The 99,084-nt window shown below is 44.9% G+C and carries 89 protein-coding genes and 1 pseudogene (1 of these 90 running past the window's edge); 34 read left to right on the forward strand and 56 right to left on the reverse strand.

Going from position 1 to position 99,084, the window contains the following annotated elements:
* From L9Q40_RS15840 to istB, 5 genes are all read left to right on the forward strand, one after another.
* Positions 1–53, forward strand: partial view of a sodium ion-translocating decarboxylase subunit beta gene (locus tag L9Q40_RS15840; protein ID WP_498793895.1) — the 3' end only. 1,249 nt of this gene lie to the left of the window's left edge; the window shows 53 of its 1,302 coding nt (coding positions 1,250–1,302); its start codon lies beyond the left edge, outside the window; the stop codon is at positions 51–53.
* A gap of 112 nt (positions 54–165) precedes the next feature.
* Complete coding sequence (locus L9Q40_RS15845; RefSeq protein ID WP_498793896.1) at positions 166–1,821, forward strand: ATP-binding protein; 1,656 nt, start codon at positions 166–168, stop codon at positions 1,819–1,821.
* On the forward strand, positions 1,808–2,488 hold the full coding sequence (locus L9Q40_RS15850; RefSeq protein WP_498793898.1) for a response regulator: 681 nt from the start codon (positions 1,808–1,810) through the stop codon (positions 2,486–2,488). Before L9Q40_RS15845 ends, L9Q40_RS15850 begins: the two co-directional genes overlap by 14 nt.
* Positions 2,489–2,744: 256 nt before the next feature.
* The gene (gene istA, locus L9Q40_RS15855; RefSeq protein WP_050935650.1) at positions 2,745–3,764 is read left to right on the forward strand and encodes an IS21 family transposase; all 1,020 of its coding nucleotides are present in this window, start codon (positions 2,745–2,747) and stop codon (positions 3,762–3,764) included.
* A complete protein-coding gene (gene istB, locus L9Q40_RS15860; protein WP_050935648.1) occupies positions 3,761–4,555 on the forward strand; it encodes an IS21-like element helper ATPase IstB in 795 nt (264 codons plus the stop codon). Before istA ends, istB begins: the two co-directional genes overlap by 4 nt.
* Here the strand turns inward: istB and L9Q40_RS15865 are convergent.
* The 4 genes from L9Q40_RS15865 to L9Q40_RS15880 form a co-directional block, all read right to left on the reverse strand.
* Complete coding sequence (locus L9Q40_RS15865) at positions 4,552–4,818, reverse strand: hypothetical protein (RefSeq protein WP_498793899.1); 267 nt, start codon at positions 4,816–4,818, stop codon at positions 4,552–4,554. The two genes, istB and L9Q40_RS15865, sit on opposite strands and share 4 nt — an antisense overlap.
* A gap of 781 nt (positions 4,819–5,599) precedes the next feature.
* Positions 5,600–5,866 (reverse strand): hypothetical protein, encoded by a 267-nt coding sequence (locus L9Q40_RS15870; protein ID WP_263838795.1) that lies wholly within the window; start codon positions 5,864–5,866, stop codon positions 5,600–5,602.
* Positions 5,867–6,167: 301 nt separating this feature from the next.
* Positions 6,168–9,326, reverse strand: a complete 3,159-nt coding sequence (locus tag L9Q40_RS15875; RefSeq protein WP_329354715.1) for an efflux RND transporter permease subunit — start codon at positions 9,324–9,326, stop codon at positions 6,168–6,170.
* 13 nt (positions 9,327–9,339) lie between these two features.
* Positions 9,340–10,497 (reverse strand): efflux RND transporter periplasmic adaptor subunit, encoded by a 1,158-nt coding sequence (locus L9Q40_RS15880; protein ID WP_498793901.1) that lies wholly within the window; start codon positions 10,495–10,497, stop codon positions 9,340–9,342.
* A gap of 715 nt (positions 10,498–11,212) precedes the next feature.
* Between L9Q40_RS15880 and L9Q40_RS15885 the strand changes: the two genes are divergently transcribed.
* Positions 11,213–12,721, forward strand: a complete 1,509-nt coding sequence (locus tag L9Q40_RS15885) for a phospholipase D family protein (RefSeq protein WP_498793952.1) — start codon at positions 11,213–11,215, stop codon at positions 12,719–12,721.
* Between the two features lie 48 nt (positions 12,722–12,769).
* On the opposite strand, the gene L9Q40_RS15890 is transcribed toward L9Q40_RS15885, so the two are convergent.
* The gene (locus tag L9Q40_RS15890; RefSeq protein WP_014233631.1) at positions 12,770–13,240 is read right to left on the reverse strand and encodes an ASCH domain-containing protein; all 471 of its coding nucleotides are present in this window, start codon (positions 13,238–13,240) and stop codon (positions 12,770–12,772) included.
* A gap of 233 nt (positions 13,241–13,473) precedes the next feature.
* Between L9Q40_RS15890 and L9Q40_RS15895 the strand changes: the two genes are divergently transcribed.
* A complete protein-coding gene (locus L9Q40_RS15895; RefSeq protein WP_498793903.1) occupies positions 13,474–14,322 on the forward strand; it encodes a tetratricopeptide repeat protein in 849 nt (282 codons plus the stop codon).
* 13 nt (positions 14,323–14,335) lie between these two features.
* Positions 14,336–14,731 carry a DUF2391 family protein gene (locus L9Q40_RS15900; protein WP_014233629.1) on the forward strand — a complete coding sequence of 132 codons (396 nt, stop codon included), beginning with the start codon at positions 14,336–14,338 and terminating at the stop codon, positions 14,729–14,731.
* Positions 14,732–14,739: 8 nt separating this feature from the next.
* Here the strand turns inward: L9Q40_RS15900 and soxR are convergent, their stop codons facing one another.
* Positions 14,740–15,171, reverse strand: coding sequence for a redox-sensitive transcriptional activator SoxR (soxR, locus tag L9Q40_RS15905; protein WP_014233628.1), 432 nt, complete (start codon positions 15,169–15,171; stop codon positions 14,740–14,742).
* Positions 15,172–15,267: 96 nt separating this feature from the next.
* Between soxR and L9Q40_RS15910 the strand changes: the two genes are divergently transcribed.
* Positions 15,268–16,476, forward strand: a complete 1,209-nt coding sequence (locus L9Q40_RS15910) for an MFS transporter (RefSeq protein ID WP_498793906.1) — start codon at positions 15,268–15,270, stop codon at positions 16,474–16,476.
* A gap of 83 nt (positions 16,477–16,559) precedes the next feature.
* Here the strand turns inward: L9Q40_RS15910 and L9Q40_RS15915 are convergent, their stop codons facing one another.
* Entirely contained in the window at positions 16,560–17,948 is a 1,389-nt protein-coding gene (locus L9Q40_RS15915) for a carbohydrate porin (protein WP_065297879.1), read from the reverse strand.
* 665 nt (positions 17,949–18,613) lie between these two features.
* On the opposite strand from L9Q40_RS15915, the gene fusA reads away from it, so the two are divergent.
* Positions 18,614–20,638, forward strand: a complete 2,025-nt coding sequence (gene fusA / locus L9Q40_RS15920) for an elongation factor G (RefSeq protein WP_498793907.1) — start codon at positions 18,614–18,616, stop codon at positions 20,636–20,638.
* A 69-nt stretch (positions 20,639–20,707) separates the two neighbouring features.
* Here fusA and L9Q40_RS15925 read toward each other — a convergent pair whose 3' ends face one another.
* The 4 genes from L9Q40_RS15925 to L9Q40_RS15940 form a co-directional block, all read right to left on the reverse strand.
* Positions 20,708–20,902, reverse strand: coding sequence for a hypothetical protein (locus tag L9Q40_RS15925; RefSeq protein WP_014233624.1), 195 nt, complete (start codon positions 20,900–20,902; stop codon positions 20,708–20,710).
* A 161-nt stretch (positions 20,903–21,063) separates the two neighbouring features.
* Complete coding sequence (gene nqrM, locus L9Q40_RS15930; RefSeq protein ID WP_014233623.1) at positions 21,064–21,294, reverse strand: (Na+)-NQR maturation NqrM; 231 nt, start codon at positions 21,292–21,294, stop codon at positions 21,064–21,066.
* Position 21,295: 1 nt separating this feature from the next.
* Entirely contained in the window at positions 21,296–21,796 is a 501-nt protein-coding gene (locus L9Q40_RS15935; protein ID WP_498793908.1) for a NifB/NifX family molybdenum-iron cluster-binding protein, read from the reverse strand.
* Positions 21,793–22,083, reverse strand: a complete 291-nt coding sequence (locus L9Q40_RS15940) for a DUF134 domain-containing protein (protein ID WP_014233621.1) — start codon at positions 22,081–22,083, stop codon at positions 21,793–21,795. The genes L9Q40_RS15935 and L9Q40_RS15940 overlap by 4 nt, the downstream gene beginning before the upstream one ends.
* 394 nt (positions 22,084–22,477) lie before the next feature.
* On the opposite strand from L9Q40_RS15940, the gene L9Q40_RS15945 reads away from it, so the two are divergent.
* On the forward strand, positions 22,478–23,008 hold the full coding sequence (locus L9Q40_RS15945; RefSeq protein WP_014233620.1) for a copper resistance protein NlpE: 531 nt from the start codon (positions 22,478–22,480) through the stop codon (positions 23,006–23,008).
* A 126-nt stretch (positions 23,009–23,134) separates the two neighbouring features.
* Here L9Q40_RS15945 and L9Q40_RS15950 read toward each other — a convergent pair whose 3' ends face one another.
* The gene (locus tag L9Q40_RS15950; protein ID WP_498793909.1) at positions 23,135–24,019 is read right to left on the reverse strand and encodes a LysR family transcriptional regulator; all 885 of its coding nucleotides are present in this window, start codon (positions 24,017–24,019) and stop codon (positions 23,135–23,137) included.
* A 92-nt stretch (positions 24,020–24,111) separates the two neighbouring features.
* Here L9Q40_RS15950 and L9Q40_RS15955 point away from each other — a divergent pair, with 92 nt between their 5' ends.
* Entirely contained in the window at positions 24,112–25,020 is a 909-nt protein-coding gene (locus L9Q40_RS15955; protein ID WP_498793910.1) for a DMT family transporter, read from the forward strand.
* A gap of 58 nt (positions 25,021–25,078) precedes the next feature.
* Here the strand turns inward: L9Q40_RS15955 and L9Q40_RS15960 are convergent, their stop codons facing one another.
* From L9Q40_RS15960 to pncB, 3 genes are all read right to left on the reverse strand, one after another.
* The gene (locus L9Q40_RS15960) at positions 25,079–25,597 is read right to left on the reverse strand and encodes a glycine zipper 2TM domain-containing protein (RefSeq protein WP_498793911.1); all 519 of its coding nucleotides are present in this window, start codon (positions 25,595–25,597) and stop codon (positions 25,079–25,081) included.
* Positions 25,598–25,821: 224 nt separating this feature from the next.
* The gene (locus L9Q40_RS15965) at positions 25,822–26,181 is read right to left on the reverse strand and encodes an acyl-CoA synthetase (protein WP_264908268.1); all 360 of its coding nucleotides are present in this window, start codon (positions 26,179–26,181) and stop codon (positions 25,822–25,824) included.
* 191 nt (positions 26,182–26,372) lie between these two features.
* Positions 26,373–27,683: a nicotinate phosphoribosyltransferase gene (pncB, locus tag L9Q40_RS15970; protein ID WP_498793912.1), complete on the reverse strand. Its 1,311-nt coding sequence runs from the start codon at positions 27,681–27,683 to the stop codon at positions 26,373–26,375.
* A gap of 299 nt (positions 27,684–27,982) precedes the next feature.
* Between pncB and L9Q40_RS15975 the strand changes: the two genes are divergently transcribed.
* The 4 genes from L9Q40_RS15975 to L9Q40_RS15990 all read left to right on the forward strand — a co-directional run bounded on the left by L9Q40_RS15975 (position 27,983) and on the right by L9Q40_RS15990 (position 30,357).
* Entirely contained in the window at positions 27,983–28,708 is a 726-nt protein-coding gene (locus tag L9Q40_RS15975; protein ID WP_014233614.1) for an NUDIX domain-containing protein, read from the forward strand.
* 32 nt (positions 28,709–28,740) lie between these two features.
* Positions 28,741–29,394: a nicotinamidase gene (locus L9Q40_RS15980; protein ID WP_065297885.1), complete on the forward strand. Its 654-nt coding sequence runs from the start codon at positions 28,741–28,743 to the stop codon at positions 29,392–29,394.
* A 24-nt stretch (positions 29,395–29,418) separates the two neighbouring features.
* Positions 29,419–29,775, forward strand: coding sequence for a VOC family protein (locus L9Q40_RS15985; protein WP_498793913.1), 357 nt, complete (start codon positions 29,419–29,421; stop codon positions 29,773–29,775).
* Between the two features lie 105 nt (positions 29,776–29,880).
* Complete coding sequence (locus L9Q40_RS15990; protein WP_118120708.1) at positions 29,881–30,357, forward strand: peptide-methionine (S)-S-oxide reductase; 477 nt, start codon at positions 29,881–29,883, stop codon at positions 30,355–30,357.
* Positions 30,358–30,458: 101 nt separating this feature from the next.
* Here the strand turns inward: L9Q40_RS15990 and eat are convergent, their stop codons facing one another.
* Genes eat through L9Q40_RS16005 form a run of 3 tightly spaced genes read right to left on the reverse strand, consistent with a single transcriptional unit; the run spans position 30,459 to position 34,157 of the window.
* Complete coding sequence (eat, locus tag L9Q40_RS15995) at positions 30,459–31,862, reverse strand: ethanolamine permease (RefSeq protein WP_014233610.1); 1,404 nt, start codon at positions 31,860–31,862, stop codon at positions 30,459–30,461.
* Between the two features lie 11 nt (positions 31,863–31,873).
* On the reverse strand, positions 31,874–32,752 hold the full coding sequence (gene eutC, locus L9Q40_RS16000; RefSeq protein WP_498793915.1) for an ethanolamine ammonia-lyase subunit EutC: 879 nt from the start codon (positions 32,750–32,752) through the stop codon (positions 31,874–31,876).
* On the reverse strand, positions 32,745–34,157 hold the full coding sequence (locus L9Q40_RS16005) for an ethanolamine ammonia-lyase subunit EutB (protein WP_498793916.1): 1,413 nt from the start codon (positions 34,155–34,157) through the stop codon (positions 32,745–32,747). Before L9Q40_RS16005 ends, eutC begins: the two co-directional genes overlap by 8 nt.
* Positions 34,158–34,353: 196 nt before the next feature.
* Between L9Q40_RS16005 and L9Q40_RS16010 the strand changes: the two genes are divergently transcribed.
* The gene (locus L9Q40_RS16010; RefSeq protein ID WP_498793918.1) at positions 34,354–35,298 is read left to right on the forward strand and encodes a helix-turn-helix domain-containing protein; all 945 of its coding nucleotides are present in this window, start codon (positions 34,354–34,356) and stop codon (positions 35,296–35,298) included.
* Positions 35,299–35,370: 72 nt separating this feature from the next.
* Here the strand turns inward: L9Q40_RS16010 and L9Q40_RS16015 are convergent, their stop codons facing one another.
* Both L9Q40_RS16015 and L9Q40_RS16020 read right to left on the reverse strand, forming a co-directional pair.
* On the reverse strand, positions 35,371–35,733 hold the full coding sequence (locus L9Q40_RS16015) for a VOC family protein (protein ID WP_330470773.1): 363 nt from the start codon (positions 35,731–35,733) through the stop codon (positions 35,371–35,373).
* 88 nt (positions 35,734–35,821) lie between these two features.
* A complete protein-coding gene (locus L9Q40_RS16020) occupies positions 35,822–36,685 on the reverse strand; it encodes a LysR family transcriptional regulator (RefSeq protein WP_498793919.1) in 864 nt (287 codons plus the stop codon).
* Between the two features lie 103 nt (positions 36,686–36,788).
* Here L9Q40_RS16020 and L9Q40_RS16025 point away from each other — a divergent pair, with 103 nt between their 5' ends.
* Positions 36,789–37,397 (forward strand): LysE family translocator, encoded by a 609-nt coding sequence (locus L9Q40_RS16025; protein ID WP_498793920.1) that lies wholly within the window; start codon positions 36,789–36,791, stop codon positions 37,395–37,397.
* Positions 37,398–37,486: 89 nt separating this feature from the next.
* Here the strand turns inward: L9Q40_RS16025 and groL are convergent, their stop codons facing one another.
* Positions 37,487–39,085 (reverse strand): chaperonin GroEL, encoded by a 1,599-nt coding sequence (gene groL, locus L9Q40_RS16030; protein ID WP_065303267.1) that lies wholly within the window; start codon positions 39,083–39,085, stop codon positions 37,487–37,489.
* A gap of 32 nt (positions 39,086–39,117) precedes the next feature.
* Positions 39,118–39,408: a co-chaperone GroES gene (locus tag L9Q40_RS16035; RefSeq protein ID WP_498793921.1), complete on the reverse strand. Its 291-nt coding sequence runs from the start codon at positions 39,406–39,408 to the stop codon at positions 39,118–39,120.
* A 258-nt stretch (positions 39,409–39,666) separates the two neighbouring features.
* Here L9Q40_RS16035 and L9Q40_RS16040 point away from each other — a divergent pair, with 258 nt between their 5' ends.
* Complete coding sequence (locus tag L9Q40_RS16040) at positions 39,667–40,017, forward strand: rhodanese-like domain-containing protein (protein ID WP_329354679.1); 351 nt, start codon at positions 39,667–39,669, stop codon at positions 40,015–40,017.
* Positions 40,018–40,155: 138 nt separating this feature from the next.
* Here L9Q40_RS16040 and L9Q40_RS16045 read toward each other — a convergent pair whose 3' ends face one another.
* From L9Q40_RS16045 to L9Q40_RS16070, 6 genes are all read right to left on the reverse strand, one after another.
* The gene (locus L9Q40_RS16045; protein WP_498793922.1) at positions 40,156–40,611 is read right to left on the reverse strand and encodes a hypothetical protein; all 456 of its coding nucleotides are present in this window, start codon (positions 40,609–40,611) and stop codon (positions 40,156–40,158) included.
* Positions 40,612–40,621: 10 nt separating this feature from the next.
* Positions 40,622–42,301, reverse strand: coding sequence for an LruC domain-containing protein (locus L9Q40_RS16050; protein ID WP_498793923.1), 1,680 nt, complete (start codon positions 42,299–42,301; stop codon positions 40,622–40,624).
* A 235-nt stretch (positions 42,302–42,536) separates the two neighbouring features.
* Positions 42,537–42,938, reverse strand: coding sequence for a GFA family protein (locus L9Q40_RS16055; RefSeq protein ID WP_020334386.1), 402 nt, complete (start codon positions 42,936–42,938; stop codon positions 42,537–42,539).
* Positions 42,939–43,130: 192 nt separating this feature from the next.
* A complete protein-coding gene (locus tag L9Q40_RS16060; protein ID WP_014233597.1) occupies positions 43,131–43,394 on the reverse strand; it encodes a DUF3012 domain-containing protein in 264 nt (87 codons plus the stop codon).
* Positions 43,395–43,583: 189 nt separating this feature from the next.
* Positions 43,584–44,603 (reverse strand): type 2 isopentenyl-diphosphate Delta-isomerase, encoded by a 1,020-nt coding sequence (gene fni, locus L9Q40_RS16065; RefSeq protein ID WP_065297896.1) that lies wholly within the window; start codon positions 44,601–44,603, stop codon positions 43,584–43,586.
* A 210-nt stretch (positions 44,604–44,813) separates the two neighbouring features.
* Positions 44,814–46,622 carry a cation:proton antiporter gene (locus tag L9Q40_RS16070; protein ID WP_014233595.1) on the reverse strand — a complete coding sequence of 603 codons (1,809 nt, stop codon included), beginning with the start codon at positions 46,620–46,622 and terminating at the stop codon, positions 44,814–44,816.
* Positions 46,623–46,988: 366 nt separating this feature from the next.
* Between L9Q40_RS16070 and L9Q40_RS16075 the strand changes: the two genes are divergently transcribed.
* The gene (locus tag L9Q40_RS16075) at positions 46,989–49,676 is read left to right on the forward strand and encodes a DUF2339 domain-containing protein (RefSeq protein WP_498793924.1); all 2,688 of its coding nucleotides are present in this window, start codon (positions 46,989–46,991) and stop codon (positions 49,674–49,676) included.
* A gap of 560 nt (positions 49,677–50,236) precedes the next feature.
* Here the strand turns inward: L9Q40_RS16075 and L9Q40_RS16080 are convergent.
* Positions 50,237–50,755: an NUDIX domain-containing protein gene (locus tag L9Q40_RS16080; protein ID WP_118120721.1), complete on the reverse strand. Its 519-nt coding sequence runs from the start codon at positions 50,753–50,755 to the stop codon at positions 50,237–50,239.
* Positions 50,756–51,001: 246 nt separating this feature from the next.
* Between L9Q40_RS16080 and L9Q40_RS16085 the strand changes: the two genes are divergently transcribed.
* Positions 51,002–51,262, forward strand: coding sequence for a putative hemolysin (locus tag L9Q40_RS16085; RefSeq protein WP_014233592.1), 261 nt, complete (start codon positions 51,002–51,004; stop codon positions 51,260–51,262).
* Between the two features lie 213 nt (positions 51,263–51,475).
* Positions 51,476–52,147, forward strand: a complete 672-nt coding sequence (locus L9Q40_RS16090) for a hypothetical protein (protein ID WP_498793925.1) — start codon at positions 51,476–51,478, stop codon at positions 52,145–52,147.
* On the opposite strand, the gene L9Q40_RS16095 is transcribed toward L9Q40_RS16090, so the two are convergent.
* The gene (locus L9Q40_RS16095; RefSeq protein ID WP_498793926.1) at positions 52,122–52,970 is read right to left on the reverse strand and encodes a YdcF family protein; all 849 of its coding nucleotides are present in this window, start codon (positions 52,968–52,970) and stop codon (positions 52,122–52,124) included. The two genes, L9Q40_RS16090 and L9Q40_RS16095, sit on opposite strands and share 26 nt — an antisense overlap.
* Before the next feature lie 152 nt (positions 52,971–53,122).
* Between L9Q40_RS16095 and L9Q40_RS16100 the strand changes: the two genes are divergently transcribed.
* Positions 53,123–54,493, forward strand: a complete 1,371-nt coding sequence (locus L9Q40_RS16100) for an L-serine ammonia-lyase (protein WP_014233589.1) — start codon at positions 53,123–53,125, stop codon at positions 54,491–54,493.
* A gap of 123 nt (positions 54,494–54,616) precedes the next feature.
* Here L9Q40_RS16100 and L9Q40_RS16105 read toward each other — a convergent pair whose 3' ends face one another.
* From L9Q40_RS16105 to L9Q40_RS16150, 10 genes are all read right to left on the reverse strand, one after another.
* Positions 54,617–55,486 (reverse strand): LysR substrate-binding domain-containing protein, encoded by an 870-nt coding sequence (locus L9Q40_RS16105; protein ID WP_498793928.1) that lies wholly within the window; start codon positions 55,484–55,486, stop codon positions 54,617–54,619.
* A 151-nt stretch (positions 55,487–55,637) separates the two neighbouring features.
* Positions 55,638–56,603, reverse strand: coding sequence for an OmpA family protein (locus tag L9Q40_RS16110; protein ID WP_014233587.1), 966 nt, complete (start codon positions 56,601–56,603; stop codon positions 55,638–55,640).
* A gap of 435 nt (positions 56,604–57,038) precedes the next feature.
* Positions 57,039–58,172, reverse strand: coding sequence for a M14 family metallopeptidase (locus L9Q40_RS16115; RefSeq protein ID WP_498793930.1), 1,134 nt, complete (start codon positions 58,170–58,172; stop codon positions 57,039–57,041).
* Positions 58,173–58,284: 112 nt separating this feature from the next.
* A complete protein-coding gene (locus L9Q40_RS16120; RefSeq protein WP_498793931.1) occupies positions 58,285–59,685 on the reverse strand; it encodes an FAD-dependent oxidoreductase in 1,401 nt (466 codons plus the stop codon).
* Positions 59,686–59,879: 194 nt separating this feature from the next.
* Positions 59,880–60,782, reverse strand: coding sequence for an EamA family transporter (locus tag L9Q40_RS16125; RefSeq protein WP_498793932.1), 903 nt, complete (start codon positions 60,780–60,782; stop codon positions 59,880–59,882).
* A gap of 67 nt (positions 60,783–60,849) precedes the next feature.
* Positions 60,850–61,554 carry a phosphonate utilization transcriptional regulator PhnR gene (phnR, locus tag L9Q40_RS16130; RefSeq protein ID WP_014233583.1) on the reverse strand — a complete coding sequence of 235 codons (705 nt, stop codon included), beginning with the start codon at positions 61,552–61,554 and terminating at the stop codon, positions 60,850–60,852.
* 9 nt (positions 61,555–61,563) lie between these two features.
* Complete coding sequence (locus tag L9Q40_RS16135; RefSeq protein ID WP_498793933.1) at positions 61,564–63,288, reverse strand: putative 2-aminoethylphosphonate ABC transporter permease subunit; 1,725 nt, start codon at positions 63,286–63,288, stop codon at positions 61,564–61,566.
* A gap of 7 nt (positions 63,289–63,295) precedes the next feature.
* Complete coding sequence (locus L9Q40_RS16140; protein WP_239948133.1) at positions 63,296–64,414, reverse strand: putative 2-aminoethylphosphonate ABC transporter ATP-binding protein; 1,119 nt, start codon at positions 64,412–64,414, stop codon at positions 63,296–63,298.
* Between the two features lie 102 nt (positions 64,415–64,516).
* Positions 64,517–64,927, reverse strand: a complete 411-nt coding sequence (locus L9Q40_RS16145) for a GNAT family N-acetyltransferase (RefSeq protein ID WP_118120728.1) — start codon at positions 64,925–64,927, stop codon at positions 64,517–64,519.
* A gap of 113 nt (positions 64,928–65,040) precedes the next feature.
* Positions 65,041–66,051, reverse strand: coding sequence for a putative 2-aminoethylphosphonate ABC transporter substrate-binding protein (locus L9Q40_RS16150; protein ID WP_329354649.1), 1,011 nt, complete (start codon positions 66,049–66,051; stop codon positions 65,041–65,043).
* A gap of 268 nt (positions 66,052–66,319) precedes the next feature.
* Here L9Q40_RS16150 and phnW point away from each other — a divergent pair, with 268 nt between their 5' ends.
* From phnW to phnX, 3 genes are all read left to right on the forward strand, one after another.
* Positions 66,320–67,444 (forward strand): 2-aminoethylphosphonate--pyruvate transaminase, encoded by a 1,125-nt coding sequence (phnW, locus tag L9Q40_RS16155; protein ID WP_498793934.1) that lies wholly within the window; start codon positions 66,320–66,322, stop codon positions 67,442–67,444.
* Positions 67,445–67,455: 11 nt separating this feature from the next.
* Positions 67,456–68,835: an aspartate aminotransferase family protein gene (locus L9Q40_RS16160; protein ID WP_498793935.1), complete on the forward strand. Its 1,380-nt coding sequence runs from the start codon at positions 67,456–67,458 to the stop codon at positions 68,833–68,835.
* 76 nt (positions 68,836–68,911) lie between these two features.
* Entirely contained in the window at positions 68,912–69,727 is an 816-nt protein-coding gene (gene phnX, locus L9Q40_RS16165) for a phosphonoacetaldehyde hydrolase (RefSeq protein WP_498793936.1), read from the forward strand.
* Between the two features lie 92 nt (positions 69,728–69,819).
* Here the strand turns inward: phnX and L9Q40_RS16170 are convergent, their stop codons facing one another.
* Entirely contained in the window at positions 69,820–70,167 is a 348-nt protein-coding gene (locus tag L9Q40_RS16170) for an ATPase (RefSeq protein ID WP_420660063.1), read from the reverse strand.
* A gap of 9 nt (positions 70,168–70,176) precedes the next feature.
* Positions 70,177–72,209, reverse strand: a pseudogene (locus L9Q40_RS16175) (S8 family serine peptidase).
* A 471-nt stretch (positions 72,210–72,680) separates the two neighbouring features.
* Here L9Q40_RS16175 and L9Q40_RS16180 point away from each other — a divergent pair.
* Complete coding sequence (locus L9Q40_RS16180; RefSeq protein ID WP_498793937.1) at positions 72,681–73,934, forward strand: SGNH/GDSL hydrolase family protein; 1,254 nt, start codon at positions 72,681–72,683, stop codon at positions 73,932–73,934.
* 63 nt (positions 73,935–73,997) lie between these two features.
* Here the strand turns inward: L9Q40_RS16180 and L9Q40_RS16185 are convergent, their stop codons facing one another.
* From L9Q40_RS16185 to macA, 3 genes are read right to left on the reverse strand one after another with little or no spacing between them, the layout of a single operon-like run.
* Positions 73,998–75,386, reverse strand: a complete 1,389-nt coding sequence (locus tag L9Q40_RS16185; RefSeq protein ID WP_498793938.1) for an efflux transporter outer membrane subunit — start codon at positions 75,384–75,386, stop codon at positions 73,998–74,000.
* Position 75,387: 1 nt separating this feature from the next.
* Positions 75,388–77,337 carry a MacB family efflux pump subunit gene (locus L9Q40_RS16190; protein ID WP_498793939.1) on the reverse strand — a complete coding sequence of 650 codons (1,950 nt, stop codon included), beginning with the start codon at positions 77,335–77,337 and terminating at the stop codon, positions 75,388–75,390.
* Position 77,338: 1 nt separating this feature from the next.
* Complete coding sequence (macA, locus tag L9Q40_RS16195) at positions 77,339–78,511, reverse strand: macrolide transporter subunit MacA (protein ID WP_498793940.1); 1,173 nt, start codon at positions 78,509–78,511, stop codon at positions 77,339–77,341.
* A gap of 322 nt (positions 78,512–78,833) precedes the next feature.
* Between macA and L9Q40_RS16200 the strand changes: the two genes are divergently transcribed.
* Complete coding sequence (locus L9Q40_RS16200) at positions 78,834–79,268, forward strand: DUF2541 family protein (protein WP_498793941.1); 435 nt, start codon at positions 78,834–78,836, stop codon at positions 79,266–79,268.
* 73 nt (positions 79,269–79,341) lie between these two features.
* On the opposite strand, the gene L9Q40_RS16205 is transcribed toward L9Q40_RS16200, so the two are convergent.
* Positions 79,342–79,881 carry an NUDIX domain-containing protein gene (locus tag L9Q40_RS16205; RefSeq protein WP_268668404.1) on the reverse strand — a complete coding sequence of 180 codons (540 nt, stop codon included), beginning with the start codon at positions 79,879–79,881 and terminating at the stop codon, positions 79,342–79,344.
* 38 nt (positions 79,882–79,919) lie between these two features.
* Complete coding sequence (gene yjjG, locus L9Q40_RS16210) at positions 79,920–80,594, reverse strand: pyrimidine 5'-nucleotidase (RefSeq protein ID WP_440877945.1); 675 nt, start codon at positions 80,592–80,594, stop codon at positions 79,920–79,922.
* A 131-nt stretch (positions 80,595–80,725) separates the two neighbouring features.
* On the opposite strand from yjjG, the gene L9Q40_RS16215 reads away from it, so the two are divergent.
* Entirely contained in the window at positions 80,726–81,649 is a 924-nt protein-coding gene (locus L9Q40_RS16215; protein WP_498793942.1) for a LysR family transcriptional regulator, read from the forward strand.
* Positions 81,650–81,802: 153 nt separating this feature from the next.
* Here the strand turns inward: L9Q40_RS16215 and L9Q40_RS16220 are convergent, their stop codons facing one another.
* From L9Q40_RS16220 to L9Q40_RS16240, 5 genes are all read right to left on the reverse strand, one after another.
* Positions 81,803–85,924, reverse strand: a complete 4,122-nt coding sequence (locus L9Q40_RS16220) for a MoxR-like ATPase (protein ID WP_498793943.1) — start codon at positions 85,922–85,924, stop codon at positions 81,803–81,805.
* Between the two features lie 32 nt (positions 85,925–85,956).
* The gene (locus tag L9Q40_RS16225) at positions 85,957–86,823 is read right to left on the reverse strand and encodes a hypothetical protein (RefSeq protein ID WP_498793944.1); all 867 of its coding nucleotides are present in this window, start codon (positions 86,821–86,823) and stop codon (positions 85,957–85,959) included.
* A 1,132-nt stretch (positions 86,824–87,955) separates the two neighbouring features.
* Complete coding sequence (locus L9Q40_RS16230; RefSeq protein ID WP_498793945.1) at positions 87,956–88,315, reverse strand: DUF805 domain-containing protein; 360 nt, start codon at positions 88,313–88,315, stop codon at positions 87,956–87,958.
* A 141-nt stretch (positions 88,316–88,456) separates the two neighbouring features.
* The gene (locus L9Q40_RS16235) at positions 88,457–89,011 is read right to left on the reverse strand and encodes a sugar O-acetyltransferase (protein ID WP_014233558.1); all 555 of its coding nucleotides are present in this window, start codon (positions 89,009–89,011) and stop codon (positions 88,457–88,459) included.
* Positions 89,012–89,125: 114 nt separating this feature from the next.
* Positions 89,126–89,524 carry an OsmC family protein gene (locus tag L9Q40_RS16240; protein WP_065297924.1) on the reverse strand — a complete coding sequence of 133 codons (399 nt, stop codon included), beginning with the start codon at positions 89,522–89,524 and terminating at the stop codon, positions 89,126–89,128.
* Between the two features lie 180 nt (positions 89,525–89,704).
* Between L9Q40_RS16240 and msrB the strand changes: the two genes are divergently transcribed.
* Both msrB and L9Q40_RS16250 read left to right on the forward strand, forming a co-directional pair.
* A complete protein-coding gene (gene msrB / locus L9Q40_RS16245; RefSeq protein ID WP_491842738.1) occupies positions 89,705–90,844 on the forward strand; it encodes a peptide-methionine (R)-S-oxide reductase MsrB in 1,140 nt (379 codons plus the stop codon).
* A gap of 12 nt (positions 90,845–90,856) precedes the next feature.
* A complete protein-coding gene (locus tag L9Q40_RS16250) occupies positions 90,857–91,009 on the forward strand; it encodes a DUF2256 domain-containing protein (RefSeq protein ID WP_498793946.1) in 153 nt (50 codons plus the stop codon).
* A 10-nt stretch (positions 91,010–91,019) separates the two neighbouring features.
* On the opposite strand, the gene L9Q40_RS16255 is transcribed toward L9Q40_RS16250, so the two are convergent.
* On the reverse strand, positions 91,020–91,727 hold the full coding sequence (locus tag L9Q40_RS16255) for an SDR family oxidoreductase (RefSeq protein ID WP_434171386.1): 708 nt from the start codon (positions 91,725–91,727) through the stop codon (positions 91,020–91,022).
* The gene (locus L9Q40_RS16260) at positions 91,727–93,271 is read right to left on the reverse strand and encodes a cryptochrome/photolyase family protein (RefSeq protein ID WP_498793947.1); all 1,545 of its coding nucleotides are present in this window, start codon (positions 93,269–93,271) and stop codon (positions 91,727–91,729) included. Before L9Q40_RS16260 ends, L9Q40_RS16255 begins: the two co-directional genes overlap by 1 nt.
* A 181-nt stretch (positions 93,272–93,452) precedes the next feature.
* Between L9Q40_RS16260 and gefA the strand changes: the two genes are divergently transcribed.
* Complete coding sequence (gefA, locus tag L9Q40_RS16265) at positions 93,453–94,466, forward strand: diguanylate cyclase GefA (protein ID WP_440877939.1); 1,014 nt, start codon at positions 93,453–93,455, stop codon at positions 94,464–94,466.
* A 105-nt stretch (positions 94,467–94,571) separates the two neighbouring features.
* Here the strand turns inward: gefA and L9Q40_RS16270 are convergent, their stop codons facing one another.
* Positions 94,572–95,150, reverse strand: coding sequence for an aldolase/citrate lyase/malate synthase family protein (locus L9Q40_RS16270; RefSeq protein WP_014233551.1), 579 nt, complete (start codon positions 95,148–95,150; stop codon positions 94,572–94,574).
* Positions 95,151–95,324: 174 nt separating this feature from the next.
* Here L9Q40_RS16270 and L9Q40_RS16275 point away from each other — a divergent pair, with 174 nt between their 5' ends.
* A complete protein-coding gene (locus L9Q40_RS16275) occupies positions 95,325–96,881 on the forward strand; it encodes a DUF3612 domain-containing protein (protein WP_014233550.1) in 1,557 nt (518 codons plus the stop codon).
* Between the two features lie 344 nt (positions 96,882–97,225).
* On the opposite strand, the gene L9Q40_RS16280 is transcribed toward L9Q40_RS16275, so the two are convergent.
* On the reverse strand, positions 97,226–98,608 hold the full coding sequence (locus tag L9Q40_RS16280) for a diguanylate cyclase (protein WP_498793953.1): 1,383 nt from the start codon (positions 98,606–98,608) through the stop codon (positions 97,226–97,228).
* Positions 98,609–98,743: 135 nt separating this feature from the next.
* Here L9Q40_RS16280 and L9Q40_RS16285 point away from each other — a divergent pair.
* On the forward strand, positions 98,744–99,084 hold a 341-nt coding region (locus tag L9Q40_RS16285; RefSeq protein WP_498793948.1), incomplete at its 3' end, for an alpha-ketoglutarate-dependent dioxygenase AlkB family protein.

Below are 99,084 nucleotides of genomic sequence, written 5' to 3' on the forward strand. Positions count from 1 at the left end.
TCATCGGCTCTGCTGTTGCCGCAGGTGTAATGATCAAATATGTGATCGGATAGACATCTATCATAAATAATGAGGCCTGAATTGATAATCCTATAGATCTCGATCAGGTCTCTCACTTATCCCATCTGTTAATTTACTCTTTAATTAATAAGAAGTTAACATTCAATGCTAGACCGTACCCTACACCAATATTTATGCAAAAACCTTTCATTTAGACAACGTGTCTGGGCATTACTTTTTGTTGTTATTTCATTTCAATTGATTTTAATCGCTAGTTATTTTCACTACATCCTCTCAGAGACACTGAATCATCAAGTGAGCACACGTGCGATTGTTCAAGCAAGAGAAATATCAAGTGACCCTCAGCTCATCGAAGCCGTTGCTTCGCTCGATGCCTCAAGCATTCAACAACAACTAAAACGTCTGCGGGCAATATCAGATGCGAGTTTTATTGTCGTAGGTGACCGTAATGGAATACGACTTTCCCATCCAAACAGCGCAAAAATTGGTCACCCAATGGAAGGCGGCGACAACAAGCGGGCTTTAAAACAAGGCATACACTACTACTCTATACAAAAAGGCAGTTTAGGGCTCTCCATACGGGGTAAATCACCTATATTTTCCCACACCGGAGAAATCATTGGCATTGTATCGGTCGGATACCTAGTTGATACCGTTAGTCATTGGCTATTACGTTACTCCACGCCTTTCTTCTTCGCACTTTTATGCATCTTGTTCTGCTCCTCACTGGGCGCATGGCTATTTTCTCGCCACATTAAAAGCCAAATGTATGGAATGGAGCCTGAGGAAATCGCTTTATCCCTCAGAGTTCAAAACTCAGTCTTTGAAGCGGTTTATGAAGGTATCCTCGCGGTCGATAATCAGGGGCGGATTCTATCCGCCAACCAAAGGGGGCTTAGAATCCTTGGTATCGCTCGCAACCTGTCGCATTTACAAGGCCGTATGGTGAGTAAGTACGTGACACCCGCTGGCTTTTTTTTGGGAGAAAAGTTTGGTGACGAGTCTGGTGAGACGCTACGCCAACAAGAAGTCATCACCTGTAATGGTGAAACACTCGTCGCAACACGCGTAAAAATTTGGGAAGACAATCAGCATGCAGGATGGGTGATTAGCTTTAGACCACGAAATGATCTCAATACACTGACATCACAACTCACTCACATACAACAACAAACTGACAATTTGCGTGTTTTGAGCCACGAGTATGCCAACAAATTATCGACTGTGAGCGGTTTAATCCAAATCGGTGCCTACGAAGAGGCTTTGAGTACAATCAGGCAAGAAACCGAAACACACCAAAGGCTCATTGACTATATATCTCAAACGTTTAACTCAAAAATAATTGCTGGGTTACTACTAGGAAAATACAGCCGAGCAAAAGAACTAGGGTTGGAACTGAGCTTTGATCCCTACTGCCAACTAAGCTATCCCCCAACACGGCTCACAGAAGACGAATTGGCAGCCATAGTGGGAAACCTGCTAGATAACGCATACGAAGCAACACTAAAAAATTCAAACAGCAACCGATGCATATCCATTTTGATTTCCGACGCTAATGAAAAAGAGCTATTAGTTGAAGTAGCTGACAATGGTATTGGAATTGAGGATGAAATAGCCGATTCTCTTTTTGAAAAAGGAATCACCAGTAAAACACAGCCAGGGCATGGTATTGGCTTGTATCTGGTTCACCAGTTAGTAAATAACACCGGAGGCTCGATTCTTATTGATCACGCCGAGACCACCGGCACTATATTTTCATTATTTATTCCCAATGAGAGTTCGAAACATGGAAATTTATGACGTTCTGATAGTAGAAGATGAAACCAACATTGCAGAGTTTCACTCTTACTACCTCAAACAAACAAAACGTTTCAGACCGATCGGAATTGCGACAAGTATTGCTGAAGCTAAAAAAATGATTCAATTGCTTAAGCCAAAACTTGTCTTACTCGACAACTATTTACCGGATGGCAAAGGTATTGAGTTCTTAAAAGATATTACAGCAACGAAACAGTCTCCCGACGTCATTTTTATAACCGCAGCCAATGATATTGAAACCGTTCGAGATGGAGTGAGATGTGGGGCATTCGACTATTTGTTAAAGCCGATTTCATATGATCGATTGACAGACTCGTTAGAGCGTTACCTCAAATATACTAGCTCCCTGAAAGCAAGCGATAATATCAATCAGCGTCATGTTGATGAGCTGTTTAACTTTCAATCTAAGTCAGCGCAAATACAAGACTTGCCAAAAGGAATTGATGAACTCACTCTCGATAAAGTGAGTATGGCGTTTGATAGCTCAGAAGTCATCTACACTGCTGAGTCATTAGGCAGCGAGATTGGCATAAGCAAAACAACAGCAAGACGATACCTTGAGTTTCTAGCCGCTAAGGGCTTTCTATTAGCTCTAATTCAACACGGTAAAGTTGGACGCCCAGAACGAGTCTACCAAAGAAAAAATTAGTATCTGTGAGAAAAACGCTTTGGAACCCCTACGACCCAAAGCGTTCCCTATTTACCGCTCTAAAACTGCAAATAATATTAGAGCGTTAAATCTGCCGGAATCACTTCTGTACCTTCAGATATTTCTAAACTACGGATGTTTTCACTATGTGCGGTGCATTGTCAGCGCCGATGTAAAAATGACCCACTAACGCCGATTTAAAATTGACCCACCTGAGTCAAACTATCCGTTCGTAACATGGACAAAGCGGCGGATTATGATCAATCAGGAGCAACTAGTGGAAATACACGTTTTACATCAGCAAGGGTGCAGCATCCGCCGTATCGCAAAGGAGCTGGGGATCTCAAGGAATACCGTTCGTACTTATCTGCGAGATAGAAGCAAAGCACCCGTGTACCCCGAGCGTCAATCCCGACCAACTAAACTTCAGCCCTACCATGACTACTTGTGTACGCGGATTGAAGCCGCAAAGCCTTATTGGATACCCGCAACCGTCTTACTACGTGAGTTAAAATCACTTGGTTATGAAGGCGGTATAACGATGCTTAAGGAGTACATCAAACAGTACAAACCAAGTACGCCTGTCGACCCTGTCGTTCGGTTCGAGACATTGCCAGGTGAGCAGATGCAAGTGGACTTTACGACCATCACCCATTACGGAGTCCGTGTTAAAGCCTTCGTGGCAACGCTTGGTTATAGCAGAGCGACGTTCGTTCGCTTTAGTGAACGAGAGCGCCAAGAAGACTGGATAGAAGGTCTTGAAGAAGCGTTTGAATACTTCGGTGGCGTCCCCAAAGAAGTTCTGTTCGATAATGCGAAAGCCATCATGATAGAGCGTGATGCATACGGTGAAGGTGAGCACCGCTGGAACCCTGCACTGCTCACCGCAGCCAAGAAGTACAATTTTAAACCGAGAGCCTGTCGTCCATATCGCGCAAAGACCAAAGGAAAAGTGGAGCGATTTAACTCCTACTTGAAGAATAGTTTCGTCACTCCTCTTGCGGCGACACTCAAGCAACACGGACTTAAAATCACCGTCGATGTTCTTAATGGACATATCGGCGCATGGCTAGAAACCGTCGCTCACCAACGAACTCATGGTACGACAGGTGCAAAGCCTCAGGTTCTCTTAGATGAAGAGCGCTTTACACTTCAGTCGCTACCATCGCCGACACGCCCAGTCACACCACTAACAATAAGCGATAGTGTGATGCCACTTGAGAGCTTCCAGCACCCACTCTCGACGTATGATGCGTTGTTGGAGGTACGACCATGAACCTTCAAATGAGTCGTATCGAGGCTGCCTGTGCAACGCTGAAGTTACAAGCTATCGGTCAGGAGTGGCCGAGACTGGCAGAAGCAGCCAACAGTCGTGAACTGAGTCTAGCCGATTACTTAGAGTCACTTCTGAACGCTGAACTGGAAGCGCGAGCAGAACGCACAAGAGCCACACTGACTAAGTTCGCCAGCTTCCCAATGGAAAAAACGTTCGATGACTATGACTTCAAGTTCGCAACGGGTGCCCCAAGAAAACAGCTCAAGGAGTTAACAGGGTTAGCCTTCATTGAGCGAAAGGAAAACGTGGTATTACTCGGCCCAAGTGGCGTTGGTAAGAGCCACCTTGCAGTGAGCCTTGGCCAAATAGCGGTTCAAAAGGGCCTAAAGACACGGTTCATCACCGCAGCAGACTTGATGCTTCAGCTATCTACAGCAAAAGCTCAGGGTAAGCTTGAAAGCTACTTGAGACGAAGTGTACTCGCACCTAAGCTACTTATCGTCGATGAAATCGGCTACTTACCGTTCGGCAGAGAAGAGGCCAACTTGTTCTTTAACGTCATCGCCAAACGTTATGAGCAAGGCAGCATTATCGTGACCAGTAATTTGCCGTTCTCTCAATGGTCAAATGCGTTCGCCGATGATACAACGTTGACGGCGGCATTACTCGATAGACTTCTTCATCACTCGCACATTGTACAAATCAGCGGTGAAAGCTATCGATTAAGAGGAAAGAAAGCGGCTGGAACCATACCAGCGGTTCTAGAAAGTCTATCTGAAGGCAAAAGTTAATTGTATGGGTGGGTCAATTTTACTTCGGCGATAACGTCGATAAGTGGGTCAATTTTAAACTGGCGTTGACAGCATAGTGGTATTACAAACAACTTCCGCTCTTCGCCTGTCTTTTTTACTAAAACACCGTGTTTATGGTGCATTGTACAGTTAATTTCACAACAATGCTGTTGCTCAGTAGAGCTAAAATGCTGCCAATACGCTAACCACTCTAGTTTGGCTTTTTCTGTTATCAATTCGTCAGATATTTTTCGTACTATCATGCTCAGACCACTTCATTATTAGACCACAGACATTACACAAGAATAATGAATTAAATTTCCTAATACGCTTCAAAAAATATTGGAGATTTAATGCTCGATTTAATTTCTATGTTCTTTATTAGTTCTTTATTACTTTTGTCTTGTAAGATCTCGTTATTAACAATCAATAAAAAACTCCAAGACTTGAACAATTTGGAGAAATAAAGACACTATCGATAGATAATCTTTAACGGCAGGGATAGCGTTAGTGCATGAATGTTTTTAAACTTATTTTTATTCTTACGGAAAATATTCGTAAGTGATTAGCAAACAGGCCCACAAACTGCTTATACCAAAAGTGGACAGCGAAAGCATTGACCGCTATTTAATCAATCATAAAAAACCTTTTTTGAACACATAAGATACAGAACCGCAACAAACCATTCATGATAAGTAACGATAATGAAATCATTGATTGAGGAATTAACATTTTAACAATCATTACAACAATGTTAACTTTAGCGCAGTTGGTCGCACTGGTGGTAAGCCTCTCACCAAGCTATTGTCAGTTTGATAAGGATGTTCGACCATCTCCATAATGAATAGACACCGAATTTGGTGCCCTTTTTCGCCCGCAAAGACGGTTCTTTGCGGGCTTTTTTCTGTCTGCGATTTATCAATAGACATAAAAAAGCCAGCTTTTATATGCTGGCAAGAGAGCAACAAGATCAGCGCCTACTGCTATCTAGCGCTGAACGTGTATTAGGAGTCATTCTTTATTTTGACAAGGGCCATTCAGAAACTATGACTTACTCGCTTCTGATTTTTGGCACGCAACCTTTACCAATTGTGCCTGCTCTTCTTTAATACGTTTAACGATTCGTGCATCTCGAGCATCGATATCGTCCATATTCATTTGCTGAACCTCTGCTATCGCTTCGTGCTTCATTGTAGAGAAGTCTTGACGCAAATCAGAGCTCCACTCCTCCTTGTCTAAAGTGTTAGCAGCAGCGATTGGTGATGACATTACAGCAATAAGACCAAGAGTAGAAAAAAATACGCTTTTCATAGCGAGCTCCTTGAGGATTAGCAGTTTATTTTAGGTACGCTCTATACATTGCACGTACGATGCCAACTTTTTAACCCTTAAATTTCAGTGACTTATTTTAAATAATGCTTTATCACCGAAACCCTCATGGTAAATTTCGCACACTGAGTGTCAAATTAACCATGTCTATATTTTCTTTTTATTCTATTCATTAAAGCTATAGCACAAATGGCGCTATCTCGTACTTTCATCACGATTGCATTTGAGACAAATAAAAAGAGCAGCCCGAAAGCTGCCCTTGAATTATGAAGAGATAAGTACTTTAGTTAGAAGCTTTAACGTGAGCTTCTGACGTATCATCCGGCTTTTTGAAACGAGCGAACAGACGCGAGAAAAAACGCTTAATCGCTCTGAATATATTCTTGATGTCCTCAAGCATCAGATACAAACAAGGCACCAATACTAACGTCAATATCGTCGCATAAAGGACTGCAAAGCCTAGCGCGACCGCCATCGGAATGACGAAGCGCGCCTGTAAACTCGTCTCGAACATAATAGGCAGAACACCAGCAAACGTCGTGATTGAAGTTAGAGTAATCGCGCGAAAACGTGCACACCCAGCCTCAACAACCGCTTGTTTAATATTCATCCCTTTTTCTCGAACCTGGTTTACGTAGTCCGTCATGACGAGAGAGTCATTGATTACCACACCTGCTGCGGCAATAAGACCAAAGGTGGACATCATACTGATGTCTAACCCGAGCCAGAAATGCCCCCAAATCGCGCCCGTCAAACTGAAAGGGATCACCGACATCACAATCAGCGGCTGCGTGTAACTCTTCAGTGGCACCGCTAGTAGGATGTAAACGATGATCATCCCGGCAATGAAGAAGAGAATCTGCTCGTTACGCTGTGCAGCTTGCTCCTCGATGTCCCCACCTAGCTCAGTTTTAACGCTTGGGTACTGGTTTTTCATGTCGGGCATGATGCTTTCATCGATGATTTTCACCACTTCTTCTGGCTCAACCAACTCTTCATCAATGGAGCCATAGACGTAAACCGTCTGATAACCACCCTCACGACGAATAGTACTCACGCCCGGTTGCTCATTAATCTGCACCACATCACCCAGCATGACCTTTTTGCCTGCAGGCGTTGTGATCACGGCATAGCGAAGCGATGAGAAAGCTTCACGCGTTAATTGCGGATAACGAACCATCACTTTGATTTCTTCGCCGTCACGGATTAATCGCTGTGCTTCACCACCATAGAAACTGCCACCCACTTGCTGAGCAATCATGGTGAGATCCAAACCGAGATCGTAGGCAACAGGTGCTAGCGAAAGCAGCACTTCTTTACTGCCTGAATCAATCGAAGATGAAATATCGTACAGACCTTCTTGCTGTTGCAAGCGGTCAATTAAGTAACGCCCCGCTTCATTTAGCTCATTGATATTCGAGCCAAACAACAGATACCCGAATTCGTCTCGATCACCACCACCCGCACTCTGTTCACGAATCTTGATACTCTTCATTCCCGGAATGGTTGGCATTGCTTCACGCCAACGACGCGCAAGTTCGAACGTATTGAAAGGACGTAAATCCTCGTCAACAAGCGGAACCAAAACTCGGCCTTCGGTACGGCTTCTGTTATAAGAAAGTACATCTCGAATCATTCCCTGACCGTGCTCTTCAATGGTCTGAGTTTCGACCTCCTGCATAACACGCTCAATGGTTTTAAGTGCATCAATGGTTTGCTCACTTGATACGGTATCATTCATTTCAATCGTGATCGCCGGATAATCGGTCGGTACTTTAGGGTTAGGAATGACGCGTACGTAATTTGAGTTTACTAGCGCTGCACTGATTGCCAGTAAGCCACAAAATATGGCGAAAACACTCCAACGCCAGTGAGTACAAAGGGTGACAAAACGGCGATAAGTGCCATTAACAAAACCAAAGAAGCGCGTATTAAAGCGATCTCGCCATCCGCCAACCTTTATAGGTTTGAAATTGGTGTGTGCAAGGTGGGCAGGTAAGATCAACTTGGATTCAATCAGACTGAAGACTAAACATAAGATAACCACACCCGCGATGCCGTAGAAAAATGCACTGTCGATTCCGCTAGAAAGCAAGAAAGGAGCAAATACAGCGATGGTCGTCAAAACGCCAAATGTCGCTGGCGTCGCAACGCGTTTAACACCACGGACTACGTTTTCGACACCTCCGCCCTTTTCCTCAATTTCACTGTAGGCGCTTTCCCCCATCACAATCGCATCATCGACGACGATCCCCAAAACCATGATGAAGGCAAACAGAGAGACAATATTCACTGTAATACCCAAGGCAGGCATTAACATCACCGCGCCCAGGAAACAGACAGGTAAACCGATCATCACCCACATAGCTAAGCGGAAGCGCAAGAAAATACTCAGCATAATGGCGACCAAAGCGGCACCCTGCAGCAAGTTTTTCAGCATCATGTCGAGACGCCCATTGAGGTAATAAGTCATGTCGACCAGTACCTTAAGCTGAACGTCACTTGGTAGTGTTTTGTTTTTCGCCTCAATGTATTTATGAACCGACTCAGCGACGGGAATAATATTCTGGTCGCGCGTCGCTTCTACAGACATATAAATCGCGTTTTGTCCCGAATATTCAAAGTATCGCTCTTCTTCAGTAAAGCCATCTTTGATTGTCGCAATATCCTGCAGCAGAACTTTCGCCCCGTTAGCGCCTAACTTTACCGGAATATTTCTGAATTCATCACCGTGGTAATACTGGTTTTCAATACGTACTGCGATCATCCCAGAGTTGGTTTTGACTTCACCCGCTGAAAAGTTGGCAGAGTAACGTCGAATCGCGTCACTCACATCACTCAACGTGAGGTCGTACTTACGAAGCACAAGCGGATCGACTTCAATCGCGATCTCTTCTTCAGGCGCACTCACATACACCAACATGACGTTTTTCAGTTGCAGAAGCTCATCTTCAATTTGCTTGGCGATGGGCTTTAACTCTTCGAGTGGCCTATCACCAACGAGCCCCATCTCAATCACGTCCTGACGCCACTCAACTTGATAGACATTAATTGGCTCCATACCCGCAGGTAAATTGGACAAGGTATCAATCCGTTGATTCACATCATCAAGCACGCGTTTGATGTCAGCATTTACATCCACTTCAATAGAGACATAGGCACTGCCTCGACTCGCTCGGGATACGACTTTCTTAATGCCCGTAACGTCTTTTATCGACTCTTCTACTTTGACGAGAATGCTCTCCTCTATTTCCTGAGGAGAGGCGCCAGGATAGGTTGCGCGCACATCAATGTAGTTAACTTCGATGTTAGGGAACATCTGTCTCTGAATGAATAGATAGCTCACGATGCCCATGACAATGATAAACACCATCAGCAGGTTCGCGGCCACAGGGTTATTGGCAAAATAGGCAATTATGCCCTTTTGATTGGTCTCTTCCATGACAAACTCCTACTTATTGTACGACGGTTTCGGAGTCGTCATTCTTTTTTGCGATTTGCACCGCCATGCCTTTTTGCGGGTACTCAGGCAGAGTTAACACCAGCTTATCGCTCTGTTCCAGACCGTCACCGACCAACATAAACTCGCCTTCCGCTCTCAGTACGGTAACAGTTCGAGGCTGTAGTTGGCTGTCATCATTGACAACCCAGACGGTGCGGTTTTTAACCAATTCTTGAGGTAAGCGATAAATGTGTTTGAGCTCTTTCCCGGTAAAGCTGACTTCAACATAAGAACCAAATTTGATTGGTGGTTGCTTATTATCAATCCCATATGGGTCCTCAACCTGAATCACCATATTGATCATTCTGGTTGCGCTGTCGATCATACCTAGGTCACGAACCACTTTGCCTTCACGCGTCGTCGACAAAATACCTTGCTGAGTGACAGTGGCACGAAGTTCATTGATAGATTCTGGTAAGAATGCACTGTCAAATCCAGCAATCGGCACATGTATTTCTGCTACTTCAATATTGTTGAGCGTAGCAATACGAGATCCAGATGTAACGAACTGGCCGACGCCGATATCTCGCTCAACCACTAGCGCATCGTATGGTGCAATGACTTTGCAATTTTCCAGATCACGCTTAGCACGTTTCAAAGACGCTTGTGCCGATTTCACCTGCGCCTCTGCGCTTAGTACATGCGGTTTACGTAAATACAAGTCCGTTACTTGTTTATCACTCAATTGCTTAGCCTGACGCTTGGCGACTTCTGCTTTCGCCTTCTCCTCGATCAATGTTGCACGAGCACTGGCCAAAGCTGCCTCAGCTTGAAGCACTGCCGCCTCGTAGTTATCGCTTTCAATCGTGAACAAGATTTCACCGCGCTTTACGATACCGCCAATGACAAAGTTAGGGTGCCAACTGATGACTTCACCGCTCACTTGAGCAGAGAGGTGAGTTTTCTCAAACGGCACCAATTCGCCATGGCTGGTAATCACCACTTTGTGGTCGGTAGGAAAAAGTGAAGATGCCTGAACCGTCGGCTCAGCAATGGTTTCTTTCGTCGACTCTTTTTCTGGAGCCGTCGCGGCTATTGCGGCATAACCTGCGTACGAGCCACCAGCAACAACGAAGGGTAAAAGCCAACGCAACATGGGTTTTGATAACATCCAAAAAATCCTTTTTTATTGTTTTTGTCACCGTTTAGTGCTTGATACGACCTACAGGTGTCACGTACTGTCAGCCAACTCAAGTTCCTATGAGTAAACGGTGAGGTAGTTATACCAATCTAAATAACGATTTGATCATCTCGTTATCCGGATTAGTTTTGCATCTGAAATAGACTATTCTGTTCATCTCCAAGTAAAGGTAAGCACTGAAGAACCACCGAAACCTGGACTTCATAAGAGAACAACACTCACAAAGGCTTGAGACCGTAATCCACGGCAAATTATCCTTTAAAAGCTCATAAAATTAACAAAATTTTAACTCACTTCGCAAGTTGTGTACCCTTACTCACACATCCCATACGCAAGCTGCATGCCAGATATATAACCATTAAAAATCAATTAGTTATTCATATTCGTGCAATTACCCTAGTCATGTATAGGTGAGAAATACCAGATATTAGTGAATCCAACCAATTAGAGTAAAAACATTAATTAAATAAATGATTTTGTGCGTCTAAAAAAGCGAGCCAACACAAACTTCTGAGAGGAAAAATCAACTCAAGTAACAACCTAAGCAAGACATTAAGCGCCAGCAGCTAAAATTCTCCTGTCTAATGTGCGTGATTGTGTATTCAGCCCTGCACGTTGAAACCATTTGCGTATATACTCAGCTTAAGTAACGTTTTGTATTACAAGGATATGTTCATTGTCTCATATGTTTACTAAGCTCATTTTCACCTGCATGTTTACTTTTCTGTCGGCCTGTTCTGCAATTGAGTACAGAGACCCTAGTGAAAAGTCCACTACGTTTCAGTACGGTTACCAATCGGATTCAGCATTGGCGCACTACTTTGAGGCTTACGAAAAGGATCCGAAAACGGAGACTGGTTTTTATCCTCTTAACCAAGGTCACGATGCGCTTCTTGCACGTATCTCGCTGATTGAATCTGCTCAGAAAAGCCTGGATCTTCAGTACTATATCTATCGAGGAGATGAGACCAGTAATTTCATTACCTGGCGATTGTACGAAGCAGCAAAACGAGGGGTTCGAATTCGCTTGTTGCTTGATGACATGCAAAAGCGGAACGATAAAATGATGGCCGCAATGAACGCCCATCCAAACATCGAAATCCGATTGTTTAATCCTCACCAATATCGCTCGGCAAGGCTATTCGGGTTAGCGACAGACTTCGATCGTCTGAACCGCCGAATGCACAATAAATCGCTTGTCGCTGACAGTGTTGCGGCGGTAGTAGGTGGTCGAAATATCGGCAATGAATATTTCTCGTTCGAATCTGAAGTCTCATTCGGTGACTTCGACTTGCTGCTTTACGGAGAAGCAGTTCAACAAACGGCAGACCAATTTGATCTCTACTGGAACAGTGTTTATTCCATGCCGATGGAGTGGGTTTTCCCTGGGTCTGAACAAATCACCGAGGCTGCAATCCAAACACAAGTCGAAAAGCTGCAACTGACTGACAAATTTACTAAAGGTCGTTATAACTTCAATATGCTCGACATGTATCAAGAGTTGAAGAAAGGCCAACTGACGCTTTATTGGGGTGAAGGAGACATCTGGTTTGACTTACCAGATAAAGTGGCGACGCATGAAAGCCAGCTGGTTGGTAACTTGTCCGAGCTACTCAAAAGTGTGGACCACTCGTTCGTGCTTATCTCCCCATATTTTGTGCCAACCGAAGCAGGAACAAAAGCGCTGACCAACGCCGCGAAACGAGGTGTGGATATTACGATCGTCACCAACAGCCTCGCTTCTAACGATGTCTTTGCAGTGCATGGCTGGTATTCAAAGTACCGAGAAGATCTGCTCGCTTCAGGTATCAAACTCTGGGAAGTCAAATCCAGTGCCAAACTTAAGAGCAAGTGGAGCTTAACGGGTAGTAGCCGCGCGAGTTTGCATGCCAAAGCGATGCTAATCGATAAAGAGACGCTTTTTGTCGGCTCAATGAACTGGGATCCACGCTCGGCAAAACTCAACACCGAGATGGCTGCTGTGATTAAACAACCAGAATATGTTCAAGACTTTCTGGCAACCTTGCCTGAAATACTCAATAACAACGCTTACCGAGTGACGCTTCGCGACGGTGATATTGTCTGGACTGATAATAAAACAGGGCAGGAATATAACTCAGAACCTGAAGCAAGTATGTGGCGAAGAATGGGCTCTTGGTTCTCAGGTATTTTACCTATCGAAGATCAACTTTAATTTGCTTCGATCTTAAAACAGCGCCCTTAATCGGCGCTGTTTTATTATTTAATCCAAAGGATAGACGACTTTAAACCGCTCTAAAACCAACAGCCGTTGCTCATGCCATTCAATGCTTAACTCATCACATTCGGCTTGGAAGAAGCGGGCATGAGCCTCGCGCCACCATTGTAGTGTTCTATCCCCTTCACCTTCAGCTCTCGCAAAGTCCTCTCCTACCTCGCTGTATGGGCTGGTAGAAACTTCGGTAATTTCAATCACACAAACGGGTTCACCATCCCAATTCGTCACAACCTGAAGGTGCCCAACTTGAGGCATGGCTTCTCCGTGTTCGCTATACCAAACTTCCATGCTGCAAGACGCTGTTTTTTGCCCTGTTCGAACCAGCTCCGCGCATAGGTTCGCGTTGTATTCATCAGCACAGTAATAATCCGCACTCATTGACGGAATAGCTTCTCGTTGCCGAGAATTAAGTAATACTAAGTACTGATCGAGGTAACTTTTAGCTTTGACGTCCATAACAAATGCCCTAACAATCAATGAGGTGGAAGAAGCTTAATGGCTCATCGAGCAAAGAACAATATTCTAGAATCTAAAAGATGAACTGTGCTCTGCTGTCAAAGAGTACAGTTGAACTGCAAAGGCAACCGAAAATAAGGCAAATATTTCTTTTCATAGAACTTTGCTAAACGTTTGTGCGATTTGCTATTGTTGCATGGTCTATCTGTATTGTTAACGCGAAAGGACGTTTTATGCGCTTATTCATTGCTATTTTTATCTCGCTGTTTCTTTCTCTTTCGTCCGCCGTGGCGTCTGAAGAAAAGTACTCCGAATCAGATTTGTTAGATAGACCGCTTATGGAGCGCTATATCTTAGACGAACTGAAAGCACTGCGTCAGGATTTCCAAAATTTAGAAAAGCGCACGATTACCGAAATCACCGACCGTGAACTTAGCGTCGCTGATAAATCACTCAACTACGCCAATGTGACCGTGACGTACTTCTTTTACATCATCGCAGGTGTTGCATCGCTGATCGCTTTCGTCGGTTGGCAGTCGCTGCGTGAATTTAAACACAACACCAAAGAGATGGCCGATAAGCGATTGGATAAGATCGCAAGCGAATATGAGAAAAAGTTTGTTGCACTGGAAAGAGACTTAAAACGCAAGACTCGCATCATCAGTGAGAACAACAAGGAAATCGAGAAAATCAACGAAATCCATAACTTATGGCTGCGTGCACAAAGCTCTCAAACACCTGAGCAACGAATTGAAATTTATGATGAAATTCTGGTTATTCGCCCTGGTGATTTGGAAGCACTCACTTACAAAGCAGACGCCGCAATGGAAATTAATGAATACCATTGGGCACTGAGCATTTGTAATCGCGTTTTAGAAGTGGACTACACGAATGGCCCGGCACTTTATCAACGCGCTTGTGCCTATTCTCGATTAGGTGTTGAAGAACAAGCGATTGAAGATTTAGAGCGTGCCATTGAGTACAGCCCTTCGATTCGTGACCTGTTAGCTGAAGAGCGCGATCTTGAATTGCTACACGGCAACGAACGATTTGAGAAGCTGTTGCAACTCCATCACGAGTAACGGAATAAACGACATGAGCCGTCACTTTAACCTAGAAGATGCCAGCCAGGTATTGGTTGGCGCTTTTGCTCTTGCAGTACCGATTTCTTTTTCCGAAGAAGCATGGCGCTTGGGTGAAAGCTTGCCGATGGCAAACCTGCTCATGTTGTTAAGCCTCTCAGTTATTTTTCTGAGTTTTTTCGCCTATCAGAGTGTATTCCAAAGCCGAATTCGCCATCGCGTATCCATCTTTATTTTCCGCGTTATCATCGCTTACACCATTGCGGCAGTTGTGGTTGCACTGGTATTACTTTGTCTCGATAAACTTCCGCTCCTGACAGAGCCTTTGGTGGCGATCAAACGTATTATCGTCATCACGATGCCAGCATCTATGGGCGCGATTGTCGTCGACAGCTTCGATAAAGAGTAAGCCTAACTTCACTCATCCAACGTTAGGTTAGAGCCTGAATGATCTTTTCCTAACACATCTTCTGGGTTACGTAAGGCGCACGTTTCCAGCGATAGGCAACCACATCCAATACAACCACCCAAATCATTCTGTAGTGCTTTCAACTGCTGAATTTTTTGCTCTAACTGCTCATGCCATTGGCTCGCCATTCTCTCCCATTGCGCTTTGTTCGGCGCTTGATGTTTTGGCAGGTTATCCAGCGCTTGTTTGATTTCTTCTAAAGACAAGCCTACCTGCTGCGCAGCCTTAATCACGGCAACACGGCGTAACACACTTCGATGATAGCGACGTTGATTTCCCTGATTTCGCCAGCTCGAAATTAATCCTTTTTGTTCATAAAAATGCAGTGCCGACACTTTCACTCCAGAACGTTTCGCTACTTCACCTACGCTGATTTCCATCCCTGACTCCCATTCCAATGATTTTTCAAAAAACACTTTACCTCAAGTTTACTTGAGGTTTTAGAGTGAGACCAAATCAATTATCGAGGCACAAATATGAAAAACAAAACTCAGCCTTATTTAATCGGAAGGTTCTTCGACAGCATATCGTCAGGCTTATTTATGATGGCACTTCCCTGGGTAATGCTGGCTTCGCCAGGAATGGGAACATTTGTCGCGTTAGTATCGCTTAGCTGTACCGCAGTCTCTTTCTTGGTCACACCGTTCTTTTCCACTTTGACTGACCGCCATTCACGTAAAACGCTGCTGATTGTGAATCAATGGGTACAAGTGGGAATGGCTCTGGTGGTATTCGCCGCATACGGGCTTGAGCTAGAGTCCCACTGGCTATTAGCTTTTGCGCAGTTGGTGTACTGGGTTTCCAGTAATGTTGCCTGGGCAACCAACAACGCATTTACTCAAGAAAACTACCAGCAACATGAATACGCCAAGATTTCTGGTCAACAGGAAATCGTTATGCAATCCACGACTCTCGGCGCAGGTGCACTTGGCGTGGTGTTATTAGAAAAGTGGGGAATGATGGAGTTCGCACTGTTTGCGGCAACGGCGTCATCGTTGGCTGCTATTTTCTATATACTAACGCCTTACACTCGCCGATTGCGTGGTTCACACTCAGTTTCTTTCATGAACCAACTAAAAGAGAGTAAGCACATCTTTAGCCGTGAGCCTTACTTTTTCGGGTTCATTTTACTTTCTTGCCTCTCTTACCCGGTGTTGACGTACTTAAGCAAATTAGTCCCGATTTGGTTCTCAGAGCAGGACATTACTGGTGATTGGTTTGCAGGCTATAACATCAGCTTTGGCTTGGGATCCCTGTTTACCGGGTTGATTGTTACGAAGGTACTTAACCGCCTTCCACACGCCCATATAATCTTCATATCAATGACGATTCTTTCTCTTACCCTGATTGGCATGAGTTTCTCATTACACCCAATGGGTATATTGATGCTGATAGCCCTATTTGGTGTATTTAACGCATTAAACCGAATTGCGAGAATTAACTGGATGCATCACACGGTATCCATTCATCAGCGTGGTCGAGTGGATGGAGGAATCAGCATGTTCAGTACTACGGTGCAATCACTCAGCTATGTCGTCATTGCCATGCTGAGTCACTATGACATGACACGCTACGGCTTTATCTTCGCCGCTATAGTAATGATGGTGGCAGTGGGAGCGATGTGGGCCCTGCAAAAGAATATTGGTAACAACAACGAGTTAGCCCTCGAAACGGTTATGAAATGAGCCGTACTAAGTTTGGATAATAAAAAAGGATGACAGCCAACACTGTCATCCTTTTTGTTGTTAACGCTTAAACTAGCAAAACCTTAGAACCAAGTTTCCATCTGCAAAGCAAATACGGTTTCACCACCACGTCCCATAGTGCTTGCACTGTCATCCACGCTCACAGAGTAATTATTAAGATCATCACTCCAGTCAACATAGCTCACTGCAAAGCGTAACTCTGGACGGTCGAAGAAACCGGCTGCAGTTGCCAGCTTCAACGTTGGTGCTACTGTCGCTTTGTAGAATCCGCCACTCGCTTGTTCAACACTGTTGTCTAGGTCCATGTACTGGTAGGTTCCCTCGTAAACCATTTCAAAGTTTTCTGTTAACTCTTGAGCCAAACGAACGTTCAACGAAGCCCACATAAACTCATCATTGGTTTTCACACGATCCTGGCTGTACTCCGCCATCAGCGCTGGCGCAATTCTCCAGTTATCAGCAAAGCGAGTCACGCCATATGAAAACGCTCGAACTGCCTGAGCATCGTCATTCAAGTCTCCATTTGAACCAATACCTTTTAGCTCAGCACCTAACCCCTGACCAATCGAAAAGCCTGTTTTAGAAAAGCCATCATTCACACCGTAAAAACTGTCGGCATGGTAAGCAAACAGAGCATGAACACCACTTTCTGCACGCTTAGTTGGTGACGTATTGCTAGATGTTCTATCTTCGTTGTCAGACGACACCATACCACTCAACATCACCTGGATATTGCCAATGCGGTTATTGGTAGTCGCAATGTAGTTCTCGATATCAGTACTTGAGCTGTCGATTTCGCCGAAGTCACGACCATAAATAGAGAAGTTCGATTTCCACTCATCCGTGATCTGAACATCGTAAACACCTGCACCAGTACCGGCTAGGAATACGATATCTGAATCGAAAAAGTGAATATCAAAGTTATCACGGTCGAATCGCTTACCAGCCCAAACTGTTGCATTATCAAATGCGCCGCTGAAAGAAGGTAAGTTTTTCAGCTCTGCATACACCTGACGAACATTCAACTTACTGTCGTCAGCCGTCCAATCATTGCTGCTTTCAACACTGTCCGCCAACATGATATGGAATCGAGCACTCGAACCATCATCCATATAACGGTTGTGGATCAAGTTTGCTTCTAAGTAGTTATCATCCTCCAAGCCTAATCGACCAACCGGAGCACCTATCGCGCCAGCCGCAGTCATGTAAGGTCCTGTTCCCGTTGCACCGTTAAGATCATCATTGATCAAAAGACCTGCACGCGCATATCCATGGAACTCGAATTGCGATGCTGTGTTATCGGCTTTGTTAGCAACTTGCTCCGTTTGCTCTAATCTGGATTCCAACTCGCTAATTCGAGCTTCTAAGGCATCCATATCTTCATTTGCATAGGCAAATGTTGTAGGTAGCAGAGCGGTTGCGATACTTAGTGCCAATACATTCGCTTTCATTATTTATTTCTCCAACATTAAATTGATTATTTCGAGACTTGGCAAACGTTCCCGACAAAATCGATTAAATGTGGAATTAAACCCAATAATAAAGACTAATATCCTGTTATCCGTTAGCCTAATTATCAGTCAACGCCATAAATAACTCGTAAACCACTATATAAAACAAATCGGGAACGATCCCGATAATTGATAAAAAATATTAACACCATCACGATTTATTGAGTAAGCACTTGGTACTGATCACAGATTTGGCCACCACGAAGGATCTGTTTATCTATGTCTGTCCAGTTCTGTTCGAACCAGTATGTTTACAACAACTTTCAAGTTTATGATCTCGATTAAAAAGCAATCAGCCCCAGCATGAAATAAGTCACATAAAAATCAAGGCTTTTGAGTCATGCTATATAAAGCCAAGTGAATTGTTTTTGTATGAATGGGCTGACTTCTGCCAACAAGATACTTTAAAAATGGTCAGCAACTTCTAATATCGTAATAACCTCTTAATCTGCTTCCCTCAGTAAGGCGGTTGTATGCATAAAGTCATCCGGAAAATGACATGGAAGACGAATAGGCGGTAAACCCGCCCTACTCCAATGCAGTTCGTGACCTAATAACAGGTTTATCTGGAAACTGTGGTTTCCGCACGTCAGCAAGGAGGCTTTATGCCTATCAATAACATCCGCAACATCGCTTTTGTTGGTCAGACAGGAACCGGCAAAACGACTCTCGTCGAAAAGCTGCTCTTCACCTGTGACGCGACGCATCACTTAGGAAGCGTAGAAAAAGGCGATACCGTTACCGACTTCGACCCCCAATCTATTCAATATCAACATAGTATCGAAGCAACTCCTGTCGCGTTACGCTGGAATGATCATCGCCTGAATATTATCGACACTCCGGGACAGAGTGAATTACTCGGCAGAACGCTCAGTGTTTTTCCGGCCGTTGAAACCTCTGCACTTATTGTCGACCCACAAACACCACTCAACCAAACCTCTGATCGCTTATTTACCTTCGCTCAAGAACAACAGAAGTGTCAGATGATCATCATTAACAAGCTCGACAACCAAGGTAACCAGCTACAGATACTGATGGATAATATCGTTGAGCACTTTGGCGATAAATGTTTACCGATAAACCTGCCTTCGGCCGATGGTCAGTCCGTTATCGATTGTTATTTTGAGCCTGAACTGGAGCGAGAAACGCAGTTGGCCAAAGTGACAGAAGCACATGAAACCTTAATTGACCAGGTTATCGAAGTTGATGAAGAGTTAATGGAACTCTATTTGGAACAAGGCTCAGAACTCACTGCAGAACAACTGCATGACCCATTTGAAGAGGCGCTAAGAACTGGTCACGTGATTCCTATCTGCTTTGTTTCTGCACAGACGGGAGCGGGTGTCGAGCTACTACTTCGCACCCTGGCTGAAATTATGCCGATGCCAAACGAAGGTAATCCGCCACTGCTTGAAAAAAACGGCAAGAAAATCAAAGTTAATTGTGAGTCTCTGGAACATACCGTGGCGCATGTTTATAAGGTGAGTGTCGACCCATATATGGGAAAACTGGCTTACCTTCGCGTTTACCAAGGTGAAATTAACGCTGGCAGTCAGCTTTACATCGGTGAGAGTAATAAAGCGTTCAAGGTTGGGCACCTGTACCAACTGCAAGGCAAAGAGCGGACAGAGATTCCACGTGCGGTTGCGGGTGACTTCTGTGTATTAGCTAAAGTCGATGATCTTGAATTTGACTCTATCGTTCATGACTCCCATGACGAAGACGGCGTTGAGCTAAAAACACTCAATTTCCCAGACTCCATGTACTCTCTGTGCTTAAAACCACTAAAACGCGGAGACGAACAAAAACTGGGTGACGTACTTAACAAAATCGCAAGTGAAGACCCTTCGTTACGCATCGAACATCGAGCAAGAACCAACGAGACTATCATCAGTGGACAGGGCGAATTCCATCTCAAAGTTGCGCTGGAGAAAATGGCTAACGTATACAAGCTAGATGTCGAAACATGCCAACCAAGTGTCGAGTACTTCGAGACCATTACCAAACCAGCTGAAGGCCACTATAGACATAAGAAACAAAGTGGAGGCGCAGGTCAGTTTGGTGAAGTGCAGTTAAGAGTTCGTCCTCTGGAGCGTGGAGCTGGGTTCAAGTTCATCAATAAAGTGGTTGGTGGCGCGATTCCTACCGCCCTTATTCCAGCGGTAGAGAAAGGCATATTGCAAGCATTGGAAGAAGGCGCTATCTCTGGTAACCCGATCAAAGATCTTGAAGTGACCGTCTATGATGGCAAATACCATTCTGTTGATTCTAAAGAGATAGCCTTTGTCATTGCGGGTAAAAAGGCGTTTTTGGATGCAGTTAATAATGCCGACCCGATTGTTCTTGAGCCAATCATTCAGATGGAACTACACATTCCAACCATTAACGTTGGGGATGTATCAGGTGATTTGTCTGGTAACCGAGGATTAATTGAAGGCACTGAGCCTGTGGATAATAACTTCACTCTGATCAGAGCGAAATCTCCAGTGAATGAGCTTCAAGACTACGCCCGAAGATTACGTGCGATTACCGGAGGTGAAGGCAGTTTCAGCATGACGTTGAGTCACTACGAACCCGCGCCACCAGCGGTGCAGAAACAAGTCTGTCAAAGCAGTACCCAGCAGAACTAATTGCTCAGTAAAAAGCCGTAAATAAAAGCGCCCTCATGTCGAGGGCGCATTTTTTATTTGTATTCGGAGCTATTTATCGAGCGACAATCCAATTTGACTGATTTTACTTTCGAACTCTTCGACACTTTCCGCTTTGTAAGTCGGTGAACCGTTAAAGTAACGTGGTTTCTCTGGCAGCATCGCATTTTTCAGCTCTATTTCTTGATCAAGATTGTCATGATAAACCGTCACGCGATGTGGAATATCCTGCTTCATTACAGCCATATTGGTTCTCCTTTATTAACACGAATTTTAAGCGTAGACCGAAATCCACAGACCAACAAAACCCTAGATCAAAATTTAGACAACCACGACAACTTTTATGCAATTAAATGCATTTAATATAACTCAGCATTAGAAGAGGAACAGACAAGTTTAAACTCGCTTTATCCGATTGGATTTTTGTTGTAATGCTCCGATGACGAGTGTGGCTCTGAAATTTGATACAAGCGACGTTGAGATTCAGAACACGAGGTTTCACAGTTACACACTTTATCGACACCAACATTATTCAGGCCACCACAGCTGCCTTGAATGCGCTTGTTGTGGAAAATCACACCAAGAGACATCAATAAAATAATTAGGAGAAAACCAACAAAGGTAAATACCCAGACCATGCTAACCAACCTTGTTATCTGAAGCCATTAAACTAAGTATAGCGGGGCTGGTTTTCAGTGCTAACAACTCGCGAGGCGGTTTCGGGCGGCTCAAGATTGACGGTTTGGATTGTTTACCACCACAACCACATGATCCACAACCATCTTTTTTGTTGTGATTGGCCGAAGGTCGACCTTGAGACGCGTCGGTCAGCGGTGTTCTGGCAACGCCCAAAACGTCTTCTATAGAGCTACGAGTAGACAACCGAAATACCTGCTTTCCATTACGCAGTAATTTTTCCAGTGCTCGTGCACCGATATTACGAATCAGAACTGCATCGACGTTGTACTGATCCAATGACTGGATCATCTGAGATTTTGCTTTACAGCCAGACTGTGGCATCGCAGCAATATTAGCTAAATTTTGCAGCATTCCGTCTTCATCGGAATAAATAGCGATATAGGGCGCTTTGACAAAGTGGTTGGCTACGCGCTCACCATCATTAGGAACAGCATAAATCATAAGTTCGACTCCTCATTGGGAAAAACCAGTGCATGACCTTCAACTAAACTTTTTGCGACTTTAAATCGTGCTCTTTTTACCGTGTTGCCAAAAGTTTGTCTCGAAATACCCATTTGATCGGCGGCTTGCTGTTGACTTAATCCTTCTAAATCAGCGAGACGCAGTGCTTCGAGTTCTTCGGGCAGTATGTTGACTTGTTCCAATTGCTGAAACGGCACACCATTTGGCTTGAAACAGTGATGGGCAGCTCGCCCGCATATTTTCCGTTCTATTTTTGGCCTAGCCATCGCCATTCCTCTTAATTCTCAACAAACCCAATAACTCCAAGAAACAGGTTATTGGCATACACGTTACGCCCGTTTATGGCATACGCCAACAACATTATTGGCATATGCCATAAAGCTAAGTTTGCAAAAATCGTAGTTAGAGAAAAAACAGGAAGCGTCTTATAAGGAGAAACAGTCTAAATTAGTGACACTTTTGATACTTGTGCAAAATAAATACGCAATAAACCCATAAGACGCAATAGCTTTACACTGCTCTGATTGTTCTGACATTTTCATGCCAGTAACTGATTCTTATTGACACAACGATATCATTCCCTTGCTTTGTTATGACGTAAATTTCATAAGTGGGGCTAACATTAACGGCATACATAATCTTTATTGAAAGAGGGATAAAATGAAAAAGACAATGTTGGCAGTAACGAGTGCGGTTATTATTCTTGCGGGCTGTCAAGACGAAAAACCAGCAGAAATGACTGCGGTAGAAACGCCTCAAGTAGAAGAAGTGCAAGTCGCTGAAGCAACTGACGCAATGCCAGCGCCAGAAGAGCAAGCAGTAGAAGAACAAGGCATTTCAGCAGAAACATTTGTCGACACTCAACACAATGCAAGCAACGCTCTTGATTGGAATGGCACTTACCAAGGTACACTTCCATGTGCAGACTGCTCTGGTATTGATATCACTATCACTCTAAATCAAGACGGTACTTACCTGCTTGAGCAAAGCTACCAAGGCAAAGAAGATGGCCAATTCAAGTCAGAAGGTCAATTCAGCTGGGATGAAAGTGGCAGCACGGTAACGTTAACCAACGAAGACGCACCGAACCAGTACTTTGTCGGCGAGAACGTATTAATGAAGCTAGACATGAACGGTGAAAAAGTAACAGGCGAACTTGCTAATAATTACAACCTAATCAAACAGCAATAAGCGCTATTATGTTGTGAAAAAGTACTCAAACCGAGCAGACTCCTGCTCGGTTTTTTCATGTCAGATCAAGCAAAATGCCCCGCGATCCGCTTAAATCGTGGGTTGGAATTAAAGGCCTCTCTGTATCTACATGCACTGCTGCTTCAACCAGTTGGTTAACTTTATGATCTCGGCTTGCTTAGCGCGGCTTTTCTTATGAACAAAGTAAAAGCTATCGCCAGTATCTAAACCGTGAGATGGGATATAAACCAAGTCATGTGCGATATCTCGTTCGTTAAGCATAAAGTCGTTTGCAAATGCGATACCTTGGTCATAACGCGCAGCCTCTATCGCTAATAGCATATGGCTAAAATGCTGCATATCGACATTACCTGGCAAAGTAAATCCGCCCGCCTTACACCACTCAGACCAATCCTTTCCACGCTCGCGATAAACAGAGTCGGTGGAGAGAAGTGGATACTGCCAAAACGCTTCCGGCATCGGCATTTCTTGCATCTCTTTCCATAATTTATGGCTACAAACCGGATATAAAATGTCCTTATATAAGTGAACAGAGACATAATTTCGCTTTGGTTTTTGCACCGTGATGAAACAATCTCCAACACTCTCAGTTTGCTCTGGGTCTCCCGCCATCATGTTAAGCGTAAGTTCAATCTCGGGATGTAAGCGTTTAAAATCAGACAAACGTGGAATCAGCCATTTTACCGCTAGCGAGCTATAAATCGCCAAACGAATACTGCCCTTCTCACCTTCACGAACCTTCTGGCTCGCCATTGCGATGGCAGTAATTGCAGGGCTGATGTCTTCCAGATATTGCGTGCCAGTATCAGACAAAGAGAGCTTTCTACCTTGGCGAATGAACAACGACTCCCCGAGGTAATCCTCGAGTAAACGGATCTGGTGACTCACAGCACTTTGCGTCACATTGAGCTCTTCAGCGGCAATCGAAAAACTCAAATTTCGCGCCACAGATTCGAAGCAGTGAACCGCTCTAAGCGGAGGTAATTTCATTATCTAAAAATCTCATACTTAAACTAATAAATATCACTTCCCTTCATCCTATGTCATCACCTACTCTTGCGCAAAGAATGAGGAGATAAAAAGTGAAAGTTACATCTGTCGGAGCAGCCATGCTGCTATTAATTTTTGGAAACCTAATTGCGGTTATCTCAGACGCTTTGATTAAAAGTGTCGGGAATGAGGTGCCAGTGTTTCAGTTCGTCTTATTTCGACAAGTTTCTGCTGTGCTTTTTCTGTTACCTTTTTGTTTGTTTAATCGACCAAGCCAATTAATGCATGGGTTTAAGTGGCATGCTATTCGTGCCCATGTCTGGCTACTTGGCGCAATATTCATGGTCTTTGCGATCTCATCTTTACCGCTCGCGACGGCTAACGCTATTTTCTATGCCGCTCCTTTGATGATGTTGCCTATTGCCGCACTGTTTTTCAAAGAGCAGCTTTCGAAACAATCTGTCGCCGCTGCGATAATGGGATTCCTTGGCGTGTTAGTGATTATTCGTCCTGATCAGATCGAGTGGGCAGCGATTTCAGCGTTTGTCGTCGCAGTATGTATAGCGGTCAATAACTTGCTCATTCGCAAAGTGCCAAGAGAACAGTCTGTGATGCACACTTTGCTGATGACGAATCTAGCGGGTATTCCAGTCGCACTGTTACTTGTTTTCATTGAAGATAAACCTTGGGATTGGAGTGCTTTTCCAGTCGCGGCAGGTTCCAGCCTGTTCATCATGATATATGCGGCAACTTGTGTACTTGCGTACCGTTCGATAGAGAGTAATAAGATTGCCAGCGCAGAATACAGTGGCTTGATTGGCGCAGCCCTGATTGGCTTTATTTGGTTTGACGAAGTGCCGGATATTTTCATGGCCATCGGCACGGTTATGATTCTCGTACCTTTGATTTGGCTGTCTAAGCGAGAGCGCCGCATGCGAAAACAACAGGCTCAAATGCAAGCCAACCTGGAGTTGGAGCAACAACAGGCTCAGGTTACCTGAAACTAAAAATCCCCTTTGCCCAAAAGGCAAAGGGGATTCTGTTTAATCTGAGGTCCAATTACTGTGGCAGAACCACATTGCCACCTTGGATTGGGAAGCTTTTCGTCGCTGGCTTACTTGCTAGACGAACCGTTGTTGGCGCACCTGCGACTTCATAGGTGACATCATAACCCACTACTTTTTCTGATGTCGTATATTCGGTGTGACATTGCTGCTTAGTCGTCGTAACCACATCGCCTTTTTGCACATTTTCCTGGATCTTACGACCAGTTAATGCGCCAGCAATCGTGCCTGCTGCGGTTGCAATGATTTTACCTGAGCCACCACCAATCTGGTTACCGAGAGCCGCTCCCGCCGCAGCGCCACCAACGGTGCCAAGAATTTTATTGTCATCGGTAGGTGCAACTTGCTGTGTCACCACTACATCCTTACATACTTGATGAGGATTCTTTACTGTTTCTGTAACGGCTTCAATCAATGTGATATTGGCTTGAGTCGGAGCTGGCGGCGTCTTCTCCTTACAGCCTGCTAATACAGCAACAACCACTGCCGCAATTGCAATAGATTTAGTCTTCATGGTTTACATCCCAGCATAGTTTATTCTATGACCGGTATAGTAAGTCGGGAAAATAAATTCACATCAGGCGAACATAAGCCCTCTGTCATTAGAGAGTTAAAAAACGGCGTTTTTTTAAGAGTTCGTAAAGAAAAAACAAACTGGATGTCAATTGCGCCGACATTGCATCAACGAAACCTATCACTGATGCAATCTCATTAAGTGAAACTGATTGATACTGAGGATCAGGCTAAACTGAGGAACAGTTCATCGTCTGATAAGTATTTATGTCGGTGACTCATGCTACGCACGTGCATAAACATAAAATCGGGAAATCCCGGGGCAATAATGTTGTTTGGTTCCCAGCAAACACCACCGACAAAAACATAGCGACCTTGCTTTTCTTCATCATGGAGCGGATTATTGATCGGTGAAGATAACTCCGCGCGGCAGCCTTCAACTACGCACACGATTTGCCCTTTGAACAGGCCGATTACCCGTCTCACCAAGTTGGCTTTGATCCCACATTTCCAAGCCTGACGAGTTGCCATTTCATAGCCGTATTTTCTTATTGCTTTCTTCTGCAAATGTACAACTAAATTCATTTTTCACTCCTGATTCAAGCTATTACGTTGAAGCCCAAAGTCATCAAGAAGCAGTTAGACACACAGTTAAGCGAACTCGCTGTGGGTAACGTTGGGTAAAGATACTATAACGAAATCACCCTCTACGTTAGCCTAACTAATTTTTGTCGACACGATAGAGGGTGGTTATCAAAGAAGGTATAGAATGGAGATTAGGCATCAATCAAATAGTTTTGCCCTTCATTCTCTAAGCGATCAATGAGATCACGGCACTCATCTAAATCTAAAGGCTGTTCAAAGCGGCGCTTTAGATTCATCAAAAAGAAAATGTCTTCACACATCGCTTTCTCTGGTTCGTCACTAATTTTCGCGACAGGCGAATCGTTACAGGAGACCATTTTAATTACCATGGATAAAGGCTTATAAGCCGTGCCTTTATCATTAATATATTCGCCCATGTCGTTTGCCAGGAAAGTACCAATACCGAAGCTAACCTGAACTCGACCCTGAAAGTGCTCACAAATGTCTAACGCTTGTTCAAAATTAAGACCATCGGTAAATACCAGAGTCTTGGTCTTAGGATCGATATCCAAAGATCGATAGTGCTCAATCATTTTTTCGCCCCAAGCATACGGACAACCACTGTCGTGGCGCACGCCAAAGTAGGCATTACTGAGCTCTTCATCAAAGTCTTTAAGGAAAGCATCAATACCGATAGTATCCGTCAGTGCAATGCCTAACGCACCATTAAACATCTCCTGCCAACGTTGCAACGCTATTTTCTGCGAGTCACGGACATTCACTAACGCCTGATGCCCCATAAACCACTCATGAGCCACAGTGCCAATCGGGGTGAGATCCATTTCACGCGCTAAATGGTAGTTGCTGGTCCCCGTTAGACAATCGGGTAACTCCTGACACAAATACTCAAGCATGGTTCGCTGTGCCTCGAAGGAGAAACGACGTCGAGTCGACATATCGGAAAATTTGAAACTCGAGATATTACGACGCTTCAGCTCCGACTTAAGATAACTAACTTTATCTTGCAATACCGTCTGGAACTGCTTTAACGGAATATCAGACCAACGCAAACGACTGCGAACTTCAGAAACGATACTCATGATAATGGTTTCGTACAAAATGGTCTCTTTCCACAACCCACTGATCGTGATCCGTAATTGGCTGGAACCATCTGGCATCGTTTTATTGTGCAGCGACACATCATTTTGTGGATTAAAGCGGAAGTGGCGTAATGCATCGACAAACTCGGGCTTGAGATACGGAGCGACACTTTTCATGTACTTGATTTCATCGTCTGTAAAACGAAGGTCTTGAAGCTTAAGGATTTCAGCTTCTACCTCAGGCAATAAATCAGACAGATCTTCTTCACTACGAACGATAAATTTGTATGACACCATCGCATCAGGATACAGAGCGGCAACAGCGCTCATCATGTTCACTTTGTAGACATCAAAGTCCAAAGCACTTTGGATGATGCGAGAAGAAAATAGATTGGTTGTCATTCGGTGCCCTTCCACATACCCTTCCCTGAGTATATAACTTTTTGTTACTAACTAATTTGCGTAAACAATAAACACCCATCATTAGTTTGTCAACTTTTGTTACTAACCACTCTTTTTAATAAGGTTTTTATCTTTAAAAAACGGATACCAGTTGTGAATAACTCAAAAATATCGTTAATCTCATACCCAAACTGAGCCCTCAACAAAGCAAAAATGGTTACGAACAAATCGTTACTTACCCATTGAACGAACACTTATTATGCGCTAGATTACTTACAACTTATTATTAGGACCCAACCATGATCGTAACTGTCGACATCATTCCATTCAGACTTTCTGGCTGTGCCAATAAAGGATTGGAAGTGTTGCTGATTAAACGTTCAAATCCGAACCGACCATACCATGGCGTATGGGCATTGCCGGGTGGATTTGTCTTTGATAAAGATTTGACCCATGAAGGCGGACGCCCAGCGGATGAAAATTTCGAAGCGGCACGTCGCCGTATTTGCCGAGAAAAAATCCATACTTACCCTCGTCATTTCAGTGAAGCGTTTATTGATGGTGATCCGAAGCGAGATCCAGACGACTGGAGTTTAAACATCACCCACTATGCCTTAGTGGACCGAAACAATGTTGAGCAAATAAACAACGCTGGCGTTCCAGAATGTCACCTAAAGTGGTTCCCGCTGCAGGCCATCTTAGATGGTGAGGAAACTCTGGCTTTTGACCATCAGAATACCATCGAAAAAGCCTGGCAAAAGTTGCGTGCTTCTATCGAATACACGTCCGTACTTCTGTTCGCGTTAGACAAAGAGTTTTTGGTTGCCGACATCATTTCTGCTTATCAGGAGTTTGGGATAGACATCAGCCGCATGACCATCAAACGCCGTTTGATCGACTCAGGCGTACTGAAACCAACCAACAAAGTCGCTTCCACCAACAAAGGTAAAGGTGGTAAACCAGCCATGGTGTACACACTCACGAGCGACGAAGTCACTTTTTTCCAAAACTGTTTGCGTGGATAAGCGCAGGCAACCAGACAGACAAGGAGTCTGCTATGACTGTTCGAGTAAACTATCAAACCACTGCGGTATTCGATGTGGATCCTGAAAAAGGGTTCAGTGAGCTTTGCCCTGACGAACTACCCGTAGCAGGCGCCCTTGAAATAGTACCGGAACTACTTAAAAACCACGCAAAGGGTCGTTTAAAATTGGTAAGTCGCGACTTACACCCACCTAAAGCAGCTTGGGACGCAGAAACGCCAGCCAATATGTTAGAACCCGTTGGTTTGCCAAACGTCGACGTGAAATGGAATCGTCACTGCGTACTCGGCACGACTGGTGTTGAACTGTTAGACGGATTGCCGCCTGTTCTGGAGTATGATTTCCAAGTCAATAAAGGCATGGATCCAGACGCGCATCCATACGGCGTTTTCTTTCATGACGTTGCTGATACCAAAACGACTGGTGCGAATGAGTTCCTGAAATGTAACGACATCGATACGCTTGTTGTCGGTGGCTTAGCGCTCGATTTCTGCGTAAAAAAATCGGTGATGCAGGCATTAGATCTCGGGTTTAAAGTCGTTGTGAATCTTGCTTCGACACGCGCAGTATTGCCAGATACCCTTGATGATGTGATTGCTGAAATGAAACAAAACGGCGCGTTATTTGTTGACTGTGCTGATGACATCATTGTCGAGCAGTTTGCATAAGATCATCACGATAAGGAAATCACCATGCACCAACACGAAAAATTAAACTACGTAGAATTTGGCAGTACAGATTTGAGTGCGACAAAGCAGTTCTTTGAGCAAGTTTTTGGCTGGTCATTTGTCGATTACGGTCCGGATTACAGCGCATTTTCTGGACAAGGTTTGGACGGCGGATTCTTCAAATCTGCGCTTGTCAGTAACACCTCAAATGGCGCAGCGCTGTTGGTCTTTTATAGTTCGGACATTCAGGCGACCTTGTCCAAGGTGGAACAACATGGTGGGCATATTTTGCGCCCAATCTTTGAGTTTCCCGGCGGTTGTCGATTCCACTTTACTGAACCAAGTGGCAATGAGTTTGCGGTTTGGTCAGAAAGTCACTAATTCGACCGCCAGAAACATGCTCTTGTGGTCTGATTAGCAAGTCGCGCCTTGCACTTGACTCTGATGCCACGACATAATGCGCCAAACTTTTAAGTGAACAGATTTATGCAAGAGATTTACTTTGCGGGCGGCTGCCTGTGGGGCGTACAGGAATTTATGCGCCACCTTCCCGGCGTGATTGCTACCGAAGCGGGTCGCGCGAACGGCACGACAAATTCCACTGCCACGGATTACGACGGTTATGCGGAATGCGTACGCACTCAATTCGACCCTTCGCAAGTATCTATCGAAGATTTGATGGGTTACTTCTTCGAAATCATCGACCCTTACAGCGTCAATAAACAAGGTGAGGACGTCGGTGAAAAATACCGAACGGGTGTGTATAGCCAAAGCCCGCAACACCTCGACAGAGTAAGAAGCTACATAGCAAATAGAGAAGATGCCGCCAAGATCGTGGTCGAAGTACGTGAGTTAACCAACTACGTACCAAGTGATGACGAACACCAAGACAGGCTAACTCGCTTCCCGGATGATTACTGCCATATCCCTCTGGACTTATTACACAAGTATAAGAACCGCTAACAGCCAGTATTCGCTGAATATTTTTCAGACGGATTTAAAAACAATAAAGGGAGCACAAGGCTCCCTTTTAGTTATTTACAATCGTATCTACTAAGAAGAACTTAACGAGCACCTTCTGCTTCCAATTCCTGTTCCGCCACTGACAACATTGCAAACTCTTCTTCTGCTGAAGTCGCAACCAGTTTGTTGCGGCTGTAGAGTCCGTAATACGCTCCACCGATAACGAACAGTCCCATGGTCATAAAGAACGCTGAAGGATCAAATGCATAAACACCAGTCATCGCGATTAAAGAAAGCACCAACGAGATACTTGAAGTAACAATACCACCTGGTGTTTTGTATGGGCGATGTAGCTCAGGTTGCTTGATGCGTAGCAAGATGTGGCTTAGTGACATCAAAGCGTACGATACGGTTGCGCCAACAACAGCCATCGCCAGAATCAAATCACCTTCACCTGTCAGCGAGACTAAGAAGCCAAATACACCCGGAACAAATAGTGCACGAGTCGGCACTTTCTTATCACTTGTTAGTGACAAGCTTTGTGGCAGGTAACCAGCACGAGAAAGCGCGAATACCAAACGGCTGTAGCCGTAAATGATTGAGAAGAACGACGCAATCAAACCAGCCAGACCAAGTACGTTAACGGCAGTAGCAATAGTCGGGTTACCTGTCAGCTTCAGTGCATCAACCAATGGTACCGCACTATCACCGATAACTTGTGAACCTACTGCGCCAGCTAATAGCACAACCACAAGAGTCGCAGTTAGTAGAAGGAATAACATTGCACCAATAATGCCTTTTGGCACGTCTTTCGCCGGGTTTTTCGCTTCTTCTGCCGCTAAAGGAACCCCTTCAACCGCGAGGAATAACCACATCGCAAACGGCAGTGCAGCCCAAACACCATACCATCCAAATGGTAACGCTTCTGTTGCCTGAGCAGTTGCTGGAGCAATATCAAACAGGTTATTGATGTCGAAGTCACCTATCAGTACACCTGCGGTCGCCAAAATGGCCAACACCGCTAATCCACTAATAACCATCATGACCTTTAGCGCTTCACCCACACCAGCCATGTGAATTCCGATAAAGACGGCATAAAAAAGTGCGTAGACAACAGGGCCATCAATACCAATCAATTCATTCACCGCTGAACCAATGAATATCACAATCGCAGCAGGCGCGAGCGCGTACTCAATAAGTACAGATAAACCAGTGAAAAAGCCGCCCGTCGGTCCCATTGCCTGACGCGCAAAGCTATAGCCACCACCAGCAGCCGGAATCGCTGCCGACATTTCCGCCAGTGATAAAACCAACGTTAGGTACATCACCGCCATCGCAATCGCAGCAATAAGGAAGCCTCCCCACCCTGCCTGAGCGATACCAAAGTTCCATCCGGCAAAGTCACCGGAGATAACATAAGATACACCTAACCCCGCAAGCAGAATCCAGCCTGCGGTCCCTCTTTTTAACTGTCTTTTAGCCAGATATTCCTGATGATTAGACATAGTAAATCCCTCTACATTTTAGAAATTAAGAAATTGTTGTTGTGCTTATCTTCGAGGTCGCCACCTCTCTCTTCGTCAATGGCAGAACGGTCCTTTAAGTTCACGCCTGAGAGCTGGAGTCTTCGAGCCTCTTTAAGCAAATAGAATGCGCGCTGACAGGCATCGTCATAATTGAGCCCTTGCGGTCGCACGTTAGAAATACAGTTTCGGTCGGAGTCCTTCGAGCCGCGTTTCGCTCCCCAAGTCAGGTACATGCCCATACTGTCTGGCGAAGTGAGCCCCGGTCTTTCGCCGATAAGAACCAACGCGGCTTTGGCATTAAAGCACTCGCCGACATCATCACCGACTGCGACTCGCCCCTGCTTCACAACAGCGATAGGCGCTAGATTCCATTGGTGTTCTTCATCACCACTCATCAGCGAAACTAAGCGGCTGATAACAGGTAAGGCATGGTTCTGAATCGCGACAGAAGAAAGGCCATCGGCGATAACGATCGCTAAATCGAGCTCGGCATTGTGTTCCTTGCCAATGGCTTCAAGCTTGTTCCAGGACGCTTCATCAAGCTGGCGGCCTAGATCTGGTCGCTGCAAATACATGAATCGATCAGTGACTTTGCTTGTCACCACGACTGGCGGCTCAAGTGTCTGTTCAAGAATCGAGTACGAGTCGGATAGCTGAGCAACCAGACAGTCTACATTCAGAGTACAATGCACTGCGTCCATCGCTTGCGCGTGATCGAGCTGAAAAGAGAGCAACTCATCCGTAGGAACACTGTTGCCACTGCGACCTAATGCAATGCGCGCAGAAGTAAACTCGCGTAACTTATCCCAAGGATTACGTGTCACGACTTTTGCTGTTACGCCATCTGAGATAGAAACCACTTTACCCATGAGAACGCCCCTTATTCAGCTGTGAAATTGCGCCGGCAAACGAATTAGAAATGCGATCGTTTAAGCGCACCTCATTGACGTCTTCGAAAATTTGCATGTCGGTAAGCCACTGTTCGAACTCAGGCGCAGGCTTTAATCCCAGCACTTTTCTCGCGTATAACGCGTCGTGGAATGAAGTGGTTTGATAGTTGAGCATGATGTCATCAGAGCCTGGAATGCCCATGATGAAAGAACACTCGGCGACGCCCAACAGCGTAAGCAGGTTATCCATGTCATTCTGGTCAGCATAAGCGTGGTTGGTGTAACAGATATCGCAGCCCATCGGCAGCCCGAGAAGCTTGCCACAAAAGTGATCTTCCAGACCGGCACGAATGATCTGTTTGCCATCAAACAAGTATTCAGGCCCGATAAAACCAACCACAGTGTTTACCAACAAAGGGTCAAACTGCCTTGCTACGGCATACGCACGAGTTTCACAGGTTTGCTGATCGACACCGTGAAAAGCATTTGCTGACAAAGCCGTGCCCTGTCCGGTCTCGAAATACATCACGTTGTTACCAACCGTACCTCGGTTAAGTGAAAGCGCTGCTTCGTGCGCTTCTTTTAATACAGCCAGGTTGATGCCAAAGGTGTCGTTAGTGCCTTGTGTGCCACCGATTGACTGGAAAACCAGATCGACAGGTGCACCCATCTCGATCGCCTCTATGGTGTTGGTCACATGGGTCAGAACACAAGATTGGGTAGGAATTTGATAGTGCTGAATTACCTCATCCATCAACTTCATCAACTTGACGGCTTGAGGTACATTGTCAGTTGCCGGGTTGATGCCAATTACCGCATCACCGTTGCCATACATCAAACCATCAAAGATCGTCGCGGCTATGCCATTAAGAGAGTCGGTCGGATGATTAGGCTGCAAACGGGTGGATAAGCGGCTTGGTAAACCAATCGTATTACGGAAAGCCGTCACTACCTGGCACTTTTTCGCGACCAAAATCAGGTCTTGATTGCGCATGATCTTGCTGACCGCCGCCACCATTTCAGGCGTTAGACCGGGACGAATTTTGGCTAACGTGACACTGTCCGCTTGTTCGCTCAACAACCAGTTGCGAAAGTCTCCTACCGTCAGGTGTTCGATCGGTTGAAAGGCTTCACGGTCATGAGTATCAATAATTAAGCGCGTGATTTCATCGCTTTCATACGGGATCACGACTTCGTTTAGAAAGGTTTTTAGAGGCAGCTCAGATAACGTCATTTGCGCCACGACGCGCTCTGCGGCTGACTCGGCACATACTCCGGCCAGCGCATCGCCAGATCGCTCCGGCGTAGCTTTCGCCATCAAGTCTGCTAATGACTCAAAGGTATACACCTTACTTCCTTGTTGCCGACGATAAGTTGCGGTCATGATTCTTCCCCTTCAACTACATGGTTCAGTTTTTGCAGTTTTTTTGCTGATAGTTCTATAAGTTTCTACAGGGATTAAAGCGAAATGCATTCCCGATGATTATCAAAAATCGGCAATGTTAAAAAAGGGTTTTTAAACAGTATGTTAACTATGTTTTGCCCTACTTTGATTCACTAAACAGGCATCGGAAGTAAATATGATGAATGATGAACAGATCTTGGCCGCACCAACTTTGTGCACAAATCCCACAAAAGATGCAAACCAACAAGCAGCAAGCCTTGTCAATTGGCAGCAGGAATATGACCAAATCAGCAATGGGCGCTTCCTAGGGCAAATCAGAGAGCGACGATTCAACACTGTGCATGTATTTCGTGAAGACAGTAACCGTGCACTGAGACAGCAATGCCGTGTCGAGGAAGGTGGGGTTTGGCTTGGGATAAGCGTTGAAGATAAAGCGTTGCATATCAATCATTCACAACTTGATGCTGACAAGCTTTTACTTCGCCAAGGGGGAGTAGACTTTGAGTTAATTACGCCAGAAGCCTTTTCGATTTATGGCATGGTGCTAAAGCAAGGTTTTGTTCAGCAGCTTAAAGAGCAACTCGAGCTTGACGATGTTAAAGGGCAAGAGCTCTACTTGTCTGGCTTAAGCGAGCGTCACATTCAACAACTCAAATATTACTTGGGCATATTACTTGATCCCAACCAGGCTCGATGGTCGTGCGAAACGCATCAAACGGTCGTTAAAGATGTCCTGATGGAACTGTTTTCGTTAAGTTCGCAGCAAGAAGCCGCGCCAAAAGCATCCTCTCAGCGACAAGTTGTGATGAACCGCATTCGACAATATTTGGAAAATCAGGATTACAGAACCCCAATTACCGTAAGTGAACTGTGTGAGGCTGTACATGTGAGCCGTCGAACGTTGCAATATACATTTGAAGCGTGCTGCGATACTTCTCCGAAACAATTTATTCATCGAATGCGACTGAATCAGATACGCCGTATACTGCAAAATCCTCAAGAAACTCGTAACATCGCAGAGATAGCCTTTGACTTTGGCTTTTTCCATCTCGGACAGTTCGGCCAAAGTTACAAACAACTGTTTGGTGAAATGCCCTCGGAAACAAGGCAATGCATCTGATGAAATGAGATTTTTCAGAAGTAAGTAATCACTTCCTCTCAAGTGATTTCAAACTATACACGCTTGTAAGGCTTAGACATTCTGAGCGATACGCCACAACGCGCCACTTGGGTCAAACAGACAGCATTCACGCATCCCCCAGGGCTGATCGACCAAATCAGTAAGACGGGAACCAAACTTATCATGATTCAATTGTGACAGATGCTGGTGCCAGCTTTGGACGTCCTCCACCAGCAAATGCATCATGAAGTTATGACAATGTTCCGGCTCATAAAAGTTTTGTAAAAGGAAAGCATGCTTCCCTCGGAAGAAGTACGCCACGTCACCAAAATCGGACGCCATCTCAAAACCAGCTTCCTGATAAAACTGCTTTGAAAGCTCATAATCCTTGGCTGGTATAAACGACTTTATTTCTACAATATTCAGGTTTTCCATTTCCTAGATCCAAATTCAGTAACACTGACTTATCAATCAACTTTAATCAACGCGAGAGCATCTCACCAGCTAGCTCCTTGATTTCTTATTACGATGGTACGCATTCTGCTATTTGTTCCTGCAACCAATCCACAAACTTCCGTTCTAATTGAGTTAGAGCCTTATCTTGATGAAGTAAAACATAATCATAGCCTGATAACGTGAAGCCAAAAGGTGCAATGAGATTACCACGCTCAAGATCATCCATCACCAAAGGGTAAGATCCTAACGCAGCACCTAAACCATCTATCGCGGCTTGAATACAAAAGTAGAAATGGTTAAAAGTCTGCTGCGTATTCTCACGCATTTCTGGATGCTCAGCGCTTGCCATCCATTCTCTCCAAGCGTCCGGTCTGGTTTTGCTGTGTAATAGCTTAACTTTGCACACGTCTTGTTTAACTTGCTGCCAATAATTTGGAGAGAAAACAGGACCCACCCACTCTTCAACCAATAGCGTTTTTGGGTATTCGTGCAGTGGCTCAAAATCGTCTCGACGAATCGCCATAGAGAGCCCCGTTGAACCTAGTGCTACTGGCCCCCCAGCCGTGGACAAACGAACGTCAGCTCCGCATCCCTCATTAAAATCAGACAGCCGCGGCATCAACCAACGCATGGTCAAGGTTGGTTCACACGACACCTCTAAGCATTGATGCTTTTGTTGCTGTAATTTGCTCACGCCGTTTTCCAAAGCCTGAAAAGCTTGCTGCGTATAACCTTTCAATATTTCCCCTTCTTTCGTGAGAAAGACATTTCGACCTTGCTTGTAAAACAGAGGCTGTTCGAGATAGCTCTCTAGCACTTTGATCTGCTTACTCACTGCACCATGAGTAATGCTCAGCTTATCTGCCGCTTCTGTAAAACTGGATGAAGACGCCGCTACGTGAAAAACTTGAAAGGATTTTAGGTGCCTCATGTGTGAATTATTCTCACAGGTTTTGGAATTTGTTTCGATTATAGTCTTCAAGTTGTCAGCCTACAATTCGTGTGTCCATAACAACAAATAAACAGGAGTCATCATGGAGTTGTTCAGCCTTGCGTTACTAGGCATACTTATCGTTATTAGCCCTGGAGCCGATTTTGTGTTGGTATTAAAAAATAGCATTAACCAAGGCAGACGCGCGGGCATTTGGAGCGCAGTCGGAATTAGCCTCGCTATCTCAATACATATCTCCTACTCTTTATTCGGAATCAGTTACTTAATTTCACAAAATGAATGGCTGTTTAGTATGATCCGTTACTTAGGTGCGGCCTATTTGGTGTACCTCGGATTAAAAGGCCTTTTTGCTTCACCATCACAGCAAGCCGAAGGGCAAGCCGCACACGAGGGTGCTCCTGATTGGCAGTTCTTTTTTCAGGGCTTTTTGTGTAACGTCCTCAACCCAAAAACGATGTTGTTTTTCTTAAGTATCTTTAGCCAAGTAATCAACCCTGAAGCGGACAACCAAAACAACGCTCTGATCTATGGGGCGTACATGATTGCGTTGCATGGCATTTGGTTCTCGATGGTAGCGGTACTGTTTACCTCGCCATATCTACAAACGCTACTGCTCAAGGTGAAACATCGACTCAATCAAGCATGTGGAGCGGGCTTGATCCTGTTTGGCGCTATACTTGGATTGAAATAATTAGAAAAAAGCGGACTCATCTGAGCCCGCTTTAACTTTGCAATGTTATGGCTGTATAACAATGACTTAATCACCAACGATTCACTTCGTTAGATATCAAGCTCTTTGTCATCTACGTGGTTAGTGATCATCGCTTCTGTGGTGATCATCAAACCAGCAACAGACGCTGCGAATTGAAGCGCAGAACGTGTTACTTTCGCTGGGTCGAGGATGCCCATTTCGATCATGTTGCCGTATTCACCCGTAGCTGCGTTGTAACCGTAATCTGCATCACCCGCTTTTACGGCGTTCGCAACTACGGATGCTTCATCACCTGCGTTGGCTGCGATTTGGCGAAGAGGTTCTTCCATTGCACGGAGTGCAACACGGATACCGACGTTTTGGTCATCGTTTTCACCTTTTAGATCTGCCAATTCTTTCGCGATCTTAGTTAGAGCCACACCACCACCAGCGACAATACCTTCTTCAACCGCGGCACGAGTTGCATGTAGCGCATCGTCCACGCGATCTTTCTTCTCTTTCATCTCAACTTCGGTTGCCGCACCGATTTTGATCACGGCTACGCCACCAGAAAGCTTCGCAATACGTTGCTGTAGCTTGTCTTTGTCATATTGAGATGTCGTGGTTTCCATTTGTTTTTCAATCGACGCCACGCGATCAGCAATCGCTTCGGCTTTGGCAATGCCACCTACGATTGTGGTTGTATCTTTGTTGATAGTAACTTTCTTCGCACTACCCAGTTGCTCTAACGTTGCCTTTTCTAGCTCTAGACCGATTTCTTCAGAAATAACGGTACCCGCAGTTAGTACCGCAATGTCTTCCATCATCGCTTTGCGGTTGTCACCAAACCCAGGTGCTTTCACGGCCGCTGCGCGTACGATACCACGCATGTTGTTCACGACCAGTGTCGCCAGCGCTTCGCCTTCGATGTCTTCAGCAATGATCAATAGTGAGCGAGAAGATTTTGCCACCGCTTCCAGCACTGGCAATAGCTCACGGATACTGCTGACTTTTTTGTCCACCAAAAGAATGTATGGATTATCTAGCTCTACGCTGCCATTTTCTTGGTTTGTGATGAAGTATGGCGACAAGTAACCACGGTCGAATTGCATACCTTCAACCACAGACAATTCGTTGTCCAGGCCTTGACCTTCTTCAACGGTAATCACACCATTGCGACCTACTTTTTCCATCGCTTCTGCAATGATTTCGCCGATCGCACGATCGCTGTTTGCAGAAATGCTACCAACTTGAGTAATGGATTCTTTGTCACTGCATGGTTTGGACATTTCACGTAGTTTCTCAACCGCCGCTTCGGTGGCTTTGTCGATACCGCGTTTTAGATCCATTGGGTTCATGCCCGAAGCCACCGCTTTAAGACCTTCGTTGATGAAAGATTGTGCCAACACCGTTGCGGTTGTTGTACCGTCACCCGCTTCATCATTTGCTTTGGACGCAACTTGCTTCACCATTTGTGCGCCCATATTTTCGAATTTGTCTTTCAGCTCGATTTCTTTCGCAACAGACACCCCATCTTTCGTGATGGTTGGCGCACCGTAGGATTTATCTAAAACAACATTGCGACCTTTTGGACCGAGTGTCACTTTTACTGCATCCGCAAGTAAGTTCACACCTTTCAGCATTTTTTGACGCGCGTCATTAGCAAATAACACATCTTTTGCAGCCATGGTTATCTCCTTAAAAACTACTACAAAAATAATTACTCAACGATTGCTAACACATCAGTCTCGGACAGAATCAAATATTCTGCGCCGTCAATTTTTTCGGTTTTCACACCGTAACCGTCATTGAAAATGATCTGGTCGCCCACTTTGACTTCCAACGCTGCGCGATCGCCATTTTCCAGACGCTTACCTAAACCAACTGCAATGACCTTACCTCGGTTGGACTTTTTAACCGATTGAGAAGTTAGAACGATTCCCCCTTCTGATGTATTTTCCACTTCTTGTCTTTCAACAAGCAGCTTGTCATTTAAAGGACGAATTTTCATTTGGAGTGCCTCCTACTCAATACAAAAAATAAAAGACAAAAATTGAACATAAAGATGAAGTTGCGAGTCGTATGCTCGCTTACGCTGAAAATAATAAGGTCGAAAAATTGGAGTTCAAGGGGCAAATTCATAAAAATTTTTTATTGGTTTGAACAACGCCCTTTATTGGAAATTCTCATTCACCATCACTCTGATTGGATCTATGATGGTGGGCAAAGTACGCAGTGGCACACTTGGTTTGATAAGGATAACGAAAGTATGAAAAAGGTAATTTCTCTGGTTCTTGCAACGCTGAGCTTAGGTTTACTTGCTCCAAACGTCGCGGCTTCTGAGCGCGCAGAGCAAGGTTGGCAGCTTATAGAGCAAGGCGCAATGATCGTCGATGTGCGCACTCCGCAAGAATTCTCTGAAGGGCATTTAGACAATGCGGTGAACTTCCCTTTGTCTGAACTGGATAAGCATTTTAAAGACGTCAATAAAGATCAATTGATCGTTCTGTACTGCCGCAGCGGCAACCGTTCAGCGCAAGCCTATCAGTATCTCCAATCTCAAGGTTTCACGAATCTGCATAACGCAGGTGGGTTTGAAGAGTTACAAAGCGCTAAATAGCGCCTTGATTTGCTCTTGTCGATAAAAAGCAGAGCGCGTTGCCGATTTATCACAACGCGCTCTGTTGGCTCCCCTAGTTTTATAAAAAACGCTTAAGTCCTTTTAAGCGAGCGCCCCCATTATTCGTAAAATCACACACTAAAAATCAAGGTGATAGTTGTTATTGATGTTGTTTAGCGCAATAGACCAATTTTGCTCAGACTCCTTGGCACTCATCGGTACCCATTGAGCGTAAAGGTGCGTCCAGTTTCCGTTCACTTCTAGCTCTACGTCTTCCGTCTCCGTTGGATAAACAGTCGTCACTCGAGAGGTTGGGTCGGCAATCACTGTGCCATTCTCTCTGGTATACGCCGCTTTTGAGTACAGGTGCAAAGCTCCCTCATTCGAGCCAGTATAGTTAACAGAGAGAGTAATTTTTTCACCTATATCGAATGAGAAATCTCGTTCCGCCACGATATCCGCCGTATTGTCGCTCACCTCAGCTACTGCTGGCGTAGGAGGAGTGCTTGAACCACCACCTCCACCGCCGCCTCCACAAGCCACGGTTAGCGCCGAAATCAACGAAGTGATAAGTAATTTTGTTGAATGTTTCATGTCAGGCTCCTTACTGCTGAGTCGCAGGAATTACTTTGTTAGCAGTTGGGGCTTGATACCACTTAGTGTCTGACTCGCCACTGCTGGTTACCCAAGTTGGAAAAGCTTTATACGCTTTACTGATGTCGACGTTTTCGACCGGATGATCCCATTCATCACGAATGTTGATTGCCCATGGCATGTTGTTGTCCGTCAAAAATGATTCAGAGCCACCGGAATTATCGTCGTGCTGATTGAAGAACGTATTATTCATCTCACTCGTTCCCGCGAAGGATTTGAAGTGTGTTTGCCAACTCATACCTGGAGGGGTTGCAGTAAAATCGCCATGGTACAAATCTTTAGAAGCAAAGATGAAAGAATCATACGGCGGATACCCTACCTGCTCACGTGACACGGGGTTCGATAGCTCAACCGTGAGTTGATAATTAAGAACATCAGACGATTGTTGGCCAATACACGCGTTTTGAGTGCGATAGAAAGTGCAGCTGCTGTCTAGCTCACCCAATATTTCTAAGTCTTTCCGCAAGTTTTCTGAGACCACAAGCACCGCCTCTCCACCGGATTGCACCACTTGATGAGTAACCAGTTCGCCATTTCGTGTCAGTTCTGTCGACGCAAGATTGGTTGGGTCTACATTGGGCAGATGAATAGCAAAACCGTTAGAGAACCCTGCCCCCATCGCCTGCAGCGTGAAATCAAAAGTGATGTTTTTGATTTCACGCTGACCATTTAGCAACTCGGTTACACGATAACGCCACACCACATCATTGAAGTCGTAATCGCCCATTAGTGGCCAGCGATCTTCAAACGCCATCGTCGCGTAGGTATCTGAGCTTGGATACACCGAGGTCACCGTGACTTCTGGGTTGTTTTCCTGCACTAGTGGCTCGTACTTCGAATCTGTGGAGCCATCGGTGTTGACGCCATCAATGGCAGTGAATGGGCTGACTTCGACAGTAAACAGCAAATCGTTAAAATCGTTGTCGCCATCTGGACGAAAAATATCTTCAAAACCCAGCACGAGAAACTCATTTTGCGTGTCGATAAATGCCACATTGTGACGACGATTTTCTGAAGTCGACTCTGGGTTCAGACTCGAGAAGCTATAAAACGGCGTGCCCCAACTGCCAAGGCTGGCGATGTTGTTATACGAACCAGACCACCCCCAGCCATTCGGAATAATAAAGAATGCGAGAGTTTGACCTGCGGTGAGCTGCACATTTAAATCGATCGTGTCGCCTTCTTGCATCTCCCCATCTGGTGCTTTAGATGTGTTAGGAAAAATGATCACGTGCGCTTCGATTTCATCTTTATTGACGGGTGGATTGTTCGTATCAAAAACGAAATAACCGAGCGTATTTCGATACCCCGCTCCCTCATTCAAAAAGGTGACTTTTGCTGTTGCGAACTCCGCGCCATTCAGTTCGTCATCAATATCAATGCTGGAATAACGTTCTGGCGCAATAAAGGCACTGTTGACGAGTGTGCCTTCTGGCAGCATAGAGTAAACGTTGCTAAGCACATCTTGTGGTAAAGATTCTGCAACCGAATAGGTATTAACGGGTTTACCTTTTGCTGAATAATTTGAACTGTCACTACCAGATTCAAAAGTAAAATCACTGGTCGTGAGCGCATTCGCTGAAAGTGATAAGCAGCAGCCAGAAAGCGCAAGTAGTTTCCCTGTTCTCATAATGTTCCCCTTCTTAAACCGGACGTTGGTCATATGCAAGAAAGAGCAATTATGGTGCCTAAATAAAATCAAATACTTAACAACTAGTTATGTTGACAATTCTATTTTTTCTCATTTTGAGAATGAACATGACAAGCGAAATAGAAGCCTTGGGAGCGTAGAAAGCGTGCTCGTGCACACTTAGGTTTAATGCTCGAGGCGCTGGTATTCGCCTAACGATAGTGAAGGATTTGGCCTAAAACTTTGGTCCCGCCTCAAACTGAGTCAGGTTGTCGGTTATCTCTAACCACGGCGCTTTTGAGCCAACAAAAATGTGAAAGCTTGGCTTGTGTGAAGGCGCATCATCCAAAACGCCCAGACGAATGTTTACGATCCCGTTATTCTTTTTCGAATACAAACTCGAACCACAATGACGGCAAAAGCACAGCTCGGTATTTTCACTCTTTTTATAGGCTTGAATGTTGTCTTGACCTTCCGTTATCAGCAGTTTATCCAGCGCAACGCCACCAGCCGAAGAATAGTCAGAGCCCGTAAACTTCCGGCATTCAGAGCAATGGCAATTTCCCATGTATTTGAATTCATCCGCCACTTCTAATTTTACTTTGCCACACAAGCATGAGCCTTTAAGTAGTTTCATGAACGTCCCTTTCTTAGTCGTGAGTACATAAGCTTGATTTAGAGATAAACATGCCATTGGTATAAGACAAATAAAAGAAGGGAAATGCAGGTTTTCAAAAATGAAATGAAAAGGTAATAAAAGCTTGCTGATATAAGAAAGCCAAGCAGTGAGCTTGGCTTTGGGAGATAAACATTGAGCGTTTCAGCTCAATTAGAAAATACAGTGTTTAGTGTAGCTAGACGCTTCATTCGCAGTCCAGTCGCCTTTTGGCTTCTCTTTCAGGTCCTTACACCACTGTTCACTGCCCACGCCATCTTGAAGGACGCAATGCTTAGCAAAATCCATGGCACTTTCTGTTGTCCACTCAGTTTTTGGTTTGTCTCGCATGTCGTTACACCAACTCTCGGTGCCGACTTCGTCACTACAAGCAGTTAAAGCCGCAGACGCCAACAGTAACATTACCAATTTTTTCATAAGATTTAGGTTCCAGTGTCAAAGAATGTTCTAGACAAGTAACGCCCAGATGAGGCAATCAAACATGACTGTCGAACACAACATCTTGAAGCGACTTTTGTATAAACTATAACTAAATTATCAGTCTACGTGTTAAGACATCGACAATTTATCTAAAATCATTGGACTAGCGCACACATCGTCCTGCGACTATAAACGCTTCGCTGTAGGCAAAGAAAATAGATTCGCCGATCCGGTACCGAAACACGCCAAACGTAATTCCAGTGCCATTTGTTCGAAATGTTCGACAACGTTTTGAGTACTTATTGTCGCGGCTTTCAGCACAGCACCCGCCTGGCCAACCAAGTTGGCGCCCAAGTGGATCGCTTTGGCAGCTTCTAACCCGTTGTGAACACCGCCAGATGCGATTAAAGGTAACGCAGGGTACTGAGCGCGAATTTGTTCAAGGCAGGTAGCCGTTGGTATTCCCCAGTCACGAAACAGCTCCGCTGCACGCTTCATACGGGCATTCTCCTGACAAAAACCTTCGACCGCACTCCAGCTAGTGCCGCCAGCTCCCGCCACGTCAATGGCTTTAACACCTGCGTCGACCAGTTTTTCAGCCATAGAGCCGCTAATACCAAACCCGACTTCTTTGACGATGATCGGAACATCCACTCGTGATTCCAGTTTTTCAATCGCATGAATCACACCAATCCAGTTGTGGTCGCCATTTGCCTGAAAAGCTTCTTGCATCGGGTTCACATGTACGATGAGAGCATCGGCTTGAATAGCGTCTACGGCTCGTTGAGCATTGTCCAAATTTTCTTTATCACGCAGTTGAGCCGCACCTAAGTTGGAATACAACGGCACACCTTTAGCCAGGTCCCGAATCGTTCGGCCTAAACCTGAGTTCAGACTCTGTTCCAGACTAATGCGTTGAGAGCCGACTCCCATCGCAATACCTAATTCACTTGCCGCTTCAGCCAAACGGCAATTGATTGCTTCCGCGTCTTTGGCTCCACCTGTCATCGAACTGATTAAAAATGGCAGAGCCAGCCTTCGACCTAAGAACTCGGTAGACAAGTCGATGGCGTTAAAGTCACATTCTGGCAGCGCACAGTGCTCAAATTCGACAGACTCGAAGCCCGCCGTTTTATGCTTCATGCTCATGTCATGATGTAAAACAGCGTCTAGGTGTAAATCTTTTCGATTAGTTTGCGGAGCCATAATGTCACCCTAAAGTAAAACAGTCGCGCAGTATTGCGATCCTTATCAGTAACGTCAATGCGAAATTTCTGAAATATCCGCCGCACTTCCTTTAAACCTGCCAACACCATTGATTTACTTTGCTTTTTACCTCACAAGTTTAGCGCATGTGAGGCTAGCAGCTTTTATAAGCTTGGATAAAAAACCGGCAAGATGCCAACTCAATAGATTCTATAACGGCTGTTGATTGCTTTCAGGCATAATCAAAGACACCACCGTACTGGTCGTATTTGGAGCAAACTGTTCGGGATCATCACAGAAGTGAATTCTGCCCTTTTCTTCCACATGAAACAGTGGAATGAGCAAATTGCTATTGTGATGCGCCAAATAATCCTGATAGGTGAAACTGTCACTGAGCTTAGTATGTTTTATTTCCGCTCCACGACTCAATAAACTCGCCAGTTGGCTGTAACTGACATTCCCGCCCATCAGCAGCCTGCCATGATATTCCTGTGCGACGGTGTGCTTTTCACTGCCATTACCGTTTGTTTTGGTTTTTTGCAGACAATGCACTTTATCTTCGCCGAACTCATCGACAAACTGCATGCAAGCCATAATGTTGAAATGTTGATCCGGCGTCAGGGCGACAACCTGGCCAATACCAATTAAGTTGAGGTTATCGTCTGCGTGGCTGGATATCGGGTTCCCATAGTAATAATCCAAACCGAGCATGCGAACTTGACTGATGTATTCCCAGTTTGAGTCCGTCATGAGAACACGCCTGTCATAACGCGCTAATGCCTGACCTATTTCTCTGGCAACTCGGTTCGCACCAATCAATAAGAAACCTCTCGGTGCAGGCTCTGCGACCCCTAAGGCAACCGCGACAGGGCGAGCCGTCGCACTTTGTAGCACAACGGTTCCAATAATTACCATGAAGGTCATTGGTACAAGCAGGCTAGCACCACTGACGCCGTATTCGATTAGCTTAATAGCAAAAAGAGACGAAATAGAGGCCGCAACAATACCGCGCGGTGCAACCCATGACAGAAACAGTTTTTCCTTGAGACCTAAATTACTGCGTATCGTAGCGAGGAATATTGATAACGGACGCGAGACCAACTGCATGAAGACAAATAGCATCAAGGCGCCAGATCCCAGAGCAGTAAAGTCATCCAAGCTTATGCGAGCGGCTAAAAAGATAAACAAGCCGGTAATAAGCAAAATGGTCAAGTGCTCTTTGAAGTGCAATATCTGCTGAATGTTGATCTCTTTTGCATTGGCGAGCCACATCCCCATAACAGTGACAGTAAGCAGCCCTGCTTCAGATTCTAAATGATTGGAAACCGAGAAGACGCCAAGTACCACCATCAAAACGGCAAACGGCTGTAAATATTCTGGTAACCATGCCCGACGCAACGCTGCGGACACCGCCGCGCCAGATGCAACGCCAAGAATGACACCAACGGCGATGATCTTGGCAAAGACTTCGACGCTATTTACCGCGCTGTGTGACACGATGAACTCGTAAACCATGACCACAAATAGCGCACCAAGCGGATCAATCAGAATCCCTTCCCAACGCAGAATATTAGCCAGAGTGCTGTTTGGTCTCACAGTTCTCAGCAACGGCACAATCACGGTAGGCCCCGTTACGACGGTTAAGCTGCCAAACAACATTGCCAGCTCCCATGAAAAACCCAAGAAATAATGTGTTGCCACACTCGTCACGGCCCAAGAGATAATCGCGCCAAAAGAGACAATACTCCACACTGAGCCACTCACTCCGCGAATCTCTTTAAAATTTAGCGTTAGGCTTCCTTCAAACAGAATAACGGCCACTGCCAGCGAGACCAACGGAAAGAGTAAGTTTCCTAATATTTCATCCGGTTTCAGCCACTGCATTAATGGCCCGACAACAAGGCCAGCCAACAGCAAAAACAGTATCGCTGGCAAACGAAGTCGCCAAGCTAACCACTGACACCCTAAACCAATCACCCCAACCGCTGATAGCACCAGAGCTTCATTACCAACTTGCATCTATGTCACCTATTCTTATCGTTGTTTTAGCGTAAACACGCAAGAGACAATCTTATTGCTTGAAATTACTAATATAGTTGAGTTCACGTTTACTCCACCGTTCAACGCACGAAAAATTACCAAAAAGAGAAACATAAGCCCCAAATCATCGCGCAAGTCTAAGAATTTACTGCATTTCCCGTTAAGGAGACTTACCTACTCACATTCGACATGTAGAATGTTCTTTTAGCGTTTCTAAAAATTTTAGGCGGAACCTAGCATCCCAACGCTCACAGGTATAGACCGTGAACTAAGCTTTAACTTGGGTGCTCAAAGTTAAGAATCCTCATGAGGCCGTTGAAAAGACCAGGATAGGGAGAAAAGCACTTGTTGACTTTATTCGCGGTGATTATGGCGTTTTTCGCCTTACTGATTACATTGAAAGCAGTAAAACGAATTTCAAACCTGGAAGACGAAATAACGCAGCTCCGCAAAGAGCTGTCGGATTTCCGTTCACGATGGTTAGATCAGCAAAGCCAGCCAGAAACAAGTGAATCACCTTCCTCTCCTGCTTCTGAACCCACTACTACGACTTCAAGCCAAACGAATGTTCACGACGCAGGTCCTTCGCAACCTAAAGCAGAGCCTGATGATGCTCTAGAGTCATCAACCGTGCCGCTCTTCGCGCAGCAGACTGCTCAGGCAGATATTCAGATTGCGAGCTTCGCCGAGAACGACAACAGTCATTGGGAAAACAAAACCGAAAAGTTACTCTCCAGCCTCCAAGAAAACTGGCTCGTCTGGGTGGGAGCGTTGGCGATGCTTATTGGTGGCGGCTACTTGGTGCAAGTGATTGGCAGCCATATTGAGTTTTCACCCTTCGTACGTATCGCTTTTGCATTCACCTTATCTTTTGCCATGATCGCTGCGGGCGAGTGGTTTCACCGAAAAGAACAGCGCGATCCAGAACGAGCACAACGAGCACAAGGGTTCACTTATGTGCCAGCCGCCATTACTGGAACTGGCCTGACCGGCGTTTACTGTACGGTTATTTTTGCGTTTGTTGTCTACCAGATGCTGACACCAAGCATCTCATTGTTGATCTTAGCTGTCGCCGCATTTTCCAGCCTTGCTTTGTCATTAAGGCAGGGGCCATTAATGGCCGTGTTGGGATTAATCGGCGGCTACACTGCGCCCTTATGGATAAGCGGCGCTGAACCTGATTATTTCCTGTTGGCGGGTTACATCAGCGCAATCTCCATTGCGGCCACTTTGCTTATGCAGAAGGTACGCAGGGCTTGGATCTCACCGAGTAGTACCATACCGCATGCGCTTTGGATGCTCATTCTGATAGAAAGTATTCCGACAGAGAGTTTATTCTCCTGGTCTTATATTTACTTGTCGCTCACGTTGTATCTGGTTTATGCCTTGCCAAGATTAGGGTGGACACTCAACCCTCGTTATCGCCATTGCCAGAATAAATGGACAAACCCTCCTGTCATCACGTCTCTTGCAATCGTATTGCTGACCTTTTCTGCAATAACAAGAATGCCCGAACTTAACGTCTTTCAAATGGCGTATTGCTATATTTTACTTGTTGCAGCTATCTGGCTACCCGCGTTACGTAAGGGTTGGTCAACGCGAGTTTTCCTGCCTTCGGTTCTGGTATCAGCAACCGCTATATTGGTTGTTTCGGTCGCATTTGACACGCTCTACATGTCACAGAATGAGAGCAGTATTCTGCTCGCATTAGCATTGAGTATCATGTTTATTGCACTAAGGAACTATATACAAGGGCTCAATGATCGCTCTTCCATAACCAGTGTCTTGTTGCTCGCCCTTGCACCTTCAATGACGCTAATCGTTCTGTTTTATGCACACGAGTTTATGTACAGCTATGCCTGGTATTGGACGTTCTTTACGGCTTTAGTTGCAGTCTGCTACGTTTATTTGGGCATGCGTTTAACACGACTCGCCTACGAATGTTCCGCAGTCGTTCATGCTATCGTTGCTGGCTGTTCCTTTGTTTGGCTTAGCGATACGTGGCTAACTACTGCGATTTCGGCACAAGTGGCTGTGATGGCATTACAAATACAGGCAGGTTATTTTCGCCCTGCCAGTTGGGCAGTCAAAATAATGATGGGTGCTTTGGTTGTTCGCCTGACGCTTCTGCCATTTATTCCTCAGTGGCAGCCAGTTGAAACAGGGCACTGGGCGTGGGTACTACTCAGTTATCTACCTGCACTCGTTATTCTTGCGTATGCTCGATCCGTGCTAACCAAAGCAGACGTTGATCTCGCCAATTGGTTTGAAGGTGCATTTCTGCACGTCTTTTTAATCGCGTTGTTCACACAAACAAACTACTGGTTAACGGGACAATATGGCTACCTTGGACACATCGACTTTACCAGTGCCATTGTCTTCGCGAACCAGGCTTTAGTCATGGGCTTCGTATACAGTTACCGCAGCCAGTTCGCACAGCAACTCACTTACGTCTACCAAGCATACAGTTACTTGCTTTGGAGCATATTTGCTTTAATGACTTTGTTACTCAATACGATTGAATCGCCATTAAACGTTGATAACGTATCTGCTCAAGCCATTCCTCTTTTCAATATGTTGAGTTTAGGCTGGCTGCTACCAGCATGTATTCTAACTGCTGCGGTATTTAGGAAGTGGAACACATTACGAATTCACCGTCATGTTATCTCAGGAATCGGGTTTACACTTGCAGCTATCTGGCTGGGTATGTCTATCCGACAGTTCTGGCAAACAAATTCTATGACTTTATATCAATCGACCAGCATGGCTGAGTTATTCAGTTATTCGGTCGCAGGATTGCTTGTTGGAGGATTACTAACATGGGCTGGTGTGATTCGAAAATCAATGAACATGCAACGTATTGGTCTCATCATCCTGGCTTGCGTTGCGTTAAAAGTGTTCCTGTGGGATGTACGTTCTCTGGATGGCTTCTGGCGTGCTATTAGCTTCCTGGGCTTGGGCGCATCTTTAATTACGCTTGGGTGGTTGTTCCAGAAATTTCACCGTTCCGTCTCGGAACCTTCCAAAACTTGATTCAAATCCGAGATTCCCGACGTGCTAAAAACAAGCCGTCCGGAATCTCTTTTTGTATTTTCCCAAGAGACATATCAACGTTCTCAGCGATTAAACGACTTAAGCCGACTTACTTCATGGATTAACCTGAACTAAAAATTACGCCCTGAGAAATGTCAGGGAAAAGTTAAAATTATAAAACCTAGAGGGGCTAAATTAATAACTCGTGATCTTGATGCAAGCGTGTTTACCAAAGTTAAGGTATTGTATCTCAAAGATAAGAAAGAGCAGTGGTTTACTGATAGTTACCCAAATTACAGCTGTAATTGGATGGATATACTTCTCATCAGTGATTAAAAAAAGCCGTTCGACTAAATAACCATTTACACATCAAATATAAAACGGCTATTGTTCTATTACCGCGATAACAAGTTCTAACGCGATAACAGATTCGAACATCGAGATGACGCTTCGCTTGCGCGTCTGGAATAGGTCCGAGTTCCGGGGGGGAGCTCGGACTTTTTTATTGGGCTAACGTTATAAAGTCGCACCGACATTGCGCTGCGCAAGCGTATGGATCGTTAAACCAGCTCTTTGGCGATCAGTTGCAGTAAAAAGGTTTCCCTCTCAATACTCATGCCCTTTTTCGGGCTCTCAGCCATCGTTTGCTCGTTGTGTGCAATCGCCTCATGGATGTTCATCCACACAGGACGCATACCGTTCTTAACCTCGTAATCCTCATAAGCCGTCTCGCCTAACTCACGATCAATTTTACAGGTATAGCAGTAAGAGATCATATGCATCACATCGGCGTCATCTTTGTACCAAGGCCGAAACTCTTCAAAAAGACCAAATGGCTTAATGCTGTGTATGTTATTTGCCCCAGTTTCTTCCTCTAACTCTCGAACCAATCCGGCAATGATATCTTCACCATCATCAATTCCACCACCAGGTAAAGTGTAATCATGGTAGCGCTCCGTGTAGAGCAGTAATACATTCTCACCATCAAGCACGATGGCCCGTGCAGCATTACGCTTAAAAATGATTTTATCGTCGAGATGATCAATATCTGGATGAACCGTTGATTTTAAGTGTCTCATTGAGGATTCCGTAGTGAATGCTTTTGCGCGCATACTACCTAAATTGTCTTACTTTCCCAAGTTACAATTCCGAGCGTCTATCTGACTCTAATTTAAAGTTCATCATAACCTGGGGAAGTAGATCGAGATCTTATTTGAATCTCTCAACCTGCCTCGCCTTCATACTTTTAACATCGTTAGGACATGAACCGACGAAAGTTGCCTATAATCAATACAATACTCGTCCATCCCATGCGGAGATCAATAATGAATAAGACAAGTTTACTAATAACTATGGCAGTAGCTGCTGGGCTCGCTGGTTGTTCTACTTACGATAACGCAACACGCTCGACTGAATACACATCCGTAGCAAATCCGGCATCTGTATATTGTGTTCAACAAGGTGGAGAACTGGACACCGTTACAGAGAACGGTGAACGTGTAACCTATTGTGTCTTTTCAGATGATGAACGCGCTGAACAATGGGAATATTATCGGGAAAATCATCAAGAGGGTGAGGACTACTAACCTTCAACGAGTTTATCGTAAACGAAATTCAGTAATAAGGAGCCACATGGCTCCTTTTTTATTTGTGCTACTGAAACTAGTTTGTCCATTTTGTACGGACCCTCTGACATTCCTGACAATCTCATGACATAACTTTCCAACCGGACAATAAAATTCGAGACAAATATCACATAAATTCACGGTTTTTCCACATTTCTGGAGTGGGTGGTCAAAATGAAAGCACAAATAGTTAAAGAGACCGAAGCAATACAAACCAACGTCATCACTGATGAATCAAAGCGCACCATTTATCGCGCATGCTTGAGTGCATTGATGATTGTTGCAATCAGCATTGTTGTTAATCTAAGTATTCGCCTCGATTACGTTGTATTAAATTCAAGTCTGGGCGAGTTATCGATTACGGAATCACTTCAGTTAGTCATGCTGGCAATTGCATCATGGTCATTTTTCAGCTTATCGAAACATACTCCTGAGTTGAAACACGCTGCAATCCTGATTTCTGGCTTTTTTGCTGTACTCATGATTCGTGAAATGGATTACTGGATGGATATGATCCATCACGGTTCTTGGGTATTTCCTGCGCTAACTGTTACTGCTTTAGCCTGTGCGAAAGCCTATCAAGGCGGCAAAGGCAGCGTGAATGAGATGGCGAGAATCCTAAAAAACCCACACATGAAGCTATTAATCGGCTCAGTTGTACTATTGCTTGTTTTTTCACGTCTTTACGGAATGGGCAGTTTTTGGTGCCATGTGATGGATGAAAGCTACGTCCGCGACGTGAAAAATATCTCCGAAGAAGGGATTGAGCTACTGTGCTACAGCTTGATTGCCCTGAGCGCATTCCGCACCCGTGGTGAAATTAAAGCGCAGACTCAGGATCGATAGTCCGGTTCATTGCGGTTAAGAGCGGGTGTATGATATCTAAAGCTTGCTGAACCACGTTTAAATTATCATCAAAGGCTGTCATTGCGACGGCCTTTTTTATTTCCTGAATATTCTGCAAGGATTCATGGTCTAGAGGGAGCATCTCTAGTTTTTCTATCGCGGTTTGAGCAATATGCAACGGCTTCGCTCTTACAGCAGCTAAGCCTTGGCTAAACACTCCGCGAATCGCGCCTTCTAAATAAACTCGGTAGGTTGTCAGCTCATCAAGCAGTAAAAACGCTTGAGCTGATGCTCCATGATGCGGGTATGGCACGCTAATATGCTGATCAATATCTAAAGCAATACTAAGCTCCATCCCCATTGAAGCACTCTGTGTTTTAAGCACCCTCAATAGCCCCTGTTCATCCATTAAGGTTTGAATTTCTATAATTCGTTCCAGATGATAGTCGTTAGAAACAAGGGTCACTTTAATCGGGAATTGATGATACTCAGCAGTCTGAAATAAGCCGCTATGACACAACTCTTCCGCCGCATACCTCATGTTCTGAAAGGTATTTAAAGAACGATTTTCAATTAGAATCTGACTTTTCGGGAATGGCTGTGAGAGTGAATGATTGAGTGTCTGGAAATAGCTGAACATCGCATCCGCCTCTGCGATATCTTGCCCTTGAGTTTTGCCGCCACAAAATAAGATTGCCGTATTTTCTAAAGACAATGAGCCAAGGGAACTGACGAGCGCTTGCACTCTTGCAATCCCTTCCGGGCTTAGTTTGTTCTTGACGAGACGCTTACCGAGAACAATAACCACATTGTCTAATTTCATACTACGATCTCTATTAATTTCTCGGCTGCTTAGCGCCTGAGTTGGCAATAATATAAAAATCTTCTTTGCCAACTACCTCCTAGGGATTAACATCCGATTAACAGTCATACTCTAGAGACCTATGAAAGGTCCACTGCTAAAGGAAGTCAATAATGCTGTCGATTTTCGATATTTTTAAAGTTGGTGTCGGACCTTCAAGTTCCCACACTAACGGTCCAATGCTCGCCGGGTTCAACTTTACTCAGTTACTTCAAGACTCTATGGCGAAAGTGCATAGGGTTCAAGTAGACTTGTATGGTTCGTTATCACTAACCGGCAGAGGTCACCATACTGACAGAGCCACTGTACTGGGCTTAATGGGTAATAAACCCGATAACATCAAAATGACCAGTGCGAAAAGCGCACTTCAACATACCATCGAAACCAATACTTTATTGCTAGCCGGAACTCGCGAAATTACCTTTAGCTACGATCATGACATCGTATTTCATAGCGAAAACCTCCCTTTGCATGAAAATGGCATGACAATCACTGCATTAGATGAATCTGGCGAACAACTTGCGTTCGAGATTTATTACTCCATTGGTGGTGGGTTTATTGCAACCGCAGACGAGCTGGAAAATGGTGCGCAGCAAGCTGAGGTTGAAGTCCCATTCCCATTTAAATCAGCCGATGAGATGCTCGAGAAAGCGGAAGCAAACGGCTTTAGTTTAGGTGGAATGATTCTTCAGAATGAACTGGCGTTTCGTGACGAAGAAGAGGTCAACCAAAGAGCGGAACAGATCTGGAAAGTGATGTCTCTGTGTATGCAGCGTGGTTTTGATACTGAAGGTATTCTGGAAGGCGGACTCAATGTCACACGTCGAGCTCCGAACCTATTGAAGAAACTGGAAGCAAACGCAGCGGTTGAAAATGATCCAATGGAGATCATGGACTGGATTAACTTGTTTGCTTTCGCAGTGAGTGAAGAAAATGCCGCAGGTGGACAAGTCGTCACTTCTCCTACGAACGGCGCAGCGGGCGTTATTCCTGCCGTGTTAATGTATTACCACCGCTTTATCAAAGAGCTAGACATAAAACAGCTCAAGGACTTCCTCGCCGTCGCAGGTGCAATTGGCATTTTGTACAAAACCAATGCTTCTATTTCCGGTGCCGAAGTAGGTTGTCAGGGTGAAGTAGGTGTCTCTTCGTCTATGGCAGCAGCAGGCTTAACGGCTCTGCGAGGCGGTAGCAACGAACAAATTTGTATTGCTGCAGAGATTGCAATGGAACACTCTCTCGGCATGACTTGCGACCCTATTGGTGGGCTGGTTCAGGTACCTTGTATTGAACGAAATGCAATGGGTGCAATGAAAGCGATTAACGCATCCCGAATGGCATTAAAGAGAACAAGCAAGTGCCTAATTTCTCTGGATAAAGTTATCGAAACCATGTACCAAACGGGCAAGGACATGAACAAGAAATATCGCGAGACTTCTTTGGGTGGTTTAGCGGTAATCCATATGGCACCACCATGTGAATAAGCGCAGTGTCGCAGCTTAAGCAGAAACAAAAAATACCGCGTTAATCGCGGTATTTTTCTATTTAGATATCTAGTAAAAACCTTGGATAGGACAATTAATCCGTTCCCGTTTCCCGAATACTGGTTAGATACTTTTACGTAACCACTGGGTAAAGGCCTGTACATGTGGTTTGTCTTCCTCTCTGACAATCATCCGATGAGCACCTTCGCTAGGCATGCTCCAGGAGCCTATCTGTATTAATGTACCTTGAGCGAGCTCATCCTCGACCAGAAAGTCTCTGACCAAAAGCACACCGAAGTGATTAATCGCCGCCTGAATCGCAAGCAGTGAGTGCTCAAACTCTGCAACGGGCTTAGTGAACTTTACTTGGTGACCTTGATATTTCATCCAAACTTGCCACGACTCATGATAACCACTGGTGGAAATTTTAGACGCCTTCGCAAGATCAGCTAGCTCGACAATTGGGTTCAGGTGCAAGAAACCCGGGCTCGCAACAACAATCCAATATTCTTCTGTCAGTTGAATCGAGTCCTGCGACAGCCAATCTCCATAACCATTAATGATCTCAACATCAGAAACAGCACTGGCGTTAGGCACAATATTGGCTGTTGTCGATATTTTTAGAGACACTTCGGGGTGCTGACGATGAAAGTCAGCCAACCTTGGAATTAACCATTGTGAACAAAAGCTATGAGCGACATGTAAGTTAAGCTGCGCGGTGTTCTGACGAGAAAACAAATGCTGAGTCGTCACAGAAAGCGTTTGAAAAACATGACTTACCACAGGGAGATACTCTTTTGCGGCTTGTGTAAGTACCAATTGAGATCCTTTACGCTCGAATAACGTCGCATTAAGCAGAAGCTCCAGAGATTTTATCTGTTGGCTGACCGCGGCTCGGGTAACGCTCAGCTCTTGTGCAGCTTTAGTAAAACTCAATTGCCTCGCCGTTGCTTCGAATGCTTTAAGGGAATTGAGCGGCGGCAGGTTTTGCATAGCATTCTCCAATTACGCTGAGTGAAAGATGCTATGAAACAACGATGACAATTTGATGAAAGGGTTGCTATTTTATCCAGTTGCTACTTCCAGAATCAAAAAAGCCAGCGACTTGCGCTGGCTTTGAAGATACGTTGACTAAAACAGCAAATTATTCTGCTTGTTCAGTCGTTTCGTATTTAAATTCTGGAACAACGACTTCTACACGACGGTTCATTTCACGACCAGGACGTGTATCGTTGCTAGCAACTGGGTTTGCTTCACCCATGCCTTTCACAGTCATACGTTCTGCAGTAATGCCCTGAGCTTGGAACTCATTAGCAACCGCTTGAGCACGTTTTTCTGTAAGCTGTTGGTTGTACTCAGCAGTACCTGTTGTATCACTGTAACCCGTAATCTCTACTTGAGCTTGTGGGTAAGTGTTCATTACATTAATTGTCTCAGATAATGCTGAAGTATCTTTCACTTCTGCACTTTCAAGACCAAATTGTACTGTTGTAGTTTGTGCTGGGTATACATGCTCAACAATGTTTGTTGCCGGACGAGTTTCTACCACTTCTTCCTGAACCACTGGCTCAGAACCGAATTTGTAGTTAAAACCAATACCGTAGTAGTCTGCATCCATGTCATCAATGATGTCGTCAGACATATCTTGGTAACGTTGGTATTCAGCACGTAGGCTCCAGTTGTAGTTGATTTGGTATTCAGCACCTAGAGAGCCTGTAGGAACGAAGTCTTTTTCGTCACCAGCCATCATGTATGCAGCACCTACTTTCGCAAACAGGTTCCAAGAATCCGTCAGCGGAAGGTTGAATTTAGGCGCTAGAGTCAATGCCCAAAGCTCGCCATCAACGGTGTTTTTGCCTGCTTTGTTGAAGTTTGCTTTGAAATCACCTAAGTAATCAACACCGTACTCTGCATCAATGTAGTCATTGAAGCTGTAGCCAAGATGCATTGACGCTGCAAAGCTATCATCATCACATGAGGTATCCAGGTAACACGCGTCGTTAAGAGCGTTGTAACCTAGCTTACCGCCGATGTAAGTGTCTGCAAGCGCAACGTTAGAGATAACACCACCAGCAAGTACAGTAGCCACTGCAAAAGCAATTTTTTTCATTCTTTTTTCCTATTTTTTGTATACCGAGCCACACATCAAACGCGAAGGAGTGCGTTATCAATATGAGGCAGCAACGTTCTCTTTATTATTTGAGACAACCTAGCTAAATAACACCGGAATAAAGTAAATGTGGTGTTCATCACCAATGCCAAAAACATGTCATCATTCATATTCACGCATGTGTTCTAACCACTTGCATGAGCAAAAATAATGCACCTGCATTGATATAGCCATAATCAACTCGGTGCGCAGAATATCATGTCTTTTCCTTAAATGTGTGACAAAATTCACATTAATTTGTAAATTTCTTATTATTAAGATTCTATTTATAAGGCATTGATCGAATGGACATATTTACCAATTGACAAGTAGATTCAAACAAAAAAGCAGCTCATCTAGGATGAACTGCTTATGTGTTCGATTGATTTTAGGGAACTAAACCAATTGAATATTGTCCACAACCGCTAACGTTGCTGCCAACACATCTTGGCCAAATAGCACACTACGTTCAGGTGACCATCCATACAGAGGATCAGGGTGGTTATTGTTGTCTTTAAATGGCATCTCTATGGTGTAAGACAAACATTTAAATTGCTCTGCAACCCAATTTGATCCAACTGTTAAGTTTGCTTTACCAGGTTCGTCTTTATCGTAACCCACTTCATCTTGAAACTCTGGCGTGATAGTGAGCAGCGCTTGCTTAAACGAATGCTCCAGAGCCGCCAAACTTTCATCATAAGATGGAATGCCTTCAGAACCCGCGACAAAGTTGTATGGCAGTGCTTCGTCTCCATGAATGTCCAGGAACATATCGACACCAGTTTCCAGCATTCGCTGGCGGACCAAAAAGACTTCTGGGCTCTTTTCCATTGAAGGAGTTTGCCACTCACGGTTTAGGTTTACACCGACCGCATTCGTACGCAGATGGCCACGAATACCGCCATCAGGATTCATGTTTGGTACAACGTAAAGAACCGCCTTCTCGAGAAGAGCTCGCGCGACTGTATCGTTGTCATCCAGCAAACGCTGAATCATGCCTTCCATGAACCACTCTGCCATCGTTTCGCCTGGATGCTGACGTGCGATCATCCAAATTTTCTTTTTGCCCTCGTCTGGCTCGCCAAAAGTCAGCAGGCTCATGTCATTGCCATCCACCGTGTGACCTAGAGTCTCCAGCTGACAATGATGTGCGCTTTGTGCCATGTGTAATAAATCAAGATGACGGTCGTAAGTGTAAGGCGCGAAATAAGCAAAGTAGATTGAGCCACGTTCTGGAATAACCGTAAATGTGAGCGTATCGCCATCAAAGTCCGCAGGTACACGGAACCACTCTTCACGATCATAAGATGCCACGACATCGTAGCCTTGCCATCCTTCTGGGTAAGCAGATTTCGCCAAGTCTAACAACTTAATGGTATGTGACTGTTCAGCTTCAGTCTCTAAACGGAAGTGGAACCATTGGTAGAATTCCGACATGTTATCGTTGGGGATTTTAAGTTGGATGTCGTTTTTATCATCCGCTTTCACTACGTGAATGCTACCGCTATCGAAGTTGCTGAATATTTTCATTCTATTACTCACCTTTTGAATCTGAGCTTGAAAGACAGAGGCTAACACAGGGCTAAAGTGTCCCCTATTATTTTCACTTCAAAGTTTATTGTTTGTGGCTGAAGTCATCAGTTTAGTCGAGCTTATCGGCTTTGCCTGCTGGTCCTGCGAGTTTTGCCAGCCATTTATCCCAAACTCTAACTTTCTCTTCGTTATCTTCTGCTGCTTCTTTTCGGCGAACGGCATTACGAACAGTCATGGCTCCAATCCAGCGAAGTGGCTCTGGAGGGAAGTGGCCCAACGGACCTTTAGCCAAACCACTGCGAGCCCAGTCGTTATCTAACCCAAGCACCAAAGACGAGAGAATTTTGCCTCCCATCCGGGTTTGCGCCACACCATTTCCAGAGTAACCAAATCCATAAAAAATATTAGTCTGGTTATCCAGTTGGCCAAAAAACGGAAAACCCGTAGTGGAACGGTCTGAGCCCCCCGTCCAGGAATAGTCAAAATCGCTCGCTTTCAAATCAGGAAAGAGCTTATCAAACGACTTTCTAAGCAGATTTTGATACTGAGTTGGCTTACCAAACATGGTGTCGACTCGGTTGTTAAAGGAGAACTGGTTGCCCCCTTTTCCAAGCATCAGACGGCCATCCGGTGTATCTCGATAATAATGAACAAAAATACGAGAATCCAAAACGCTGGAACCTGCTCTCCATCCACTTTGAGATAGCTCATCACCCAACGGCTTCGTGATGACCATATCAGAGGAGACCACAACGATACTGTTCCTGAACTGTTTAAACTGTTCAACCATCCAAGCATTAAGCGCCAACACTACCTGCTTAGCTTTGATGGTTGCATGTGGCGTGCGAATGGTCGCCGGCTGACCATATTCCAGTTGAACCATCGGTGTGTTTTCGTAAATTTTTATCCCCATGTCTATCGCCACCCGACGCAGCCCTCTGGCAAGCAATGCTGGCTGTACGCTCGCAGCAACAGGTGAGTGATACCCTTCGAGATGAGCCGAGGAGCCAGTGTTCGCTTGCAGTTCATCCTCATTGCACTTTCGCCAGCTATTTACTCCAAGACGCGTTAATTCATCCACTACTGGCTTCATTCCACCAGCTTGTGCTGAGTTAGTCGCGGTGTAATACACACCTTTTAACGACAACTGAGCATCAATCGCATAACGTCGGCAAAACTCGTCAATTTCAAGCACGACTCGCTCTGACTCTTTTACCAGCCAGGTGGCGTGTTGTTCGCCAAAAAGACGCTTTAGGGTTGGGTATTTGGTTGACCAGGTCAGCATGCACCCGCCGTTCGCTCCAGAAGCCCCACTCCCGCAGAGACCTTTATCGATAATAGTAATGCGTTTTTCCGGAGCTTGCTCCTTAAGCATTATCGCTGTCCACATCCCAGTAAAGCCCCCTCCAACGATGAGTACATCAGTTTCAAGATCGTCAGCTAGTGCAATAGCAGGTTGAGGGTTTTCGATTTCGAGCGCTTGCTTAAACCAGTAAGAAGGGTGAGTCATACGTATCCTCATTTAAAATTCAAAGTTGATAAGTGAAAGTCATCAGTCATGTTTAGATATGACTTCACTTTACAAACGATGCGTATTTTCAACGAGCTAGAAAATCTATCGCTCGGCGATAGAAAAAGTTGCGCGGTGTGACAAGTAAAAATAGTGAACGAGTAATTTATGACCAAGGCATATAAGATATCATTTCAATAGAACGTCAAAACCAGACCACAAAGTATCAGTACCACACCAACCCCTCGGGAGAGATACCACCGCTCAGCAAGCAGCCAAACACCCATCAGCAAACCAAAGACGATACTGATCTGGCGTAGAGCCACAACTAAGCTCACGTTGTCAGTCATCGTCATCGCAAACAGTACTAATCCATAAGTCGATGCCATCATAATGCCAGCCATGCTCGCACTTTTTCGAATTTGCCAGGCCTTGTGTAACTCTGACAGATTGCCTGTGCTCAGACACCAAAGCACAACAGGTAAGCCCATAGCCCAGAACTGCGCACCAAGATAGAAAATCGCACTATATTGATCATGAATAACAGCCGAAACTTGCTGAGTGAGTAGGTTCAAGGCTTCCTTATCCATCAAAGAGTAACCCGTTGTGCCAATTGCAGCGATTAGCGCCCAGAACACACCAACATTAAGATAAGAAGCCAAAGTGACCTGGCGAATATGTGTCAACGGTACCAAGATGCAGCCACAGGTGATCAACACAAACCCAAGCCATTGTTGGGACGAAAGCGCATGGCCGAGTGCAACACTGAATGCACCAACCATCATGACAGGCAAAGCGCGGGCAATCGGATAAATCACACCAACATCGGCATGTTTGTAAGCAATGATCAAACCGACCAAGTAAACAATTTGCGCCAGCCCGCTAAAGGTCAACATTCCCCAGAATTCTGCGGGCAGAGAAGTCCAACCGATCGTCGTCAAATACCAAATCAAATAAGGAGTAAGAACGCCACACGCAGACAGGCTTGCAGCCATCGTAAATGCCAAGCCTGACCCAGAACTGCTTTTGCCCAGAATATTCCAGCCCGCATGCAAAACTGCTGAAAACACAACGAGCACGATTGCCAAGAAATCCATTTAAGTTTCCTGTTGAGATAAAACAAAGGCTCCGAGATGGAGCCTTTGAAAATGAGATAATCGGACGTTAGTGATTGAGCTCTGCAATGGACTCAATACTGATGGCGTCATGGCGCCAATACTCAATATCGCAGTCGATCAACTCGCCATGCTGGTTATAGTTAGTACGCTCAACAACCATAGCTGGAGTACCTGATGTCGCTCTTAACGCTTGCGCGACTTCACCAAGAAGTGTGCTGGTAGAAATTCGATAACGCGTTTTTTGATACACCACACCAAAGTGCTCACGATAAATATCGGTAAGTGAGTTGGTAAGGTCGAAACTCAATAAATTAGGAAAGATCTCTGGGCGAATGTAGTTAGTCACATACACCACTGGCCTGTCTTCCAAATAGCGAACGCGGTCGACTCGATAGACATCAGAAAACGGCTGCAACTGTAACAATCGCGCAGATTGCTTATTGGCCAGAGTGCCTTTTGCCGCAATCAGCTCGGTTTTAGGCACGCGATTTTGCGCTTTCGCCATGTTTGGGAAATTAAGTGTTTGGGTTGGATCGTAGCGTAGTGGCTCAGGTGAAATAAACCAGCCTCTACGATCTTCGCGATAAATTCGCCCTTCGGCTTCCAATAACGACAACGCTTCTCGTAACGTAACTCGTGTTGTGTCGAACGACTCCGCCAGCTTGCGTTCCGCAGGCAGTTTTTGACGAGGCGAAAGCATGCCCGCTTCAATCTGTTCAACAATCGAATCTTTAATTTTTACGTACTGCACTAGGTGTCCTTATCTTTTACGCCAAGCCTGTGTGCGATTTTCTAACAACTTACCCAACGTCATCTGCACGATCTTCGCGATTGCGGCTGACATCATGATCATCACCGCCATCGCGGCGGCGGCGCCTGTTTGGCCCGCGTCATCCATATTCAGAATCGATACCGAAGCAGGGATCGTATCCGTTGAGTATAGGAATACTACCGCAGAAGTGGTGGTCAATGCATTAACAAACAAGTACGTAGCAATGTCCAGCACGGCAGGCATACAAACCGGCAACGTCACTTTGAAAAACAACTTGTACTGAGGCAGTTTTACCGACGCAGCCGTCGCTTCTATTTCTGAAGGCAGTTGCTTGAGAGCGGTTAAGGCCGTCATGTGGCCGACCGTGTAATAATGCACCACAGTATTAATTACCAGGAATGCCATCGTGCCATAAAGCACATTCAACGGGTTGTTCACATCGTTAAAGTAAAAGATGTAACCCAAACCCAGTACCATTCCCGGCACCGCCATCGGCACGACGCTCAGCATCTGCATCGCCTGACGAACGGGAGCAAAAGCACGTCCTTTCTCAATGCTGTAAGCACCGACAAAAATGACTGCTGTACCAATCACCGCTGTCCAACCCGCTAAAGTGAGAGAGTTAAAGAACGGGCTCCAGCCATAAGTGCTCATCTCGGCAAAGTTGTAGTTATTCAGCGTTAGCGCTTTGTTCCACGGCCAAAACGTTACTAAGGAACCGTAAACCGCCATACCAAGCACGGCGAGTACTGCAACAGAAATCAGAGAGCAATATAAAAAACACAGACCATCGCGCGTTTTGTTTGGCTCCGGTTGATAGGGCACAGAACGTGTATCAAACAAGCTTTTTTGCTTTTTCTGCACCCAGCGATCCGCGCCAAATGCCATTACCGCAGGGAACAACAGCATAATGCTGGTTACTGCCCCCATGGCGAAATTCTGCTGGCCCACCACTTGTTTGAAGATATCCGTCGCCAGAACGTTGTAACTTCCCCCTATAACTTTCGGCACACCAAAATCGGTAATAACTAGCGTAAATACAACAATCAGGGTACTGATCAAACCGTATTTCGCCGCAGGTAGCGTCACCATAAAAAAGGTTTTCATTGGTGAGGTTTTAAGAGCACGAGCCGCTTCATACAGACGTGCATCCGAAGTGCGCAGCGATGTGGTCAGAATCATCAAAGCATGAGGGAACGTCCAGAAGATCAAGCCCATTGAGATACCAATAAAACCATATACTGAGTGGCCACCAAGTAGCTCTTTCGCAATACCTTGATTACCAAAAAGAAAGATCAAGCTGATCGCTGGTAAAAGCGACGGCGCAAGAATCGGCGCGGTGCCTAATATTTGAAACAAACCTTTTAACGGCATGCATGAGCGAGTCAGTGCGTAAGCATAACCAAACGCCAGTAAGCCAACCACCGCTGTCACAACTAGACCTAACGTAAAAGTGTTACCAACGGAAACCCACAGGCTTGAGGAAGAAAAGTAACTCGCAAAGTTAGCTAACCCAACGAATTCCCCATCGCTGTTTTGCACACTTTTAGTCAACATCGCCCACAGCGGCATCAAGATGAACAAGATCATCATCGTCGAGGTAGCCGCTAACAATCCAAACAACACGAGGTTGTCGCGGCTAATACGTCCCACCAATGATTTCGCTTTGTCTTGAGTAGTCAGGCTATTCATTGTCATTGTCTTTGCATCCATGTTGCACCTACGCCGCCAACGCTTTTTTGAAGGCTTTACCCTTAGAAGGAATGGCATAGGCGTGTAAGCCAGTTTCCGAGAACTGGATATAACGAATATCACCGATACGAATATTGAGGTTTTGCACGGTTTCCACTGGGACATCAACAACGATTGGCTTCGCCTGGCCATCATTCTGCAGCTCGCAATCTACTCGGAAAAACGCCCCCAAAAACTCGCTTGCTGTAATGCGAACCGGAAGCGAATTGCGGTAGTTTTCAACAAACTTGATATTCTCAGGACGCACGGCCAGATCAAAACGGTCACCGCGTTTAATCTCATAATTCGTTAAATTTGGTAGTGGTAACAACGTCTCTGCAATACGTACCTGAGACTCAGTAACGACGGATGTCTCAATGAAGTTCATGCTGCCGACAAACTCTGCCACAAAACGCGTCGCTGGCATTTGATAAATCTCTTGCGGCGTCCCTACTTGCTCAATCACACCATGATTCATCACGACAATTCGGTCTGCCATTGACAACGCTTCGTCCTGATCATGGGTCACCATAATGGTGGTAATACCCAGTTTGCGTTGCAGCTTACAAATTTCATCACGTAAGTGAACACGCACTTTCGCATCCAACGCAGATAAAGGCTCATCAAGAAGCAGCAGACCGGGAGATAAAGCAAGTGCACGCGCTAAAGCAACACGCTGCTGCTGACCGCCCGACAATTGGTTAGGGAATTTCTGGCCCGAAGTGGGTAATCCTATTGTCTCAAGCCACTGATCAACTTTCTCCAGTGCGTCTTTGGTCGACATGCCTTGGTTCTTCAAACCCATCGCAATGTTTTCTTGAACAGTCAGATTAGGGAACAGCGCGTAAGACTGGAATACGATGCCAAAGTCACGCTTTTCTGGTGGTAGAAATGTCGTCTCTTGACCGTTTTGGAAGATCGCACCAGACGTTGGTAAATCTAAACCCGCAATTGCGCGTAACAAGGTTGTTTTACCGCAGCCTGACGGACCTAAGAAACAGACGAACTCGCCCTTTTTGATCGCCAGCGAGATTTGCTTTAATGCAGTGAACTGTCCAAATTGTTTCACTACATTTTCAATGTTCAGATAAGGTTGGTTAGTTGACATAACACACTCTCCAAATGGTATATACCAATTCTAGATTTGGAGTGTTACGTTCCAATGACAAATTTATAGCCAGAAGATGACAAACTGATGAAAGCCCTCAATTTACACGCTTAAATCCAGACTCATCTTGAAATACGGGATGTCGGATTTATAAAAGCGTTCACCCTCTTTCTGTAATCCAAACTTCTGATAAATCCCTAGCGCCGACTCACGAGCGTCACACCAAAATATTTCTGCGTTTAGCACTTTGGCATCCGCGATCATGGTCTCCAACATCAATGAGCCTAATCCCCTCCCTTGCAGACTTGGGGATACAGCAAATTTCCTTAACCTTGCCGATCCTTCACTAAAAAATACGGAAGCGACACCCACCAAATCCCCATCAACATATCCTCCGTAATGATAGCCAGTTTCATCTTCTGCCACCTTGCAAAACTCGATGCTTTGGTTGGGCCATAAAACCTGTTGCCGAAGTTGTAGTGTCTGCTCTGCATTAATTCGTTGGACTTTCATTCGCTCCCTCTTTTCTATACGCCTATCCAGCCATTAATGTGCCTTTACTTTGCACAAGATGCAAAAAGGGAGAGCAATCGCTCTCCCCAGTAAAATCTTGTATGCGCAGAATATTACGATTTTGGCTCTGATTTCGCGTCAAATTTCTCAGACCATGTCGCTAGAATTTCTGCACGCTTACTGCCCATTTGTGCAAAGTCCATCTTCGCCATGTTTTCTTGAACATTCGGGAAATTAGACACCGTCGCTTTCACGTCTTTGTGAGCGACAACAGGGTACATTTCTACGTATAGCTCATTCGCTGCTTTCGAAATGGACCAGTCAACCACGCGCTTCGCCGCATCTGACTCTTTAACCAGACCTACCGCTTCTGATTCCCAGCCGATGCCTTTCGGAGTGATCACTGACAAAGGTGCGCCCTGAGTTTTCAGCTTCGCACCACGGCTAGCCATAGAGATACCGATAGCCACTTCACCCATACCCGCCTGAACACATGGCTTAGAACCAGAGTGTGTGTAGTGAGCAATGTTTTTATCTAAGTCACGCATGTAGTTCCATGCCTGATCTTCACCCATATTTTGCAGCCAAGCAGAAACCTGCATGTAACCCGTGCCAGAAGATGCAGGGTTTGGCATGGCAATGTGACCTTTATAAACTGGCTTAATGAGGTCTTCCCAAGACGTTGGCTTAGGCAGGTTAAGTTGTTTGGCAACCGCTTCGTTGAAACAAACTGCGTTAAAGAACGCATCGTTACCGAACCACGCTTGATTGGATTGTGGGTCATTAAGGTTCGCATGAAGATCCGCCAAGCCTGCAGGTTGGTAAGCCTTTAACAGGCCTTCTTCTTTCAGTAGTGCCATTGACGATCCAGCAAGACCCCACACGACTTCTGCCTGAGGATTATTCTTTTCTGCCAGCAATTTCGCCGTCATGATACCTGTTGAGTCGCGAACCCACTTAATCTTGATATCTGGGTTGTCTTTCTCAAACGCAGACTTGTATTTAGCAAGAATGTCAGTTTCGAAAGCGGTGTAAACCGTCACTTCCTGTGCAGCCATTGCATTAGTAGCTAGCAGAGATACAAGCGCAGCCAGCGATCCTTTCATCAAACGGTTTTTCATCATTTTCTCCAGTTAATTTGGCTAAGTATTCATTTTGGTCTGTACCAGTTGACGATAATTACCCTACTGACCCAATGTGACGAATTCATGATCATTAAATGGCAGTTTTACGAAAACTTTCTTCAAATCGCCCTTCTTTTAACCATTAAATTTGCCATATTAAAGTTTTATGAAATTCATCGATCGACTATTTACGTGCCTTTTTCTCACCTGCTAAAGTTAATTTCATATTTTGGTGTAGACCAATAAGTTAATTCTGACGGAAAGAGAAATGAAAAACGAATACCTGCTACTGACCCCTGGCCCTTTATCTACCTCTGAAGGCGTGCGTGAAGCAATGTTGAAAGACTGGTGCACATGGGACGATGACTACAATAAAGATATCGTAGAAGTGATCCGCACAAAGCTCGTCAGGCTGGCAACAAAAAAAGACGGCTACACCAGCGTACTAATGCAAGGTAGTGGCACTGCATCGGTAGAAGCAACCATTGGTAGCGCGATTGGTAAAGATGGCAAACTGCTTGTCGTCGACAATGGTGCCTACGGTGCTCGCATCGCTCAAATCGCCGAATATCTGAATATTCCATGCCATGTGGTTTCCCCTGGCGAAACATCACAGCCACACTTGAACGAAGTGGAAACTGCATTGGCATCGGATCCTACCATCACGCACGTGGCGATTGTTCACTGCGAAACAACCACTGGCATGCTCAACCCTATCGCCGATTTTGCATCGGTCGCGAAAGCGTACGGTAAAGTCGTCATTCTCGATGCCATGTCGAGCTTTGGCGGCATTCCAATGGATATCGCCGATCTTGGTATCGACTTTATGATCAGCTCAGCGAACAAGTGTATTCAAGGCGTTCCGGGCTTCGGTTTTGTGATTGCAAAGCAGAGCGAGCTTGAAAAATGCAAAGGCCAGGCACGTTCACTCAGCCTCGACCTATATGACCAATGGCACTGCATGGAAGTCAACCACGGTAAATGGCGTTTTACTTCTCCGACTCACACGGTGCGAGCTTTCTATCAAGCATTGCTAGAACTGGAACAAGAAGGCGGCGTAGAAGCCCGTCATCAGCGATACCAAACCAACCAGAAAACGCTGGTAGCGGGTATGCGTTCACTTGGTTTCGAACCACTACTCAATGACGAGCTACATTCACCTATCATCACTTCTTTCTACTCGCCAACACACAGCGATTATCAGTTCAAAACGTTCTACATGCGTTTGAAAGAGCAAGGCTTCGTAATTTATCCAGGCAAAGTATCAAACGCAGATTGCTTCCGCATTGGCAACATTGGTGAAGTGTATCCAGTAGATATTGAGCGTCTGATCGGGGCGGTAAAAAACGCGATGTACTGGCAAAACCAACCAGTTCAAAAGTTGGCGAGCTGAGATAAATCACGATGAGTCAGAATGTAAAGCCAACGCATTTCCGTAGCGAAGGCGACGTCAATACAACGCCCGCTCGCCAAGTGTGGAATGAATCAATGGACGACGAACGCACGCAAACTCTATTGAATCGGGACTCCGACGTATTTCTGCATCAAGCCATGTCGACGCCGTGTCTCGATACATTAGAGGCAGCAGAAGGCATCTACATCCAAGATGCTAACGGCAAAAAGTATATGGATTTTCATGGTAACAACGTTCACCAGCTTGGTTATGGACACCCGCATGTTATTGAACGGGTGCAGGAACAAATCGCTAAGTTGCCGTTTTCGCCTCGCCGTTTTACCAACGAAACCGCGATTGAGTGCGCAGAAAAACTGACGCAAATTTGTGGTGGAGAGTTAAATCGCGTTTTGTTTGCTCCGGGTGGAACATCAACAATAGGTATGGCACTTAAACTGGCTCGTCACATCACGGGTAACTATAAAGTGGTATCACTGTGGGATTCTTTCCATGGTGCATCTTTAGATGCGATTTCAGTTGGTGGTGAAGCCTGTTTTCGTCACGGTATGGGGCCATTAATGGCTGGCGTGGAGCGAATTCCACCAGCGGTTTCTTACCGAGGAGCCCTTCCCTCACCAGATGGTCATGATGTGCACTACGCAGACTACCTTGAGTACGTGATCGAGAAAGAAGGTGGCGTAGGCGCGTTCATTGCTGAAGCGGTGAGAAATACCGATGTTCAAGTGCCAAGTAAAGCCTACTGGAAACGCATTCGGGAAATTTGTGACAAACACAATGTCATGCTGATCATTGATGACATTCCCAACGGCATGGGTCGCAGTGGCGAATGGTTTACTTATCAGGCTTACGATATAGAGCCAGATATTCTGTGTATCGGTAAAGGATTAGGCGGTGGTTTAGTGCCAATCGCAGCCATGGTCACCAAAGATAAATACAACACGGCTGAGCAAATCTCGATGGGTCACTACACCCATGAGAAAAGCCCTATCGGTTGTGCCGCAGCACTGGCAACCATGGAAGTCATTGAACAAGAAAACCTGCTTGATAAAGCGAAAGCCGACGGCCAATTCATGCGCGAAAAGTTACTCGAGATGAAAGCTAAGTACCCGGTAATTGGCGACGTTCGCGGCATCGGCATGCTGTGGGGGGTAGAACTGGTTACGGACCATGAGACTAAACAGCGCGCGTTTGATGAAGCAGAAGCTGTGTTGTACCAATGCCTGAACAATGGCGTGAGCTTTAAGGTCTCACAAGGCAATGTGATTCAACTTAGCCCACCACTGGTCATCACTCGAGAACAATTAACGCAGGCGATAGCAATATTAGAAGAAGCCATCGCCAAAGTAAGTAAAGACTTTAACTACCTGTAAGGTCTTCTGACCTTTACGAAACCTACGTTATCCAAAGCGCCAGAGCGCACTTTGACAAGCAATAAAAGGATTGACCATGAGCAACTCACCAATTCAAGCAGTCATCTTTGACTGGGCAGGCACTATCGTCGACTTCGGTTCCTTTGCACCTACCAGCATCTTCGTCGAAGCGTTTAAGCAAGGCTTTGATTTTGATATTAACCTTGAAGAAGCGCGCGAACCAATGGGGCTGGGGAAATGGGACCACATCCAGGCGGTTGGCCGTATTCCTGCGGTTGATAAGCGCTGGAGCGAGAAGTTCGGTCGCTCGATGACCAGCGAAGACATCGATGCAATTTACGCGGCATTTATGCCTCTTCAAAAAGCGAAAGTTGCGGACCACGCTGCGCCTATCCTCAACGCAATTGACGTGGTCAACAACCTAAAAGCCAAGGGCATTAAAATCGGCTCTTGCTCTGGTTACCCGCGTGAAGTGATGGACGTGCTTATTCCTGTTGCCGCAGATTACGGTTACCAGCCTGACTACGTAGTCGCAACCGATGACCTGCCACAGGGAGGACGCCCTGCACCATTTATGGCACTGAAAAACGTTATAGAGCTTGGCGTGACAGACGTAAATGCGTGCATCAAAGTGGACGACTCTGCACCGGGTATCTTTGAGGGGCATAACGCTGGCATGTGGACGGTGGGCCTTCTACTTTCGGGGAACGAGGCAGGTCTTACATTTGAAGAGTATCAAGCGGCAGACAAAGCAACGCTAGATGCTGCCCGTGAGAAAGCACGCGCAAAACTTATCAAAAGTTCACCTCATTACTTGGTTGACACTATCGCAGATCTACCAGAAGTGATTGCAGATATCGAGCGTCGTTTGGAAGCTGGCGAGCGTCCTTAATTCGTCTAATAAGCAGAAAAAACGCCCCTCTTTTTAGCGGGGCGTTTCTTTTATTGAGGCTATCTTATTGAGGCTATCTTATTGAGGCTATCTTATTGAGACAATAGCTTTCGCGTTGGTTCTTGCTCAGTGTATTCAACCGATTCGTTACCAGATAGCTTATCGACGTCCGCTTGTTCGCCGCTCACTACTAGTACCTGTTGCTTCACCAAAGCATCGACCACTTCAAGGTTATGCTGACGAAGAAGTGCTCTCACTTCGCTTTCTTTCCCCTTGTGATACTTTACAAAGTAACGCCCAGGTTGTTGCTCAGCTTGTTCAGAACGTTCATCCACGAGCGGAAATCCTTGATTGTTCGCCAAGCTGGCCGAACTCAGTCCGATTGCCAATAGTGCGGTAGCACCCACCGCAGACAGAGAAAGTAAGGTCGACTTCTTCATGGCCACTCCTTATTGAAAAGTCAGAGTCCAGCTGTTGATTGTGCCTGTGTCTCTTCTGGCACTGTCTACGGCTTTTAGTTCCCACGAGCCTTGTGATTCAAAACCAGAGAAATCCGCTTGGAAAGTGGTTTTGATATCGTTAGCACTTCCGCCCGTATTGTCATGCAGAACAACTTGTCCACCCGTTGGTGAAGTCAGCGTCACTCGCAGGTCGCCGATGTAAGTATGGCTAATATCAACGTCAATACTCACCGTGCCTGAATCACCAGAGCGATCAACATCGAGCGCGCTGATTGCTCCTGATGCTTTGTTATCAGGAATCGCCACGGGATCCGTGTTTGAGTAGCTTGAATCCGAAGCGCTGCCTCCGCCATCAGGGCCGTTACAGCCTGCATCCAGGAACAGCTTCGCCGCTTCTGCATTGACTAAGCCGTGGCCAGTGCGGTTGTCTCGACCTGCCACATCGATATCTGTCGTGGTTTGAACGAGAGCATTACGCACTTGTGCCGCAGTACACGTTGGGTGGTAGCTCCATACCAAGCCCGCCACGCCAGTCACGTGAGGTGTCGCCATCGATGTTCCATTGTAGTACTCGTAGTCTTCACCTGTCGTTGTGGACACAGTGATATCTTGCCCTACGTAGCCAAGCAGCTCTTGACCAAATGATCGATCAACAGTCACTGATACCATGCGATATGCATTATTCTGGTCAACTAAAAACGGATTTTGTAAACCAGGTAATTCCGTATTACTGTACACAATTGCAGCACTAGCGCCTGCATTGTAACAAGCTTGCACAGCGTCCACTTCTGGGTAATTACCTGAAGATTGGTTACCAATACGCTCAGCCAAACAGATTTTTCCTGACATATCACCGCAATTAAAATTACCACCAGAGACATCACAACTTTCTAAGGTAGCCGTCACGGAGCCCGCCACAGGATCCGGTACATAAGACGTGCCGTTATTAATCAAACGATTGTGAGGAACGATACCGCGATCAAACTGGCTTACACCATTAAGAGTGATGTCCGACAGTTTACCCTCACCGACGGTAACGGTAGAAAGGATAGCAACACCCGGTCCGGCGACTTCAACCTGATCCGTCGCTTGTGAGAAAGCTGCATGATCATTTTGATTATCAACGGCCGTAATCGACATGACCGAATCGTAAGATGCCGGGTAACTGTGTGCCGTATTGCCATCATTGCCCGCTGCTGCAATAAGAAGAACACCTTGGTCATAAATATCTTGCAGCGCATTTTGCTCGGTTCGGCTAGATTGGCTACCACCGAGGCTCATATTCACCACGTTTGCGCCGTTATCTGCACACGTTTGAATCGCTTTGACTAAACCAGAAGAGTAACCCCAGCCAGATTCGTTAAACACTTTCACAATGTGTAGATTGACGTTTTGATTTGGCATGACTCCCTTAACGCCCTCAGTATTTGCAATTGCCGCGATCGTACCTGCAACGTGAGTGCCGTGAGCGTTATTATTCCCTGGGTCACTCCATGAACCCGTACCGCTGTCGTTTGTGCCTGCTACGCGGTTGCCGCTAAGATCGTTATGTGAAAGATCGTATCCAGAGTCGATGATACACACGGTACGATTGCCTGCGTTAAAGTCATCCAACTGCTGAGCATTGACTGCGTTATAGCCCCATGGTGTCGTTTCACTGAGCAAATAACGCGGTGGATCGACTTCCACATATTCTACATCGCTGCGGTTGCGAAGTTGCGTGAGTTCATCAGCATCGATTTCCACGCTGTAGATAGCACGGTTACCCAGCTTCTCAACTTTTCGTGCTTTTACCTGTTTAAAACAGACTCTTGTGCTATTCGCGGCCCCCAAAATGCGTTGCCTTGCATGGAAGAACCACCAGCCTCGTCCTCAGTAAACTTGACGATATATTTCTTCGGTAACTTGGATTCATCAAATCCCATCGGTGGTGCCGAATACGCCGACAAAGAAGTCGTTAGCGCAACGGCCAAGGCAGACAATGATAACAAGCCCTGTTTTTTAGTTGTTGTGTAATGCATTTGCTCTATTCCTTATATGAGCTGATTTTTTATTCACCATATCCTCATGAAAAATCACCAAATCGGTGTTCACATGAGAGACTCAGCTATAGCCCATCACCTGAAAATGCCAAACAATTCGGTTCATGAATGTAATTTTTTGTACAAAAGATCATTCAATAAACATTTTCAGTTAGCATTAGAAATACAAACAAACACTTATAAAGCAAAGACTTATATAAACAAAAAGTGAATGTTAAATTAATGTTATTAAGTAATTATTCTATATTTGGTTGCCTTTATCATTTCCATACTGAATGCGTTTTTTGACCATGGTGCCAAAAGGAAAATATTGAATATTCAGATGTTGACTATGTAGAGTTTTTACTCAAGGTTATACATTGTAGTGAGAGAAATTCTCATTTGATTACTTTTATAACCCGGTATTTTTCCAATTGCTTGGAACAATAACCAAAACGAGAAGAGTGAAAGATGAAACGAACAATCACACTGTTAACCGCGTTGCTCCCGTTTGCTTCTGCAATCGCTGAACAGCCAGCGTTATCTCCAGAAAAAGTTTCGGCGTCCAAAGTGATCAGTGCGCAAGAAAACCAAACTTACACTTACGTCCGCTGTTGGTATCGCACGAGTTATTCTAAAGATGACGTTGCCACTGATTGGGAATGGGCAAAAAATGAAGATGGGAGTTATTTCACTATTGACGGCTATTGGTGGAGTGCAGTTTCGTTTAAAAACATGTTTTATACCAACACGACTCAAAATGTCATCCGCCAACGATGTGAGTCTACGCTGGATTTAGCTAACGAAAACGCTGATATCACATTCTTTGCCGCTGATAATCGCTTCTCATATAACCATACCATTTGGAGCAACGATGCGGCGATGCAACCGGACCAAATCAATAAGGTGGTTGCTCTGGGGGACAGTTTATCTGACACCGGTAACATCTTTAATGCTTCACAATGGCGCTTTCCTAATCCAAATAGCTGGTTTCTGGGCCACTTTTCAAATGGCTATGTATGGACGGAATACATCGCGAAAGCCAAAAATCTACCCCTTTACAACTGGGCTGTCGGTGGCGCAGCGGGTGAAAATCAGTACATCGCACTCACAGGTGTTGGCGAGCAAGTCTCTTCTTACTTAACTTATGCAAAGCTGGCCAAAAACTACAATCCAGCCAATACCTTATTCACATTAGAGTTTGGGTTGAATGATTTCATGAATTACGACCGTAGCGTAGCAGAAGTGCAATCGGACTACGCTGAAGCATTGATTCGCCTGACGGATGCAGGAGCGAACAACTTTTTGTTAATGACGCTGCCAGATGCCACGAAAGCGCCTCAGTTCAAATACTCTACGCCGGAAGAAATCGAAAAGATTCGCGCAAAAGTGTTAGCGATGAATGAGTTCATCAAAGAGCAGGAGAAATATTACAAAGCTCAGGGTTACAATATCACACTGTTTGATACATATGCGCTGTTTGAGGCCCTGACTTCAGCGCCCGAAGATCATGGCTTTGTAAATGCAACAGAGCCTTGTTTGGACATCAACCGCTCCTCTTCAATGGATTACCTCTACTCACATGCGTTACGCTCCGAGTGTGCAAGCTCTGGCGCTGAGAAGTTCGTTTTCTGGGACGTCACTCACCCAACAACCGCAACACACCGCTATGTAGCGGAGAAAATGCTCGAGAGTAGCAATAACCTAGAACAACACCATTTCTAAGCTTTGATAAAAATGGCCACGCTAAAACGTGGCCATTTTATGTATCTACTTTTACGCGGGGAGTTACAACGGCGCTATATCCGTACCACCTAATGATTGATATAGCGTTACCTGAGTAATGAATTGATTGTATCGATTCTCAAGCAAAGACGCTTCTGCGTTTCTGGTGTTTTCCTGAGCATCTAAATAGTCCATGATCGAAGTAGAGCCATACTGGTATCGCGCAGCATAAATCTTCTCAGCGGCACTGGCCGCATCATATTGCTCTTGCAAACGATCAGATTGATACATCAACTTTTCGCGTGCTGACAGCGCGTTCTCCACATCCTGGAATGCGGTGTACAACACTTGGCGGTAATTGACGATAGCCGTTTTGTACTCGACATCCGCAATCGCTTTGTTGTTCTCCATTTCGTTCCATTGCAGAAATGGCAATGTGATGTCTGCGCCTAACGTGCCTACGGGGTTAGAAAGCAAGTCTTTTAATGCCTCTGAAGAACCACCTAGCGCTCCCGTTAACGTCAGCTCAGGTAGGTAATCCAGATCAGCGGCATCTTTGTTTGCCAGAGCAGATTTCACGTCATAAATCGCAGCTTTGACATCAGGCCGACGAATCAACAGATCGGCAGGCACACCAACACTTAACGACGGAACGCTTCCCTCCGGTAACATGCGAATGTTGTCGCTCATATTCTGAGGTGGCTGATTGAACAGGATTGCAAACGCATTGTTGGCTTCTAATAAACTCTGTTCGAATTCACTTTGCTGCGCTTGCAGGCTTGCCAGTGAACTCGTCGCTTCCAACACATCAAGTTGGTCTACTGCACCCAGTTCATACTGCCTTTGAATCAGATTCAGGGTCTGCTGTGCATCATCAATGTTGTTTTGGCCAAGTTGCAATCGCTGCTTGAGATAACCAATCTGCCAGTAAAGTGAAGCGGTTGTCGCAACCAAACTTTGAGCGGTAGCTTCACGATCTTCTTTGCTCGCCATTGCCGCCCATTTTGCTTCATCAATATCAGCAGAAACCTTGCCCCACAAATCCAACTCGTAACCGACGGATAAGTTTGTGCTGTAGCTGTCACCCGATTCGCCACTGTCTAGCCACTTTTCAACCTGAGCAGAAGTCGATGAACTGAACGTCGGAAACAAGTCATCTTTCGCTAATCCTAGCTGCAAACGTGCTTTTTTAAGTGTCAGCGTCGCGACTTCCAGATCGTTATTTTCCTCAAGTACCTTATTGATGTAACTGTCCAGGTTGGGGTCATTAAACGCCAGCCACCACGGGTCAATACTGACATCACCAGCCACATGTAATTGCTGCCAGTTGGTCGGAACCTGAACCTCAGGAGCCTGATAATCAGTACGCATCATGGAACCACAGCCAGAAAGCAAGGTTACGCCTAATGCTACGGCAAGAAAGCGAGTTTTAAATTTCGTTGTTTTTGTCATGTTAATCTCTCGCTAATGCTTCAATCGGGTCTAGTTTTGCTGCGTTACGTGCAGGTAAGAAGCCAAACGCAATACCAATCAGTGTCGAACATATGAATGCCGAGATGATCGAGTTCATTGAGTAGATCATTTGGAAGCTGCTACCTGACGAACTAAAAGCAAATCCAATTAGAAACGCCAAACCAATCCCCGTAATACCACCGCACAAACAAACCAGTACGGCTTCAATCAAGAATTGTCGGAGAATATCCGCCTGCCTTGCGCCAACCGCCATCCTTACGCCAATCTCTTTAGTACGTTCAGTTACTGAGACCAACATGATATTCATCACACCGATACCGCCAACAATAAGAGAGATCACCGCAATCGCAGAGATGAGCAATGTCATGGTTGCCGTCGTTTTCTCGATATTTTGACGAATCGTATCCGTATTGATGGTAAAGAAATCTTCCGTACCATGGCGCATTTTTAGTAAGCTGATGATACTTTGCTCGGCAGCGCTGCTAGAGGCATTTTCATCGATCCTGACCGTAATGCCATTGAGATAACGTTGCCCCATCATGCGACCGGACATGGTGGTGTACGGCACCCAGATTTTCAGTGCTTCACTGTTACCAAATGCGTCGTCTTTCTTTTGCGTGACGCCAACAATCCGCACAGGTAATGAGCCGAGGAATATCACTTCACCGATAGGACTTCGATCTGAGAAAATCTCTTTTCTGGTGTTGTCATCAATTACCGCTTCTTGTGCGAGTGAACTGACGCTGTCTTCATCCCAGAACTGCCCCTGTGCGATCTCATAGCCTCGAACACGGAAATAGTCTTCACCCACACCTTCAATGGTTGCCGACGCATCCTGATTGCCGGAACGAACGGTTAAGCTGTTCGATATTGAAGGCGTCACACTATCAACGAATGGCAGACTCTTTAGTGATTCGGCATCATCCGCGGTCAGCGTCCGAATTCTTCCTGAGCGTCTGTCACCAAAACCGGTGCCGGGTCTGATATCAATAGTGTTGGTCCCCATGGAGGCAATATTCGACAAAATCTGTTGCTGAGTACCGTTACCGAGAGCGACCACCGATACGACGGATGCAATACCAATGATGATCCCCAGCATGGTCAAAAACGTGCGCATTCGATGGCTGGACATGGCGAGCAACGCCATTTTTAATGCATCAACGAAACTATCCCACCTCCACCATTGACTGGCATCCTGCTGCGATTGTTTCTTCACTTCTGCCTGAGCATTTTTGGCTTCACTGACGTTTTGTTTATCGGAGATGATTTCCCCATCTTTGATTTCGATAATTCGGTCAGCAAAATTCGCCACATTCATATCATGAGTGACGAGAATGATAGTGTGCCCAAGCTGGTGTAGCTCTTTGAGCAGAGCCATCATCTCTTCGCCACTGTGGCTGTCCAGAGCGCCGGTAGGTTCATCCGCCAGAATAACCTCTCCGCCATTCATCAACGCACGTGCGACACTCACACGTTGCTGTTGACCGCCACTTAATTGGCTCGGTTTATGAGTCAGGCGCTCTTCCAGACCCAATCGTGTTAGTAATGCTTTAGCTCGCGCTTCACGTTGACGATGAGAAATACCAGCGTACACTGCGGGAACTTCAACGTTACCCACTGCCGTTAAATCGCTCAGCAAATGATATCTTTGAAAGATAAAACCAAAGTATTCACGTCTTAGCTGCGCCAGTTCGTCAGACTCCAGCGTAGAAACATCTTGCCCATTAATGAAATAGCGACCGCTTGTGGGTTGATCCAGACAGCCCAGTACGTTCATGAGTGTTGACTTACCAGAACCAGAGGCACCAACGATAGCCACCATCTCACCGCGCTTAATCTCTAAATTAATGTGATTAAGTACGGTGAGTGATTCATCGCCGGATACAAAGCTTCGGGTTAAGTCCTCTACTTTTAATAGTACTTGACTCATATTAGAACCTCATTGGAGGTCGTGAACGTCTGCTGCTTGACGAACCATCTGCCATTGCTGTACCCAATACCACTTGATCGCCTTCCTTCAAGCCAGAAAGAATTTCAACATTCACTTTATTGTTGATACCGACTTTAACCGGCTTTTGCACCACTTGACCGTTTTCCAAAACCGGAACCGTGTATGCATTTTTGCCACCCACCTTTTGCAGTACTTGCGCCGGGATAATGAGTGTATCTTGAGATTCTTCCAGAACAATGGAGACCTGAGCCGTCATACCGATGCGCAGAACACCTTGCGGATTATCAACGTCAAAAACGGCGTTGTAGTAAATGGCATCACTATCAGAGATCGTCAGATCGCTGTCATCGCCATCCATAATCGTTGGACCAGGCTCAATAGCGCGTAAGGTGCCCTGATACTGCTGATTAGGTTGACCAAGAATCGTGAAAACGGCGGTTTGACCGGGGTGAACGAAGATAACATCAGCTTCAGAGATTTCGGCTTTTACCGTCATCGTATCCAGCTTGGCAAGTTCGATAATAGTTGGTGTGGTCTGGTTAGCATTGACGGTTTGTCCCTCTTCGACAGAGGTGTAAACCACGGTACCATCCATCGGTGCGTTGATCGTCGTGTAACCAAGGTCGACTTTGGCACTATCAACACTGATCTTAGCTTTTTCGATTTCAGCGTCGAGCTGTGCTAATTCTGCTTTGTAGATTGCCAATGACGCTTCAGCACTTTCGTAGTCAGCTCTTGAACTGGCTTTCGCGGCTAGCATGCCTTTCTGGCGAACATATTCGTAGTTCGCTTGTTTGATTTCGGCCTGTTTCGCTTTGTATTGCGCGTTGAGGCTATTCAAAGACGCTTGAGCCTCTTTAAGGCTATTTTGTTGGGTCAGGCTATCGATTTGAACGATAAGATCGCCCTGTTTTATCTCGTCACCGAGGCTGACTGCCAAACTTTGTATTTGACCAGACACCTGAGCACCGACATTAACTAACTTAGATGCCTGTAACATGCCGTTGGCTAAGACGGCTTTTTCAATGTTCCCTTTACGTACTGTTTCCGTGGCATATGAGGAAAGCTCTTCTGGAGGCTGTAAAAAGTACACACCAGCCGCTCCGGCGAGAAGAACGCCACACAATGCGAGCCATTTTTTCTTGAGTTTCATAAAACATGTGAAGTAAGTAATCGATATTATTTTATACTGCGATTTGATGTTTACGTATAGGCAGCTTGCCGTAAAGAAAAGTAAAGTATCGTCAAGATTGAGTATTTCGAAGTCAAAATATCCTACCTAAATTAAACAGTTAGACGCAGATTCTGAACTAAACTTAGCTCAGGGTTTACAATAACAAGACTCCGGCACAACCATTCAGTACCAAAACAGCCACGTTCTATTTGTAAGACAAGATGCGCTTTACTGAAAAAGAAATAACAATGCCCATCGAATTGATTTAAAAAAACGTCTAGGTTAATCGCGAGGAAAATACATGAAACTGTTCAAAGCTATCACACTCTCTCTTTTGGTTGCTTTTACCTCTTTTAAGTCAGTCGCCAGCGATAGTGACTGGGATAAAATTGCTGAAAAAACCGTAAGCTTTAAATCCGAAACAGACACGGTAAATCCACTTTCACCATTTGCAAATGCTCACTTTAGCCACATAAAGATCAAATGTACGCAAGGGACGGTGAATCTAAAAAGCATTAAAGTGGTCATGAAAGATGGTCAGGAAAAGACATTCGACAGTTTAGGCGTTCTTACCAATGGCATGTCATCACGCGGTCTGAGCCTACCGACAAAAGATGACGCTAAACTAGATAAGATCGAATTGAATTACGAATCTGTTGGCAATACTGCGCTACAAGTCACTGGTGTGACTAAAAAAGCACATGTGGAAATATTAGGTAAGAAAGTCGACGAATAAACGACATATCATGTCTGATACAGCGGCACCATGCCGCTGTAAAAATTCAAAAGCAACCAATAGTCGTGTGGAATTAAATGAATTTCTTGAGTTTCGCTAAACCATAAGCGGCAATCGTCACACTGTCTTTGATTGCCCCTTCTATCATCATCTGCTCGAATTCTTCTACAGAGAATGCCCGGGAAATAAGATCTTCTTCTTCGCTATCAAGCTTATTGCCCACTTCAGTAAGATCGCTTGCAAAGTAAACGTGGCAAGTCTGATTCAAAAAACCGTAAGCAATAAACTGTGGACCCACGTACTCCATTGTTCCCGCTAACATGCCAGTTTCTTCCCGCAGTTCGCCTTTTGCGAGTTCCAGCGGATCAACATCCGGGCTGGATTCCCAGGCACCTTGAGGGATCTCCCAGCAACGCTGTCCTACGGTATAACGAAACTGTTGAACCAAGTGAATCATTCCATTATCGATAGCAAGGATCGCCGCACAGTCTGGTTTGTCGACAACACCGTAGATGCCTTCCGCGCCACTTGGACGCAAAATTTTGTCTTCACGAACCGTCATCCACTTATTTTGATAGACAATTTTACTGTCGAGCTGCTTGATATCTGACACGGTTATTCCTTGTTTATTAAAGCCTATTTATTGACTCTCTACGCAATCAAAATGTTCTTTAGTTCACTCAATGATTCTACGGTGTAGCTAGGTGCGATACGTTCGTCAACACTTGCGCCGGTGGTGTTCAGCCAACAGGTTTCAATGCCAAAATTATTACCGCCCAAAATATCTGAGTGCAGATTATCACCTACCATCAATACACGCGTTTTACATGGGTGACCCATTTGCTGCATGGCGTATTCAAAAATGCCTAAGTCCGGTTTTGCGACACCAACTTGCTCGGAGATCACGATTTGATCAAAGTAGTCGGTCATCCCGGTACGTTCAAGACGGATAGCCTGCAACTCAGTAAAGCCATTGGTTATGATGCCCATTTTAGCTTTACCTTGTAGCGCTTCCATCAGTTCTTTCGCCCCTGGCAGCAGGCTACAAATGTCAGCCATGGCTTCTAAAAACGCGCTGTTTAATTCTGCGGTAGTCGTGTTGAGCTTTTCTGCCCATTCGGTAAACCGTTTGTGTTTAAGCTCATCTGCTGACACTTTTCCATCTTGATAGTCAACCCATAGTGGCTTGTTTACCGTTTGGTAGTGAGCAAAATCTTGCTCTGTAAAATCTACGCCTTTACGAGAAAACATCAGTTGCAAACCTTTGAAAGCGTCAAAGTGAAACAAGGTCTCGTCAGCGTCAAACAGAATCCAATCGTACTTCATTTTTTCATCCCAAAATTCAAGGTCGTCGATAATCTTATGGGTACATAGTCTAGATTGTTTTCTTCTGGAAGATAATCACTATAATTGGAAATTAATTGTATCCTTTGAATCAACAATGTAAGGAGATTGATGTGAATGCGATAGCCTCCCTGCCGGTATTTGTGGCGGTGGTAGAGTGCGGCAGCTTTTCGCTTGCAGCCAAACAACTTAACCTGACAAAATCTGCCGTCAGTAAGCGCATCAATCAACTGGAAGACGATCTCGGCATTCGTTTACTTAACCGCACCACAAGAAAATTAAGCCTGACCGAAGCGGGCAGACGCTACTTTGAATACGCGTCTCAAGCAGTCAATCTTGCTCAACAAGGTGTTGATGCGGTTTCCGAGTTACAAGGCTCTCCGCAAGGGCGGCTTAAAATCACTGTGCCGATGTCATTTGGCGTGCTGCATATCGCGCCTCTAATCAGTGAGTTTCTCTCTCGTTACCCTAAGATCGAAGTGGACTTGAACCTTGAAGATAAGATGGTCGACTTGATCAAAGACGGTTTTGATTTGGGTATCCGCATTGGAGAGTTAGCTTCCTCTAACTTAGTTGCCAAGCGTCTCGCACCTTGTAAAAGTGTGCTTTGCGCATCACCCGATTACCTTGCTAAGTTCGGTACTCCGCAAAAGCCAAGTGATCTGGTTGCCCATAACTGTCTGCTGTATTCGTATTTTCGAGGTGGCGTAGAGTGGATGTTCATTAACAACGGCAGTGAGTACCGCGTTTTGCCAAAAGGTAACTTTGTTGTGAATAACAGCGAAGCCATTCGGCAACTTCTGCTGAGAGGTTCTGGCATTGCGCAGCTACCCACTTTTATCGCATCAAGAGACATCGCTGCTGGTAACCTCAAAGTGGTCATGGAAGATTACGCGCTACCAGAGCACGCCATTTACGCCGTTTTTCCAGAACGTAAACACATGCCGTTAAAAGTGAGGGTATTTATCGACTATATCAGCGAAAAGCTGGGGACTGATTTACCCTACTGGGATCGATACAGTAGCCCAGATAAATAACCCAACACGAAAGAGCTCAGGGCGATTGTCACTTTAACCGGATGTGTCACCGCGTTTAAATCTAACGTAAGAACCCATTAATCACGATGGTGCATTTAGCAATAAAAAGGCCTGCGGTAGTGCAGGCCTTTGCTTTAAAGTATCGGGAGTCGTTTATTCAAAGTCAGTGGCTTCGGGTAAACGATCTAGCATTTCATAGTATTTACCAGCAACTGCGCCGATATCCCCATCTAGATACGCTTGAATCATATCCAGATCTTTTAGCCACAACTCTTTATGTGCATCAGAGGAAGCGCTGTAGCCCGTGTACACATTGTCGACTGCAAACATCATTTGTTGGGTGTATCCATTGAAGATCAAAAGCATCGCATCTGAATACGCCTCGAATGCTTTGAAGTCACTGTGCGCTTTACCACCTTGGTAGCTCAACGTTCTCGCATTAGCGTCAAATACGATATCTCCTGATGCAATGTTTGCATTCACAAAGTTGATGAATGATCGGTTAAATGTCAGGACACCAGCTGCAATATCAGCATCAATCGTCGTCTTCATTGCATTAACCATCGGCGCATCAAGTAGCAACACGGCATCATGAAATGCTGGGAGAATTGATGTACGGAATGGTCCCCATGCGCTATCGATATTAGCGGCAACCTCACTTAACTCTTCTTGGTCATAACTATCCAAGTAAAGTTTTAGATCGTAGCCTTCCGACGTAACCAGCTGATTTGCATAGTCATAAGCCAGTTTGTTTTCTTTTGTCGCAACAAACTTCTTACCATCAATAACGAACTCGACTTTATCACCTGCAATAATGTCATAGCGATCTTGCTGCTTGGTGAAAACATCAAATTGAGCTTTGCCGCGTGACTTCACTTTGTAATCGTCAGACTGCATTTGGCGCACACCCATTCTTAGAAGAACATCACCGATACGCTCGCGGCTTCGGTCATCTATATCCAAGAAGTTAGCAATACCACTAGGCATCGGTGGCAAAGATTCCATCTGTTCAGTGATATGCAGGTTCACTGTCACACCTTGCAGATTCAGATATTCCTTACCGTCTTTATCAACTAATGCGACAGGCGTATTCAGTGCATCATTGACCAAAATGTTGTTCATGATGTCTTCGTACTCTGACTGCACACCCGGAATATCAAGTAAGGATGCAAAGCTCACTTCATCGGTATAACGGTTTGAGAATCGACGCGCTAAGAAATAGCTTGCCAATGCTTTATCTGGCCAGTGCCCCAAAACAGAGATGGAATTCGACCAAGGGTAATCCGGGTCAAAGCTACCAATTGAGTTTAGGAAGCGACCATTTTCCGTTTCTGCCACTGCTGTATAACCATTTTCTGCATCTTCAATAAATCCAGCGACTAGGCCATCAAAGCAGTTTGCAGTTTTAAGATCGTAGTCGGCAGGAATGAAGAAAGAGTTATTATCTAACAATTGACCGAACGATATAACTTTTTGATGTCCTTCTGCATTTTCAATCACACATTGGTGTTCAGGTGTGCGCAACACATCAAGGAAGAATGCGGCAGATTTCTTCGCACCATACGCATAATCACAGAACCATCTATTTTTGTCTGCATTACCCTCATTACAGTGTTCAGGGTTTGATACAAGGCGTAACAAGAAATCCCCAGGCTTGTCTGTACTCGATGTTAAACCCAAATTCGTGTACAGATTGTCAATACGCTCTAGATCTTCCATCTTATCGCGGATAGAGCTCATTTCTCTAAAACGACGAACCAGATAGCTTGGGTAATCGGATGAATACAGACCGTTTGTACCGTACAAATCTAAGTTGCGACGATCGTAACTATCAAGATAGCTTTGCCATTGGTATGACACGATCTCTGCTAAGTTTGTCCCTTCATCAAAACGGTTACAGTCACTGTTTAGTGACACGTTGCCATCAGTACAGAAGTCATAGTGTTTGCGTTCAATCTCGTTGACCTTATCTAAATAGTAGAGAACACCGTAACGAGTCTTAGCATCCAGCTCGACATCATCAGATAACGCAGCCGCATCAAATCGGCTAAAGTCACAGTTGTACAGGGATTTACCCTCGTCATCGCCCGCTAGTGCCTTAACCTCTAGACACACCATGAGAGAATCATTCTCTGGATTGTCACCGAACTTATAAGCGAAACTTTGTTTATAAGCTTGCAGATCAGTAAGGTAGCGCTCGTAGGCCGCTTTTTCATCTTCACTCGCACTGTCTGCAGGTTTTCCAACTGGTGTTGGAGCCACACCTGAAGAATTTTGAATCGTTTCTACTTTACGACCATAGGCAAACTTGAATGCCGCAATGTCATACAGACCCCAAGTCGGTGTTTCATCCAACATACTTGGCGCGTAGTCCATTGTTGAGCTGTACGCTGGAATGTTATTTAAGCCAAGTTGATGTGCTTGTTCCAGAGTGTAGTAGTTTTCTTTGTCGTTCGACGCCTTGAAGTTATGGCGCAGACCCACATTGTGACCAAGCTCGTGCACCAGGGTATTGCTGTACGTCGCGACCGTAATCGCATTAGCGGCTTCTATCTGCAAATCTTTTGGCAGGTATTTCCATCGCTTAAGCTGACGAGAGGTTTCTTTACCGACATCATCAAGTTTGATCTCAAAATAACGGTCATCTTTGAGTTGCAAGTTATCTAGCATCGCTTTATTGGTTGATGAAACCCACGATGCTTCGATTGGATATACGTTATTTTCTGCCCAGAAAGACAAACGGTTTTCTTCTGCGGCAACAACGTCCTCAAAGGCCATGTCATCATTGAAGTCTGAAAGCAGTTGCGTCGGGCTCTTAGTCGCCGCTCTACCAGAGATCATTTCCTCTTTCGAAATCAGTGGTGCATAAACATTTTCATCAGCATTCAGCTTTTCCATTGCAGCCAGAGTCGACAGCGCTTCAATTCTTTCAGAAACGTCTGTTTTTACCTTTCCGGTACTGGTTTGCAATGGATCTAATCCATCCATGTCCAACTGATTACGGTTATAGAATCGAGCCAAGTTATCCCAGTAGAAAGGTACACCTGTTCTCGCTACGCCTGCGTACTGGTTAACGTGTGCTTTGATGATCTCACCCGTCACTGGGTTAGCAACTGAAGGGCCGTACCCCAATAAACCATTAGCTAGGGGTTCATCAATCAGGTTAATCACGTTGTAACGCAAATCGCCAGGATGAATGCCAGCCGCGTTAGTTTTGTTTACAATTTCAATTTCTGGCTTACCAGAATCTGAACCAAATACTCTTAGCGTTTGATTCATTTTATCGATCGACTCAAGCGTAGCATCAAGAAATAGTTTGTTCTTCTCTTCAAAGAAATTGTCGCTCAAGTAGTATTCAATCGACTCTTGATCTGGGTTGAAGCGGTTCAGGTAAACCACCTCTCGATCGTACTTGTTCGTTATCGGATTCAGTTTTTTGGTCGCAGTGGTGAAGAAGCCAATATCATTCTCATCGCCGACTGGATAAAGAATTGGTTGGTAGCCTTCAGTTGCGATTTCACTTTCGTGGACCAAAGAGTAATAGAAACGAGATTTGAATGCGCCATCCACAAGCGCTTCTTCCAGACTCGCTTTGGTTGCAAAGTTGATGTAATCAGAGAGATTATCTAAATCAACACGGAAGGTACGCTCTAATTCGAAGTTCAGTATGCCTTTCTCAGGGTCGAAGTCCCAAGAGATGAGGCGTGGCGTGCCTTGTTCTGAAATACCGTCATTAACGCCATACAGATCTTCCTTATTGAACTCAGCAACCTCAAGTTCTTCAGGGTTAGGTGTAAAGTGAGTTTTCTGCTTGTAGTCTAAGCTATCATCTTCATTGATTTCTTCTTCATTGGTACAATCTCCATAGGAGTCTTCTTCACAGCGATAGGCCGCAAAATCACCTGGAATTGTCAGCACTTGGGCAAAGTTTACATCGTCGTCACCGGCAACAAACTTCTCTTCACCACAATAATTGTTTGCGTCTTTGGAGAGGTTGGCATCAGGGTAGTTCTTATCGTAACTCCGAACTTCCAAACCTTCTTTTGTGAAACATAATTCAACGTAGCGAGGAGAACCTTGCAAGAAAGGGAATTGGTTTAATGCGAAGCGTGGGGCTGCGCCTGTCGTCGGAACATAGAACCATCGACCATCTTTCAGATCCTTAACCGCAACCTCTTTTGCATCTCTTTCAACATAGTCATAAGCTTGATCGTCTGCTCCACAACCAACGAGCGCGGCTGTAATTGCTGACACCAGTGTCAATTTTTTAAACATTATTTGGATATCCTTAATTTTCTTTTATTTTCCTAGAACGAGTAGGCGACTTCGGCGATATACGAGGTTTTTTCCTGGTTTAACAAATCAATGTTGCCCAAAGTGCCTCGCTCAGCATCTTGATAGAAACCTGTCGATGAAACGGCAAGTAGCAAAGACCAGTCGTCATCAAACTTGTATGCACCATACAAAGCACTTTCGTATTTCCAGCTGCTTCTTCGAGTACCTTGATAACTGATGGTGTTTCCACCAAGAGCCGTGACCCCTAGAGAAAACGGTTCCCACGATTTTTCCGCTAAAGTGAACACGGAGTAACTCCATTCAGTCAGAGAGCGTCCACCCATGGTTTTGTATTCGTGAAAATTTTTTCTTACTCTTGGAGAAATGGAGAAGTCGATACTCCAGATAGAAAAAGAAATAGGCACTGCCAAACGAAATGCTGTTTTCAATTCATCATTACGTGAGTCTTCTGAGGTAGGGATAGTGAACTGACCAGCGATTCCGACCTTTCCTGTATCGCCAAAATTGTAAAGGTTCGCGTGCTGCAAACCTAACACTGAGTCCGTCGCGTAAGTGCCAACTTCGTCTTCAAGAGCCCGATAACCTCCAGCAGAAAAGTAGGCTTTTATATCGCGAGAAAAGGAATAGCTGAGATCCCCTCCCCAAGAAAAATTGCGAACGGACCGATGATCGTCTTTATCGTAAATGTTTGTATCGTAAGATAGGTAAACGGACCCACTTAACTTGCAAACAAAATAGGACGTCTCTACGTCATTGTGTGTAGATTCTGGCCCGCAGCTATCGAGTACGCTCGTATCCTCTGCCAATGAAGGCATTGAAAATAGCGTACCCAACAACATTGTAAGCGGCGTCTTCATCCACTTTGTTGTGTACTGCATGTTTTAGAACTTCCATGAAAATTAAGTTTATTTGAGTAAACTTAAAGACAAACAGATTATTGGGATGCAATTCCATTAAGACATCCCAATAAGCCTATCAATCACAAGATGACTCTTATGATTAAATCCCTATTAATTTTTTAAAATATTATTTAACTTGTTTATCAGTGAACTATTTTGGTATAAGCCTACGTTTTACTTGTAATTTAATATGAATTACATTTTTCAACTTCAAAACAAAAAAAGCTTTAAAATACAAAAAGTTAAACAAAAAATAAAAATCACACAAAAACATCAATATAAGATTCTGATAGCAACATGAGCTATGCCCGCTACATGGTTATAAACACCAAAATTATTTGGTTGTTATATTTATACAGGCCAGGTATTGCTTCTTAAATGTGGTGATACACGCGTATAAGATAAATCACCAATATCATTTATTTTTATTTAAATAGTTGTTAATAATTAATTGCGCATTTAATACAAAAGATATAAATAAGATCAAATTCGATTTTCCTAATATATTGATGTAACACTCCGACTATATGAATAGAAAGTCATTTATTTTCAGAATTGGTGAACAATGAATTATTCACCAAACGAATAACCAAACGCATTCATGTAAGTTAGCAGACCATTTGGGCTGCATAATTTGGAATAATAATTCACATGGAATGTTTTTTATCAATTAAAACAAAATGCGATTCAATTCACACGTGAGTAAAAAATCAAATATATTAACAAGTTATAGTGAAAACCAAGGACAGCCACCAATGAGACCAAATCCCATTTTTAAACATTTAAAAACGCAACATGTGCCTTCATCAACCTCACAATCCTCTGATTGATTCTCAATGATTGAGTATTAGAAAACCGTAAGTTCGTCACCTGGATATTGAAAGGTTGTGATTTGAGGGTGTTGTTTGAAGTAAGGGCGAAGGGCTAGATTCTAAGGAAAAAATTGATTGTGTTGTGCCTGTTGATCATCTGACGTACATAATGTGAGAAAGCAGAAATATTCATATCTACTTTTTATGGCTAGCACCGATAGACAAATTGGCAGTGCTAGCCAAACTCTCCGACGTGAACACAAGGCTCTAAGCGTTAAAGTACCTTAAGAGAAGAGCTACTAGGCAAAGGCTTCACCTGCCTCTTTCGGATCTGAGCCGTACTCATTCCTGCCTCTGTTACCTTCAGTCGCAGCAAAAATAATCAGTACGATCAAACCAAGCAAAGGAATCAAGCCAATCAGTACCCACCAGCCTGTTCGTCCTATGTCGTGTAATCGACGTACGGTAACAGCAATACTAGGAACCAACACAGCGAGCCCGTAAACAGCGCCAATCAAAGCCGTGCCTAATAGGCCATCAATAATTTCCAAAACAATCGTAATCAGAAGGTTGAATAAAAAGAACATCCAATACTCTTTTCTTCTTGCTCTTCCGTTAAACACTGCATATTTCTTTAATACTGCTAAGTACCAATCCATCTTTTTTCTCCCGACTTGGTAAGTTTGCTAACACTAACTATATAGTGCATAACTCATACTTACCTCGACAAATGCAACTTTTTGCAATTAGTCGCAATTTTCAACCATATCTTACTCGGTTGATGGAAGATCGCTTTGAAACTAGTCCTTTTCGTCCAGACGACGAATCAATTTCGCTGGCGTCCCGCCATAAAGGCAATCGGGCGGAACATCACTGTTTACGACTGAGTTTGCCGCAATGACGGATCGAGCACCAATCGTCACCCCTTGATTGATGACGGAGTTACCGCCAATCCATACATCGTCTTCGACAACGATCGGTTTACAAAAGGTTTCCCAGCGTCGGCGACTACGGTAATCCAATGAATGTGAAGCGGTGTAAAACTGGGCACTTGGGCCAATCAGGACGTTATTTCCAATGGTAATTTTTGCACCGTCAAGCATAACCACATTCATGTTGATAAAGGTCTCTTCACCAATTTCAATGGTTTTACCAAACTCGCAGTGAAACGGAGCTTGAACAATACACAACCCTGCTTTACCAAACAGTTGCTTTTGCAACGCGTCACGCTGACTTTCATCGGTATTGTTGTTAAACGCGCGCAATGCATGAGTGGCGTGCGTCCTAATGGCATCGATTGATTCATCCATACCATTAAACACTTGGCCAGACATCATTTTCTCTAATTCTGTCATTGGAAAACCCTACTACTTAAAACAGGACTCACCGTACGTGATTTCAGAAATAAAAAAAGAGAAAAGACGACGCTTTTCTCCTTCCTGTTTTCTGATTTTTGGCGTTATGCGGGGTTAAACAATTTCCCAGCTATGGGTCATCTCAACGCCTTCTCCAAGCATCAAACAAACTGAGCAATATTTTTCGAGGGAATCTGCCGCAACTTGAGCAACAATTTCTGGATTCAGATCTTTACCAGACACTTCAAAGTGAATATTCACTTTGGTGAAAATACGCGGTGCCGTTTCGCGACGCTCTGTGGTTAACTTCGCGTTGACCGACTCAACCTTTTGCTCTGCAGATTTTAAGCCATCTACAACGTCGACAGAGCTACAACCGCCCGCCGCCATTAGTACCATTTCCATTGGGCTTGGAGCCGTAGCGCCACCATTCCCGTCCATCACGACAGAATGGCCAGACTGAGACTGACCTAGGAATTTAAAATCTTCGACCCATTTAACTTCTGCTTGCATGGTTTACCTCATATTGCATCGTTCGTTAACACCCTCGTATCAACGAGCAGGTATGTTTCGTGCCGATACTCTATCTTTGTTAGAAAAAAGGACAACGTAATTTTCAAGATTCGTGCAATTTTTTCGCTCTGTTACCTTTCTATTTACGTAACAGTTGAGAAATTAATTATAGAGGATGCTATGAAGACGTTATCTAAGTTAATAATCGGATTCTCTTTCGGGCTGCCAGTCTTGTTCCTACTACTCAGTACGGTAAGCAGCGCGGACACGATGAGTAAAACGAACACTTCAGAAAAAGTAGAGGTTGCGACACTTGCGGGTGGCTGCTTTTGGTGTACAGAGTCAGATTTAGAGCAACTAACCGGTGTGTTGGACGTGGTTTCTGGCTATTCGGGTGGTCACGTTAAAAACCCAACATACAAACAAGTGTCTTCGGGTAAGAGCGGGCACATCGAAGTAGTCGAAGTGAAATACGATCCAAGCGTGGTGAGCTACGAGCAAGTTCTGGACTATTTTTTCAGGCACATCGATCCGACCGACGATAAAGGTTCGTTTGTTGATCGCGGTCCTCAATATCGCCCAGCAATTTTCTATCACAATGCGCAGCAAAAGCAGATTGCTGAAGACTTCATGATGGAAATAGATAAAGCGATGATTTACCCAAAACCGCTGAAAACTGAGTTGATCAAATTTGAGAAGTTCTACCCTGCCGAGACATACCATCAGGACTATTACAAAAAGAGCAGTTTGAAATACAAGTACTACCGTTACGCTTCGGGACGAGATCAGTACCTGGATGAAGTGTTTGGTGATGATCGTAAAGAACGTCCGAAAACCCTTCGCCAACTTATCGAAGAAAAAAAGCTATTGTCGAAGGTCAAAGCTTACAACAAACCTACCCAAGCTAAAATCAAGTCTACCCTGACGGAATTGCAATATTACGTCACACAAGAAGAAGGGACAGAAAAGCCGTTTGATAACGAGTATTGGGATAACAAAAAAGCGGGTATTTACGTGGATATTGTCACAGGTGAACCGCTATTTTCTTCAACCGACAAATACAAGTCCGGCACCGGTTGGCCAAGCTTTACTAAACCAATCAATCCCGGATACATCGTGGAAAAAACCGATTACAAGCTGTTGTATCCGAGAACAGAGGTGCGCAGTAAATTCGGAGACTCACACCTTGGCCACGTGTTTGAAGATGGACCAAAGCCAACCGGGCTGCGTTACTGCATGAACTCTGCTGCGATGAAATTTGTTCCTGTAAATAAAATGGCTCAGCAAGGTTACGGTGATTACTTGTATCTTTTCAAATAATGATAAAAATGCATGAAGGGATTTAAAGCAAAGTTACCAACCAAAATTTGTCCCGTGTGTCAGCGCCCGTTTTCCTGGCGCAAAAAATGGCAACGAAGTTGGGCAGAAGTAGTTTATTGTTCTGAGCGCTGTCGCCGTAGTAAGTCATCACTATCGACGTCGTAGTAAAAAGAAGTTACCAAGGTAAACTCTCCCCATCATACGCCCAAAACGCCCCGCTCTCTTGCGGGGCTGCTTTTTCTATCAACCGAATCAAATCAGACGCGACTCGCTGTGGCGTAAAAAGCTTATTTGAAGGCACATTCGCCTGAAAAGGTGCAGATAGAGGCGTATCCGTCGTACCGGGGTGAAGCGCTAAAACCACGCCATGCTTTACCGTGCGACGCCACTCAATCGACATGGTTTTAAGAAACATATTGAGCGCGGCCTTGGAAGCTCGGTAGCTGTACCAGCCGCCAAGTTGATTGTCACTGATGCTGCCAACCTTTGCCGATATTGAAGCAAATTTTGGAGTGTGACTGCGTTTCAAGGCAGGTGTGAAATATTTCGCCAACAGCAGAGTTGGTAAGGCATTAACCGCGACCGATTGAAGAAAAAACTCGGCGTCGAGAGAACTCAAATTCTTTTCTGGCCCTTTGTCCTTGGTATGCAGCATGCCAATGCAGTTAATCACCCAATCGACCTCGCAGACAGACTCACTCAAGCTTCTTATTTGAGATTCATCGCTGACATCTACTTGATGCCAAATCACTCCACTTTGATGAACGTCTGGCTTTTGTCGACGATAGGTAGCATGAACCTCCGCAGTCGGAAATCGTCTTCCTATTTCTTGCACTATCGCCCACCCGATTCCACCATTTCCACCAGCAACCAGAATTTTCATTACAAGTTCTCCAAGTCCGAGAGGTATTGCTCAGCAGTATCCAGAATGGCTTGACGTTGCGACTCTTCCATATTGTCCCACGAACGGAAAATCATCCCGATTCGCGGATTGCTGGCTAAGCGCTTCTCGTGTTTGTGCATAAAGCGCCAGTACAAACTGTTAAATGGGCATGAGCCTTCTCCGCTGCGAGCTTTGTTGTTGTAATGGCAGTTTTTGCAATAGTCACTCATTTTATTAATGTAGGAGCCACTGGCGGCGTAGGGCTTAGTGCCAACAATGCCACCATCGGCGAACAAGGCCATCCCTCGGGTGTTGGGCATTTCCACCCATTCAATCGCATCGACGTATATACCAAGGTACCATTCATCAACTTGGTTTGGATCTATCTCTGTCAGCAAGCAAAAATTACCCGTAACCATCAAACGCTGGATGTGAAGCGCGTAGGCGTAATCAAGTGACTGTCCAATCGCATTACGCATACAAGCCATTTTCGTTTCACCACTCCAAAAGTAGCCGGGCAGTTGGCGTGACGCCCCAAGCTCATTTTTCTGCGGATACTGTGGCATATTCGCCCAATAAATGGCTCGTATGTACTCTCGCCAGCCTAAAACTTGACGAATAAAGCCTTCGACCTGAGAAATATCGATATTGGGGTTCGCCTCAAAGGCACGAAGCGCAGCATTAATCACTTCCTTCGGATGCAGTAATTTACTGTTCATCGAGAAAGACAATCTACTGTGGTAAAGGCTCCACTTCGCATCATGCTCGCCCGTCATGGCGTCCTGAAACCGTCCAAACAAAGGGAGGCAGACCTGACAGAAATGCGCCAGAAGAGATAAGCTCTGAGTACGGTTAACTGGCCACAGCAGAGCTGCGTCGAGTTTTCCTATCGTCTGGATATCGTGTCGCTTTAAGCGCGCAATAATCTCATCCACATTTAAGCTGAACATCAGCGGATTAGGCAGTTGTTCGATGTCTTTTGCTTTGAGTTTATTGCGATTGTTCGCGTCGTAATTCCACTTTCCACTCAAAGGTTTGCCGTCTTGCATCAAAATATTGAAACGCTTACGCATGCGGCGATAAAAATGCTCCATCGTGACGTGCTTCCCTTTCGGAAACTGCGGCTCTATTTCCTCAAATGGCAGTAAAAAGTGCTCAGTATCGACACAACGCGTAACAACGCCTTCTAGTTTTACATTCGCTAACTGTTCCAATAGCCGGTATTCATCCGGTCTTTGATACTCAAACTTAATCGCACCAACTTCTTTAACGTAGTGCTTTAACAATTGCTCGAGGTTCTCAAAAGGCTGGGTATCATCTAAAGTCAAATACAATGCATGATGGCCTTCACTCAGTTTTTCTTTCGCAAACTGCGCCATCGCAGAAAAAAATGCACATACTTTTTGTATATGATGCGTCACATAAGTATTTTCCTGCTTCAGTTCGGCTATCAGAAAAAGTACGTTGTCATCCACTTGCTGAAACCATGAATGCTCACTATTGAGCTGATCACCCAGTATCAGTCTAACTGTCTCATATCGCATCTATCATTCCTTATGCGAATAATTATTGCTTCTAGTCATTGGTTTGGGTTTTCTGCCTTTTAAATTATCAATAATTACCCTAATCACTCATTTTTGTATAAAGCATTCAAATATTTAAAGCGATACTTTCCATTTTCCGCTACTCTAAGACTAATTCCATTTTGTTACTTTCATCTCAGAAATGACTGACGAGTTTAAGAAATCAACCGCTAACTTAAAAAAAGCGGTGCCACTAATGATCAAAAACTACGTAGCAGCAACTCCAGCTAACTACGCGCTTTGGTATACCTACGTGGATAACGCCATTCCAGATCTCAATCTAGAGATGGATACTGTGTTAAAAAGCTACGATGTTTGTCCGCCAGCTGCCACGCAGAATCTCTATAAGCGTTATGTGGCAAATAAAGCGGAAACCAGTCTTGACGATCTAAGAAACAATATAGAAGTGTTGTTGAACGAAATATCAAGTTCAATGGATGATACGATTTCAGATACCTCCACATTTTCAGACATGGTAGACAAGAGCGTCAACAAGCTAGAAAAAGTTCAAGATAACAATGTGAGCATTGAGGAAGTCATGAACGCCGTCCATCAGTTCGTAGAGGATGCGCATGAGATTCGTCATTCAACTAAGTTTTTAAATAGTCAGCTCACCAACGCCAGTGAAGAGATTTCTCGCCTCAAAACCCAACTGGCAGAAGTACAAAAAGACGCCCTATTTGATGGGCTATCCAACCTCTACAACCGTCGCGCTTTTGATTCAGATCTCGCCGCGTTAGTCGATGCAAATCAGTCGATGAGTCTGATAATGCTTGATATCGACCATTTCAAAGAATTTAACGATTGTTATGGCCACCTTTTCGGTGACAGCGTTCTTAAATCGATTGCTCGACGACTGCAACAGAGCTGTCGTGATGGAAGCTGCGCTTATCGTTTTGGCGGTGAAGAGTTTGCGTTAATTGTACCGAACAAATCGCTGCGTATTGCACGTCAATATGCTGATACGCTGCGCCGTATGATTGAAAAACTACGAGTGAAAGATAAACGCACGGGCACTCAGGTTCACAGCATAACAGCGTCGTTTGGTGTGGCAGAATTTGAACCTGGAGAGACAGCGGAATCCTTGGTTTCCAAAGCAGATAAGCAACTTTATGATGCCAAGATGTTAGGTCGAAATCGAGTCATGCCTATCTAGCATCAAAGCGTGCAACAAATGTGCGACGGCTTTACCTTGCTCACTTTAAAAACAACAAACCCTGCATATTGTGCAGGGTTTTGTTTATCTGGCTTATTCAGAAGATTAGTCTACGTTGTAGCAGTAGCTCAGAACGTAATCTTCACCATTTTTAGCCGTGTATTCTTTGTCTTCACTGCAAGCCATAGGCTTACCTTTCTTGTCACCTTTTACCAGGCTAATCCAGTGACGCATTGCCGTTGGCGCATTACCAGTCAGTTCAGGGTTAAACGTGATGCGGGTTTCTAACTGAATGTCATCAATGTCCATCAGCTCAACACATCCCGTACCTTTGTGACAACCGAACATTACTTCAACATGGTTACCTGACTCATCTTTAAGCAAAATCGATTTAGGATCTTCTTTCTCACCAGTGTACGCCACAAAATGTTTTGGACTTGCCAGACCGCTGTGAGAACCGTCTTTAAAGTAAGCTAGTACATGACGGTAATCAATTACGTAGCTTGATACGTCTTGGTGTGACCCGTTCTCCAAAGGGAACATACGGTCAAGTAGTTGCTTCGCTTTTACTTGTTTTTCGCTCTGTTGCTCAGCACTCACCGCTTCGACGGCAAATACAGCTTCAGCGATAAATGGGCGTTGTTGTTGTTGCATTTCTTTATTATCGAAGTTCAGCATATTCATCGTCATATCCTCGCACTAAAAACTCGTCCTAGAGTACTTACTTAATTCTGTTGTTTAAGTTTCAGACAATTCTGTGAAGTTGATGGTTAATTTCCTTGTCTGCTTAGTATGTAGACTAGCGAATAATTTACTACAATTTCACAACAAAAATTTTACAGTGTGAATTTTACAAAAATGTCTGTGTCAAAAAGCTTAATTCGTCAGTCTCATTTTCTCGGTACGAAAATACGTAACCTGAGAAAAAACAACCATTTAACAATGGAAGATTTGTCTGCTCGCTGTGTAAGGATCAATCCAGAGTACGCGCCTTCGGTTTCTTACCTTTCTATGATTGAACGTGGAAAACGCGTCCCGAGCATCGATATGCTGGAAGTGATCGCGGAAGTTTTCCAAAAAGATCCCGCTTGGTTTTTAGATGATGAACCGGAACTCGAAGCTATTACCCCGAATAAAGGTAACCGTGGTGGTATTAGTGGCATGGCGCTGGAGCCAAGTTTCCTGTTTTCTAATGATATTCTTCAGATTGCGATTCCTGAAATGCTCTCCCAAACAGGAATTACAGGACGCCAGTTTGCTCACTTACTGATTCGAGCTCACCAAGAGAATCATCAGAACCACTTTCCTGATCTAGAGCGAGCGGCAGAAGAAGTCGGTCTTAAACGCTTGAACCTTTCGGTCGAAGACTTGATCGATATTGCCAAGAGCATGGGGCTCGACATCCGATGGGTAGACCGAGCACCTCAAGATGTGATCGATGAGCTTGGCGTGAGTGCTAAACAGTTGATCACCTCGTTTATGGAAGCGCCAGGAACGATTTACCTCAACAAGCGAATGCGCGATTACCCGACCAGACTGAAATATGATCTGGCGGTCTACATTGGTCACCGAGTTCTGCACAGCAGTGATGCGATGAACAACGTACTCACCATTGGGCATCAGAACAACTGGGAGCAAATGGACAGCCCAATGTCCAACTCAGAGCTGAATTCACAAGATATTCTGCAGGCTTGGCGTGATTTTGAATCGAGCTTCTTTGCGGGTGCGCTGCTGTGCCCTAAAGTACCGTTTCGTCAATTGCTCGACCGCTCTGGATACGAAATCGACGTACACAAAAAAGCCGGGGTTTCTCCTTCTGTGGCCATGCGCAGAATGACGGTGGTTTCACCTTACCCGCATTGGCATTATTTTGATGCCTACGGCCCAGGAAAGCTCAAAGCGGTATATCGAGGGAATGGTATTCCTTTACCGTGGGGCAACATGCGCAAAGTAAACGATCCTTGCCAACATTGGGCGGTGTTCCGCCGTTTAGCGCAGCCACTGGATACCAGCTCGGCTCAAATCTCGATTCTTAATGTCGGTGATGAACCACGCATTTACTGCTGTGAGTCAGTCAATGTATTTGATCCGGCAGGGAACAACCGCGTGTTGTGTGCTGGTATCGATTTAAATCCAGCGATCACTGCGCAAGGTGGCGATGCCGTTTCTATCGCAGAAGAGTTGAAGTCCCTGTGTGTGGCGTCAGGTGGCAGTAGTGTTATTCCGACACACATCAAAAAGGATTTAACGACCATCGCCAAAATTTTAAATATTAACTGGATAGAGCGTGGAATACAGACTCAGGCAAGACTGATCTGCTCGAGAGGTGCGGTTTGTCCAAGACAGCCAAGTTGTTACAGCAAGTGTGGTGAAGCAGATCAAACAGGAGATGAGGTGAACATTCTCAACCTCTAGAAAGAAAAAACGCCAATCACAATAATCGTGATTGGCGGTATATACTTGTGAACAAATTGCATTCACTAACAACGTCAGTTGGCTAGGTGACCCTCGGCTTAATAAGGGTCACTTATATATAAGCACGATGCGTGCCAACTTTTAAATCCCGTATTTTAAACGATCCAGATGCATATCGTTGTTTTATTAACCAGGATTTTTGCAAATTGCAATTGCAAAACGCAACGCAATGCAAATATGCTACCAACCGCATTGCTACTAATTACTTTCTCAAAAAGAACACCGCCCAACCAAGCAGCGAAATCACAGTGATCGCCAGGTCTTAAAACGAGAACGGCTTCCGATTAGCCTAATTTAGCTTTAGCCGCTTGATGCTTACCATGCTTGTGTTGATACATTCTTTCGTCGGCAATTTTCAACATTTGTTCTGGCGAGGTCATTCCAGGTTCAAACATCGCGTAACCCATACTCACATGCAGTTTAATGAATTCCTGCCCATAAATGACCGGAGCCGTGCAAATCGCTGATTCGATTTTCTGTAATAAAGCCAACAAGCTCTGTTCTGATTTTGGGTTATAAACGACAACTAAAAATTCATCTCCCCCCATGCGAGCAACCATATCAGAACGACGTAAACTGCCTTTAATGCGTTCCGCTGTCTCTCGTAAAACGGTATCGCCAGCATCATGACCATGCGTATCATTGATGTGCTTGAAGTGGTCGAGGTCGATGTTCACCAAAGCAAAGTGGTATCGTTTTTTATAGCGCTGAGCGAGCTCAAACTGCTGCTTATAGGACTGCATGAAATAACGACGATTTGGCAATTTTGTCAGCTCGTCATGTAAGGCACGAGTGTCGGCGATGATATACAGACGATAAATAACAATAAACGTAACGCTCAAAGCCAACAAAGCCGAATAGCCAAGAATTCTAACCACATGGAATTCGTACCACGGCAGTTGCTGTTCGAATGTATCACTTGAGAATACGGATAAACTCCAGCTTCCAAAAGGGAAGTAAACCGTCTCTGTCGCGTACCTTGTCTTTGATAAATTCGGCACCCCAAAAAAGATATCGCCAGATACACCACTACTGTCATAGCCTCTTATCGTCAAAGGATAACGATGAGAAAACTCGAGAATGCCTGTTTCTTTAAGCAAACTATCAAAATCGATAACCGCGCTGATAACGCCCCAATAATCACTATTTGTTGGCGGATCTCGAAATACAGGAACTCGAACAATCAACCCTCGCCCACCCTGCACCAGCGTAACGGGCCCCGCGATGAATATCTCTTGAATCTCTCTGGCTTTTTTCACTTGCGCCCATTGCTCCGGAACTGTTCTATAATCCAGCCCGAGCGCACTCTCATTACCTTTGAGTGGAAACATATGATTTATAACGTCATTTTTCGCGATACCGATGGCATCAATATTCTTACTTTTATTCAGAATACGTTCTGCGGCGATACCTAACTCGCGCGCACCACTTTCAGGTAGCAATGTCACTAACGTACCTAAAGTGCTGGCTTGGTAAATGTCGGCCATAAGGCCTGCCTCCAGGTTGGATCGGAGGATAGAAAGTTGATCTTTGGCTTCAGCGAGTAATTGCTCTCGGTTATGTTCTTTTTGGTTTTGATGTAATAGTTCAACAACTCCGACAAACAAAACGAAAAAAATCAGGAAGAATAAGGCAAAGTAATACTGTTTCTTGGGAAAGTGGCGCATTGGCTCCCCACTATCTCGCATACCGCTGCGAGACGCTTTCATTTATTGTTAAAATTCTTATTTAATCAAATAATACTCAATAGCTATCATAAAGGTAACAATAATCTAAAAAATTTATACGTAGAGCGGTAAAAAATGCAACAAGATGACTTATTTAGCAGCTCATTCTGGCAAGAAGTGCAGCAAGGTAAACTCTATTATCATCCAAACTTTCTTGAAGCTGCCGAGGCCGACAACTTTTTTGCTATCCTCAGGAAAACATTACCATGGCAGCAAGAGCGAATTAACATCTTTGGCAAGTCAGTCCTGCAACCTCGGCTGCAAGCTTGGCATGGCGACGCCGCTTACACCTATTCAGGGCTGACAATGACCCCTTATCCGTGGACACCCGAACTGCTTACTCTCAAAGCGCGTTGTGAAGCCATCGCTGAAGTAACTTTCAACTCGGTATTGGCCAATTTATACCGCGATGGTCA

Origin of the sequence: Allocatenococcus thiocycli, from assembly GCF_921292965.1 — a bacterium.
Lineage (GTDB): Bacteria > Pseudomonadota > Gammaproteobacteria > Enterobacterales > Vibrionaceae > Vibrio > Vibrio natriegens.

What these genes read in the sequence shown, in the direction of transcription:
- L9Q40_RS15845 (WP_498793896.1), top strand. Translation starts at nt 166, where the DNA reads ATGCTAGACCGTACCCTACACCAATATTTATGCAAAAACCTTTCATTT.
- L9Q40_RS15850 (WP_498793898.1), top strand. Translation starts at nt 1,808, where the DNA reads ATGGAAATTTATGACGTTCTGATAGTAGAAGATGAAACCAACATTGCA.
- istA (WP_050935650.1), top strand. Translation starts at nt 2,745, where the DNA reads ATGATCAATCAGGAGCAACTAGTGGAAATACACGTTTTACATCAGCAA.
- istB (WP_050935648.1), top strand. Translation starts at nt 3,761, where the DNA reads ATGAACCTTCAAATGAGTCGTATCGAGGCTGCCTGTGCAACGCTGAAG.
- L9Q40_RS15865 (WP_498793899.1), bottom strand. Translation starts at nt 4,818, where the DNA reads ATGATAGTACGAAAAATATCTGACGAATTGATAACAGAAAAAGCCAAA.
- L9Q40_RS15870 (WP_263838795.1), bottom strand. Translation starts at nt 5,866, where the DNA reads ATGAAAAGCGTATTTTTTTCTACTCTTGGTCTTATTGCTGTAATGTCA.
- L9Q40_RS15875 (WP_329354715.1), bottom strand. Translation starts at nt 9,326, where the DNA reads ATGGAAGAGACCAATCAAAAGGGCATAATTGCCTATTTTGCCAATAAC.
- L9Q40_RS15880 (WP_498793901.1), bottom strand. Translation starts at nt 10,497, where the DNA reads ATGTTATCAAAACCCATGTTGCGTTGGCTTTTACCCTTCGTTGTTGCT.
- L9Q40_RS15885 (WP_498793952.1), top strand. Translation starts at nt 11,213, where the DNA reads ATGTTTACTAAGCTCATTTTCACCTGCATGTTTACTTTTCTGTCGGCC.
- L9Q40_RS15890 (WP_014233631.1), bottom strand. Translation starts at nt 13,240, where the DNA reads ATGGACGTCAAAGCTAAAAGTTACCTCGATCAGTACTTAGTATTACTT.
- L9Q40_RS15895 (WP_498793903.1), top strand. Translation starts at nt 13,474, where the DNA reads ATGCGCTTATTCATTGCTATTTTTATCTCGCTGTTTCTTTCTCTTTCG.
- L9Q40_RS15900 (WP_014233629.1), top strand. Translation starts at nt 14,336, where the DNA reads ATGAGCCGTCACTTTAACCTAGAAGATGCCAGCCAGGTATTGGTTGGC.
- soxR (WP_014233628.1), bottom strand. Translation starts at nt 15,171, where the DNA reads ATGGAAATCAGCGTAGGTGAAGTAGCGAAACGTTCTGGAGTGAAAGTG.
- L9Q40_RS15910 (WP_498793906.1), top strand. Translation starts at nt 15,268, where the DNA reads ATGAAAAACAAAACTCAGCCTTATTTAATCGGAAGGTTCTTCGACAGC.
- L9Q40_RS15915 (WP_065297879.1), bottom strand. Translation starts at nt 17,948, where the DNA reads ATGAAAGCGAATGTATTGGCACTAAGTATCGCAACCGCTCTGCTACCT.
- fusA (WP_498793907.1), top strand. Translation starts at nt 18,614, where the DNA reads ATGCCTATCAATAACATCCGCAACATCGCTTTTGTTGGTCAGACAGGA.
- L9Q40_RS15925 (WP_014233624.1), bottom strand. Translation starts at nt 20,902, where the DNA reads ATGGCTGTAATGAAGCAGGATATTCCACATCGCGTGACGGTTTATCAT.
- nqrM (WP_014233623.1), bottom strand. Translation starts at nt 21,294, where the DNA reads ATGGTCTGGGTATTTACCTTTGTTGGTTTTCTCCTAATTATTTTATTG.
- L9Q40_RS15935 (WP_498793908.1), bottom strand. Translation starts at nt 21,796, where the DNA reads ATGATTTATGCTGTTCCTAATGATGGTGAGCGCGTAGCCAACCACTTT.
- L9Q40_RS15940 (WP_014233621.1), bottom strand. Translation starts at nt 22,083, where the DNA reads ATGGCTAGGCCAAAAATAGAACGGAAAATATGCGGGCGAGCTGCCCAT.
- L9Q40_RS15945 (WP_014233620.1), top strand. Translation starts at nt 22,478, where the DNA reads ATGAAAAAGACAATGTTGGCAGTAACGAGTGCGGTTATTATTCTTGCG.
- L9Q40_RS15950 (WP_498793909.1), bottom strand. Translation starts at nt 24,019, where the DNA reads ATGAAATTACCTCCGCTTAGAGCGGTTCACTGCTTCGAATCTGTGGCG.
- L9Q40_RS15960 (WP_498793911.1), bottom strand. Translation starts at nt 25,597, where the DNA reads ATGAAGACTAAATCTATTGCAATTGCGGCAGTGGTTGTTGCTGTATTA.
- L9Q40_RS15965 (WP_264908268.1), bottom strand. Translation starts at nt 26,181, where the DNA reads ATGAATTTAGTTGTACATTTGCAGAAGAAAGCAATAAGAAAATACGGC.
- pncB (WP_498793912.1), bottom strand. Translation starts at nt 27,683, where the DNA reads ATGACAACCAATCTATTTTCTTCTCGCATCATCCAAAGTGCTTTGGAC.
- L9Q40_RS15975 (WP_014233614.1), top strand. Translation starts at nt 27,983, where the DNA reads ATGATCGTAACTGTCGACATCATTCCATTCAGACTTTCTGGCTGTGCC.
- L9Q40_RS15980 (WP_065297885.1), top strand. Translation starts at nt 28,741, where the DNA reads ATGACTGTTCGAGTAAACTATCAAACCACTGCGGTATTCGATGTGGAT.
- L9Q40_RS15985 (WP_498793913.1), top strand. Translation starts at nt 29,419, where the DNA reads ATGCACCAACACGAAAAATTAAACTACGTAGAATTTGGCAGTACAGAT.
- L9Q40_RS15990 (WP_118120708.1), top strand. Translation starts at nt 29,881, where the DNA reads ATGCAAGAGATTTACTTTGCGGGCGGCTGCCTGTGGGGCGTACAGGAA.
- eat (WP_014233610.1), bottom strand. Translation starts at nt 31,862, where the DNA reads ATGTCTAATCATCAGGAATATCTGGCTAAAAGACAGTTAAAAAGAGGG.
- eutC (WP_498793915.1), bottom strand. Translation starts at nt 32,752, where the DNA reads ATGGGTAAAGTGGTTTCTATCTCAGATGGCGTAACAGCAAAAGTCGTG.
- L9Q40_RS16005 (WP_498793916.1), bottom strand. Translation starts at nt 34,157, where the DNA reads ATGACCGCAACTTATCGTCGGCAACAAGGAAGTAAGGTGTATACCTTT.
- L9Q40_RS16010 (WP_498793918.1), top strand. Translation starts at nt 34,354, where the DNA reads ATGATGAATGATGAACAGATCTTGGCCGCACCAACTTTGTGCACAAAT.
- L9Q40_RS16015 (WP_330470773.1), bottom strand. Translation starts at nt 35,733, where the DNA reads ATGGAAAACCTGAATATTGTAGAAATAAAGTCGTTTATACCAGCCAAG.
- L9Q40_RS16020 (WP_498793919.1), bottom strand. Translation starts at nt 36,685, where the DNA reads ATGAGGCACCTAAAATCCTTTCAAGTTTTTCACGTAGCGGCGTCTTCA.
- L9Q40_RS16025 (WP_498793920.1), top strand. Translation starts at nt 36,789, where the DNA reads ATGGAGTTGTTCAGCCTTGCGTTACTAGGCATACTTATCGTTATTAGC.
- groL (WP_065303267.1), bottom strand. Translation starts at nt 39,085, where the DNA reads ATGGCTGCAAAAGATGTGTTATTTGCTAATGACGCGCGTCAAAAAATG.
- L9Q40_RS16035 (WP_498793921.1), bottom strand. Translation starts at nt 39,408, where the DNA reads ATGAAAATTCGTCCTTTAAATGACAAGCTGCTTGTTGAAAGACAAGAA.
- L9Q40_RS16040 (WP_329354679.1), top strand. Translation starts at nt 39,667, where the DNA reads ATGAAAAAGGTAATTTCTCTGGTTCTTGCAACGCTGAGCTTAGGTTTA.
- L9Q40_RS16045 (WP_498793922.1), bottom strand. Translation starts at nt 40,611, where the DNA reads ATGAAACATTCAACAAAATTACTTATCACTTCGTTGATTTCGGCGCTA.
- L9Q40_RS16050 (WP_498793923.1), bottom strand. Translation starts at nt 42,301, where the DNA reads ATGAGAACAGGGAAACTACTTGCGCTTTCTGGCTGCTGCTTATCACTT.
- L9Q40_RS16055 (WP_020334386.1), bottom strand. Translation starts at nt 42,938, where the DNA reads ATGAAACTACTTAAAGGCTCATGCTTGTGTGGCAAAGTAAAATTAGAA.
- L9Q40_RS16060 (WP_014233597.1), bottom strand. Translation starts at nt 43,394, where the DNA reads ATGAAAAAATTGGTAATGTTACTGTTGGCGTCTGCGGCTTTAACTGCT.
- fni (WP_065297896.1), bottom strand. Translation starts at nt 44,603, where the DNA reads ATGGCTCCGCAAACTAATCGAAAAGATTTACACCTAGACGCTGTTTTA.
- L9Q40_RS16070 (WP_014233595.1), bottom strand. Translation starts at nt 46,622, where the DNA reads ATGCAAGTTGGTAATGAAGCTCTGGTGCTATCAGCGGTTGGGGTGATT.
- L9Q40_RS16080 (WP_118120721.1), bottom strand. Translation starts at nt 50,755, where the DNA reads ATGAGACACTTAAAATCAACGGTTCATCCAGATATTGATCATCTCGAC.
- L9Q40_RS16085 (WP_014233592.1), top strand. Translation starts at nt 51,002, where the DNA reads ATGAATAAGACAAGTTTACTAATAACTATGGCAGTAGCTGCTGGGCTC.
- L9Q40_RS16090 (WP_498793925.1), top strand. Translation starts at nt 51,476, where the DNA reads ATGAAAGCACAAATAGTTAAAGAGACCGAAGCAATACAAACCAACGTC.
- L9Q40_RS16095 (WP_498793926.1), bottom strand. Translation starts at nt 52,970, where the DNA reads ATGAAATTAGACAATGTGGTTATTGTTCTCGGTAAGCGTCTCGTCAAG.
- L9Q40_RS16100 (WP_014233589.1), top strand. Translation starts at nt 53,123, where the DNA reads ATGCTGTCGATTTTCGATATTTTTAAAGTTGGTGTCGGACCTTCAAGT.
- L9Q40_RS16105 (WP_498793928.1), bottom strand. Translation starts at nt 55,486, where the DNA reads ATGCAAAACCTGCCGCCGCTCAATTCCCTTAAAGCATTCGAAGCAACG.
- L9Q40_RS16110 (WP_014233587.1), bottom strand. Translation starts at nt 56,603, where the DNA reads ATGAAAAAAATTGCTTTTGCAGTGGCTACTGTACTTGCTGGTGGTGTT.
- L9Q40_RS16115 (WP_498793930.1), bottom strand. Translation starts at nt 58,172, where the DNA reads ATGAAAATATTCAGCAACTTCGATAGCGGTAGCATTCACGTAGTGAAA.
- L9Q40_RS16120 (WP_498793931.1), bottom strand. Translation starts at nt 59,685, where the DNA reads ATGACTCACCCTTCTTACTGGTTTAAGCAAGCGCTCGAAATCGAAAAC.
- L9Q40_RS16125 (WP_498793932.1), bottom strand. Translation starts at nt 60,782, where the DNA reads ATGGATTTCTTGGCAATCGTGCTCGTTGTGTTTTCAGCAGTTTTGCAT.
- L9Q40_RS16135 (WP_498793933.1), bottom strand. Translation starts at nt 63,288, where the DNA reads ATGGATGCAAAGACAATGACAATGAATAGCCTGACTACTCAAGACAAA.
- L9Q40_RS16140 (WP_239948133.1), bottom strand. Translation starts at nt 64,414, where the DNA reads ATGTCAACTAACCAACCTTATCTGAACATTGAAAATGTAGTGAAACAA.
- L9Q40_RS16145 (WP_118120728.1), bottom strand. Translation starts at nt 64,927, where the DNA reads ATGAAAGTCCAACGAATTAATGCAGAGCAGACACTACAACTTCGGCAA.
- L9Q40_RS16150 (WP_329354649.1), bottom strand. Translation starts at nt 66,051, where the DNA reads ATGATGAAAAACCGTTTGATGAAAGGATCGCTGGCTGCGCTTGTATCT.
- phnW (WP_498793934.1), top strand. Translation starts at nt 66,320, where the DNA reads ATGAAAAACGAATACCTGCTACTGACCCCTGGCCCTTTATCTACCTCT.
- L9Q40_RS16160 (WP_498793935.1), top strand. Translation starts at nt 67,456, where the DNA reads ATGAGTCAGAATGTAAAGCCAACGCATTTCCGTAGCGAAGGCGACGTC.
- phnX (WP_498793936.1), top strand. Translation starts at nt 68,912, where the DNA reads ATGAGCAACTCACCAATTCAAGCAGTCATCTTTGACTGGGCAGGCACT.
- L9Q40_RS16170 (WP_420660063.1), bottom strand. Translation starts at nt 70,167, where the DNA reads ATGAAGAAGTCGACCTTACTTTCTCTGTCTGCGGTGGGTGCTACCGCA.
- L9Q40_RS16180 (WP_498793937.1), top strand. Translation starts at nt 72,681, where the DNA reads ATGAAACGAACAATCACACTGTTAACCGCGTTGCTCCCGTTTGCTTCT.
- L9Q40_RS16185 (WP_498793938.1), bottom strand. Translation starts at nt 75,386, where the DNA reads ATGACAAAAACAACGAAATTTAAAACTCGCTTTCTTGCCGTAGCATTA.
- L9Q40_RS16190 (WP_498793939.1), bottom strand. Translation starts at nt 77,337, where the DNA reads ATGAGTCAAGTACTATTAAAAGTAGAGGACTTAACCCGAAGCTTTGTA.
- macA (WP_498793940.1), bottom strand. Translation starts at nt 78,511, where the DNA reads ATGAAACTCAAGAAAAAATGGCTCGCATTGTGTGGCGTTCTTCTCGCC.
- L9Q40_RS16200 (WP_498793941.1), top strand. Translation starts at nt 78,834, where the DNA reads ATGAAACTGTTCAAAGCTATCACACTCTCTCTTTTGGTTGCTTTTACC.
- yjjG (WP_440877945.1), bottom strand. Translation starts at nt 80,594, where the DNA reads ATGAAGTACGATTGGATTCTGTTTGACGCTGACGAGACCTTGTTTCAC.
- L9Q40_RS16220 (WP_498793943.1), bottom strand. Translation starts at nt 85,924, where the DNA reads ATGTTTAAAAAATTGACACTGGTGTCAGCAATTACAGCCGCGCTCGTT.
- L9Q40_RS16225 (WP_498793944.1), bottom strand. Translation starts at nt 86,823, where the DNA reads ATGCAGTACACAACAAAGTGGATGAAGACGCCGCTTACAATGTTGTTG.
- L9Q40_RS16230 (WP_498793945.1), bottom strand. Translation starts at nt 88,315, where the DNA reads ATGGATTGGTACTTAGCAGTATTAAAGAAATATGCAGTGTTTAACGGA.
- L9Q40_RS16235 (WP_014233558.1), bottom strand. Translation starts at nt 89,011, where the DNA reads ATGACAGAATTAGAGAAAATGATGTCTGGCCAAGTGTTTAATGGTATG.
- L9Q40_RS16240 (WP_065297924.1), bottom strand. Translation starts at nt 89,524, where the DNA reads ATGCAAGCAGAAGTTAAATGGGTCGAAGATTTTAAATTCCTAGGTCAG.
- msrB (WP_491842738.1), top strand. Translation starts at nt 89,705, where the DNA reads ATGAAGACGTTATCTAAGTTAATAATCGGATTCTCTTTCGGGCTGCCA.
- L9Q40_RS16250 (WP_498793946.1), top strand. Translation starts at nt 90,857, where the DNA reads ATGAAGGGATTTAAAGCAAAGTTACCAACCAAAATTTGTCCCGTGTGT.
- L9Q40_RS16255 (WP_434171386.1), bottom strand. Translation starts at nt 91,727, where the DNA reads ATGAAAATTCTGGTTGCTGGTGGAAATGGTGGAATCGGGTGGGCGATA.
- L9Q40_RS16260 (WP_498793947.1), bottom strand. Translation starts at nt 93,271, where the DNA reads ATGCGATATGAGACAGTTAGACTGATACTGGGTGATCAGCTCAATAGT.
- gefA (WP_440877939.1), top strand. Translation starts at nt 93,453, where the DNA reads ATGACTGACGAGTTTAAGAAATCAACCGCTAACTTAAAAAAAGCGGTG.
- L9Q40_RS16270 (WP_014233551.1), bottom strand. Translation starts at nt 95,150, where the DNA reads ATGAATATGCTGAACTTCGATAATAAAGAAATGCAACAACAACAACGC.
- L9Q40_RS16275 (WP_014233550.1), top strand. Translation starts at nt 95,325, where the DNA reads ATGTCTGTGTCAAAAAGCTTAATTCGTCAGTCTCATTTTCTCGGTACG.
- L9Q40_RS16280 (WP_498793953.1), bottom strand. Translation starts at nt 98,608, where the DNA reads ATGCGCCACTTTCCCAAGAAACAGTATTACTTTGCCTTATTCTTCCTG.